The organism is bacterium (assembly GCA_020444065.1).
GTDB lineage: Bacteria > Sumerlaeota > Sumerlaeia > SLMS01 > JAHLLQ01 > JAHLLQ01.
On record JAHLLQ010000005.1, the window covers coordinates 1 to 115,343 of the forward strand.

Here is a 115,343-nt window from a genome sequence, read left to right on the forward strand (position 1 = left end):
GGTGTATCCGAGGGAGTGGGTGACGGTGTGTCGCTCGGAGTCGGACTTGGAGTATCAGACGGCGTAGCCGTCGGTGTGTCGCTTGGCGTCGGACTTGGAGTGTCTGACGGAGTCGCCGTCGGCGTATCCGAAGGCGTTGGTGATGGCGTATCAGACGGAGTGGGCGAAGGCGTATCACTCGGGGTCGCCGTGGGCGTGTCCGAAGGCGTGGGCGAGGGAGTGTCGCTTGGCGTCGGAGAAGGCGTATCAGACGGCGTAGCCGTCGGTGTGTCCGAAGGTGTCGGGCTTGGAGTATCCGACGGTGTCGGAGACGGAGTGTCACTCGGGGTCGCCGTGGGTGTATCCGAGGGAGTGGGTGACGGTGTGTCGCTCGGAGTCGGACTTGGAGTATCAGACGGAGTAGCCGTCGGTGTGTCTGAAGGCGTGGGGCTCGGAGTATCCGAGGGTGTCGGGGACGGCGTATCCGAAGGCGTTGGGCTGGGCGTGTCCGACGGAGTGGGCGAAGGCGTATCACTCGGAGTGGCCGTCGGGGTGTCCGAAGGTGTTGGACTCGGAGTATCGGACGGGGTAGCCGTCGGTGTGTCTGAAGGCGTGGGGCTCGGAGTATCGCTCGGCGTCGGAGACGGAGTATCACTCGGGGTCGCCGTCGGCGTATCCGAAGGCGTTGGTGATGGCGTATCAGACGGAGTGGGTGACGGCGTGTCCGAAGGTGTTGCTGTCGGTGTGTCCGAAGGTGTCGGGCTTGGGGTATCCGACGGTGTCGGACTTGGAGTGTCCGAAGGCGTGGGCGAGGGAGTATCGCTCGGCGTCGGAGACGGTGTGTCACTCGGCGTGGCCGTTGGGGTATCCGAGGGTGTTGGGCTCGGAGTATCGGACGGTGTCGGAGACGGCGTGTCACTCGGCGTGGCCGTTGGGGTATCCGATGGCGTGGGCGATGGCGTATCGCTTGGCGTCGGACTGGGTGTATCAGACGGCGTGGGAGACGGAGTATCCGAAGGGGTCGCCGTTGGCGTGTCACTCGGCGTGGGACTGGGCGTATTCGAGGGCGTCGGGGTCGGCGTCGCCGGGACAAGCGGATCCGTCGATGAGTTGTCGTAGCCGCCTGCGACGACGATCGGTGTGAAATCGGTGCCGATCAGCGAGATGTTCGGCGGATCTGCCGCCACACGCACGCTGTAACCCGGAAGGGGAGCGGGCTGATTTGTGAAGGTAAGCGTACACAGCGTCGGGTTCTGTTCCGTGGCGGCGATATTCCCAAGCGTCGCAAACGTCTTGTAAGTCCCCCCCGCATCTACCTGGGGGACACCGCTGTTTGTGAATGCCGGTGAGGCGCCGCCAACGTTTCCATCGGCGATGCTCGTGGGCGTTGTCGACAACGGATCGTAGTAGATCCGCAGCGCGTAGCTGGCAACAGGTGCGCCCGTGTTTCCAGTGACGGCAATATCGACGCTCCAGAGTCCCGATGGTGCGTAGGGATCGCCCTGGATGTTCGTCGTGGAGACGGTAACCTGGGCCATCGCAACCAGCGGGCAGGCCGCGAGCAGCAGCAGTAAGAACAGACTTCTGAATTGGCGCATTTCCTCGCCTTTCCGTGTACGGAGTTGACGAGACCATCTTCATGCACGCCCCGGCCGGCTTGACCCGGTCGTGAAAAATCGAGCACATGACTGGATAATCTCAGATGCCAGCGTGTTGAGGGGCCAAAGCGGGAGTCAACCGCTTTCCCGGAGCAGGGCAAAGGGTGTGTGTAATATGGAGCGGTCCGCCCGGCAGAAGAGCTGGGCGGACCGATTTTCCATGCAAACTCCGGGATGAGACAGACTCAGGTGGCCGTGTCCCCGATCAGCTCCTTGACCTTCTTCGGGATGTCGGAGGGCAGTTCGCAGCAGGGCACGCCACATTCGCGGAAAACCTGGAGTTTCTCCTGCGCGGTGCCTTCGCCGCCGCTGATGATGGCGCCGGCGTGTCCCATGCGCTTCCCTGGGGGGGCGGTCAGGCCGGCTACAAAGCCGACGACCGGCTTTGTCATGTTGGCCTTCACGTAGCGCGCGGCATCCTGCTCGTCATTACCGCCGATCTCGCCAATCACGACAACGGCCTCTGTCTCGGGGTCGTTCTCGAACAGCCCCAGGGCGTCGACGAAATTGGTGCCGATGATCGGATCGCCGCCGATGCCGATGCAGGTGGTCTCGCCCAGCCCGGACTCGGTCAAGGCCCAGACGACCTCGTAGGTCAGTGTGCCGGAGCGGGAAATCAGGCCGACGCGGCCTTTCTTGTGGATGTGGCCGGGCATGATGCCGACTTTGGCGCGGCCCGGGCTGATGACGCCGGGGCAGTTGGGACCGACCACGTGGGCGCCACGGCGCTTCGACTCGTGGTAAACGGGCATCATCTGCAGGGTCGGGATGCCCTCGGTGATGATGACGACAACCTTCAGGCCGGCTTCGAGGGCCTCGAGCGCGGCGTCGGCGGCGAATGCCGGCGGCACGTAGATAATGCTGGCGTTTGCGCCGGTGTCTTTGACAGCCGATTCCACCGTGTTGAAGACGGGAACGTTGCCGAGAGTCTTCTCGCCGCCCTTGCCGGGCGTGACGCCGGCAACGACTTTTGTGCCGTAGTCGATCATCTGCTGGCCGTGGAACTGGCCTTCGCGTCCAGTGATTCCCTGGATTAGGAGTCTGGTGTTGTCATCAACAAGGATTGCCATCGTGTCGCTGCCTTCCGCGCGGTGGTGTGCGGTGATTCGAATAACCGCATTATGTCATACCAACTACCGACCATGATAGCGCCGGGGGCGGTGGGTCAAGTCAAGGATTGGGAGACCCGCGCCATTCCCGTTTCGGGATAGACCGGCGTCATTCCACCATAAATCCTGTGGACAGCAGCGGCTGCCACAGGCGCTGCGTCCGTGGGGCTCGGGACGTGTCCTTCGGCGTTTCCGTCACGTCGTAGTAGGCAATGATCTCGATTCCCGCGCTTGCCATCGAACTGTCGATTGAGATGTCGAATGTCCCGTCCTCGTTCGATGCGTAGGTCAGTTCGTAGTCCGCGCCGTCTTCGTCGAGCCAGGACAGGATCGCCTCGCAGTACAGGGGACCACTGGCCGAGAGTGTGGAATCGTTCAACTGGAGCGACGAGATCGACATGATCGTGGGCACAGATAGGTGTACGTTGCGCGGATAAGGCCCCCACATCGTGCTGGCCTGGATGAGCATGCCGCCTCCGCCGCCGCCATCATACGTGAATCGCATCAGTTCCGTCAGCATCCCGCCATCGACGCTGGCACTGTCGATACTGAATGTTGGGAAATCAACATACGATGAGTACGCGCCGGAAAACTGACCGATCACATCCCACGATCCGAGATCGACGGTGCCCTCCTTGGCGATGCCCATTGCGATTCGGAAAGGCTTCTCCTCCGCGTCATCGCTGTCGTCGGCGCTCGTGATCAGCGGAAGATAGACTTCGCCTGCAGCAAGAGTCGTCGCGGCAGAGGAGACTTCGAAGTATACCGGGTCTTCTTGCACCACGCGCGTGTCGACCGTGACCGGCTTTGTGGTCGAGGTGTACTTCATTAGTGCGAAGTCGGTGGATTTCTCCGCTCGCAGGCTGATGACCAGTGCGTCCTGGGGATCGAACCCCGCGTAGCCTGTGACGGCGTAGGCGCGGTACATTGAGCACCCCAGTGGAGCGACTTTGGATTCGACAGCCCAGTAGTTCTTGTCCGGCGAATCGATGCGGTAGGCTTTCTTGCTCGGCGCCAATGCGGCAACCAGCGCGTCGGTTTCGAAATTGTACACGTCGCCGCGGATGATCGCCTGGTAGCATGCGTCCAACCAGATGAAGCTGGGCATTGTGCTGGCTCCACCGAGTGCATCGATCGGCTTCTTGCCGGCGTAGATTTTCTCGTACATCTTCCGCACGGTATCCATGCCGCCGTAGCTTGAGCTGTTCTGCAGATAGCGAATCACAGACGCCGTCCCATAGCCGTGCGCGGCGATTTCTTTCGAATCGAGCCCTTCCTTCGGCGGGAGGCTCGGGAAAGGGGCCTTCATGTCATTCGCGGTGACGTCGGGCACGTACACCCCGGGTGTCCCCGCGAAGAGTTCCTCGGACCACGGCGAGGCGGCTTCATCCAACCACAGGTGCGGCGGAGCATACCACGCGGCACTGAACCGATTCCGCGGATCGTAGAAGGATTGCACGAGATGGAAGAACTCGTGCCCGGCAGTCGCACGCGCGAGTTCATCGTTGCTCAGCACATTGACGTTGAACGACAACATGCCATAGTTCATCCCACGAATATCGTTTGTCTGATACCCATTCGTCGTGCCCATGCCGGTCTTCACGCAAACGCTGACCGGCCACTTCGATCGGCGCGAGTAGCTGAAGCCGAGGTCCGGTTGCTTGAATCGTTCGTACGCATTTTCCAGATAGCGGCCAAAGTTCTCGATGAGTTCGGGCTGCGTCGATGATGGGAAGGCGATGTTAAAGTGGTCCGTGATGTACGCATAGTAGCCGCCGAGAACGCCCGCGTTGAAATCGAACGTCCAGTCGTCCTCCGATCGCGGCAGACCGATCTTCGTGTCGTTTGGCGGTTCAATTGTCAGGTGAAACCAGGTGTCATCCTCGCCGTCGGGCGAGAGAATGCTGTAAGATGGCTCGACCGAATCCATTGTGCGCGAGTAGCCCTCGGTTCCGAACACGATCAGCGGTGGCGTGATGTAGTACGTGCGCGTATCTTCCAGCCAAAGATCGAGCGGCTGGCTGTAAGTCGCTGGAATGCCGGTCACACTGTAAACGACTGGCAGTTCGAGCGTGCCGAAATCCCACAGCGTTCCGGGTGTCACTCGAATTAAGGCCTCCTTGCTGAATGCACCGGCGGGGATCGCGAGTTCAAACCCATCGACGGAGATTGTTCCGCCCTCGGGGCCGATGATCTCTGCATTATCCGGCAGTGGCCCGCCGCCCTGGATGATTGTGCCTGCCAGGGCAAACATGTCGTCCTCGGTCACAGAACCATCCATATCGAGGTCGGCCGTGGCGGGTTCGGGGCCGATCGCGCCATTCTTCATGTCGGCGCATCGGCGGACATCCGCGATATCCATTTTGCCGTCGTAGTTTGTGTCGCCGAGGAGGCCCGTTGTGGAATTCTCAACAATGACGAGACGTTCAGGGCTCCAGGCGGAACAGGCGCCGCCGTCGTCGATGGCCTGGACGCTCCAGAAGTAGTAGCTCGATGGCTGACCGGTAATCGTATAGCCATGTCCGCCGCCCGGCAGAAGGCACGTGCCGAGATCGCGTTCATCGCCGGCGGAGACGACTTCATTACCGCCCTGCTGCATACCGACGCGCAGGCGATAGCGAAGACTGCCCGCCGGCGTTTCCGCGTCTGTGGCAGCATTCCAGCGCAATGTCATCGAGCCGATACCCGTCAAGTCGTCGAGAGTTTCCGGCGTCGTCGGTGGTGTATTCGTGACGTTGTATCCATTGGCGTCTGTGCAGAGGTTCGTCGCGGTCGCGCTCTCGTAGTTGAACTGCGGGTGATCCGAGTCGACAATCGTTGAGCCTCCATAGAAGACGTCCAGATCGCTGTCATTGTTCATGTCGAAGATGCAGAGCGGACCCTGGCCGAGGCCGACGAAGTCCTGGCCGCTGTCCTGGAATGTGCCGTCTGGGCGTTGCTCCAGGAATTGCACGCGCGGAATCCAATGCGTGTACACGCCGGAGGGCACGGTTTGAGTACCAACGGCGAACAAATCGAGACGGCCATCCGCGTTGAAATCTGCAAACTGCATTCGGGGCGCCTGTCTTCCACACGTGAAGCCTTTGTCCACCAGCGTGAACCGATCGCCGTCGTTGCGATACAAGCGCATATCGGGGAGTAGCTTCACTCCGCCGTACTCATCCTCGTAAACATAGTCGCCGATGATTGCGAGGTCCGGATATCCATCGCCAGTGAAGTCGCGCATCGTGTAGGAATCGACCGTCGCGATCGGGTCCGCACCTTCATCGAACGACCATTCTACAAACGAGTCATCCGCCTGGCGTTCAAACCACGCCCAGTCGAGGACTCCGTCCCCATTAATGTCCATCGGAGCGCACCCGTATTCCGGGCGCTCGGGCAGAGGGGTCTCCCACTGTTTCCAGTAGCCTCTTCCGTTGCCAAGGAACACAAACGTCGACGTAGCGAGATCCAGTTGTCCGTCGCCGTTCCAGTCGCACCAGTCGACTTGGCTGGTGCTCTCGTAGTTCGGGATGACGATGTGATCGAGGAGTTCGCGGAAATCACCGCCGCCTTCGTTCGCGAAGACGATGATCTCCATCCGATCCGCAGGCTCATTGTAGTAAGCGCCGGCCAGGTCGGGCCGACCATCTTTGTTGTAGTCGCCGAAGGCACACCCCTCGCCCCCATCGATCGCTGTCCAACGCGCCATGGGGCGCCCGTAGGGAGAGAAATCACCGGCGCCATCGTTCAGATACACCTGCCAGTTGATGACGAGATCTTCGTCTCCGTCTCCATCGATGTCTGCGGAGGCAGCCGCGGATCTGGCTGTCACGTTGAAGTTGCTGGATTCGCTCTTGAGAATCGACGCGCTGATGAAGTCCCCGTACAGGTTCTCCGTCATGTCGCGCGTGACGAGTGGAAGGCCTTCACTGAGTAGCTTGTGTCCAGCGGCGTCTTCTAGATAGAAGTCATTCACCTGCCCAACCAGGAGGCCATCGAAGTACGGAATGACGTAGTCCGTGATTCGAAGGCCAAGGGCGCACGGCAATGTTGGGAACTTATCGGTCAAGTCAATGGCCGCACGGCATTTGATTTCGCGGGATCCCCCCATCATGACGGCCTCGCGCGACCAGTCCGGATCTTCCCATTCGCCTTGGACGAGGACCATGCCGAGTTCGACTCGGCGGAGGTGTTCGAAGTCCAAGAGCGCAAATGTGGAGGGCTGATATCCCGTGCGATCGACCATGGTGTAGAACTCGAGGGGATTGTAGTCCAGGACTGGCGGACGAGTCGCCATCAGATCATAGCCCATCCAGAAGAAACCGGTCGACCCACGTTCGAGGCATTCCGCGCCCCACCACGTTCCCCACGAGTTCACAGCCAGGAAAGCACCGTGTTTTATCTCGGTGCCGTCGAAGTACTCACGATTATCGTCATATCCGATAAAGCAAACGGCATGGCCGGCCAGGAGGTCTCCGGTTTGCGCAAAGATGACGCTGTTATCGACGCCGGAACTCGAGATGGCCGCGCTACCGTAATAGTCCGCAATGTTCTCGGTCACATCCAGCACGCCAACGACCGGTTCACCAGAGGCGAGCATCGTCTTCAGCGTTGCGAATCCATCGTCGGGCGTTGTGGTGAACGTGCTCCAGGAATCGGCGCGGAAGTACGCCGCGCTGCGCCATGCACTTTCTTGAGGCGAACCTTCCCAGATATCGGACTCTGTGTATTCGTCGTACTTGCACGTGCCGTGATTAACCAGGAAATCGAGCGCGCGATAGAAATGAATGCCCGATCCCATATCGGCGGCGAGCATCTCGTAAGGCATGGCGGGGCTGGGGAGTTGGGACGCTTCGTTGGGATGCGTCCATCCGTGCTCGCGGGCCTCCTGCCACCCTTTCATGTAGTAGCAAGTCGCCCAGGATACGCACGAGCCATACTGCTGCTGGTTAACGACGGGAAGATACTCGTGATTGACCCAGCGCGACGGCAAATCACCCGACCGGCGAGCCATGACGGCTTCGCGGGGCATCGCGTGCGCCTTCGCCGCGGCGATCGCTTCCTTGTCAGCCGGGGGAAGCCCCATTGGGGTTGGACCCGGAGGATCTTGAGCCTTTGCGATGGAAAAACATAGACCTGCCAGAAATACCGCGACACCCAGACGAAACGCCGTCATGGCGCACCCTCCTCCTCATTGCATCTCCCACCCCAACCTTCACCACCCAGACTCAACAGGGTATTGGAACGATGGCGGGCGACAAACACAATCCGAATTGTCGGAAGAGAGCCAGGCTCAGCAGAGCCTGGGTATGCACGACTCTCTGCGCTGCGCAGGAATTATCGCACGCGCGTGTCGATCTTCAGCCCATAGCGCGCGATGCGCTTGCGCAGTGTGCTGCGTGTGATTCCGAGAAGCTTGGCCGCTTGGACCTGATTTCCTTTCACGCGATTCAACGCATGCACGATCAGGGCGCGCTCAATCACGTCGAAGGTGCTGAACTTGTGGCCACGATCGCGTGCTTCGACCAGCGACGAGAAAATCGGCGACACGGCACGTTCGACATCATCGAAAACTCCGGAATCGACGACGTAGTCTTCCTCTTCCGATTCTTCTTCCATCGGCGGGGGAGGAGCGGCGACAGGTTGGCTGATCGACATAGAAGGCGGCGGAGCAGTCGGCGCACTCGCCGTGCGATCGCCGTCTTCACGCAGACGCAGATCGCTCGGCAGAACTGTGTCGGCTTTGGCCGTCAGCACCACGTTGCGTATGACGTTTTCGAGCTCACGGACGTTGCCTGGCCAGCGATAGTTCAGGAGCCGATCCATTGCGGCGGCGGAGATCGCGGGGACTTCGCGTCCAACGTCCCGGCCAACGCGGCGCAGGAAGTACTCGATCAAAGATGGAATGTCTTCGCGCCGTTCGCGAAGCGGCGGCATCGCAACATGCACAACGTTCAAGCGGTAATACAGATCGGAGCGGAACGTCCCTTCTTCGATCATGACATCCAGGTCGCGGTTTGTGGCTGCGATGATTCGCACGTCCGCGTGCAACGTATCCGTGCCGCCGACGCGCTGAAACGTGCCATCCTGTAAGACACGGAGAATCTTCGTCTGCGTCGACAGCGACATGTCGCCGACTTCGTCCAGGAACAACGTGCCGTCGCGAGCGACTTCGAACTTGCCGGGCTTGCGGGCGACTGCGCCACTGAACGAGCCCTTTTCGTGGCCAAACAGTTCGCTCTCCAGCAGGTTCTCAGGAATTGCCGCGCAGTTGACGGCGATGAAGGGCTTCGAGGCCCGATCGCTGTGGTGATAGATTGCGCGTGCCACCAGCTCCTTGCCGGTGCCGCTTTCCCCCGTGATCAACACGGTCGCGTTACTCGCCGCCACTTGGCCGATGGACTTGTAGACCTGCTGCATGGCGTCGGAATTGCCGACGATCATTTCGTCTGCGGGCGCCTGGGCCTGATAGGCCTGGTAGCTGACCACCGAGCGCATGTCATTGGCGACCTTCAACGCTTCCTGCGTCAACATGCGCAGCTTCTCTGCGCTGAAAGGCTTGCCGATGAAATCGTATGCGCCGGACTTCATCGCTTCGATCACGGTCCCCGTTGTCGTGTGGGCCGTCATCAAAATGATGATTAAGCGAGGATCCATTTCGCGCATGCGCTTCAACGTCGCCAGTCCGTCCATGCCGGGCATGCGCAAGTCCATAAAGATCACGTCCGGTCGGCGTTCCTGCAGAACGCGCAGTGCTTCCTCGCCGCTGTGTGCGGCGAGAATTTCGGCGCTTTCGTGTGCCAGAACCCGGCGGAATCCAGTGATGAAGTCGGGCTCGTCGTCGACGACCAGGATTGTCTGAATCAAGGCTCCACGACCTCCTTCGGGGATTGTGGCAACAGGATGGTGAACGTGCTGCCGCGACCGACGCGGCTCTTCACGCGGATCTCACCCTTGTGGGCTTTCACCATCTTGTTCGAAATAAACAGACCCAGGCCGGTGCCTTCGGCGCGGGTTGTAAAGAACGGATCGAACAGAGCAGGAATTTCTTCGGCAGCAATTCCGCCGCCGGTATCGCGAATCGAAATCTGGACGCACGGCCCGACCTTGCGATCGTTGACCGTGGCATGCGTGCGAACCGTCAGCTTCCCTTTGCCGCCCATGGCCTGCATCGCGTTCATCAGCAGATTCAAAAGCACCTGCTGGATTTGGCCACGATCGATCGGCGTGGGCGGCAGGTCTTCCTCGAAGGACGTCTTCACATCGATGCCGGCCTTCGCGAACTTGTAGTCCAGGAACATCAGAACTTCATTCACGACATGGTTCGGGTCGAGCATCTCGAACTGCGGTTCGCGATCTTTCGACATGCTCAACGTCTGGTCGACGATACGATTGATGCGGTCGATCTTCTCACGGACGATGGAAAGATCGTTGGCGACTTCCTTGTTGTCCTCTGTCGCTTCGGCAATGCCATGCAGCAGGAGGTTAATAATCGTGACGGGGTTGCGGATCTCGTGCGCGATTTCTGCCGCCAACGTGCCCAGCAACGAGAGCCGTTCTGCCTGGTGCATGCGATCTTCCATCGCGGCGAGGCGTTCCTGGCGGCTGGCGTTTTCCATGGCGATCGCGCATTGCGTTGCCAGCAGATTCAGCAGCGTCACTTGGCTCTTGGGGAAGTTGCGCTTGTTCCGATCGGTTGCGAGCAAAACCGCGCGGACCTGGTCGCCGAATGTTACCGGCACGGCCATAAAGGAGCGAATCCGCCCCGCGCCAAGCAGGCCGCGCGTGCCGTCCTGGTTCAACTCATTGACGTCTTCGACGACGATCGAACGTCCGCGCTTGATGACCGGTGCCAGTGGACTGCTTCCCGCTTCAAGCACCCATTCGCGATCGTCTTCCAGTTCGATGCCGTCGTGCGAACCGGCGACCAGGTGATTGCCATCATCGCTCAGTGTGAACAGCAGGCAGGCGTCCGCTTCGAGCAGTTTGCGACCTTCGCGGACGACGCGACTGGTCATGGCATCGATCGGGGCGGGCGAGGAGAGGTGCTTGCCCAAGCCGAAGAGCGACTCCATCTGCTGCGTATGTCCTTGGAGTTCCTCGTACAGGCGCGCCGTCTCGATCACGCGGGCGGACTGGTTCGCCACGGAGACCAGCATGCGCTCGTCATCCTCGGTGAAGGCGGCCTTGCGCGTCGAGTCGACGTTGATCACCCCGATGAGATCGTCCTCGAGGATCAGCGGGACGGCCAACTCCGATCGGACGTCGGGACGGATAGCCACGTAGTGCGAATCCCGCCGGACGTCGTCGATCCGCAGTGGTTTGCCAGTGTATGCCACCCAGCCCGTGACACCGACCCCCAACTGCAGCTTGAGTCTCTTCCACGTTTGACGTGGAATGTTGATCGCCGTTTCGATGTTGAGGATGCCCTGGCGGACATCGAGCATCGCGATACTGCCGGAGGTGGCACCGGTGATACGGACTACTTCCTTGAGGACCGCCTTGAGCACCTTGCGCCGGTCCAGGGTCGTATTGATGATATTCGAGATCTTGTAGAGGACCTCGAGATGATCAGTATGTCGGCTGGTGGGATTGGCGGTCATTCGATCGGCTTTGGTGATTATGTGGCTCTTTTTATCCAACAGAGCCTGTCGGCTTGGCAATGCGATAACTGGGCCCAAGCACTTGAGAATCAGTCCTGAACCCCTGAATGTGAGGCATGTATGACGCAACCTGGCTCCGATTCGACAGAACGTCGCAGATTGCTGCACTTAGTGGAAGGCTCCCTTTCGCCTCGAAGCGCAAAGACGAGCCGCGGTGTGCTTCTTTATTCCGAACATCGCTCGATTGGCATGATCGATTCGGCCAATGTGGGCAAAAAGTGCCAGGACTTGCTCGGTGCCGGCGGCAGTCTGCCAATCCGATCCGAGGTGTCCGAATTCCTCGGCGGTCCGGGGGAGAGCAGGCCCGATACGCTGATTATCGGTGTTACGCCGGTGGGAGGGCAGTTGCCCCCGGAGATGCGGCGCCATGTTTTGGCCGCAATCGAGGCCGGGATGGATGTCTGGAGTGGCTTGCACCATTTCCTCGCCGACGACCCGGAGATTTCCGCCGCGGCGAAAAAGGCTGGGGTGCGGCTTTGGGATGTCCGCAAGCCGGCGCGCGACCTGCCGGTCGGGTCCGGGCTGTGTTGCAACACGCAGTCGTACACGCTGCTGGCCGTCGGAACTGACGCCGCCGTCGGGAAAATGACGGCGGTGCTGGAGATGCGGAAGGAGAGCCTTCTTCGCGGCAGCCGTGCAGAGTTTGTTGCCACTGGCCAGACCGGAATCATGATTGCGGGTTGGGGCCATCCCGTCGATGCGATCGCGGGCGACTTCATGGCGGGTTGCGTCGAAGCCGATATCCTTAAGGTGGATGGGAAGTGCGATATCGTATATGTCGAAGGCCAGGGCTCGTTGTTCCACCCGGGATTCTCGTCCGTAACGTTGGGGCTGATGCATGGCGCCTGTCCGGACAGCATGATTCTCTGCCACCAGGCGGGACGGACGCACATCTCGAAGCGCGAGCACATCCCGATTCCGCCGCTGGCCGATGCAGTCAGCTACTATGAGAACGTGCAGTTTCCGTTGAAGCCCTCGCGTGTGATTGGGGTCGCCGTGAATACATGGGGACTGGGCGATACGGATGCACACGCGGCCGTGCGGGCCGCGGCGGATGAAACACAATTGCCGGCGACGGATCCCTGTCGATTCGGTGCCGGGCCGCTGGTGGACGCGTTGGAGATTCACCGGCGCCTGATGGGGAAAGAACCCACGTTGCACGGGTGAGTCGAGACCTCGGCTCATCCGCGCCACGCGCGGCTCAAAAAGCGCCATCTTGCAAAAAGCGACCATTCTCGTGTTTGCATACTGCCATCTGTCGTCCATTTTCCGCTGATATTGGACTGACAGAGACGCTCTTTTCTTAATGTGTCCCTAACAAATCCAATTTTGGACCGGCGACCTGCGGTCCAACGAAACGATTGGCATCGGGCTTGTATATCCACTCGGCGCTGGGCGGAGAGGCAACGTCCTCTCCAGAGACCTCCACGAAAGGAGGATTTAGGAATGAATCACGAGTGGAACCTCAGCAATGAACGCGGGAATACCGAATCCGCAGAATACGAGACGCCCCGCTGGCTGTCGACTGCATATACGCTGCCGATCGCGTCTCAAGGCGCTTCGCCACTAATCGCTCTGTCCTATCTGATGGAGCTACTTCATAAATCGCGTCGCATGGCGCAACGGGAGCGCATGCCCCGACTCACTTTGGTGCAACGCATCCGCATGTTCCTGCAGCGGCACCGCCGGTATCGCATGATCCAGAAGCGCCTCGGCGTGCAGGACATGGTACCGTACAGCAAGGTCGACTGCCTGTTCGCAGAGGTGGAGCGGCATCGCTGGCTCGAGGCCGAGAAGGCCGGACGCGACATCTGGACAGAGCGTAATCCGGCCGATCCGGAAGGAACAGCTCTGCAGGACTGGTTCGGACGTTACTTCCGGGCCTGGTACTCAGCCAACGTCGAGCAAGTTGCGCTCGCATAACTGAACCCACCAAACGAAGCGCCTTGACCGCCCCGGTTAGCGCCGGGGCGGTTCGTTTTCTCCTTTACCGACGGTCGCGGGATTGTCAGTCTCCAACGATCGTTTGTTGAGGGAGTGCGCGAACACATGACAGTCCGAGTTGGAGTTGGTCTTCTCTTCACACTATGCCTTGCAGGCATCGTGGCGGCGGCTGATCCAATCGTCGATCGTCATAGTTGGCAGTTCGAGGGCGATACGTTCGCCGCTGAGTTCGAATCCGAGTCGACACTCGACGCCTGGACGGCGCGCGACGAGCCGTCGTTTCAGCCTGTTCGTCAGTACTTCGAGACCGACCGTGGTATTCATCTGGAGAACCGCGGGGGCGGTGTCTTCCAAGTCACCGGACTGTCGATCAATGGGCGAGGTCCCGCGTTCAGCCTTGAGGATGTCTACAAGCAGGCAGGCCTGACCGATGACATGTCGGAGCAGGAGAAGGTGGTTCGGCTCCATCGCTTCATGCTCAGCAGGCGGTTCCACGGTATGCCGCGCTCGAGTCTGACAGAGCACGTCCTTGGGTATCTGAACATCACGGGGGAGGGGCACTGCAACGAGGATGTGATGGCCTTTCAGGGCCTGGCGGGTTCGATGGGAGTACAGTCCATGTTCACTGATCTGAGCGGTCATGTGGTTGCCGAGTACCTGCTCGATGGCCGCCCGGTTGTGATCGACGGAGATCTGGAACTGATCTATCCCATTCGAGGCGGCGGAGCATTAGCCGGACTGAATAATATCTACGACGATCGCGACATTGCATTTCGAGTCCACCCATACGGCCCCTGGACGTTCGATCAGCGGCGGGATATCCCTGCTTTTCGCCGGATCGTCTCTGCCGGTCTTTATGGCAATGAGAAACCACCCGGATACGAGGTCACCAAGGGTACCCTGAATGAATTCCGTCTCGTTCTGGGACCCGGCCAGAGTCTTCACTGGGGATTTCAGGAGAGCCGTATCGGATTCATGACATCGCGGGAGAACCAACTGAAGTTCATGGGGCACGCCCGTCCGGGGATCGACCTGGAGAAGGCACAGTACTTTACCGTCGGCGAGTTCGAGTGGAATGCGGACTTTGCAACGATTGCGTTGGCAGATCTGCAACTGACGAGCGGCCTTTTGGCACTTGAGCAGGAACTGAGAAAGGGCCTTGTTGTCCAGGATGGCGAACTGTCCGGCAGGCTCCTCGCTCAATATCTCGCGCGTTATCCTGCGTTTGCCGGTCGAATAGACGCCGATGTCTCGTTGCCCGAAAGCAGCCGTCTCGTTGTTGAGGTTCATTTGGGCAAGGACAACAGTGTGGAGTTTCTGCGCGAGGGGCCGTTTGACGGGGTCGTCTCCTTCGACCTGGCCCCGGAACTGAAGATCTTCAAGCGTCCCTGGCAGAATCCTGTCGTCGAAATTCGGCTTGAGCGCAGTTCCCCCGATATCCAACCGATCTTGCGAGCTGCCAACGCTACCTTTGACGTGCAGTTTAATCCGCTGATGCTTCCTGTGGTCGAGCGTGGCGCGAATCGTCTGGAGGTTCGCGGCAAGACGAGGGGGACCCCGGATATGCGGGTGGAGGTTGAGTGGCTGACGTACACCGAACCGCTCGCGCCGGAGCCGCCCGTTCTCGTATTTCCGCCCGATGGGGCGCAGTTGCCGGATCCGGCTTTCGCATTTCGATGGGAACCCTCAGCCGGCCGCGATGATCGCAAGGTCCAGAACTACTTCATCGAGATCAACGATCGGCCGGACTTCACGGGCTGGCCGATTGGCGAGTTCCGACGCTACACGCCGACCGAAGCCGATGGGGACCCAACGCAGTTTCAACCGTTTGCACCGGAGCTCTTCCGCCCGGGGCAGACGTACTACTGGCGTGTGCGTGCGGCGGATTCGAAGGCGCTGCACAGTGACTGGAGCGAGGTGCGTTCCTTCACGACATTTGCGCCGCCGATGGTGCGCGATATTCGCATCGATGCCGGACGCGGTGAATTGACCCTCGCATGGGAACCGGTGGAGGGTGCAGTGAGTTACGAGGTTCATGGCAGCAATGTGCATGGTTTCCACGCCAGTGCCGAGTCACTGCGGCTGCCGGAACACGGCGTGTTGGACCCAACGCTGCTGGCAACAACGCAGGAGACGGAGTTTCTACTGGTCGAGGACTACGTTGCGGACCAGCCGGTCTTTGCCCACTACCGAATCGTTCCCGTGAACGCCGAAGGTGGTCGGGGAGAGCCGTCTGCTCAGGTTCACATGACGATTGGTGCCCCTTTCCTGCTGCGCGAATCGAGCGATCGCGTCCGTGTGGCTGCCGTCTCGTCCCGCGGCCCGTTCGAGTATCGGCCCACTCCCAATAGAGCTTATACCCCCGGGTTCTTTGAGGCTGAGGAATCCACCATCAAGGTCCTGCAATCTCCGGATGGCGCGAGTCCGATCGACGGTGAGAAGTACACCTACCGGCTGACCGATTCGGCGTCCGGCAAGTTCATCGTTCGGATTGGGACAGACGATGGGACGCAGGATTACGAACTGCCTCTTCCGCGGTGATCAGTAAATCAAACGATCGCCCCCCAATCATGGCGATTCGTTCATCATATTGAAATCTCTTGGCTTATGGCACGAACTGCTGGGCATGTCCGGCGATGATCGTGCCCTCTCGTCTTGACAGCGCAACGCCCTCCCGGGCTTCTTGGCAATCCCTCTGGAACGAGGAAAACTCCCAACTTCTCAAGGAGATTGCCGTGTCGAATGCACTCGTCGTCGGATCCGTCGCCCTGGACACCGTCGATACTCCATACGGTAGTGAAACGGATATTCTTGGCGGATCGGCGGCTTACGGTTCCGTGGCGGCGTCGTACTTCGCGCCGGCCGAACTGGTCGCAGTGGTTGGACAGGACTTCCCCCGTAAGTACGTGACGCAGTTGAAGAAGCGCGGCGTCTCCCTCGATGGGTTGGTCTACGAAGAAGGCGAAACCTTCCGCTGGTCCGGCTTCTACGAACGCACCATGGAGAATGCCCACACCAACACGACTTGCCTGAATGTGTTCGAGCACTTCCGGCCGGATCTGAACGAGCGCCAGGCGCGGACTCCATTCGTGTTCCTCGCAAACATTCACCCTGAACTGCAGTTGTATGTTGTGAACCAGTTGCAGGATCCGAAGTTCGTGGCGCTCGACACGATGAATTTCTGGATCGAGGGAACGAAGTCGGAGCTGACCAAGGTCATCAAGAAGTGCACGCTGCTGCTGATGAATGAAGAGGAAGCGCGGCAGTACTGCGAAACGGCGAATCTGATCAAGGCCGGAAAGCGTCTGCTCGCTCTCGGGCCGAACACGGTTGTGATCAAGAAGGGTGAACACGGCAGCCTGCTCTTCCAGAAGGATCGGATCCTGAGCGTTCCGGCATTTCCGCTGGAAACGTTAAAGGACCCGACCGGTGCCGGCGACACGTTCGCGGGGACGCTGACCGGATACCTGGCCCGCCTGGGGCGCGTGACGGAAGATAACATCCATCGCGCGGTCGCCGTCGGCAGCACCATGGCCAGCTTCGTCGTCGAGGACTTCAGCCTGAAGCGCATGACGCGCATCAAGCCGGGCGAAATCCAGTCGCGCGTCGATCTTCTCCTGAGCATGACACGGATTCCGAATCTGAACTCGAAAACACTGACCGGCCTGGGACTCTGAACCAAGCCGGGTGAAGCCCGAAACTCTCACGCCTCGAACAGGATACAACCATGAGCAAGCCACTGAAAATCGCGCTCGTAGGATTTGGTAATATCGGCACCGGCCTGGTGCGTCACCTCGCTGAATACGGCGATTTGATGAACAGCCGCCTTCCGCGGCCGATGCAGTTGACCACCATCTGCGATACGGATCTGGAGACAGACCGCGGCGTTCCGACGGACGGGATCAAGATGACCTCCGATTACAAGGAGATCGTTGCCGATCCAGAGATCGAAGTTGTCGTCGAACTGGTAGGCGGTACAGGCGTGGCGCGCGATATCGTTGAAGAATCCCTGCGGGCCGGCAAGCATGTGGTGACGGCCAACAAGGCGCTGATCGCGACGTACGGAGGCGAGCTCTTCCACGCTGCAGACGACGGCGGCGTGCACCTGCTCTTCGAAGCCAGTGTCGGTGCGGGCATTCCGGTTATCCGCACGATGCACACGGGATTGCTGCCCGATCGCATCAACCACGTGTACGGCATCCTGAACGGAACGTGTAACTACATCCTGTCCTCGATGGAAGACGTGATTGGCGTCGATTTCCAGACGGCGTTGAAAGAGGCCATGCAACTTGGCTACGCGGAGCCGGATCCAACGCTCGACATCGAGGGCGACGATACGGCGCACAAGATCGCGATCCTGGCATCGCTGGCATTCGGCCAGGACTTGCGCAAGGAGCACGTCGAGAAGGTCGGCATCACGCGGATTGCGCCGGAGGATATCGAGTTTGCCTCGATGAGCGGCCAGACGATCAAGCTGCTGGCGAGCGCCGAGCAACTCAAGGATGGGACCGTGGAACTCTCGGTTCGTCCGACGTTCATCCCGCTCGATCATATCCTGGGTCGCGTTCGCGACGTGTTGAACGCGTGTTGGGTCGAGGCGGAACCGATCGGGCCAACGATGTATTACGGCCAGGGGGCGGGCCAGGGATCGACCGGTAGCGGCGTCTTGGCGGACATCATGCTGATCGCGAAGGCCACCGACTCGGCGGCGATCAAGCGGCTCATGCCGCTGCGGATTCCACACGGGAACAGCCACCCGGCGATGGAGCGTGAGTCCTTGCCTAAGCGGTACTTGCGAGTTCGGACGGCAGATCTGGATGGGTTGGTTGAGGCCCTCGGATCGGAGCCGACGGAGCGCGGGAAAGGGTACGCAATCTACGTGCTGCCCGAGGAGAACCGGGCCGACCACGAGGAAAGGCTTGGCAAGATCAAGGCTTTGGGGGTATCTGAAGATCAGGTTTGCGAAATCTACTATGCGTTGCAGCCCTGAGTTCTGCAGCGCTTGCCCGGGAGTCGTATGATGCCCAAGACGACAGTGCTCCTGAACAAGATGGCCTGTCAGTTGTACTCGGATATTCGGTTCATTGCCCAACTGAACCCCACACAGATCGTGGATGACGATACGGCCAAGATGTTCAACAGCCTGCTGGCGGAAGTGCGGCAGAACTTTCACTCCGTTCCACAGGTCTTCTTCTTTGGCGAGATGACCGGGCGGACGATCAAGTACAAGGACGCCCTGATCGTCGTCGGGCAGTTGAAGAGCATCATGGAGGCGGTGCTGACAGACGAAGGCGGTGTTATGCCTCCCGCTGCAACGCCGACCGACAAGAAGCCAAAGGAGAGCTCGAATCCGAACGATTCGGTCCACGACGCGGAACTGTACGGGCACAGTCCGCCGGTCCGCGTCAACGAAGACGGCACGATTCCGTTTTCACTCGAGGAAGAAGCTCGAATGAACGAAGAGTGAGCCTCTAAAACTTGTCAGACTGAAGCACGCCGGAATCCCAGGGACTTCGGCGTGTTTTTGTCATTGGGGTAGCGGTATTCACTGTGTCGCCGCGCCCGGATCGTCTCTCGGGTAGGGATCAGCCTACGCGGAACGCTCTGGCCTGGCACGTGCCCGCCTTATCTGTATATCGACTGTTGAGGTGACTTGAGCATCTTGCTCAAGCCCCAGGGACGGGAATCCTTCTGCGAGGGTTCAGGACATTGATCTCTGCGGTTGCACTCCGATGTTCCTGCAATTGCCGCCACGCCGGGATCGTCTCTCGGGCAGGGATGCCCGAGCCACCTCCATCAATAATACCGCGCGCGCATCAGGTTGACCATGCGGCGGTTCATCTGGCGCAGGCGTTCGGAGAGGATGCGCGAGACGTTTCGCATCATGCGCATCGCCAGATTCGGCTGCTCGTCAAACATGCGGCAGAGCTCCTCGCCGTTGACGACCAGGATCTCGCAGGGGTCGATGGCGACGGCGGTGGCCGATCGGACCTGGCCGCCGACAAGGGCCATCTCGCCAATGACTTCGCCGGGGCCAAGCCGGGTGATCCCGACTTCGACGTATGGGGCGATGGACTCGATGTGGATCCCGACGCGACCGGAGACAATGATCAGGACATCGCGCCCCTCTTCGCCTTCTTCGAGGAGCGTCTGGCCACGATAGGTTGTGAAGAGGCTGGACAGGTCGGCGATGGTTTCCAGGTCGATCTCGTCGATCTCCTCGAAGAGGGGAGATCCACGGAGAAGGCCGAGGATGCGCTGGCGCTCGTTGGCGGGCGTCGCGTCCGCAGTGTCCGATGGCTTGGTAGACTTCTTGGACATTATCGATGCCATGGCCGAATATTGGCTCCCGCCGGGCGGGCCTGAGGGGCCACACCCGAACGACTTTGAACCGTTAACGCTGGAGTGTGGACAGGGAGGAGGCAGACGGCAATGGGAGATTTGCATTCCTCCGTGCGAATATTAGGTTCTCAACCCGCCTCCCTCTCCTTCCAGATTGACCCGGACGCCTCGTTCACATTCTCTTACACTTATCAGGATTGGAACAACGATGATGCGACCTGCCTTGGAGAGGGATAGGATGCGGTGCGGCGTCCCCGACGCCCGCCATTCTCCGTGCCCGATTCGGCAACAAGCCTCACGAAACAGCGACTGAATTACACAGCATGGAGATTCCCCCATGAAGCATTCTGCTCGATTTCGAAACGTATTGATCTTCGGTGCCCTGGTTTCCGCGGCGCCACTGGCGCTCTCGACCGCACAGGCGGCGGAGAAAACCAATGTCTGGATTGGCGGAACGGACGATTGGTCCAACACTGCTGCCTGGAGTCTCGGCGAAGTCCCGACGAACAGCGTCGATTCCTACTGGGCGATCATCGACGGCGACACCGGAACCGATTCAATCGCCTCGGTCAATTTCAACGCCAAGATCACGACTGGCACGGTGACGACCGGCGATCGGGTGGAAGTGTTGAACGGCAACAACTTCCAGATCGATGGTGGCGAGATGGAGGTCGACGGCGTGCTCCGCGTTGCTTCGACAGGAAGCGTGACGCAACTGAGTTTGCTGAATGACTCAGAGGTCAGCGGATCCGGCGTTCTTCAACTGAGCGATAACTCAAACAACTGGGTGATGCCGACTCTCGACGGGACGTTTGAGTTCGGCCCCAGTTTGACAGTCGAAGGTTCCGGTCACCTTGCGGGAAACCAAGGTGGTTTCGTCAACTATGGAATCATCGATGCCAATAATGATACAAACTATCTTGAGATCGATACGCGCCAGCCCCAGACGCTTGAGAACTACGGCGCACTTCGCGCAACTGGCACGGCGGGACTGCGGCTGAACACGGCGACGGTGCAGAACTACTCGAACCCCATCTTCATGGATTCGGGAAGTCAGATCTACGTCAGAAATTCGACCCTCTATGGACATGGAAACGCCATCCAGGTCAATGGCTCCGGGTATTTGAACATAGAGAACTCGACGATCTACGACCTGGCGCTGACGGCCGGCAGCGGCATGACGGATTTCCTGGGGAGCAACACGCTCAATGGCGCGAGCTATTCTGGTCAGGCGACGCAGAAGAACGGTTCGACCGTTCAGGCGATCAACGACCTTCCTATCAATGGCGATTGGACGATGGATGCAAGTTTGCAGGATACATCACTCATCATTGCCAATGGCGGTAGCCTGATCGGACCGGCGAACATCTTTCTGTCGAACTCAGCACACAATCGCATTTATCCCTCGTTGAATCAGAGCATGGTAATCGAGAGCGGCATCTCGATCACCGGTGCTGGACAGTTTGGCCTCAATGAGGGAGGAATCGGAAATCACGGTCAGATCACCCAGCAGGGCTCGGCGACCATGACGATCGATACGCGCCAGCCGATGAGTTTCGATAACTTCGGGACGCTGGCAGCGGAAGGAACGGGTGGCATTCACCTCAACACATCCGACGTGAACAATTACAATTCTCCGATCGCGGTGTCTGATGGCTCGAAATTGAACCTGACAAGTTCTAAGCTCTACAACAACGGACAGGATATCGACCTTCAAGGCACCGCAGCGATGTCCGTGTCTGACTCGACGATCGGCGATGCGTTCATTTACATGATGGCAGGCGTCGTCGATTTCTTTGGCACCTGCACGTTGGACGCAGTGGGATCATACGGTGTCTTTGATCAGAACAACGGTTCGACCGTTTACATCGATAACGACCTGGCCTTCGATGGCGTTTGGAACATGCTGGGAAGCGGCAACTGGACGAACCTGGTTGTCAGGGGTGATGGCATTCTCGACGTAGCATCCGAAGGAACTCTCGAACTGGCTCTGACCGACAATATGAACAACCGAGTTTATCCGGAACTGAATAAAACTCTGACGCTCGGCAATGCAACGTGGCTCCACGGCGCGGGTCACTTGGGCGTCAACGAAGGCGGCTTCTTCATATACGGCAGCCTGGTTGCCGATGGAGCCAATCCCCTGACAATCGATACGCGCCAGCCAATGTCCCTGGAGAATTACGGTCACATGGAAGCGACTGGGACTGGCGGGTTTAACCTGAACACGGCCAATGTCAACAACTACAACTACCCGATTCTTGTGGCCGACGGTTCGCGATTCGACATGAATAGCTCGACACTCGACAACAATGGGCTGCGTATTTCATTGGCCAACAGCGCGCAAATGAATGTCGCGAACTCGACGATTCGAAATGCGGAAATCGGATCAATGCTCATTGTTTTGCCGACCGAGCGCGCCGCCGGCGAGGTTACCTACTCCGGCAACGTCAATCTTGACAATGTCGTGTCGACGACCACCGTTGTGCAGGAGAACGGATCGACCGTAAATGTTGCAGACTTCATTTTGCACACCGGTCCCTGGTACATGAATGCGGGCGGCAATTGGACGAATCTTGTTGTGAATGGAGGCGGCGGGTTCTTTGGAACCTCGGACTTGATTCTCTCCGACTCCGGAAACAACCGCATCTATCCCGAGCTCAATCAGATGATGACTTTTGGGCCTGACATCTGGATCTCGGGTGCGGGCCAGTTGGGTGTCAACGAAGGCGGCTTCTATAGCGAGGCGACCATTACGGCGGACGGCACTGCGGCGATTCGAATCGATACGCGCCAGCCGATGGCTTTTGAGAATATGGGGAAGCTCTCTGCGACAGGGCCTGGCGGTCTCATTTTTAGCACTGCCAACGTTGTGAACTACAATGATCCAATTATCGTTGATACCGGTTCGAAATTGGAAGTGTCCGATTCCACGCTGTACAACAATGGACTGGCTGTTCTGCTCGCAGCCGGATCGCAGATGCTGGTTACAAACAGTTCCATTCACAGCGCCGACATTGTCTCAGGTGTCCTGTTCGGGCGCGGCATAGCCGATATCGTTTATTCCGGTAATGTAAATCTCACCGACGTCAATTCGACGGGTACCGTCGTGCAGAGCAATGCCTCGACGGTCAATATCTACGGCGGCCTGCACCATGATGGCATCTGGGAGATGCAGGGGGGCGGCAACTGGACAAACCTGATTGTATATGATGGAGATGGCTTGTGGGGACCGATGGACCTGATTCTTTCGGACTCCTCAAATAATCGGGTCTATCCGGAACTGAACGAGAACATGTTCATTGCTTCCGATGTGCAAGTCTCCGGCGCCGGTCAGTTCGGCGTGAACAACGGCGGTTTCTACAACGAGGGATCGATCGTCGCATCGGGCAGCAACTTACTTCGAATCGATACGCGCCAGCCGATGTCCTTCGAGAACTACGGGACCGTACGGGCAGCCGGCATGGGTGGCCTGCTGTTGGATACGACTGACTTCAACAATTACACCAACCCGATTGTTGTGGAGCCAACCTCGCAGATGTCGATCAATAGTTCGACACTGGACGGCAATTGGACAGAGTTGATTCTGCAGGCTCCGGCACCTCTGGCTGTGACGAACTCGACCGTGTTGGGCGTGCAATTGCTGGCGGAGAATACGACGGCAACGCTGAGCGGAAACGTCAATCTGAGCGATGTCCCCGCAACCGGCACCATCGTTCAGACCAACCTGTCGACTGTGAATATCTACGGCGATCAGTTCCTGAATGGAACATGGAACATGATGGGGACTACGAATTGGACGAATCTCATCATCAACAACTACGGAACGCTCTATGGGCCGATGAATCTGGTTCTTTCGGACAGTGTGAACAATCGCATCTATCCGGAATTGGACGGGGAGATGACCTTTGGGCCGAACGTCTCAGTCTCTGGAGCGGGTCAATTGGGCGTCAATAACGGCGGATTCTACAATGAAGGCAAACTCATCGCCGAAGGCACAAGCGCCCTGACGATCGATACGCGCCAGCCACAGGCCTTTGTGAATACCGGCATCGTGGAAGCGGTCGGCCCGGGCGGGCTCATCCTGAATACATCGAACTTCGACAACAGCGGAGCGCCGCTGATCATACATGATGGCTCGAAGCTCTTCATCGAGAACTCCAGCTACTTCGGGAACACCACCTCGGTGAGTGCGCTGGGAGGCGGCAACATCGGCGTGACCAACTCCTCAATATCCGACACGGATGTGTCGCTCGAGGGAGGGACGCTGACCTTTAGTGGCAATAACTCGCTGAGCACGGTGGCAATGTCCGGCCATGTCGTCCAGAACAACAATTCGACTGTGACGATCGCGGATGGGTACTTCGCGCAGAATGGCCCTTGGGATATGCAGGGGGGCGCGAACGAGACGAATATCATCGTCAACGGTGGGAATACACTCGGCGGCACCGGCATCATGAGTCTGACCGGCTCCATCCAGAATCGCATTTTCCCGGCACTCGACACGGTGATGCGGCACGGTTTGAATCACAGCATCGAGGGCGCCGGCCAGATGATTCTCAATCAGGGCGGCCTGATCAACGAAGGTCGGATGACTGCGAACTTGGAACCCGGCATGTCTTTCGACATTCGCAGCGGCTACAATTTCCTGAACATGGGGCTTCTAGAGGCCATTTCTCCCGGGACGATCAGCATAACCGATTCGAACCTGTTCACAAATCTCGGCTACATTCTGATCGATCAATCGACGCTGACGGCGGATCAGGATCTCGCGCAGAACAGCGGGACAACAGAACTGCGGACCGGCCAGGTCAGCGTGAACAACACGTTCACGTTGAACGATGGCACGCTCGCCGGCAGTGGCTTCATCAGTGGCAATCTGACGAATGTCTCCGGCTTGATCGCGCCGGACACATCGATCGGCGTGTCGGGAACGCTGCACCAAGGATCGCTCGGCACGATGGCATTTGACGTCTTCCCGCTCGATAAGCATCGCGAGCATCATCGCGGCATCGTTCCGAGCGCTTCTGGGAATGACGAGATGTCGATTGGCATCATGGAGTTTGGCGGTCGTCTGGAAGTCGTCTTCAATGGCTACACGCCGAGCGAAAACGAGGAGTTCACGTTGTTGTTCTTCGAGGTCGGATCCGGCACGTTCAACGAAGTCGTCGGCATCAACCTGCCGGAAGGCTTCTCGCTGCAACCAATCTACGAATCCAGCAGCATGCGCGTGCGCGTGACGACGCAGGCTCAGCCCGAGACACACATTGTGAACAGCGCGCTGATTCCGATCTCCCCGGGCCGGGCGATGGTGTCCTTCCGCGACGATCGGCCGACGAGTGTCTCGTCCTACCTGATCAGCGTTGCGCGCGTGACCGCGACGGGCACGTGGGTACACGAAGAGATCGTCAACTATCCGACGCCGGTCATCAGATCTGCCCGCTTTGGCGAAACGCCGGTGTTCGATCTGCCGCTGGTCGACCCGGCGGAGCCGACTTCGTGGGAAGGCGACTACAGCTACACCATCATGGCGTACTCCGGTTTCGATGCGACGGGCGAGAGCGTGTTCGGCACCGAGGGAAGTCAGCCAATCGCTTCGACGGACATGCAGGTGCTGAACGTGCAGAGGAGCGAGGACGGAACGGTGACGTTGCGCCTGGCGGATGCTCGCCCGACCGGCTCCGATACGATGTACGACTATATCTTCTATGAGCAGACATTCACGACGTCGCGCAGCGTCATCACGCCGCTGTACACGACGAACAACGGCCGTACGGGCGTGATGAGCGCCTCCGATGTCGGCACTTCGACCACCATGGAGTACTCCTACCATCCGAACCCAGGCGCGATCGGCTGGTATGTGAAATCGCTCGCCACCGTTTACGGCGCGGATGGAGGCCGCATTGGCCAGTTCGACATCGGCTTCCAGTCGCCTTACGTGCACGACACGATTCCGTTCACGCGCAGTACGCGCGATACGGATGGCGACGGGTTTGGCGACGAACTGGAAGTCTTCCTGGGTGCCTCTCCGAAGGACCCGAATCATCGTCCTTCCTTCGGCGACGTGGATGGGGACGGAGCGACGACCGTGCTTGATGCCGTCCTTCTCTCGCGCTTGACCGGCGAGAAGGCGATGCACTGGAAGTCCTACCAGCCGGTCTGGGATGTGGACTGCGATGGCGATGTGGACCGCGCAGACAGCGAAGCGCTTTATCTGTGGGCTATCGGCGGAGGCGAATTCGACTATCTGCCTGCAAAATAAGCCCAAAACGACCTTCTGACCGCTTCAACCACGGGCCGCCTGCCAATCGCCGGCGGCCCGTTCTGCATCTCCCCCTCTTGCGTCCGGCCCGGTATTCGCCTACGATTCGGGCGAACTCGATCAGGAGGTTTTCCCGTGGCCGAAGTCGGTGCCTGGTACAATTCCGATCAGCTTGCGCACTTCCGTGTGTGGGCGCCCGAAAGCAACGACGTGCGACTGCATCTCGTTGCGCCGGAGGATCGTATCGTCCCGATGACACGCTGCGATCGGGGCTACTGGGAAACGACGCTCGAAGGCCTGGAGCCTGGGGCGCGCTATTTCTTCCAACCCGACGGGCACCAGGATCGTCCCGATCCCGCTTCACGTTCACAGCCAGAAGGTGTGCACGGCCCGTCGGAACTCGTGGGTCGGAGTACTTTTCGCTGGAGCGATCGGGCGTGGAAGGGTGTGCCTCTGGAAGAGATGATCCAGTACGAGCTCCACATCGGTGCCTTCACCGACGCGGGAACATTCGATGCCGCCATCGAACGCCTGGACGACCTGCGTGACCTTGGTGTCAATGCGATCGAGTTGTTGCCCGTGGCTCAGAATCCCGGCGAGCGCAATTGGGGTTACGACGGCGTGTATCCGTATGCCGTCCAAAAATCCTACGGCGGGGGAGAGGGACTGAAGCGCCTGGTCGATGCCTGTCACTCGCGGGGCATTGCGGTGATTCTGGACGTCGTTTACAACCACATGGGACCAGAGGGAAATTACCTCGGCTGCTATGGGCCGTACTTCACGGATCGCTATCGCACGCCATGGGGTCAGGCGATGAACTTCGACGGCGCCGGAAGTAACGAGGTGCGCAATTTCTTCATCGAAAACGCGCTGTACTGGCTGCGCGTGTTTCATATCGATGCTTTGCGATTGGATGCGACGCACGCGATTTTCGACATCAATGCGCGACCATTTCTGCAGGAGCTTGCGGAGCGCGTGCGCGAATTCGGCGAGCACGACGGGCGACCGCGGCTGCTGATTGCGGAGAGCGATCTGAACGATGCCCGGATTCTGCGACCACTCGATGAGCACGGTCTCGGCATGGACGCGCAGTGGAGCGACGATTTTCATCATATCGTTCACGCGCTGACAACCGGCGAGCGCGATGGATATTACATGGACTTCCACAGCCCGGCCCAGTTTGCAAAGGCCCTATCAACGGGGTACGTTTACACGGGGGACCATTCGGAGTTTCGCAATCACAATCACGGCCGTCCGCCGATCGGGCGCCCAGGCCGGCAATTCGTTGTTTGTGTGCAGAATCACGACCAAGTCGGGAATCGCGCGACGGGCGAGCGCTTTTCGCACTTGCTGACGCACGAAGGGCGAAAGCTGGCGGCGGGCTGCATGTTGATCTCGCCGTTTGTCCCTATGCTGTTTATGGGCGAGGAGTACGCCGAGGACGCCCCGTTCCTGTATTTCGTGAACCACTCCGATGCGAACTTGATCGAGGCCGTGCGCAACGGGCGGCGCGAGGAGTTCGAGTCCTTCGACTGGCAGGGCGAAGTTCCCGACCCGCAAGCCGAAGAGACTTTCGAGCTGTCAAAGCTGAATTGGAAATTGCGCGGCAAGGGCGAGCACAAACTGCTGCTGGACTTCTATCGCGAGTTGATCGCCTTGCGGCGCGGCCTGCCTGCGCTGAGCAACCTGGAGAAGGAAAGCGTCGAGACTACACTGCACGGCGATGTTGTGGAGATGACGCGCTTGCAAGGCACTTCCTGTGTGAAGGTCCTGTTCAACTTCTCGCAGAAGAGTGAGGCTATTTCCATCGAGAGGGCGCCCGGGCGGTGGATGCGGCGGCTGGATTCTGCGGCCGACTCCTGGGGTGGAACTGGTGCCACGGCGCTCGTGCAGTGGCAGGACCGCGCGACAATCGAAATGCCGCCGCAATCCCTGGCGCTGTACGTTCGCACAAAGGACTGAATAGAACTCCCCCGAAGACGCAGTGAACTCCGGGAGGGAAAACGATAACTATGCATCTGCCTGTTTCCACATACCGCATTCAGTTTCATCCCGACTTCGCATTCGAGGATGCACAGAAGATCGTGCCGTACCTGGCGGAGTTGGGCGTGTCGGATCTTTACGCGTCGCCCATCTTCAAGGCGCGGTCGGGCAGCAGCCACGGCTACGACGTTGTCGACATGGCGAAAATCAATCCCGAACTCGGCGGCGAAGAAGGCTTCGAGGAACTGAGCCGCGAGTTGCGCGCCCACGAGATGGCGTGGTTGCAGGACGTCGTGCCGAATCACATGGCGTTCGCGAAAGAAAACCTGATTCTGATGGATGTGCTGGAGAATGGGCCGAACTCGCGCTTCTATCAGTTCTTCGACATCGAATGGAATCATCCATACGAGAGCATTCGAGGGCGCGTGCTTGCGCCATTCCTGGGTGGTTTCTACGGCGATTGCCTGGAGAAGGGTGAGATTCAACTCAAGTACGATCGATGGGGATTCTCGGTCAATTACTACGACCTGAGATTCCCGCTTCGCCTGACGTCCTACCTCGACATCCTGACGTACAACCAGGCGCGGCTGAAGCGTACGCTTGGCAGTCGTGATGCGGATTATTTGAAGTTCCTGGGCGTAACGTTTTTCATCAAGAACCTGCCTGCAGCAGGCGATGAGGAGCATGACGAGGAGCGCGGCGATCAGATCGCGTTTGTCAAACATCTGCTGTGGGAACTGTACAACGACAACAACGAGATCCGTCGTTTTATTGACGAGAATGTTGCCACTTTCAATGGCCGCCCCGGCGATCCAGAGAGCTTTCACTTTCTGGACGAAACGCTCAACAAGCAGCACTACCGCCTGGCATTCTGGAAGGTCGGAACGGAAGAACTGAATTTCCGGCGATTCTTTTCGATCAACGATCTGATCTCGCTTCGAATGGAAGACACTGAGGTCTTCGAGCGTACGCATCGACTGATCTTCGATCTTGTGCGGCGCCAACGCATTCATGGCCTGCGCATCGATCACATCGATGGATTGTACGATCCGACGACGTACCTGGAACGACTGCGTGACAAGACCGGCGCAACGTACCTGGTGGTGGAGAAGATCCTCGAACTGAAAGAGGAGTTGCCGCCGCAGTGGCCAATCCAGGGAACGACCGGCTACGAATTTCTGAACATGGTGAACGGGCTCTTCTGCGATTCGCAGAATGTGACCAAGCTGGATCGTATTTACAAACGCTTCGCCGATGTGAAGATCCCATACCAGGACCTGATTCAGGAGAAGAAACGACTGATTATCGGAAAGCACATGGCCGGCGATGTCGATAATCTGGCTCACTTGCTGAAGCGCATCTCCAGCCGCTATCGCGACGGGAACGACCTGACGTTGTATGCGTTGCGGCGTGCGCTCGTCGAATTCCTGACGCAGTTCCCGCACTATCGGACGTACATCAGCCCCGACAACTTTACGCAGCAGGATGCAACCGTGTTAGAAGGCGTCTTCAACGTTTGCCGCGCCGAAGCACCCGTGCTCGTGCATGAATTCGAGTTTCTCGAAAAGTTCGTCCTCGCCGGCTACCACGGCACGATCAATCCGGAAGAGCGCGCGGATTGGATTCACTTCATCATGCGCGTTCAGCAGTTCACCGGGCCGCTGATGGCAAAGGGCATCGAGGACACGGTCTTCTATATCTTCAATCGTCTCGTGTCGTTGAATGAAGTCGGAGCGAATCTGACGAAGTTTGGTTTCTCGCCGGAGGAGTTCCACGCGTTCAACATCAACCGGATGCAGCGTTGGACGAATTCGATGAGCACAACCTCGACGCACGATACGAAACGCGGCGAGGATGTGCGCGCGCGTATCAATGTGCTGTCGGAGATTCCGGAAGAGTGGGATGCGCAACTTAAGAGGTGGCGACGTTCGAACCAGAAACACAAGCCGAAGAAGAAGAGTCGACTTATCCCGAGCCCGAACGACGAGTACTTCCTATACCAGACGCTGCTTGGCGTCCTGCCACCGGGCGCGGAGCCGGATGAAGATTTCGTCGAGCGCGTTCGCGACTACGCCATCAAGTCCGTTCGCGAGGCCAAGGAACACACCGCATGGCTGCGGCCGGACGATGACTACGAGCAGGCCTACTCCTCATTCATCCAGAAGATTCTCGAGCCACGGAAGAACAACTCGTTCCTGAAGAGTTTCATGCCGTTTGCCCGCAAGGTCCAGTTCTACGGCGCGCTGAATTCGCTGTCGCAGACCTTGCTGAAGATCGCGAGTCCCGGTGTTCCGGACTTCTATCAGGGCTCGGAACTGTGGGACCTGAATCTGGTCGATCCGGACAATCGCCGGCCGGTGGACTTTGAAGTTCGCCAGGCGATGCTAAAGGATATCGTGCGCAAGTCCGCCACGAAGTGCGGCAAGTTCGCGCGCGAGTTGATGGACTCGTACGCTGATGGGCGCGTGAAGATGTTCGTCACACACCGTGCCTTGAAGGCGCGTTCGGAGAATGCGGAACTCTTCCAACGCGGGCGGTACATGCCGTGTCGCCTGAGCGGCGAGCAACGCAACCGCCTCGTTGTCTTCACGCGCGAGTTGGAAGGCGTAACGATGCTGGTCATCGCGCCGCGCTTCTTCACGCAGATCGTGGATGAAGGTCAGGCACCGGTTGGCGAAGCCGTTTGGCAGAATACAATGATTGCGTTACCAGATGGCGCTCCGAAGCGATGGCGCGACGCGATGACCAGCGCGGACATCAAGGTCGAGGGCAAGCTGCCGGTCGGGCAGGCGCTGGAGAACTTCCCCGTCGCGCTGCTGATCGGCGAATCGATCTAGCGCCGCCGCTTGCCACCGGTCTTGCGAATCTCGCGGCGCATTTCGGTGATCTGTGCCTGGCGTTTGGCAACATTCTCCAACTCGTCGCGCAACTGTCGATAGCTGTGCAGTCGCGCCGGATCCAGGCGGCCTTCTTCAATTGCCAATCGCACGGCGCAGCCCGGTTCGGACTCGTGATCGCAGTTGCGGAACTGGCATTGCTCCGCCAGCTCAACGATCTCGGGGAATACTTCATCGAGCCCCATGTCTTCCGTGACCCAGAGCTGGACCTCGCGCAGGCCCGGGGAATCGATCAAGACGCCGCCTTCTGGAAACAGTATCATCTCACGCTGCGTGGTCGTGTGACGGCCTCGGCCGTCGGCCTCGCGCACTTCCGCCACGCGCTGATGTTCCGAGCCGATCAGTCGGTTGATGATCGTGGACTTTCCCGCGCCGCTGGAGCCGACGAAGATCGCCGTCTCGCCCTGGCCGAGGTACTGGCGCAGATCGAGGATGCCGCGTCCTTCCGTGGCGGAGGTCACGTGGATCGGCGCATCCGGGGCGGCCGATTTCGCTTCCATCCCTTCGGCTTCGAGACGCTCTTCGTTAACAAGATCCGCCTTGTTGAGCACCACGACCGGGCGCGCGCCGCACTCCTCAACCAACACGAGGTAGCGTTCCAGGCGCCGGAGATTATAGTCCTCCGTCAGTCCCATCACGATGAAGACCGTGGTGACGTTTGCGGCCAGCATCTGCTCGCGTGTGCGAACGCCTGCAACCTTACGTGACAGGCGCGTGCGGCGGGGGAGGACTTCCTGGATGCGAAAAATGGGGTCGTGTTCGCGGCGGGAGAGCGCTACCCAGTCGCCAACGACCGGGAGTTCCGCGAGCGATTCCGCCGTGTGGCGCAGGTAACCCTTGATGCGCCCGACGACGTGTCCTTCTTCGGTCAGCACATCGTACTGACCTTTGTGACGTACTGCAATGCGGCCGGGCAGGTGCCCCTTCGCCTGATGCGGTGCAAAGGCTTCCGCCCAGCCGTCATCCCAACCGAGTTCAATCAGATTCACTGCCGTCTCCTGTGACGCGGGCCGCGCCGGGACCGGCAGAATTTCGCCAGAACCTTGCGGCCATCAATGAGCGTAGGGCGGTTCCTGCGGCGAACCGGCCGGCCTTTCCACCAGTTCCGTCAGCACCCCGCCCATATCTTTCGGGTGCATGAAGCAAACGAGACTTCCTGCGTGGCCGTGGCGCGGCGCCTCGGAGAGCGCGCGACGCCCCTGGGACTTCAGCGCGTCCATCGCTGCCGCCACATCGTCCACGCGATAGGCGACATGATGCATTCCGTAGCCGCGCTTCTCGATGAACTTGCCGACGGGCGAATCGGGGCCCGTTGCCTGCAGCAGTTCCAGGCATGTCTCGCCGCACTGGATCATCACGACCTTGACGCCTTGCTCCTTCACTTCCTCGATCGGCCCGACATTGGTCAGTCCGCATCCCTTGTAGGATTCGATCGCGGCGTCCAGGTCCTCGACGGCAATTCCAATATGGTCCACAAACTTCAGCATAACATCCTCCGGGAATATGCTCACTCCGGCGGAACTCTGCCGCCGTCGGCGCGGGCGTGGCAATGGCAAACGCGACTGAATATCCTTGGCGATGGGCCATAACGAGTATAGGGTCCCTGCAGTGGCCGACCAAAAGGAAACCGCAATGGAACACACAATCCGCCCCGAAGACGTCACCCCCGAGGATGAGCAGCGCGTTCACGATCGGCTGGACGAGAAAATGGCGAGCGCCGGCGAGGCCATCGGCGGCAGCGTCGGGCGGCTGCTGTCCAACGTGAAGTTGCTCTACGCGATGCTGCGGGATAAGGGCTTCACGATCGACTGGACGTACAAGGCGAAGATCATCGCGGCGCTGCTGTACTTCATCGCGCCGATCGACATCATTCCCGATTTCATCCCGGGATTGGGCTACATCGATGACGCCGTCGTGATCGGTTACACGATCAAGGCGCTCAAGGACTTGATCGAGGCCTACAAAGTCTATCGCGGCGAGCCGAAGATTAGTCAGAAGAACTGATCCATACTCAGCGACTATTTAAACCGTCCCACCGGCACTTCGACGTGATCGAGGATTTCGTTGACGATCTGTTCCGGCTGCGTCCCGCCCAGGCGGCTTTGCGGCTTCAGCAGCAGTCGGTGGCAGAGGACGATCGGCGCCATCTGCTTCACCAGATCCGGCGTGACAAATGCCGCGCCATCGATCCACGCGCGGGCCTGGCACAGGCGGTAGAGCGCGATCGATGCACGTGCGCTGGCGCCGAGGATTAGATCGCGGTGCTCGCGCGTTTCCGCAACGAGTCGCACGATGTAATCGCTCACGTTTGGCTCGACGGCGATGTCCTCGCGCAGCTTCTGCTGCTCGGCGACGATCTCGTCGATTGTTGCGACGGACTCGATCGACTCGAGAGGATGGGCGAGGCGCTGGTGCTCGACGATGCGGCGCTCCTCCGCGACAGATGCGTAGCCCAGCGACAGGCGCACAAGAAAGCGATCCAACTGCGCCTCCGGCAGATCGTATACGCCGTGGTGTTCGACGGGGTTCTGCGTCGCGATGACGAAGAACGGTTCCGGCAGTTTGTATGTCGCTCCATCGACGCTGACGGTGCGCTCCTCCATGGCCTCCAGCAGCGCGGATTGCGTGCGCGGCGTCGCGCGATTGAGTTCATCCGCCAGGAGAACGCTGCTGAACAGAGGGCCCTCGCGGAACTCAAACTCGCCGGCTTTCTGATTGTAGATGGAAACGCCCGTCAGGTCCGACGGAAGCAGATCTGGTGTGAACTGCACGCGTCGGAATCCGGCGTCCAGCGAACGCGCCAACGCGCGTGCCAGCATCGTTTTCCCCGTGCCGGGAACGTCCTCGACGAGAACATGCCCGTTCGCGAGCAATGCGGAAATCGTCTGCACGATCGTCTCGCGTTTGCCGACGATCACCTTCTCGATGTTGTCGACCAGGCGTTGGGCAGCAGTTGCTTTTTCTTCGGCCATGGGGCGTTCCTTCGTTCGTCAAATCTCCGACTTAAATGCGCTGGGGCAGAGCGTCTGCAGCGCGCAACTCGCGCAATCGGGCTTGCGTGCTTTGCATGTCTTGCGTCCGTGCAAGATGACGGAGTGACAGAAATGCGACCATTCATCCGGCGGAAGAAGATTCGCGATCTCCGCTTCGATCTTCTCCGGGTCCGATTGCTTTGTCAGGCCAAGGCGATTCGTGATTCGTTTGAAGTGCGTGTCGACCGTGAGACCGGGATAGTCAAACGCGTTGCAGCGCACAACGTTCGCTGTCTTTCGAGCGACGCCGCGCAGCGACAGCAATTCATCCATGTCTTCCGGAACTTGGTCGGCAAAGCGTTCATGAATGTCCGCGCAAGCCGCGCGAATGGCCTTCGCTTTGTTGTTGAAGAACCCCGTGGAGTGAATGTCCTTCTCCAACTCGCCTGGAGGGGCGCTCGCGAAGTCCAGTGCCGTGGGATACTTCTTGAAGAGCGCCGGCGTAACCATGTTGACGCGTTCATCGGTGCACTGTGCGGAAAGGATCGTCGCCACGAGCAATTGCAGCGGCGTCTTGTAGTGCAGCGCGCACCCGGCCTCTGGGAATTCGCCACGCAGAACTTCCGCCATCTTGAGCGCTTCGGCCGACTTCTTCGCATTCTTTCGCAGTTTGCCGATGCGGTCCTTCAGGCCTTCGTCCACTTTGTCCCACAACGAGCTTTGCGTGTGGTAGTCGGCGTAGTTGGGTTTCTTCGGTTTTGCAGCCATCGTCTCGATTATCCGTTCAGGTTCTTCTGCAGTTCAGTCTCGTCCCAGATCGTGATACCGAGTTGTTGCGCCTTCTTGAACTTGCTGCCGGGGCTATCGCCGACGACAACGACGTCGGTCTTCTTTGAGACGCTACCGGTGACTTTTCCGCCGCGCTTTTCGATCTCGTCTTTCGCCTCGGCGCGCGTCATGGCTTCCAACTCGCCGGTCAGGACGAACGTTTTGCCGTCAAAGACTTCGCTCTTGTTTGCCTCGCGTTCCGCGGCGGATTCATCCGTCGGCGGATTCACGCCCGCATCGCGGAGGCGCTGGATCAAGGCTTTGTTGTCGTCACTTCCAAAGAACTCGCAGATGGCTTGGGCGACAACTTCGCCGATGCCTTCGACAGCCTTCAGACTTTCATAATCCGCCGCCATCACATTGTCCAACGTTCCGAATTCGCGTGCCAGATCGCGCGCGGACGACGTGCCGACGAACCGCATGCCCAGCGCAAACAGGAAACTCGCCAGCGGGCGCGTCTTGCTCTCGTCGATGGCGTCGACCAAGTTTTGTGCGGACTTCTCGGCAAATCGCTCCAGATCGATCAATTGCTCCTTCTGCAATCCATACAAGTCGGCCACGTCCGTTACCAAGGCGTGATCGACGAGGGAATCCACCACCTTCTCGCCCAGGCCTTCGATGTCCATCGCATTGCGGCTTGCATAGTGAATGATCCGTTCTCGCACCTGCGCGGGACACGCGGCATTCACGCAACGCAGCGCGACCTCTTCCTCGAGTTGCACCAGCTTGGATCCACAGGACGGACAGTTCTCCGGAATGGCGATTTTCAGCTCGTCGCCGGTGCGGAGAGACTCCAGCACACGCACGACTTTCGGGATAATGTCTCCGCCCTTCTCGACAACGACAGAATCGCCCACTTTGATTCCGAGGCGATCCAGTTCATCGACGTTATGCAGCGTTGCGCGCTTCACCGTCGTGCCGGCCAGCCGCACGGCGCTGAGATTCGCGACGGGCGTAACCGCACCCGTGCGTCCGACGCTCCATTCAACGCTTTCGAGTTTCGACTGCCCTTGCTCGGCGCTGAATTTGTACGCGACGAGCCACCGGGGGGACTTCGACGTGGCGCCGAGGCGACGCTGCCAGTCGCGGTTGTTCACCTTCACTACTAGCCCATCAGTGTCGTAGTTCAGATCGCCGCGCTTCTTCTCCCAAACGTCGACCAGCGCGATCACTTCGTCGATCGACTTACAAAGGCTTCGCTCCGGATTCACGCAGAACCCGAGTTCTTCGATGAACTGCAGGAACTCGAAGTGCGTCGGAGGCAAGTCGTAGTCCGACTCGCCGGCGGCGTAGGCAAACATCGTCAGCGGACGGTTTGCGACCTCGGCGGAATCGAGCATCTTCAGTGAACCGGCCGCGGCGTTGCGGGGATTGGCAAAGACCTGCTTGCCATCCTTCGCGCGGGCCTCATTCATCGCATCAAACGCATCGCGCTTGTAGTAGACTTCGCCGCGCACTTCAAAAACGCGCGCACCGTCCGGCACGGGAATGCGATCGGGGATGACATCGATCGTGCGCAGATTCTGCGTCACATCGTCGCCCTGGCTGCCGTCGCCGCGCGTCGCGCCTTGGACGAATCGACCCTCTTCGTAGCGCAACGAGATCGCCACGCCGTCAATCTTCAACTCTACGACGTACTCGATCTCTCCATCGACCAGCGACCCCAGGCTGCGCTTGTTGCGCTCATCCCATTCGCGCAACTCGTCCTCGTTGTAGGTGTTTGAGATGGAGAGCATCGGCACGGCGTGGCGGACCGTGGCAAAGCCCTCCTGCAGGTCGCTGCCGACGCGTTCCGTGGGCGAGGCCTCGGCCTTGAGCTCCGGGAACTGGCGCTCGAGCCCTTCCAATTCCTCGACCAGCAGATCGTACTCGCGATCGCTGATTTTGGGCTCGGCCTGCTTGTAGTACAGGAGATTGTGGTGCTCGATCTCCCGCCGGAGCACATCCACGCGATCGCGCACGCCGGAGGGCATTTCGCCCTCGGCCGTCGGCTGCAACTTGTCGTCAAACAACTCGCTCATCAATGCCCCCTGGGGTTCTTGCCATTCCGAAGGCGAGAATGCGGCGAACGGAGCCCGGGAGGCAAGCGGGGAAAGGGGGATCGCGCAGAGGCCCAAAGACGCAGAGACTCCCTCTCTCCGCGTCTTCGCGTCTCTGCGCGAGATTCCTTACCACCCGCGAACCCGCCACCCCCGACGCCCATCGCCCTTGACCGGCACCGGGCACGGGGGGACAAAGGGGGATGAACCTTGTGGAAGGCCGCTCGCCCATGACTGCTCCCGCTCCCAGCTCTGATTTTGCTCCGCCGCCAGCGCGATGGACGTTGCGTTCCGTGGACGAGGCGCTGGGTGAGCGAATCGCGGCGTCGTTGCAGATCCACCCGGCCGTCGGGCGCCTGATGGCCGCGCGCGGATGGAGCGACCTGAATGCGGCGGCCGATTTCCTGAGCCCCCGCCTGCGCAGCCTGCGCGATCCGTTTGAACTCAACGACATGCAACCGGCCGTCGAGCGGGCCCTCGCGGCGATCGAATCGGGACAGAAGATTGCCGTCTTCGGCGACTACGACGTCGACGGCATCTCGTCGACGGCGCTGATGATTCTGGCGCTGCAGCATTTGGGCGCGTCGCCGTCGTACTTCATCCCGCATCGCATACACGACGGCTACGGCATGAGCGCCCGGCGCGTGGAAGAATTGGCGGCGGAGGGCGCGAAGCTGCTGATCACGGTGGATTGCGGCGTCAGTTGCGCGGCGGAAATCGCCATTGCGCGTCGCCTCGGCATGGACGTGATCGTGACGGACCACCACCTTGCGGAGGGTGAACTGCCGGACGCCCACGCGATCGTGAATCCGAACCTCCCGGAGTCGTACTACGCGGGCGCGCGCTTGTCCGGAGTCGGCGTGGCGTTCAAGTTCGCCCACGCGCTTCTGAAGGCCGCCGGCCGTCCGCCGGAGGAGTCGCGGGATTTCCTTCGCAGCCTGATGGACCTCGTGGCGCTGGGGACGATCGCCGATGTGGTGCCCCTGGCGGGGGAGAACCGCGTGCTGGCGTACTTCGGGCTCCAGGTACTGCAGGACAGCGAGCGTCCGGGAATCCAGGCGCTGCTGGGTGTGGCGGGCCTGCGGGGCAAGGAACTGCGGGCCGAGCACGTCGGGTTCATGCTGGGGCCGCGCATCAATGCCGCCGGCCGCACAGACCACGCCGTGACAGCGCTGGAACTCCTGCTGACCACGAATTCCTCGCGCGCCACAGAGATTGCCAACCACCTGGACATGCTGAATCGCCGTCGCCGCGAAGAGGAGAACTCGATCCTCGATCATTGTCTCGCGGCTGCCGACCAGCAAATGGCGACCGGCGACGATTCGCTGCTGGTCGTCGGTGGCGAAGACTACCACCTCGGGATCGTCGGAATTGTGGCGGCGCGCCTGACCGAGCGCTTCCACCGACCTGCAATCGTGCTGCGCATGGAGGAAGAGCTGGCCCGCGGCAGCGCGCGGTCCATCAACGGCTTCGACATTCACGAAGCGCTCTGTTCCTGCCACGACCTGCTGACCCAGTACGGCGGCCACGCGGCGGCGGCAGGTGTGCAATTGCAATCCGCGCGCGTTCCCAAGTTCCGCGGCGCAATCAATGAGTTCGCCCGTGGCGTCTTTGCCGAACGCGATCTGACGCCCGAACTGGCGATCGACCTGGAACTGGAGCCCGGCGAGCTGACCTGGGATCTCCATCGCGATCTGCAGAAGCTCCAGCCCTTCGGCGAGGACAATCCATCGCCCCTGTTCCTGATGCGCGGCGTGCAGAACCAGTACCCGCCGCGGATCGTCGGGTCGAATCACCTGAAGCTGAACGTTCGCCTCGGCGATCGTTCGATGGCGGCGATTGGGTTTGGCTTGGCGCGGTACATGGAGATGTGCAACTCCGGCCAGCCGTATGACGTTGTCTTCCGGCCGACGGAGAATCACTTCCGCGGCCAAACGAATCTGGAAATGCACCTCGTCGATCTGCGAGCCAGCGCATGACCGATCAGATCACCATGTTTCGCCTGGCCCTGATCCAGGCGCGGAATCACCCATGCGCGGAGCACCTGGCCGAGGTCGGGCGATGTGCCGAGCCGTTGAGCGCGCGGACCGATCGGATGCGCGATGTCCGCCGCGTGGGGCGTGCGCCGATCGTCACCTTTCACGAATTCATGCAGGGCGTTCGCCGCGTGTTCGGAACGCATTGGCCGCTGGCCGACCCGTCCCAGGGCGAACCGTGGTCGGCAGACGAGGTGCAGGATATGTGGACGCAGATCGTGCTGGCCGCCATGCTGAGCGGCCCGGCAACCGTCGCGTTCCTGGCCGATGGATGGCTGGACGCCATCGTGCCGATCTTCGATGCCGGGCCGGAGCAGTTCGCCGGGCGCCGGCGCTACGGGATGGTTGTGCCGTCGCAGCGCCTCTGTCACCTGCTGGCAACGCCGCTGATCCTGCCGGAGAATGCGGCGGAACTGCTCGGAGACGACGGATTGGCGGGAATGAGCGAATCGATCGCCTGGGAGCCAGGCACCGTCGCACTGCCCAAGACGTTGGCCGGCATGATCGCGGTCATGATGGCGACCTTGCCGGAAGATTCGAGCACAGATCGAGTCGACGCCTTGCTGGCGGACTTGCTGGACGCCAATGGGATTTCCGACCATCCCCGCATGGCGGCGTTCTTCGTCGACATGACCGGCGCGGGGCCCGATCGCGCGCTCCGCTTTGCCGAGTGGCTCCATCTGCGGCTTCCGGCTATCGATGCTGCCCCGGCTGAGTCCATCGACCACCACGAAGCGGCCGTCGACCGCGAGCAAGCGCTCTGTCGGCTGTTGTCAGCGGCGGAGCAAGCTTCCCTCAGTGCCTAAGACTTAGTCTTCGACGCCGCGTGGCTGGCTACGAGGAGGCCGCCGGTGATGACGTCCGACAGGCGCGGGCCCGGGTGCGTGTCGGCACCCGCCAGGTAGAGGCCCCCGATTTCCGGAACCGATGTGCCCGGCCTCGCCATCCAGCCCCGGCGTGTCGAAAACGAGGGACCGAACAGGACTCCATCGGTCAGCCCATAAGTCCGCGCGAAATCCGGCGGCGTCATCACGACCTCTTCCTGGATCGACTCAGTGATGCCTGCAGCGCCCGCCTTCTCGACGCGGCGCAGCATCCGGTCGCGTTCGGCGTCGGCGTTCGCCTCGTTCCACACGAATCGATTCGAGGCCGGCGGTTGGTGCGCAAAAAGGCGCAGGACGTGGTGGCTCTCAGGCGCGAGGCTCGGATCCAGAAGCGATGGTGCCGAGACGAAGATTGTCGGATCCGATGGGGCGACTCGCCATTTCTCGATCTGGCGAGCCTCCTCGAAGGGATTGCCCCCCACGAAGACCGTCTCCGGCTGGCCGAGCGCCTCGAATTGCTCGGAGCAACCGAGCATCACGAGCAGCCCAGAATGACGGGCTTTGCGAGGACGATATCGCGTCGCCAGCTTCTTGTGCGGTTCGCCGTCGCTCAGGAGGCGCCCAGTCGTCAGGGCCGGGTCGGCGGTGCTGACCACGAGATCCGCCCGCAGGGGCCGAAAGCCCTGGCCGCTGACACGGCGGACGCGGTCGCCTTCGACCTCGATGTTCTCTACGCGTGCGTTCCAGACGAATCGCACGCCGAGCATCGTGGCGACCCGCACGAGCGACTCCAGGACGGCCTGCATGCCGCCCTCCGGGTACCAGAGGCCGCGGCGGATTTCGGTCCCAGCCAGGAAGGCCAGGGCCGCCGGCCCCCGCGGCGAGCCGCCCGGCCGCATGGCCAGGACGCGAAAGATGTCGCGAACACGATCGTGCGTGAAGCGTCGGCGCAGGAGGTGTTCCAGCGAGAACGGCGAGAAGAGTTTGCGCCAGTGCCGCACCGACCGCGGGTGTGCCGCCAGAAACGCCGGCCCGCGCCAGCCGCGCCCATTTGTGCCCCAGAAATGATCCTCGACCACAGAAGCGAATGACTCCATCTCGGCCAGGAACTTCGGGATCCGGCGGGCATCCTCCTTGGAGAAGCGAGCCACTTCTTTCGCTAACAGGTGTGGATCTCTCCAGAGGTCGAGGGTCTGGCCGTCCGGGAAGACGAGTCGGGTCGTTGGCCGGACCGGGATGAAGTTCAGAAAATCGGTCAAGCGCAGGTCCGCCAGTGCGAACAGTTGTCCAAGGACGTGCGGGTAGTTGATGAAGGGCTCGGCGGGATCGAAGCGATAGCCGCGAGCCTCGATCGGAGTCAGGCGACCGCCCGGATGGGGATTGCGCTCCAGGACGCGAACGCGCGCCCCGCGGGCAGCCAGGGCGATCGCCGCCGCCAGCCCTCCGGCCCCCGCGCCGATCACCACGGCCCGGGTCTCGCCCAGTCGCTTTTCCATCAAGACCTGCACGGCGCCAGTCCTTCCGTGTGAGTGCTCTCTCTCCCATCTACGGGAAGGGGCACAAGGCCAAGGGGGATTTCGGCCTTTGCGTTCGAAGTTCGGGTCGAAATCGGTCCCGCGGAGTCTCGATTGCTACCGGACGGGCAGACAGGCGCAAGCCTGAGAATCCTGGCTTTTCCCGATCCGAAAGGGCCGTAAAAAACCGGCGGGTTCCTTCCCGAAATCAAGGAATGGGGTTGCCAGCACTTTCGCCCCTCAACCAAAGTTCAGGAGAACCTTGCCCTCTTTTGCGCCCCTGCCCGCCGAGGAGCGGATTTTGGTATTGCCCGAGGGAAGGAATCCTGACGAACCGGGATCGACGCACGCATGAGCTGCACCCCCCGAACTCTCCTAACGAAGAACCGCCCGCCCTGGACGATTCTGCTGCTGGCTGTTGCACTGGCGGCCCCTCTGGTCGCCCAGCAGCCCCTCACCGAGCTCTATCGCCAAGACACGAAGCTCGAGCAGCCGAACACCATCGCTGCGGGCAATCTGTTCGACACCGCTCGGCCAGAGATCGTCGCCACAGACGTTCGCGGTCACATCAAGGTGTTCGATTCCCTGACGGGAGAGGAATTCAAAGCGCTGTCTCGCACCGTGGATGGCAATGTGGCACTGACCGGACCGGTTCTGGGAGATTTCCTGGGCAGGAATACGCTGGATATTGCCGTCGGAACAACCGATGGCCGAGTCATCTACTTCGATGGAAGTACCCTCGATGTCATTGCAGAGGCGAAGATCTCCGACAGGTCATTCGCGCTGCTTCCGACCGTGACCTTGATGCCACCGCAGGACGATCCCGCGCGCCAGCGCGAGGGGCTTGTCATGATCGACGAGGGCGGATTGATCCACGGTGTTGTGGTGACCGACGATCGCAACGTTGAAGACTACTGGGAGCCGATCAACTCGGGCAGCCGTGGCGCGGCGCCGGCATCCGTCGGCACCGTGCGTCAGCCGGTCGCGAACGATATCGTCTTCCCAACCAGCGACAACAATGTGATCATCATCGATCCGCGTATGGGCACGCACGAGAAGATCTACGTCCGCGAAACGCAGAGCATCATGACGACCCCGCTGCTGATCGATATCAATCAGGACGGGCACGACGACATGGTCCTGACGTTCGACAATGGGGACATCTGGGCGCTGCGCTACACCGATCGGAACAAGTTGGAGAAACTGTGGGAGTATTTCTCCAACAACCCGCCCGTGGGTGAACCCACACTCGTCGGGACAATCGGCGTTCCGCTCTCTCAGCAACTGATTTTCTATCCTGGCCGCACGCTCGAGGCGATCAACCCGGTCACCGGCTTGCGCAAGACCGAGGGAGACACAAAGAGCTTTGGCGGAATCAACACGCCGCTGGCATTGATTCCGAGCGAGATGGGCTATCCCTCGGTGGCTATGGGGATCGGCCAGGTCGTTCGCGTTGTCGATACGGAGACCTGGTTCACGCAAGCGGCCCCTGCGTTGCGCTATCCGGAAGTCAGCGTCGGTGATCGGCTGAACGGCACACCGCTGGTCGTCACAGTCGAGGACGATCAGGGCGAGTTCACGAAGATGCTGGTCATTGGCATGACCGAGAGTGGTCGGCTCGTTGGAATTCCGACGCCGGAAACGCCGCTTGAACTGACCACCACGCCGTGGATGACGCGGGGCGGCTCATCGCGTCACAATCCCCGCTTTGACCAGGAATACTTCCAGCGCCACTTCTCCCGCGAGATCGCACTCGAGGAGCTTCACCAGAAGACGCTCGACGACCTGGACGCGGCGATGCAGGCCGGCAATTACGACGACGCACTCGTCTCGGCCGAATGGCTAGCCGAGTTCAACCCCGCCAATTCGGAATACCAGAGCAAGCACCGCGAGATCTGGATCCGCCGGAATATGATCATGCTGGCGCTGGCCGGATTGCTCGCCCTGGCGGTTGTGGGTCTCGTTGCCTACTTTGTGATTGGGTTCCTTCTCGTTCGCCGGTTGGAACGTCGCGCACGCGCGGCCGTGACAAAGGCGAAGTGGGACGAAGCGATGGTCATGTACGAGCGACTGCGCACCAAGAAACCAAAGAACCCGAAGATCATCGCCACGCTTGCACTGGTCTATACCTCGCGCAGTAACTACGAGCCGAAGACGATCGAGGTTTATCAGAAGGCACTCGCGCAGGATCCCGACAACAAGAACCTGCTGCACGCGTATGCACGTGCGCTGCTAAAGGATCATCGCTACACCAAGGAAGCCCACGACGTTTACGAGAAGGCCTTGAAGTCCTTCTCCGAACCGCCATTGTTGGAGTACGCTCTCGGCCTTTGCCTGAAGAACGAGGGCAAACTCGAGCAGGCCGGCAAGCGCCTCCGCGCCGCGTTGCGTGGCGGTCTTGCGAAGGATGAAGTCTACGCCGCGCTCTGCGATGTGTACCTGGAAATGGGCGTGCATTCCGCCAAGGCTCTGCCGGTCTACAAGCAGCAGTTCAATAACCGTCAGGAAGATGCCCGGTTCCTGCAGGCGTACCTGCAGTCCTGCATGGATGCGAAGCAGACAGACTCGCAGGTCGAGACGCTCTGTCACATGGTGCTCGACCTCGATCCAAAGTTTGTCCCGGCGTACTGCCATCTCGCGGCAATCTACTTGCAGAAGAACGAGATCGGTCGCGCGATCGAAGAAGTCAATCGCGCGAACGAAGTCGATCCGACCAGCGAGCAGGCGATCGCTCTGTTGGCGCATTGCTACATGTTGCAGGCGCGCTCGGACGAGCAGGCACTCGCCGCCTTCCGCAAGGCATTGAAGATGAACCCCAACGATTCCGAGATGTTGCGGATGGTCGCGGAGATCTACCAGAACGAGGGTCGTTACGACGCGGAGGCCGTGGACATCTATCATCGGTCCCACGAAGAGAATCCCGATGATGCTCCAACGCTGAAGGCATTGGCCGAGACCGCACGACTGACGAACAATCACGACCTTGCTATTCGCTCCATCGAAGCCCTGATTCATCAGGGCCAGGGCAATCCGGAACTCAACGCGCAGTTGGCGTACGCCTACATCGCGGAGGGCATTTACGAAACACGCGCCGAACGCATCTATCGCGAGGCACTGAAGGCCAAGCCCGACGACACGAAGTTGCTCGGCGCACTGGCCCGCGTTCTGATGAGTGAGAATCGCGATGATCCCGAGGCGATTCCGATCTACGAGCGCCACTTGCATGCGCAGCGCGACGACAAGGAAATCGGGACGCAGCTCGTTCGCGCGTACAATCGCAACAACCGCTACGACGACGCATTGAAGCTCGCGCAGTACTTGCTGAAGAAGGCACCGAACGACGAGGAACTGAATCGCCTTGTCGCCCTTTCCAGTCTGCACGGCAACAAGATTGAGGAAGCGGTCGCCGAGTATCAGAACATCCTAAAGCGCAACCCGAACGACAAGGAAGCGCAGGTGCACCTGGCGCTCGCGTACGCGCAGAAGGGCAAGTACGACGAGGAGGCCGGCGGTGTGATTCGCCAGGCGCTCGCCGTGCAACCGGAGAATGCCGAACTGCACCTTGCCATGGCGCGCATCTGCGTCGAAGGCAAGGACGCGCCGAAGGCCGTGGAGCATTATCAGCACGCCCTGAAGGCGCGGCCGGGCTCAGAGGATCAGTTAATCCGACACATCAACGCGGTGCTGGCGGCGCATCCCGAAGCGGCCCGCGTGCGCTGGTTCCTGTGCGAAGTGCTCGTCGCGTACGGTCACTTCCGCGATGCGCTGGACCAGCTCGCGACCATCTACGAATCCAATCCGAATCACGTGAAGAACATCCTGAAGGCGTTGGACAAGATCCTCGCCAAGGATCCGAAGAACGTCGCCGCGCTGGTCCAGAAGGGCCGCATGTTGATCGCGACGAACGACACGAAGAGCGCACGTGCAACGCTCGAGCAGGCCTACCAGTTGCAGCCCGGCAGCCCAGACGTGACGCGCGTCTTGTGCGAGGTCTACGAGGCCGCGCTGAAGGCCAACGAAGACATGGAAGTGCGCTTCAAACTGGGACGGATTTACTTCTCGAGCCAGGAGTACGACAAGGCGATCGGCTGTTTCCAGAAGACCGCACAGGACTATCGCTGGGAAGCCGAATCGACTAAGATGCTCGGCAAGTGCTTCACGGCGAAGGGTATGCTCGACCTGGCGCTGCAGGAGTACAAGAAACTCGTCGTCGACGACGAGACGAAGGAACTCCTCTACGATCTGGCGCAGCGCTACGAAGCGAAGAAGGACCTCGTTGGCGCCAAGACCGTCTATCGCCAGTTGTTCGCGGCGGACATCGACTACAAAGACGTCAAGACACGCTTCGAGATGCTGTCCGGTTCGACCAGCGATCCGATGGCGTTTGAGAAAACCAGCATTGTCCAGCAGATGAGCGAGGATGCGAAGCGCCGCTACGAATTGCTCGACGAACTCGGCCGCGGGGCCATGGGCATCGTCTATCGCGCACGCGACAAGGAACTTGAGGAAGTTGTCGCGCTGAAGATCCTGCCCGATTCGATGTCGAACAATCCGGAAGCCGTGCATCGCTTCAAAGTCGAAGCGCGTAATGCGCGCAAGCTCTCGCACCCGAACATCGTGCGTATCCACGACATCGGCGAGGAAATGGGCCGCAAGTACATCTCGATGGAGTACGTCGATGGCTCCGATCTGAAAAAGCGAATCAAGAGCGGCAAGAAGATGGAGCCGAAGGAGATTTATCACTACGCGATCCAGATCGCCGACGCGTTGGCCTATGCGCATCGCCTTGGCATCGTCCACCGCGATATCAAACCCGCGAACATCATGCTGACCACCGCGGACGAAATCAAAGTCACCGACTTCGGCATCGCGAAGATGCTCGATTCAACCGGCGAAGGAACGATGGTCGGCGCCGTGATCGGAACGCCGCTCTACATGTCTCCGGAGCAGGTGCAGGGCATCCCCGTCGACAATCGCGCGGACATCTACTCCTACGGCGTGATGCTGTACGAGTTCGTGAACAGCAAGCCGCCCTTTATCGAAGGCGACCTGGCCTATCAGCATATGCACCGCGATCCCGATCGCCCGGAGAACTGCTCGGACGAACTGTGGGCGATCATCGCGAAGTGTCTGGCGAAGGATAAGGACGACCGCTGGGCGAACGCCGACGAAATCGTCGAAGCGCTCCGCGACGCGCGCAAGGCATCAAGCGCCGTGTAATCGTGCAGGGAACGGACATCGAGGGAGGGCTGCAGGACCCCGTGAACACTCCACACTCGCTCCTCGCCCTTCTGCTCGCCGCCACAATCAGTCTCTTCCTCACCGGCTGCTTCGGCGCAACGCCGTCGCAGCCGTTGTTATTGAATGATCCTCCGTGGCAAAGCGAGGCGGCGGGAGACTACGTTCAACTTTGCTATCAGGCCTATTCCAGAAGTGAGCCGCAGATCGTTCTTGAGCGGATCAACACGAACGAAATCGTTTGGGTGAACTACCTTCAGTACGCAGGTCGGAGGACTTTCGTCCGTAGGATGCCATGGTACACTCCACTGAAGTCGCATTCCTCGGAGTTCGCACCGAATCCAGCTTCAGGCAAGGCTCTCGTCGAACTGCAGCCTCCTTTTGGCGCGTATGTTCCTTTTGGTTCCAACAAGGGGAAGACCATCTTCGATCTCTCGACCCTGATTGGTTCGAATAGGCAGTCCTACCGATTTCTGATTTCTTGGGCTCGGTTGTCCCCCGTTCCTCGCTCCAACGTTTCGGAGAGGGACTTCTGGTGGAAGGCGACGTATGTCACCTGGGGACTTCCGCGAGATATTCTCGATGCACCCATTACGCTCATGCGACGGGATGGCTTCGATGCTTTTGGCGGCCCCCAGAGACTTTGTGGCGACGACACAATGGTGACTTTCGTCGCCTTCGACATCGCGCTTACGATCGCTGTTCCTATCGTCATTGCGGCCACTGTCACACCCCTCTATGTCGGGATTCCTCTGGCGGCTCTTGGGTTTGCCACAGCGACGTGGGCAGCCATCTTCGTAACTTCCTATGTCAAGCAACTCTCCTCAATCTTGTTCCAACGTATCATCAATCCTCTCCAAACCGCCGCATTGCGTGGCGGAGTGGATTCGGAAGATTACTTCCCGAACTGGAAGTTCGGAGTGCATGACCGCAGCGGCCTGGCGATCATCGAAGAGGTCGGTCAGGCCGAGGAGTATTGGGTCATTACCAACATCCAGCGCATCCCATGAATCGATTGGCAGAATGCAATCTGTGAAGAGCCCCTCACGCTACACCGCCGCCCTGTTGATTCTCCTCGCGAGTCTCTTCCTCACCGGCTGCTTCGGCCCAACGCCGTCGCGGCCGTTGTTATTGCACAACCCGCCCTGGCAGCAAATCGACGCCGGGACGGAGACCATTCTGCACTACCAGACTTACTCTGCCGATCGTCCGGAAATCATGCTCGAGCCCATCGGGCCCAGGAAGGAGGCGGGGCGCTTCTCTGCCACTCAATTCCTCGGCGCGGGGAGATCGACTTCACACGAAGACACCGTCCGATATGCAAGACTCGGCAATCGGATGGCTCTGCCTTTCTCGGACGATTACGGCCCGCCTTCCGCCGCATTTCACACGCTGCTGCCGCCTGAACGATCGAACATTCGCCGTGGAGATTTGTGGCAGGGAAACACGATTCTGATTCTCACGGACAACTGGGTACGATCGGAGACATCGCAGATCAGATTCCTCGTCTCCTGGGTCGGCATCCCGACGGATCGCGCAGCGGCGCAGGAAGGCTTGCCGGCAATCACGTATCCACTGTGGGGCTTGCCGCGAGACTTGCTTGATGCGCCCATCACGTTCTTGCGTCGCTGCGGATTCGATCGCCTTCTCGACCCCATCCCGGTTGAAAATCCACGCGTCGCCTACTGGGTCAGCCTCGGCGCCGTCATTGGAATCGCCGCGGCCGGGCCCGCGGCGTTCCTGTTCGCCGTCACGCCTTGGTATATGTTTATGGGAACAACCTTGATGGTGATCTTCCCGAGCAGCGTCGCCGTCGGAGCGGTCGCAGCCTTCATCACGAGGACCGCGCTCGAGTTCGGCTTCCAGAGTTTCATCAATCCGCTCCAGGTCGGCGCATTGCGCGGCGGCGTGGACTCGGAGGACTACTTCCCCAACTGGAAGTTTGGCGTTCGGCGCGAACGCACCCTCCCTTCCGGCGCGGGCGAAATCCGCTGGGTCGTCACGGATATTCGCCGACTGCCATAGCGTCTCCTGCCTGTTTGCCATTCCTCACTTGTGTTTTCTTACGCTTCTGCAGTAATGACTGAGTAGGTGTTTCTCGTGGGAAAATTCTCACCACGAAGGCACGAAGAGCACGAAGAGGATGAGGATTATGGAGGACGTTCCATTGGCAAATGATGAGGCCCGCGGGACAGGGTGGTGGATTCTGGCCGCTATTGCCGGTGTGGCATTCGTCGCTCTGATTCTCGCGCCGGGCTTTCTCAAAGCTCGCGAGTCATCGGCACGCAATTCTTGCCAGGGAAACATGGAAAGAATCGACTCGGCAGTGCAGCAGTACATGTTGGAACTCGGGATAGAAAGCAGGGCGATGCTTGTTGCAATGATCGGCACGGAGCAGAAGGACTGGGAGAAGCACTTGGTGGGGCAGAAGAAGATCATTCGCTACTCGCCCAAGTGCCCGACGGGCAGTGAGTATGTTCTCAACCCTTCCCCAGATGATCCGCCGGTGTCTTGCCGATTCTGGCTGGAGCATCCGCGGGAGACGCGGCATCTGTACGTGTGGCCGCGCACGGGGTCTTAGGAATTCGCAGCCCGCCTTCGCGAAACGCTTCGGCACGCCGGACGAAGGCACGAAGAGCACGAAGGGGATGAGGATTATGGAGGACGACGAGAAACCCGAGAAGCAGAAGGCCGTTTCAGTACGACGGAAGCGGATGATGAGAGGAGTTTGGATCGCTTGCGCCGTGCTGGTCTTGGCTCTGGGCATCGCCCTGATCTTACGAGAGCTTCTCCCTGCGCGCGAGACGCCGCACAGGTCTTCTTGCCAATACAATCAAGCCGTGGTCGATTCGGCCGTTCAGCAGTACATCCTCGAATTCGGCCTGAAGGACCAGGCGGAGTTCGTGGCTCTCTTTGGAACCGAGCAGAAGGATTGGTCGCACGTTCTTGTGGGGCCGGACAAGTACATTCGTTACCCACCCAAATGCCCCACGCACAAATCTTCGTGGATGTTCTGGAAACCTCTGAACGATTACTCGATTGCTCCGACAAACGCTGGCTTCGAGGGGGGAGGACCAGCAAAATGCAATGTCTGCGATCTTCCTTATCCGCAGGCGGACCCGTAAAGGACGAATGGGAAGAGGAAATCGGAGGGCCGGAGGAGAGCATGAGCAATCAACAGACAGATGCGCCAGGCCGCCGGTTATTGCCGGAGTGGTTGCGACATCCCTGGGGATGTTGGGTTCTGCTGATTCTGTACGTCGTTGGAACCATTGCGTGGATGATTCCTGGGGCCTTGAAAGCTAGAGATACCCCCGCTCGGTACTCCTGTCAGGACGTCATGACAAGAATCGACTCGGCGGTGCAGCAGTATATCGAGGAATTCGAACTCGAGGGGCGGGCGCAGTTTGTGGCGATGTTCGGTACGGAGCAGAAGGATTGGTCCCCGGTGCTGGTGGGACCTGATTACGGCCTCCGTCAACCTCCCAGGTGCACGAGTCACGCGGCGCCGCCATTCTGGGAGTTCTGGCAATCAAGAGAAGTGCTGAACGACTACTCGATTGCAGACAAGGCCGATGCGGAATTCCCGGTGATGTGTAATATCTACCCGGAGGACCATCTTTATCCGGTGCCGCGCGACCCGTAGGAATGCCAAAAGGGGGTTGAGGACATGATGCACGACGAGAAACCGGAAAAGCCGGCCGCAGTCTCGGAAGAATATTCGACGCGTCTGAAGCAGGCATTGAAGGTGTTCGCAATTCCTATTGTATTGGCCATGTTAATCCTGTCTGGAAATCCGTTCAGGAAAGCGCCTGAAACTTCAGCACGAAACTCCTGTCCCGAGAAACAGATGAGGATCGCTTCAGCCGTGCAGCAGTATATCGCGGACTACAAGCTGACGGGCCAGGCGCAATTTGTCGCGTTGTTTGGAACGGAACAGAAGGACTGGTCCCCCGTTCTTGTGGGGCCCGACAAATACATTCGCTATCCAGTCAAGTGCCCGAGCCACAAGGACCCGCCATCCTGGCAATTCTGGCGATCAGGAGAAGTGCTGAACGATTACTCGATCTCTCCGACGGACGCTGGCTTCAAGGGAGGAGCACTGGTGAGATGCAGTGTCGAGCCGGAGCGGCATTTGGATCCGAGTGCGCCGAGACCTTAGCAATGCACCATCCGCCTTTGCGAAACGCTTCGGCACGCAGGATGAAGGCACGAAGGGGATGAGGACATGATGCACGACGAGAAACCGGAAAAGCCGGCCGCAGTCTCGGAAGAATATTCGACGCGTCTGAAGCAGGCATTGAAGGTGTTCGCAATTCCTATTGTATTGGCCATGTTAATCCTGTCTGGAAATCCGTTCAGGAAAGCGCCTGAAACTTCAGCACGAAACTCCTGTCCCGAGAAACAGATGAGGATCGCTTCAGCCGTGCAGCAGTATATCGCGGACTACAAGCTGACGGGCCAGGCGCAATTTGTCGCGTTGTTTGGAACGGAACAGAAGGACTGGTCCCCGGTTCTTGTGGGGCCTACGAAGCTTCTTCGCTATCCCCCCAAGTGCCCCGCCCACAAGTCTTCATTGATGTTCTGGCGACCTCTGAACGACTACTCGATCGCTCCAACCGATGCCGGTTTCAAGGGGGGAGTTCCGGTGAGATGTAATGTCGGCAAAGACCGGCATCCGTACCCTGAGGCACCCCCGCCTTATCCAACACCCATTCCGGCTGCGATGTCCGGTGATGTTGGGGAGTAGGAATGCCCCACTCGCCGTCGCGAAATGCTTCGGCACACAGGAATCAAGAAGCGTGAGAGAGGAGACAGTTGTGAGCACTGCAAAGCCCAAGAAGCCGCCCGCTGTCTCTCGGCGGTGGTTGATCAGCGTTGGCCGAATCACAGCCCTCATCGTGCTGGTGGCGTTGCCTCTTGGCGGGTACATGGTCTATCGATACGAAACGCGACCTTTCCACGATACGAATCACGTCAGTCGATGCCAACGTGCCATGGAACGCATCGAATACGGAGTGGAGGACTTTCAGTACAGAAATGGTCTGCCCGACCGTGCGTCGGCGCTGGCAGTCCTGGGGCGCGAGCAGCCTCTGTGGGAACCGATCCTCGCAAATTCCGATCTCCTTTACTATACGCCTCGTTGCCCCAGCATGGGGCGCCGATGGTCGGGCGATCCGGCACGGAATTACACACTGAATGTCACCGGACCACGGGTGGTCTGCAACGCGCGCTTCTGTGGCTGTACACTGTACTGGAACGTCCCGCCGGGCGGCGAAGACTAACGCCGCCGCTCCGCGCACGCCAAGACGTGAGGGACAGGAAGAGGACGAGGAGATGAAGCACGACGAAAAACCGGAAAAGCCCGAAGCCGTCTCGGAGGAGTGGAAGCGAAAGCTGAAGCGAGCTTGGATCTTATGCGGTCTGCTGGTCTTGGTGCTGGCTGTGGGGCTGGGCATCTACTTCGGTTGGCCGCTGCTCTTCAAGGCGCGCGAGACATCGGCCAGGAATCCTTGTCAGGAAAACCAGATGAAGATCGATTCGGCCGTTCAGCAGTACATCCTCGAGTATGGGCTGAATGATCAGGCAGAGTTTGTTGCTTTGTTCGGAACCGAGCAGAAGGACTGGTCGCCTGTCTTGATCGGCGAGAATCGGTTCATCCGTTACGAGCCAAAGTGCCCGGCTCATGAGTCTCCGGCATTTTGGAAGTTCTGGCGATGGGGAGAACCAATCAATGATTACTCGATTGCCAATAATTCTATGGCTGCTTGGCCGGTAAGGTGCAATGTTGGCATGGAGCGGCACCCATATCCCGGAGGAGGCGATGATGATGTCGATCCGACACCGACACCTACTCCCGCGGCAGATGGATCATAGCAATGCACCTCGCGCCTTCGCGAAACACTTCGGCGCGCCGGACGAAGGCATGAAGGAGACGAAGGGGACGAGGAAATGAAGCACGACGAGAAACCGGAAAAGCCGGAAGTTCTTTCGGAGCGCTGGCTTGTGATGCTGAGGCGCGTTCTCATCCTCGGCGTTGGTGTCGCGGTGTTGCTTGGCATCCTAACCTCGATTGGATTCCGATGTTTACGAATTCGACGTCTTCGAGTCGCTTTTCATGAACAAAGGGCTTAATCACTGTGCAACCAATACAGAGAGAGGAATCCCCCAGATCGCCTGGCACCGCGAGCTGCCGAATCCTCCCGCACTCGGAGATGACTAAGATGAAGAATATACTGCGCAGAATATCAATCTGCCTCTTCTGGTTGCTCTGCAGCATTCCCACACGCGCTAATCCAGATGACGTACTGAGAGACTGTCTCCTAACAGCCGATGAAGCAGCAATCACGACGCTCTCATTGACTGCATCTCAAGTGCTTGCAATGGCGAGCATTGCTAGAGTGTCAGCGAATCCGACTACTGACGTAGGCATTCCGGAAGAGGAGCTTGCAGAGAACTTGGCTGAGTTCGAGTCAGCTCTTGATTCTCTGGCGCTTGGAAGTAACGAGGATCAACTCACCACGGCTACAATGCTTGAGGGCGAGAGCTGGATGGCGAAAATTCTACTGGTTGCCTGGGATCGAAGCGAACGCCCTGAACACTATGAGGAAGTTGTTAACTACCTACAGGCCGATCCGATAGCATTGGGAGGAAGAGTTCTCCCCACATGTCGTTTAGCCGCAATACCGCGAACCGACGAATGGCGCCTCCCTGTCGAGTACGCTCTTCTTCGTCCTTGGCAACCGGGAGAAGGAGTGGCTCGCGCGAGCAGATTCTATGATCGACACAGATTCGATCTCCCAGAGGCTTCTCTGGTCAGTTACTCCCCCAGCTCAGCCTGGGATTCGCGGGCAGTTCCCTGCCTTATTCTCTACGCGAAAAACGCAATGTTGGAGTACTCCGATGGCAGCTTGGAGGGCAGTTCTACTGATGAGAATCTATTCGCGGTACTTGTGCTCCTCGGTGCCATGCCCAGTGAGCTGAATCTGCGGATGCAGGCGATGCTTGTCACCTGCAGCGAAAGAGCAATCTCGTCCTCATTTGCTGACGAGTTTGCAGGATTACTTGTGGGCACAACAAATGAGACTAGTGATTGGGACGAGTTGTATGGCGCAGGCGAGTCTGTCGTGGATTCAGCGAATCTGGAAGGATTTGGCATCCTGAAGTCTCTTCGTCAGGGCACGGACTAGGGAGGGCTTCGAAGACGATGGGCCCGTGAGGTGCAATATCGCGCCTGAACAACATCCGTATCCGCAGGCGGGCATCTGAAGGAGACAAAGAGGACGAGGATATGAAGCACGACGAGAAACCGGAAAAACCCGAAGCCGTCTCGGAGGAGTGGAAGCGGAAGCTGAGAAGGTCATGGACCTTGAGCAGTTGGCTAGCCTTAGTGCTGGCTGTTGGGCTGGGCGTCTACTTCGGATTGCCGCATTTCTTCAGAGCGCGTGAGACATCGGCCAAGAATTGGTGCCAGGAGAATCAAACCAAAATCGATTCAGCAGTGCAGCAGTACATATTGGAGTACAACCTCGCCGATCAGGAGGAATTCGTGGAGCTGTTTGGAACCGAGCTGGAAGATTGGGCGCCAGTCTTGGTCGGACCGGATCTTTATATTCGCTTCACACCGAGGTGCCCAAACTGGAAACCCGATCCATGGTGGAAGCTCTGGTGGAAGAAGAAGCGGCCCCCCAACGACTACTCGATTGCCCCTACAAATGAGGGCTTCGTCGAGAACGGGGCGCCTGTCAGGTGCAACCTGTGCGACCATCCGTATCCGCAGGCGATTCATTAGGGATGCCCCACTCACCATCGCGAAACGTTTAGCCGCGCCAGGCGAAGGCGTGAAGGTCACAAGGCGGATCAATAAGCAACTGAGGACCGGCGTGGGCCGGTCCTCTTTGCGATGTCCTACATTTTTCGCTGCAGTACTCAGCGATCGAAGTCTTTGCCGAAGATGCGTCGCGACAGGTCGGTCTGCAGGATGTTTTCGGGATCGCATTCGTTCTTCAGCGCGATAAATTTCTCGAGGTTGCCCTTTGGCAGGAAACGCGCCGGGGTGCCGGGGCGCATGGTGGCGTCTTTCGCGAAGTAGAATCGCCCGCCGTTGTCGAGCACGACGCGATCCATTTCGTGCGTCAGCTTCCACAGGCGCTGGCGATTGCTGCGTGTGACGCGGAAGTCCATCGCAAGCGAGTAGCCGTCCACGGCGTGGCGAATCAGGAACGGGTCCGTGTCCGGGATGTGTTTCTTGAACACGCCGAGGTACGACGGCATGCCGGCGGCCTTTGACATGCGGATCAACGTTTCGTGCGTGCGCACGGCGTTTTCTTTCGGCACGAAGCTCTGGTACTGGATCAGCCCGCCGGGCTTGTAGGACCACTGCCAGTTCGGCACGTAGTCGAGCAGGAATGCAAACGCCGCATGGGACTGGTAGTAGCGATGTCCGCGCGGCTGCAGAATGCCGGAGTAGAATTTCGCGAAGTTGATCGCGCGCATTCCCAGGTCGTTCACGAACGGCGTGAGGAACAGGTACATCAATGACTTCGGGAAGACGCCCATGATATGCTCGGGCAATTCCTGCGCAGCGACCTGCAGCGACTCGCGCAGGCGCCGAGGATCTTCTTCCACCGTGTAGCCGGCCTGGTGAACGATGCCGCGGCCGAGGCTTCTTCCGCCGGGAAAGCAGTCGACCCAGCCGACGAGGTAGTCCGACTCGTCGACGCGGTCTTCAATCTCGTCGACCATCTCCTGCAGGCTGTACGTGTTGAATGCTTCGACCCACACGTTGCCGGAGCGAACCTTCTTCATCTGCATCACGAAACGCGTGAAGCACCCCAGCATGCCGAAGCCGCCGATGGCCGCGAAGAAGAGCTCGCTGTTCTGCTCTCGGCTGCATGTTTTGTGTTCGCCGTTCGGCAGCAGGATGTCGAACTCGATGATGTGACGGCCCCAGGTGCCGGCCTTGAAATTGTTTTTTCCGTGGATGTTCATTCCGGCGGCGCCGGCGATGGTCGGGTACATCGTGCCGGAAACGATCGGCGGCCACCATCCGTCGGGGATGATGTGCTTCCACAGGTCGCCGATGGCCAGTCCCGGCTCCATTTCCATGCGGCCGGTCTCCGGATTCCAATCGATGATCCGGTTCATTTTGCTGATATCGAGAACGATGCTGTCTTCGCCGATCGAAGCGTCGCCGTAGCTGCGCCCCGCTCCGCGCAAGGCGATCGGTTTGCCCGTGCGGCGAGCCAGCGCGTACACGGCCTCGATCTCCTCCACGGCGCGCGGGAAATGCACCCACGAGAGGGACTCTACGGCCATGCCCCAGCCTTCGACTTTCGCCAAATGCCGCGGGCTTAAACCTTGAGGCTTAACTGCCACGTCCTGCCGTCCTTTCGCCGAATCCTTCCCGGCCTCCAATTGCGCTGCTGCCGTCATCGGTTCAGATTCCGAGCCGTCGGAAGATGAACGATGGCATGTGGATGATCACCCAGGAAACCAGCTTCCAGCGATGCGGCACGTACACGGTGCCGCGGCTGCGATGGGCAGCGTTCACGATCTGTCGCCCCGCTTCGTCCGCGGAAATCATCCACAGCAGATTCCCCATCCCTGCCGTCATCGCGGTATCCACGAAGCCCGGCTTGATCGTCACGACGCGCACGTTGCGGCTGGACAGCCGATTGCGCAGCGCCTCCAGGTAGATCGCCTGGGCGCCCTTTGTCGTGTTGTAGACGGGCTGGCCGCTGCGGCCGCGATCGCCCGCGATCGAACCGACCCCGACGATCGTCCCGGCCTGCAGGCGCGAGAACATGTCCGCCGCCTGGTTCAGCCACGCGATCATGCCGAGGAGGTTGACCTCGACCATCGTGCGGTCCTTCTCGAAGTTGTACTCGTCGATCTCGACCTTGGGCATGGCGCCGGTGGTGTAGACGACCAGCGACAAGCCTCCAAGCTTGTCGACGATCTCGTCAAACAGCCCCGGAACTTCGTCGAAATTGGTCACATCGTGGGGAAAGGCGAAAGCCACCTCGGCGCCGGCGTTCTTGTTGATCTGCCTGGCGATCTTGCCGAGTTCCTCTTCGCGGCGGGCCACCATGGCCACGCGATAGCCGCGGCGAGCCAGGCGCCGGGCCGTGGCCGCTCCCATCCCCGAGGACGCCCCGATCACCAGCGCACACTTCTCACGGAGTTTCACGAAATCCAATTCCTCGCGTTCGATCCAGAATGGTCCCTCCTCCCCAGCAGCGCCAGGGAACCGTCCACAGGAACCAAAGCCCCGCGGATGGGTCAACGCAAGGTTTTCAGTTGGCGGGAGCCCAAACGTACCAGACTTGCGCGCGGCTGGCGAGCTTGATGCGCTCGCCACGGCGGTCGAGCAGAATCCGCTGCTGGTCCGGCACGTCGGAGAACCAGTAGATCGGCTCGATGAAGAGAACGTAGTTTGCCTGGGTCGGATCCACAGTCGCCCAGGACGATGCCGTGACGTTCGGGATTGGGCGGTCGACATAGCCCAGAGCGGGTACGCCGGCGGCGACGTTGACTGGCCAGTGTGTCGCCAGGACGGGCTCGACGCCGCGCTCCTCGGCATCTTCCCAGACCTTGTCCAGCGCCCAGTTCATCTGCTCGACGTATTCCTCGTAACGCAGGTCGTAGGTCGATTCCGAGCAGGACAGGATTGCGGGGCGTTCGATCAGCAGGCGGATCGATTCGGGAAGCCATCGGGTGTGCTCCGGCGTCCAGCGCAGCACGAACAGCGCGCCGGTTGCTACGGCCAGTACCGCCAGCACCCAGCGGACACGCACAAGTGCATAGAGCACCGCGGCCAGGCCGACGATGACTCCCGCCAAGACCGGGAGATTGTACCGGGCAACGGGGCCGCCCAATTGGAAGAACATCCCATTGAAGGCCAGCGCAAGGAAGAGGACGGCCAGCGCCAGGCGGCGATCCTCCGGGCTCGCCAGCAGACGATCCCGGCCGGTGCGTTTGCGGACGATCGCCCAAATCGTGGCCGTCACAGCAAAGATGCCGAGGAACCACTCCAGGTTGATCAGGTATACCAAAGTGCGCCAGGCGGCGGGGAAGGTGGCCAGCCAGTCCTCCAGTTTCCAAATCGGATGGAGCGTATTGCCCGTCGTGTGGTTTACCTGCGCATGCAGATTGCCGCGGACGCCGATGCGGACGGCCAGAAACCCGAGGAAGAACAGCACCGGCGACAGCGCCCATGCCATATCGACCAGGAAGGTCTTGCGGCTGTCCTTCTGCCAGAAGCGGCCGGACGTGAAGAGCAGGGCCGTGGCCGGCCCCAGGACCAGTGCGAAGCCGTAGAGTTTGAACAGCGTCGCGACTCCCCCGACCAGCATGTAAGGCACGCGCCTGCCGCGCGACCACAGCAGGTAACTCCAAAGGATCAGCGCGGACATCGGCAGATCCAGCAGAACGCGGCGCGACTGCGCCCAAACCAGCGGATGCAGGAAGAAGAGGATGGCAACCGCGGCGCTCCAGACCGGAGGAAGGCCAAACCGCCGACCCATCGCAAAGACGGCCAGCAGGAAGATCGCATCGAAGGCGCATATCAGAACGTGCCCCGGCAGGGGGGACGGTCCGCCGAATAGCTTCATCATCAGCGCCATAAGGAAGAAGAACCCGGTCGGATGGCCGACGTCGTAGGTCTTCAGGATCGGGTTGAAGTGGTTGTTCAGAATGTCGATGGCGTGCGGAACAACGTAACCAATCGCGTCCCAGAAGTACGGCGCATTCAGGTTGTCGTATTGAGCAAGGAGGAACGCACCGAATACCAGGAGCCAGGCCAGAAACCACTTCGCTGGCTCGGGGAGATTCCGAATGCGGTCCCAGAATGGGTTCGGCGTGCTTGTTTGGGACGGCAGTGTCTGGTCCATGCGATCCTCGCTCGTCAGGCGAGGATCGTAGCTGGAGGGCACCTCACGGGGTCAAGGCCCGCGGGCGTCAAAGCTCGCGGCTTTCAGCCAGAAGGATTCGCGTGGGGCCGTTCGTGGCTTTGACGGATAGGTCGCGCTCGCAGATCGCCGGGACATACCCGGTCTGACCCCGGGCCAGATCGATCTCCCCATCGGCTGTTCCGAGCTGCACTTTCCCCGCAACACAGACGACGATCAGGCCGCTATCCAGCGTATCCGGCGGGACGGGCAGCGACTGGCCGGCCGGAACGTCCACCATCCGCACGCGGAAGAACTGGTTGTCCGTCAGTGTGATTGGATCGGAGAAGCTGCCCGGGATATCGAGATTGCGGGACTCTTGCGCCGGGCCGTTGAAACCGATGACTTGCAGCGCGTCTTCGACGTGGAGCTCGCGCTTGGGCTCGCGTCCCCAGTCCCACAGCCGGTACGTCGCGTCGCTCGATTGCTGAATTTCGCAGATCAGCGTCCCGGCCAGAATGGCGTGTACCGTTCCGGGCGGAACGAACAGGAAGTCGTTTTCCTCCAACGATCCGCGAGCCACCATCTGCTCGATTCGCCCGTCTTTCGCGCCCGCCCTCAGTTCCTCGGGCGTGATTCCGGGTCGCAGCCCGTGGATCACTTCCGCCCCCGCGGCGCAGGCCATCACGTACCAGCACTCCGTCTTCCCGCGCTCGTTCCGGGACTCCGCAAAGCCGTCGTCCGGGTGTACCTGGATGGACAGATCGCTATCCGCATCGATGAACTTGACCAGCAGGGGATAGCGCTCCGGGGCCACCGTGCGGCCGATCATCTCGCGGGGAAAGCGCCGCAGAACGTCACCGAACAGCTCGCCGGCGAACTCTCCCGTGGCGATCCGGGATCGCCCGTGTGGGTGATCTGAGAGCTCCCAGGACTCACCAATTGGCTCGCTCGTATTCAGAGCCTTGCCCAGTTCAACGGCCAGCCGCTGTCCGCCCCACGGACGGGGAGAAAAGACGGGATCGAGGACGAACGGTGTCGGTGGGAAGAGCGGCATTACGTTTTCCTTTTGCGGCAGGCTGATCAGTCCCGATCGAACGGATTCTCCGGCTTCTCGATGGGTTCGCCGGATTCCTTGATCTCTTTGCTGCGCTCTTTGAACAGCGCATCCAGCTTCGAGAGCTTCTCTTTTTGGGCCTGTTGGGCGGCTTTGAACTTCTCTTCGGCGCGCTGTTGCGTTTCCCGTACCAGTCGGCGGGCATCCTCGAAACGGTCGCCGCTGGTGTCCTCCACCAGCGGTTCCCGGGTCTCAAGGACCTTGCCGGTCTTACGATCGACGACCAGGATGCTCTTGCAGCAGGGGCAGGTCACTTGAAGGGGTTCAGTCATGATTCGGGTTCCTCCGCCAGTGAAGTAAAACGGAGGCTACGCAACTGCCGATCCGGTGTGGAGCAGAAAGTTGCTCCGGATCGATGATGAAATTCCGCCTGCCTCTTCTTGTGCAACCCGCCTTGACGTTGCCCGGCGCCCGTCGGAACCTGTCGCCCGTTGCCGGCCGCCGAAAGGGCCGGTCCGGGAAAGGCCCGTATGTACCTCGAGCATTACGGCTTCGATTTCGAGCCGTTCAACATCACGCCCGACTCGCGTTTCCTCTTTCTGTCGCGCCGGCACAAGGAAGCTATGGCGGCGCTGCTCTACGGCATCGAGCAGCGCAAGGGCTTCATCGCGCTGACCGGCGAGATCGGCTCCGGCAAGACGACGATCTGCCGTGCGCTGCTCCGCGAGCTGGATCGTGAGACGATTAAGCTGGCCCTGATTCTGAACCCGCAGCTCGACGGGCTCGAACTTCTCCAGGCCATCAACGCCGAATTTGGCATCGCGCACGACAGTACATCCAAGCGTAAATTGCTCGATACTCTGAACAAGTTTCTGCTGGAGCAATACGAGGCCGGCCACAACTGCGTGCTGGTCATCGACGAGAGCCAGCAACTGCCGCCCGAATCGCTGGAGCAGGTCCGCCTGATCTCGAACCTCGAGTTGGAAGCGACGAAGCTGATCCAGATCGCTCTCGTCGGCCAGCCCGAACTGGACGAGATTCTGCACCTGCCAGAGCTCGAGCAGCTCAACCAGCGCATCACCGTGCGCTACCACATCGAGCCGCTCGACTTCGACGAGATGTCGGACTACATCGACCATCGCATTAAGGTCGCGAACCCGACAGAGCCGGTGCCGTTTCATAAGAAAGCGCGGCGTGCGATCTTCAACTTCAGCGGCGGCATTCCGCGCAAAGTGAACGTCGTCTGCGACCGCGCCTTGCTCGTCACCTTCGTGGCGCACGACAAAGAAGTGAGCGAAGAGCACGCACTGACGGCGATCCAGGAAGTGCGTGGTAAGCGACTCTCAAAGCGCAAGACGCCCGGCAGCACCACAAATGCTCCGAAGCACCGGGAAGAACTCGACACCGACGAGCCGGATGTTCCCGTCGCAGTCGGTGAGGGAGGCTCGTCCGCACGGTGGATTGCCGTGGCCGTGTTCCTGGGACTGGCTTTGATCGCGAGCGCCATGATCATCAGTGGCAAGAATCGCAACGCCGTCTCGCCGCCCCCAAGCAACGCGGCCGTTGCCGTACCACAGCCCTCGCCCACGCCAGTTCCGACCCTGGTTCCAACACCGATGCCGACGCCCGAGCCCAGCCCGACTCCGAAGCCCACGCCGGCCCCGACGCCTGAGCCTACGGCCTCGCCGACGCCGGAGCCCTCGGCGAGCCCGACGCCGCAGCCTTCTGAGACGCCGACTCCGAAACCTTCGGATACTCCGACGCCGAAGCCTTCTCCCACGCCGTCGGAGACGCCGGAAGCCACACCGGCTCCCACAAAGGCAGCGACGCCTCAACCAACACCAGAACCCACTCCAGCTCCGACTCCGCAACCCACCGAGCTACCGACCCCGCAGCCATCGCCCACGGTAGAGCCTACACCGGTCGTGGAATGGTCTTACGATGGCGCCGGGATCGTTCGCGTGCGCCGCCCGGAGTTCACCTATCCGGCGGCTGTGCTGACGTGGCTGGCCGAGCAGGGACAGACACTTCCTGAGGCGGAACTGGCTCGGTTGCGCGAAACCGATCCTGCGGAGGTTGCGAGTCTGCAACTGACAGAAGGCCGGGCGCCGCTTTACCTGCGCGAAGCCCGATTGCCGGCGCGCCTGGACTTCCTGCCCAATGCGATGCTGCCGGTACTGGTACAGGTGGATCGCCAGGCGCTCGAGTACGGCCCGTGGGCGGTGATGACGGAGCGCGCCAACGGCATGGTCACGCTGAAGGACCCGTTGCGCGGTCAGCTTCAGGTCAGCGAGGCGGAGCTTATCAAGCACCTGGCGGCGATCATGGTTCCGTACGCGGATCCGGAAGGAATCACCGGCTTGCAGCCGATGGACTCCGGCCCGGCGGTTGAGGCGCTGCAGAGGCGACTGACCGCGGTTAGTCAGTACAGCGGCGGCATTACCGGCGTGTTCGATCGCAAGACCGAGGAAGCGCTCGCGACCTATCGCCAGATCAAGGGTTTGCGCGGCGGCCCGGATGTCGACCCCGCCATCGCCCTGGCACTGCTGAAGGACAGCGAATGAGCACGATTCTCGACGCGCTGGAGAAGGCCAACAAGGCCAAGGGCGACAAGAAGCCAGCGAACGGCGGGAGCACGCCTCCCACGCCGCCGCCGGAAGAGCCGCGTCCGCCGCGCCGACCGGACGATGAAGGCCCACAGCGCCGGCACGCCAGCGTCTGGCTGCTGATCCTCCTGCTCGTGATCATTGTGATTCTGTTGCTAGGCGGCCTCTCGATCGCTGTTGCAATGCTCTTTTCGAGGCAGAGCGAAGTGGCAAGAGCAGAGCAGGAACGGCAGCAAGCAGTCCAGATGGTGCAGCCGGCCCCAACGCCCATTGCGACCCCGGTGCCAACGCCAGTTCCGACGCCGCAGCCCACCCCGGAGCCGACGGCCACGCCCCTTCGGACGCCGTCGCCCAGCCCGGAACCGACGGCTACGCCGGAACCCACCGAAACTCCACGCCCGACGGACACGCCCCTGCCGACGCCGCGATTCCAGGACGATCAGGTCGTCACCGACGTGGACCTGGGAGTGCGCATCTCAGGCGTTATGGTCGCGGGGAGCGACTCGGTGGTGCTGATCGACGGCGAAGAAGTCGCGATCGGGCGGAAGCACAAGGGCATTCGTCCCCTGGAAGTTCGGCGCGGTTTGATCGAAGCGGAAGTCGACGATGCCGGCCGGACCGTTCATCTTTATATTCGATACTGATTGTCCACACGTCGCCGATGCACAACTGTAGATACAGTCCCTTAGTACAGTTTATTTCGCTGATCTGACAAATCTTGGACAAAAGGCGGATTGACCCCTCTCCAGCAAGGTGGTCGTCTTCTTGCATGAGGATTGTGGTAGAGTATTCGTCAGGGCTCGCCTTGGCGGAAGCGGTTAGGTACAGGGTAACACATCGACCCAGGAGGGTCCCATGCACGCAAGAATAAGACTCTCGATCCTGTTGGCCCTCGGGGTGAGTATTCTCTCTGGGAACGTGTGGGCCGACGAGATCGTTTTCAAGAGCGGAGAGATCCGCCAGGGCCGCGTGGAAAACGTTCGCGGCGAGCCGAACCGCGTGGCTTACATCAGCGCCTCCGGCCGGCTGGAGATTCCCCGCCAATTGATTGAGGAAATCAAGGACGAGCCGGACGAGGTGGATTACACCATCGTCGGCGATCAGTTCGTCAAGAATCGCAGCTACGAGACGGCCATCAAGATGTACCAGAAGGCTCTCGAAGCGGACCCTGATTATACGATCGCAAAAGACGGCATCGAGAAAGCGCGGAAGCTGATCGGCGAACAGCAGGCGGAAATCCAGCGCCGTGTTGCCGAGGAGAATTCAGGCCTTCTCGGGAAGGCCCGCGATGAGATTAGTCAGGAAAAATTCGCCGAAGCCGAGAGGACCATCGACCAGATCGCTCAGCAGGCAACGCCGCAACAGGCCGCGGCCGTTCAGTTGATCCGTCGCGATTTGTACGTTGCGTGGGGATTGAGCCGCATCGATCGCCTGGATCCGATCGGAGCGGAAGAGTATTTCCAGGAAGCACTGAAGATCGATCCGGACAATGCAACGGCTCGCGAAGGCCTTCTGCGGGTTTGGGAAAACGATCCGTCGAAGCGCGAAGAGGTTCTCGCCGCCTACAAGCTGAAGTTGAAGGACAACCCGGACGATCTGATTCTGCAGCAGAAGGTCGCTGATATTCTGCTCGCGCAGCAGCGCTTTGAAGACGCTATCCCGCACCTGATGAAGCTCGAAGAATCGGGTAAATTCTCGACGTCGCGCTACGATGATCGATTGAAGAACGCGTTCGAGCAGATCGTGATGCGCCAGGTCACCGCCGGCGATCTCGCAGCGGCTGTGAAAACTTACAAGCAGCGCATGGAGGTTTTCCCGGACACGGATCCGATGCCACTGGCATTCCTGGAATACCAGAAGAAGCTGAATGATCTGGCCCCGAACGATTGGGACGGACGCGCGGGTCTGTTGGACGATTTGGAACGCCAGGGACTCAATACGCTGGCTGTCCAGGAAGCGCAGACGATCCTGCGTGGCGATCCCGAGAACGAGACGGCTTTGGCCTTCCTGCGCAAGGATGCCGTCTCGCAGTTGCAAGACATCCGCCAGATGTTCGAGAATGGCGAGTTCTTCACCGCACGCGAGCGCGCGCGCACGTTCATCGAAAATAACCCACGGTTCCCGGAATTGATTCAGCAGGCCAACGACATCTACACGAAGGCCGATATCGAGGCCGAACGTCAGGCTCGCCGGATCAGCGAGCAGGCTCGCGAAATCGCCGAGCGTGGCGATCAGTACCTGTCACAGGCACGTCGCTACGCCGAGCTGATGAAGAATCGCGAGACGACGGAGCGCACGACCGTTTTGAGCTACAAGCAGGAAGCGATCAAGTTCGCTAACCGCGCGATTGAGACCTATCAGACGGCCCTGAAGATCGATCCGTCTCTCGGCCCCATCACCGGCATGGATGTGAACACGAAGCTGGCCGATGCCAGGAGCCTGCTGGGGAATCTGACGCGCGCGCCCTATCAGCGCCCGACGCGCCAGATGCGTCCGTTGGTCTCCGAGCCAGAGGGCTGAGTCGCCGTTGGATATCGAATCAGATGGATGAGCGGGGGCGATTGGTCGCCCCCGCTTTCTTATTCCACGCTCCCTTCCGATTGCCCCACAGTCTGCACAAGACTATCCGGCTTGTGAGGTCGCAATGTCATGAAGCAGCCGTCGGAAATCACAACGCACGTAAGCGCGGTCATCGTATCTTACGATCAACCGGAAGCTCTGCGTCGTTGTGTGGAGTCGTTGCAAGCCCAGGTCATCCCGAGTTGGATGCGCTACTCGATTCAGCCGGAGGTTTACGTCGGGAGTCGATTCGGCTGGTACGACGAGTCGGTGATGATGTTATCGAAGATGCGCGTCGACGATCACCGAATTGAAGGATGGTGGCTGGTAGGGAATGCCGGGCCTGCTGTCGCTCGCAATGTGGCGCTGCGACAGACGACGGCGGACTATCTGCTCTTCATCGATCCCGCCGGATCGATTGAATCTGCCCATGCAGTCGAAGAGATGGCGAAATTCCTGAATGAGAATTCAAGTGTAGCGGCCGTCGCGGGATGGGTTGGCCATGGCGATTCCGGCAGGGCAAGCGCCGGGGCGCTGACGCCCAAGCTCCAACTCCGGGAGTTGGAAGTGGGGGAGGCTCCAGGCTATGTGGCGGGCTGTTTCAGCATGTGGCGTCGTGAAGCCTTACTGTCGATCGGCGGATTCGATCCTCACGTTCGGGACGAGGCCGACACCATCGAGGCCTCTCTTCGCCTGGCCGAAGATTGGGAATTCGCCCTGCTGCCCGACGTCCGAGCCGCACTTGAACGCCCCCTGCGCTATTCCGAGCGCAGCCGAGCATACATTACGCTGAAAACGCGCGGGACGTTCGGGGCCCTTCCCATCCTGTTTCGCGGCGGCGGTCTTCTGGAAGCGGCTGCCTGGCCGTTTCGGGTGGTTGCCCGAACGCTCAATCCGCACCCGACCATGTTGCCGGCGGAGTGTATTCCCCCTTTGGAACATCCCGAAGACCGCTGAATCGGAGCCTGATTCTCAATTGCCAGAATCGACTCTTCGATTGCCCCGAGGGGCAGTGTGCCGGAACGTCCTGGTTTCGGCGCCACCGGCGATCCCGGGACAGCGCCTGTCGATTTTCTTCTCGGAGCGATCCTCAAATGAGCTATGCGCAAACCGCCGCCGCCTTGATGGCTATTCCGACGGCCCCCTACAAAGAGCATTGGATGCTGGAAGAGCTGGACCGTCAGTTGGACCAGATTCCCGGCCTGGAAGTGAAGAAGGACCGATGGGGGAACGTGTTTGCGCGGCTCCGCCGGGGAGAGAATTCCCCCGGCTGCGTGGCCTACGTTGCGCACCTGGATCACCCCGGCTTCGTCGTCCATCGCACGGAGGGCAACACCGTGCACGGCACATTCGAAGGCAACGTCGATACGGACTTCTTCAAGACGCGTCCCGTTCGTCTATTCCGCGACGTTGACGATGCGGGCATTCGCGCGCACGTGACCGAAGTTTCCGAGCGGCGCAAGGAAACGCACAACCGCGCGGTGGTGCTTGAGGCTGAAGAGGATCCGGCCGGCGCAGTGTTGGGCATGTGGGATCTGGAACCATTCACGCTCGACGGCGATCACATTCGCAGCCGCGCAGTGGATGACCTCGGTGGCACGACGCTGATCCTGGAGACGCTTCGCGGCGCCTCGCAGACCGAAGGCGATGTCGACGTGATGGGTGTTTTTACGCGGGCCGAGGAGTGCGGCTTCCGCGGTGCGCTGTTGGTTTGTCAGGACGACTCAGAGAAGGGCGAGTACATTCCACTCGATGCGTGGGTGATTTCCGTCGAGACGAGTTCCGCCCGTCCGACCACGCCGATCGGCGGCGGCGGCATCCTGCGCGTTGGCGATCGCACATCGATCTTCAATCCCGAGATCACTCAGGCGATGAAGGAAATCTCTGAGGAGATGGCGGAGAAGCACGGCCAAAGGCCGCTGGTGCGCGCGCTGATGGACGGCGGCACTTGCGAAGCATCGGCTTTCAATCTGTGGGGCTACACGAGTGGTGGCCTGTGCTTGCCGCTCGGAAACTACCACAATATGAATCGCGAAGCTGGCAAGATCGATCAGGAGTACATCTCGGTCGCGGATGCGGAAGGGTTGACGAACTCGATGGTGCAACTGGCGTTTTCGCGCGGCGGCGAGTCGGCTATGGCGCGCCTGAAGCGTGAGTACGAGGCGCTGGCCGAGGACGCCAAGCCGAAGATGCACAACTGGCCCTGAGCCAACCGTAGGACGACGAACGATCTCTTGAAAACGAATCAGGCCCGATTGCAGGCCTTGGCGAGGGACTGGACGTAAGCGGCGACTTCCTGCTTCACGTCGAGGCCCTCGTCTTGGCACTTGCCGATCAGCTTGATGAGAGCACTGCCCACGACGACGCCGTCGGCATGGGGAGCCAGCGAGCGCACGTCGTCCGGCGTTGCGATGCCGAATCCGACGGCGAGCGGCAGGTTCGCATTGGCTTGCACGCGATCCAGGTAATCCAGAACGCTTTGATCGACGTCGGAGTGCGCGCCCGTGATACCACGGCGCGCGATGCAGTACAGGAATCCGCCGGCATGTTCGGCGATGGCCGCGATGCGTTCGTTCGATGTCGTCGGCGCGATCAGCGGCACAAGGTGAAGCCCCTGGGGCTGGCAGGCTGCGCGAAACTCGGCGGCTTCCTCCGCCGGGAGATCGGCGGCCAGGAACCCATCGGCACCGGCGTCCTTGGCCAGGCGGGAGGACTCCTCGAGTCCGTGAGCGAGGAAGGGGTTGAGTGCTCCGAAGAGCACCACCGGGGTCTGGTGGCTCTTCCGGAACTCACTCAGGAGTTCGAGCGTTCCGGTGAACGACATGCCGCGTTCGAGCGCAATGCTGGAGGCCTTCTGAATCGTCGGGCCGTCTGCAATTGGATCGGAGAACGGGACTCCCAATTCGATCAGGTCCGCGCCAGATTCGGCGAGTACGGGCAGGAGCGCCTTTGTCGTCTCGGCGTCGGGGAATCCGCTGGTCAGGTAAAGGATCAGCGCCGCACGGTTTTCCTCGCGGCATCGGGCAAACAGCTCGTCGATTCGGTTCATCGTTCTCGATTGTCTTTCGGGATGTGGGCAGCGATCAGAGCGCGGCTTCGCCCTGCTCGCCGGTACGGATGCGGATCGCCGACTCGACCGGCAGAACGAAGATTTTGCCGTCGCCGATGGAGCCGGTCTTGGCGGCTTCCATGATCACCTGCAGGATCTCCGTTGCATCCTCGTCCTCGGCAACGACTTCGACGCGCAGCTTTGGTACAAAGTCGACTTGGTACTCTGTGCCGCGGTAGAGTTCGGTGTGGCCCTTCTGGCGGCCATAGCCCTTGACCTCGCTGACCGTCAGGGCGGGGAAGCCCGCTTCCTGCAGCGCCTCTTTGACCTCGGGCAACTTGAACGGCTTGATGATGGCGATGATCAGCTTCATAACTCATCCGGCGGCAAGAATACTCCCGCCCGAGACGAGCGGGAGGAGTTCTTCTCTGGATTTCAGGCCGACCTCGGAGGCCGTTACACGTAGGGGTCGTAATCTCCGGCGTTGCCGTAGGGGCTGCTTTGCGGTTGTTGCTGTTGCCGTGGTTGGGCACGTCTTGGGGCCGCGGGGGCTGCAGCCGGGGCATTATTGGTCGCGAACGGGTCGAATCCCCCGCCGTCACCGCCGAATCCGCCGCCCGCGAATGGATCGTCCGCAATCGGAGCTCCGCCCGCACCAGGATCGGCAAACGGATCGGCGACGCCCGCGCCGGCGGCATTCGCTGCCGCGCCGGCAACTGCTGCCCCTGCTGACGAGCCTGGACCCATCTCGCCTGTGATACGGGCCCACGGATAGACCTCGGTCTGTTCCTTTTCCGTCTGCTTGCGATCCAATGATTGTTCCAGCAGCTTCTTCGCGCCCGCATCGGAGGCGCTCGACGATTCGAGGCGCATGTCATGGATGTCCATGACGAGAGAGAGGCCGTCTTTCAGGCGCTGCTCATCGCGGGCACGCAGGCTGTTCTTGCTCTCGCTGACTTTCTGGGACTCGCGCAGCGCACGCGCGCGCTCCTCGGGGCCGAGGCTGGAGTTTGCCAGCAGACGGCGCAGAGCCGTTTCCGCGTAATCGTAATTCTTCAGGGAATCCTCGCCGTAGGTGATCTCCGCCATGTAGCGAGACCACTTCTCGAGGAGGAACTGCAGTTCAATGTGATTGGGAGCCAGCTCGGCGGCGTGAGCCATGTCGTCCACGGCACCTTGATAGTCGATGCGGTCGGCGCGCTCCATGGCGCGGTTGTAGTACGTCACCGAATCCTCGGGTAGCGCCTGGTATTGCTCCGGCGTGAGGACGGCGCCAAGATCCTGGCCCAGCGACGGAGCCGCGAGGCAAAGCAGGGTGACAATAAAGCAGCCGCTCAGGCAGCGAAGTGTTCTCATCGAACGATCCTCCTTGGACAATCCCAACTAGGATGGAGCCACCGGCGAGGGCAACTCAACCGGATTTCATCATTCCCGCGATGGAAAATTCCACCGCGCAAACCCGACACACCGTTAGACAATCGGCCCGAGACAGAAGTTCCGCGATTACTCGGCTCCCACATGGCCATGGGTCATTGTGACACGTCTTTGGGGGGCGACTACCGCCGAGAAGACCAAAAACACCGCGAATCCCGCCGATTGCACGCAAAATCGTCGAAGCAGCCCGCACTTGGCGGCTCGGTATATTTTTTGAATTCCGGGCCGTCTCGGATAATCCTCTCGTTGGCCACAGGACGTCTATTGCGGGGGAATTCCGACTACCGTCCAGAAACAGATTGCCACCCCTGGGCTCGCGGCCGGTGCTTGCGGGATGCCAGGGCGGGCCGCCGGCCGGCGAGAAGACAGATAAGTACCAGAGTTCATGTAAGGAGTAACATCCATGGCAGCGATGGTGGAGTTAAAGGAACTCCGCAAGCGTTTCGGTCCCATCACGGCTGTCGATGGCGTCTCGTTCCAGGTGGACAAGGGCGAAGTCCTTGGTTTCCTGGGCCCCAACGGCGCCGGCAAATCGACAACGATGAAGATGCTGACCTGTTTCCTGGCACCGACGTCGGGAACCGCTTCCGTTTGTGGATTCGACATTCTCGAGAAGCCGACCCAGGTGCGTTCCCGGATCGGTTATCTCCCCGAGGGCGCTCCGGCTTACCCGGATATGACCCCGACCAGCTTCCTGAACTTCATCGCGGAGATCCGCGGCCTGAAGGGGAGCTCAAAGAAGAAGGCCATCGACAGGGTTTGGGAGCTCGTGGACCTGAAGGGCGTCATGCACCAGCCGATCGAGACGCTTTCGAAGGGCTACAAGCGCCGCGTCGGATTGGCACAGGCCATCCTGGCGGATCCGGATGTTCTGATTCTCGACGAGCCCACCGACGGTCTCGATCCGAATCAGAAGCACGAAGTCCGCACCCTCATTAAGGAAATGTCGAAGGACAAGGTCATTATCCTGTCCACGCATATCCTGGAGGAAGTCGAGGCCGTCTGCAGCCGGGCAATCATCATTGCCAAGGGCCGATCGATTTTCGACGGCACGCCTGCAGAGCTGGAGCGGCGCTCCCGCTACCACAATGCCGTGTCGTTGACGATCGAGAAGGGAACGGCTCCCGAAGCAAAGGGGAAGCTCTCGGCGCTCGACAATGTCGACAAGGTCGAGGAGCGGGGCTCCGGCGAAAACGGCACCGTCAGCTTCATGGTTTTCCCGAAGAAGGGAAAGGCGATCCTCGCCGAAATCTCCGCGTTCGCGCTCAAGAATGGCTGGCAACTCGATGAGTTGCATTCGGAAGTTGGCCGACTGGACGAGGTGTTCCGTCAGTTGACTCTCGGGGGCTCGAAGAAGGAGGACCGGAAATGAGTAACATTTGGACGATCTTCAAACGCGAGCTGCGGGGATACTTCGTTACCCCGCTCGCCTACGTCTTCATCGTCATCTTCCTTTTCCTGACGGGTATCTTCACCTTCTACATGGGCAGCTTTTTCCAGCGGGGTCAGGCGGACCTGCAGTCGTTCTTCTCTTTCCATCCCTGGCTCTACCTTTTCCTGATCCCGGCGATCTCCATGCGCCTGTGGGCGGAGGAAAGGAAGCAGGGGACGATCGAGCTGTTGCTGACGCTCCCGGTTTCCATGACTCAGGCCGTGATTGGGAAGTTCCTTTCCGCCTGGATATTCACGGGGATTGCGCTCGTGCTGACCTTCCCAATGTGGATCACGGTGAATTATCTGGGTAACCCAGACAACGGTGTGATCGTAGCAAGTTACATCGGCAGCTTCATCATGGCCGGTGCTTACCTGGCGATCGGCACATGCATCTCCGCGATGACCAAGAATCAGGTGATCGCATTCGTGATCACCGTCGTGACATGCTTGCTGTTCGTGCTGGCCGGCTTCCCGGTCGTGCTGAACTTCTTCCAGGGCTGGGCCCCGGAATACCTGGTCGATGCGATCAGCTCGTTCAGCTTCCTGACGCACTTCAGCTCGATTACGAAGGGTGTGATCGATGTGCGCGACATTATCTACTTCGTGTCGTTGATCGGCTGCTGGCTGTTCGCCAGTGCCATCATCGTCGACATGAAAAAAGGCCAATAAGGGGGAGTATCGAACATGCAAAAAGGACGACTCCTTTCCTGGATCGGTCTCGTTGGTGCGGTGGTTCTTCTGCTGGCGATCAACATTCTCAGCACGGTGACCTTCCGCCAGTACCGTCTCGACTTGACCGAAGATAAACTCTACACTCTTTCCGACGGAACGCGCAATATCATCAATTCCGTAGAAGAGCCCATCCATCTGACCTTGTACTATTCGAAGGGTCTTGCGAGCGGTGCGCCGTCGCTGCGTTCACACGCCCAGCGCGTGCAGGAAATGCTCGAGGAATTCAGCGATCGGGCCGGCGACAAGATCACGCTCGAGGTGGTCGATCCCGCGCCCTTCTCGGAGGAAGAAGATGAGGCCGTTCTCAACGGCTTGCAGGGCGTTCCGATGACGCAGGCGGGCGACAACTTCTTCTTGGGTCTGGTAGGTCGAAATGCGATCGACCAGGTACAGACGATTCCGTTCTTCGATCCGCAGAAGGATCAATTCCTGGAGTATGATGTTGCCGAGTTGGTCTATAACCTGTCGCACCCGGAGCGAAAGGTCTTGGGCGTGATGAGTTCGCTGCCTTTCCTGGGCAACGTAGATGCCTTCGATGTTCTGAAGTCCGAGGCCGAGCGGGAACCGCCCTGGATTATGGCGACTCAACTGCAGCAACTGTTCGACGTCCGAAAGGTGGAAACCACGGCGACCGAAATCGACGACGATATCGATGTGCTGATGGTCATCCATCCAAAGGACCTGAGCGATCAGACGTTGTATGCGATCGATCAGTTTGTGCTGAACGGTGGGCGAGCGATGGTGTTCATCGACGAGCTTTCCGAAATGGATCGCCCGCCATTCGACGAGAACAATCCGTACAACTCGCTTTGGGCGAACAGGACCTCGGACCTGGAACCCTTGCTTTCTACGTGGGGGCTTAGCATGGAGGAAGAGGTTGTTGCTTCCGACATGAAGGGTGCCATGCGCATCCCAACCCGCGACGAATCGGGACGCCAACAAGTGGTGCAGTACCTGCCGTGGTTTGTCTCCACGAAAGACACCATGAATGACAAGGACGTCATCACGGCGGGTCTCGAGAGTGTGATGGTCGCCTCGGCAGGTATCCTTCACAAGATCGACAACACCGATTTGGATATCACGCCGCTGATGACGACGAGTGAGGAGTCCTGGCGGGTTCCGATGAACCTGGTGCAATTCGGTCCGCAGCCTCAGAATATCCTCGATGAGTTCAAAGCGTCCGGGGAGAAGTTCATGATCGCCGCTCGCGTCAGTGGAATCGCGAAATCCGCATACCCGGACGGACCGCCGACAGAGGAGGGCGCAGAACCGACCGAAGAGCAGATGCAGAAGCATGTGCAGAAATCGGACAAGCCTATCAACGTGCTCGTCGTTTCGGATTCCGACATCCTCGCGGACGATTTCTGGGTCCAGAAGCAGAACATGTTTGGTCGCCAGGTGATCATTCCGATGGCCGAGAATTTCTCGTTTGTCGCGAATGCGGCCGAGAACTTCTCGGGTAATAGCGACCTGATCAGCGTGCGTTCGCGTGGCGGCTTCATGCGGCCCTTTGAGCGCGTACAGGAACTGGCGAAGAATGCGGAGTCCAAGTACCGCGAGCAGGTTACGGAACTCGAGAGCAAGCTGAAGGAGACCGAAGACCGCATCAGCGAGATGCAAACCCAGAAGGAAGATGCACAATCGCTGGTCTTGAGTCCCGAGCAGCAGGCGGAAATCGAGAAGTTCCGCGAAGAGCGTGTTCGCATCCGCAAGGAGCTGCGCAAGGTTCAGGCGGAATTGCGCGAAGACATCGAAGCGCTGAACACTCGACTGAAGTTCATCAACATTGGCCTGATCCCCCTGGTGGTTGCCCTCATCGCCGTCGTACTCGGCCTGATCCGAATCAACAGGAGGAGAGTGTGACATGAACAAGAAAGCTATCGGAGTCATCATCGCCATCGCTGCCGTGCTGGCCGTTGCAGCCGTCCTTGCCTTCAACCAGCACCGTGCGTCTCTGGAAGATACCACAGAGTTGCCCGTGTTGTTCGAAGGGATCGTCGATCAGTTGGACGACGTGCAGACGATCGAGATCCAGGACAATGCCGAGACAGTTACGCTCGAGCAGAAGGATGGTAAGTGGGGCGTCGTCAACAAGGGCAACTACACGGCAAGCGATTCGGCACTTCGTCTCCTCTTCGTCGGTCTTGGCGACATGGAAGTCCTGGAGAAGAAGACCAGTAATCCGGATTGGTACGATCGTCTCGGCGTGCAGGATCCAACTGAGGACGATGCCGAATCCGTGAAGGTGACGATGAAGTCTGGCGATGGGTCGACGATTGCCAGTCTGATCGTCGGGAAGCCTCAGCCCGGGGGCGCGCGCGATCGCCTTTACGTTCGCAAACCCGACGACAAGCAATCCTGGCTCGTCCGCAGCCCACTGAAGGCTCCGGGCGGAGTCGACAGTTGGTTGGAGAAGACGATCCTCGACGTGAACAAGGACGATGTCGAATCGGTGACATTGACCGATGAATTCGGCGAGACTGTCGAGCTTGTGCGCAAAGATGGGCATGGCAGCGATTGGGAAATCGCGAACCTGCCGGAGGGCTACGATGCAAATCCGGTGAATGTACTACAGGGACCTGCCGCGTCGCTGGGTGCACTGAAGTTCACCGATGTCGTGCCCGCTTCAGAGATTCCGGATGATGCAACCTCGGAGACAACCATGGTCGCCGAGACGTTCGATGGCGAACGTCTTGTGGCGCACACGTACTATGTCGAAGGGACGCCCCCTCTGTATTACATGACGATCGAGGCCTCCTACGATCCGTCGCTGCGTCCAAAGGATAAGGCTGACGAGGAGAACGCCGACGAGACGAAGGACGAGAATGCATTCAAGCCTCGTCCCGCCGGTGAAGTTCAAAACGAGGTCGAAGAACTGCAGCAGCGTTTCGAGGGCTGGGCCTACCAGGTCCCATCCTGGAAGGCGCAGAATATGCGCAAGAAGCTGAGCGATCTGGCCACGCGTTCTGAGAAAGTGACAGCGAGCCACATTCTCATTTCTTACGAAGGCGCCTCGCGTAGCAGTCAAACACGTACGCGAGACGAAGCACGTGCGAAGGCCGAAGAAATCCTGGCGCGCGTGCAGGAGAATCCCGACGACTTCGCCGAAATCGCGATGGAAGAATCCGACGGGCCAAGCGCTCCGAAGGGTGGTGATCTGGGCGAGTTCGGCCGTGGCCGGATGGCCCCGCCGTTCGAGGCCGCCGCGTTTGCATTGAAGCCGGGCGAAATCTCCGGAATCGTCGAGACGGAATTTGGCTTCCACATCATCAAGAGAACGAAATAAGCGAAGATCATCAAAACCTCCTCTCCTTGCCGGCCCGCGCTCATGCGGGCCGGTTTCTTTGTGAGAGGCCATTCCTCCCTTGCGCCACGCGAGAGCCGCGGCGATTCGTTGCTGCAGAGCTAAAGGAGCCCGAATGACGCGTACGATCGCCATCACTGGAGCCACCGGATTGCTGGGTTCGCACCTGGCAGCAGCTTTCGCTGAGCGTGGCTGGAACGTGCGTGCAGGCGTTCGCCGGCCTCAGACTTATGCGCCCCCAGGAGACGGCGTTTCACCATTTCAGTGCGAGCTTCCGGGCGGGATCGATCCCACCGGCCTGGAAGGCGTCGACGTGCTCCTGCACGCGGCGTACGACACCAAGTTCCGCTCGAAGAAGCAGGCCGTACGTGTGAACTACAACGGCACGCGCGAACTTCTGCGCCTCGCCGACGAAGCGGAGATACCCCGACGCGTCTTCATATCGTCATGCTCCGCGCATCCGCTCGCGCTGAGCTTTTATGGTCGCAGCAAGCTTGCTTTGGAGAAGGAGTTTCGTCGGGACGGCGACTTGATCCTCCGCCCGGGGTTGATTGTCGCCAGTGGGGGACTGTTCGGGCGTATGGCGGACACCGTGCGCAAGAGCCGCATCGTTCCGCTCTTCGATGGTGGAAAGCAAGTCGTGCAGACTATTCACATCGACGATGTCTGCGAAGCAATCGTCCGCGCCGTCGAACGCGACGAGACCGGTCGATTTGTTCTGGCAGAGACCGACGGAATCTCAATGCGCGAGCTGATGCGATTGATGGCAGAGGCGCAGGATCACCGGCCGCTTTTTGTCTCCGTCCCCAGTTTACCCGTTCTAGCTTGTCTGAAGATTGCAGAGATGTTCCGCATTCCATTGCCCGTCTCGTCGGAGAATCTTCTCGGCCTGCGCTCGATGGTTCACCAGGACGCACGACCAAGCCTCGATCGTCTCGGCGTATCCATTCGTCCTGCTCGGGAATCGATTCGCGATATCTTGAGTCGTTAAGCCTGCAGAAACTCCGCCGCCGCTTTCCGCGGAGTTGCCGCGCCGTAGAGACTTCCAATCGCCGCAATACCCACGCAGCCGGCTTGCAAGCATTCGACTGTGTCGCAAGCCCGCAAACCGCCCAGCGCAACAACAGGGAGGGACGTCCCTTTCGCGAGTCGTGCCAATCCCTCGAATCCCAGGGGAGGCAGGCGCGATTCTTTCGATCGCGGCGGATGGATCGGCGAAACGAATGCGTAGTCCGCGTCGCCGCTCTCGGCGGCTGCCAGGTCGTCTTTGTTGTGCGCAGAGACGCCGATTAGGAACGGCGGGGGAGCGATGGATTTCGCTCGTTCAAGCGGCACCGACTGCCAACCCAAATGAACACCATCGGCGCCGGCGGCGAGTGCAACTTCGAGTGATTGGCTCACGAGGAACAACGCGCCCGCCGGGCGACAGACATCGCGCACGCGGCACGCCAATTCGTACAACTCACGCGGTGGCAGATCCTTCTCGCGAAGCAGGATCGCCGTCGCTCCGCCGGCAACCAACTCCGCCGCGATCGTCGCCGGATCGTCCTGCCGCAGCAGGCGATTCGTAATCGCCACCAATCGCAGGCGATCCGCGATCACCGCATCTCTCCCGTATCGAGAAGAATCGACATCGCGGCTGTCACACGCCGATCGATGAAGCGCATCGGATCGCCACGCAGGTCGAGAACGTACTGGTCCGTGATTGTCAGTTTGCGATCGTACTTCCCGAAGACGGTTCCGTCGGGAAACTCGAAGTTGAAGTTCGTTCGCAGCGCTCCCCAAAGCGGCCCGAGTCGACGCCGGAGCAAGGCCAGCCAGAGCGAATCCTCGCGCACGCGCATGATTCTCTGGCCATCCGGCGTTTCGATAAGCCACTCGCGCCGGAGGATGCTCTTGAACGTATTGCGCCGGAAAGTGGCAACCTCGTTACCCATGCAATCGTACAGCGAGTACCGCCGCCAGAAGCCGAGCTTATTGTCCTGCGTGATTGTCAGGATGCGCCAGGATTGCGATTCGCCGGTGAAGACCTCGATGTCGCGATAGGGCGCCATCAGCACCTGCGCCACCGCCAGAATGAAGTTCGTGACGATCAGAATTCCGATCGCAATGGCCGGATTCGTCCCGTGCATGATCATGCGGAAGACATAGAAGAGAATCGCGAGCCGAACGATTCCGACCGCGAGGTTGAGAGCTATATTGATGGCCAGTCGCGGCGGCCGCACGACAAAGAAGCGCGGCTGATTCCACTCGTCCGTCACGTAGTACTTCTGAGCGATCGCCAGGACTTTCTGGCGGATGTGCAGGACATCGTAGCTGAAGATCTGTTGCAGCGCCTGAAGCCAGTAGAGGTCTTCCGGCCGCCATTGCGGGAATTGTGGCTCGTTTTGCTGGTCGGTCATTTTCGGTCTTCCAGGGCGCGGCGATAGAGCGCGTCCGTATCATCGATCAGGGCGTCGAGGCTGAAGCGCAGACCGCGTTTGCGGCAAGCACCCGCGCGCCGCACGAGCGCCTCGCGTCCGGACATCGCTTCGGCCAATTGCGCAACCAACTGCTCGTGGCTGCCGGCCTCATGAATCCAACCGACGGCGGGCGAATCGATCGCTTCCGCGTTGCCGCCAACATCTGCTGCAACAACCGGCTTGCCGCACGCCAGCGCCTCGACGACGGCGTTCGAGAAGCCTTCCTTCGAACTGGAAAGCAGCACGACATCCGCGGCGTTGTAGAGCTCCGGCATATCGTCTCGCGCCCCGAGAAGTCGGAAGCAATCTCCGAGCCCTTCTGCAGGGATGGCCTCGCGCAGGCGATCTTGCATTGGCCCTTTCCCGGCCCAGAACAGCAGCGGATCGGTTCCAACCTTCGCGCGCGCTTCCTTGAAGGCCTGCACCACACCGATCGGGTTCTTGTTGCCGTGAATTCGTGCGGGAACAAGAACCACCAGGCGATCTTTATCAACCCCCAGGGCTTCGCGACCATGGCGACGAAGTTCGGCATCGGGGCGGAATCGTTCCGTATCCGATCCATTGTAGAGAATCGGTGCGCGTTCCGGCGCGATATTGAGTGTCTGCACCACATCGCGTTGCACCGCGCCGGAGACGCAGATTACTCCCGTGCGCCAACGCGTCAGGAAGCGATCCATGCTGCGCTGGCGAGCGCTCTCCCACGTATCGACGTTATGGACCTGCGCGAAGTTCACAGGCACCTTAGCCAGTCGCGCCGCAATGGTTCCGGGCACATTCGAGCGATACATGTGCGTGTGGACGATAGAAGCATTGTGCTGGCGCATGTACGCCGCGAGTTTCCGCAATCCCGCGGGATCGAGTCGCGTGCGCAGCTTAACCAGGTCGACCGGGATACCCGCATCCTGAAGTTCCGGAGCAAGGGCGCCCAGTTCGCGCACGCAGACAAGGCGCACATTATAGCCCCGATCGCGTAGCCGCGGAAGAACGGAAACGAGTCGGCGCTCGATGCCGCCGATCGGCAACCAAGTAATGATGCGAACGAGCGTCGGATTCGTCACTCTTGATCATCCCAGACGAGTAGATTTGATTCGGTGTCGGCGGCGGTCGCGAAGGCCGACAAGCCCTCGAACACGCCAACTACGCTGTTCGCGTCCGGATCGAGCTCCGCGTACGGCGCGCCGATGATCGTGCAGACTTCATCCAGCGTGTAACTTCCCATAATCGGAATCGAGAGCCGCGCGTTGTCGTAATCGTCCATCCTGATCCAGGACAGACGCACAGGCCATTCTTCGAGTTCAGCGGTCGCCGGCCAGTCCTTCAGCGAAGGTGCCATCTCAGAGCGCAGACGCTCCGGCAGCAGATTCCATGGTCCGTCGTATACCAGGTACGCTTCGCCCGGGGCGAGGATTCGCGCCTGCGGATCCGATCCGCCGGTGCGATCCGGCTTCAGCGTTCCCAGGACTTCCTTCACCGTCGTCATCTGCTCCGTGTCGTCCGAGATCAGAACACGGCGTGTGTCGAATTCCACGTGCAGATTCTCGCGTTCCAGGTTCTGGACCAGTCGCTCGAGGTAATTCTGAAAAACGCGTTGGGGCTTTCGAACTGGTGCGACAAGCACCCAGTGTGAGCCTTTGGGAGATTCGAACACCAGGATCGTACCGACCGGGTGCAGGAGAGCCGACAGTCTTTGCAGATCTTCTTCGGGAGCTGGTTCATTGAGCTCTTCTGTGAAGAAGTCCCGCAAGGCCTCCGGCAGCGGACGGTGGCGGAAATACCAGACCCCGTCGGCGCTGGACTTTTCCGCCAACTCCGGCAGGTTATCCGGTGGAAACTCTCGGAGCATCTGATTGGCGATGAAGACCATCACCAGCAGAGAGACGACGAGGAAGAGCCCAAACAACGAGAGGAAGACGCGACGCCGCATCTTGGCGCGCTGCTCCATCAAGTCTGTTCGGTCCTTGGTTAGTCTCATCGAGTGCGTTTCCCTGGGTCGCGATTCTTCCTGACACGACTTCCAGGGGGCGGCCACGGAAAAGTTGGGGCGATGGCTTCCCTTCGCGGCCTTCGTTCCGCATAGAAAAACCCCCACGGTGCGAGACCGTGGGGGCGTTTTCTTGGTGCCGGGGGGCAGACTCGAACTGCCGACCTAGGGGTTATGAGTCCCTCGCTCTAACCACCTGAGCTACCCCGGCAGAGCGCAAAAGCGAGCCCTCGAATTGGTGAGGGCTCGCGACTCGAAAACTTGGTAGCGGGGGCCGGATTCGAACCGACGACCTTTGGGTTATGAGCCCAACGAGCTACCAGCTGCTCCACCCCGCGTCAAATATGTGCTGCCCGGGGCGCGAGCCTCTCGCCCTGAGCGGAGGGAAGCCTATGCAGCACCCCTCCCCGTGTCAAGCCCCCTATGGACCTTTTTTTCCAGGCTCTACGGGGCCTCAGGAGACCTCCACCAGGACCTTGCCCATCGGGCCTTTGTTCAGGTGATCGAAGGCGGCCGGAAGGTCCTCGAAGGGGAAGACCCGATCGATCAGAGGCTTCTTCCCGATGCGCGCCAGGGCCTCTTGAATCTCGCCCCAGGCCTTGTGAGCCTCCTCCGTCGTGTAGTCCGAAACCGCCACCCCGCCGATGCGGACGCGCTTGAATAGAAGCTTGGCGGTATTGAACTTGGGGACTGGGCCACCAAGCATCCCGATCACCGAAATGCACCCGCCATAGCCCATCGTATCGACCACCTGGTTGAACAGCTCGCCGCCGACATTGTCCACGACACGGGCGATCCGAGCCGAGCCGGTCGCCTCGCGGACGTACTTCACGACATCGACCTCGCCCAATAGCAGCACGTCGTCCACGCCGTTGGCTCTCAACTCATCGACCTTGGCGGGATTCCGTGTCGTGCCCAGCACCCGACAGCCCCAGGCCTTTGCCAGATGCGTCGCGGCTCCGCCGACGCCTCCGGAGGCGCCGGTGATCAGGACGTTCGAGCCCTCCGGCAGCGGCCCCCATTGCAGCAGCGCCATGTGCGCCGTCTGGTAAACGAGCGCGGCGGCCGCCGCTTCGCGCGCCACCCAGCCGTCCGGCACCAGTGCCAGACGGTCCGCCGGGACGGTCACGTATTCTGCGAAGGTGCCCCATTCTGTCACACCGGCATCGCCCCGCAGGAGCATCACGTCCTGACCAGGCTGGAAATTCTCGACGTTCGGGCCGACGGCCTCAACCGTCCCAGAACCGTCGCGCCCCAGGATGTGCGGGAACTCCGGCCGAACGGGATAGAGCTTCTTGCTCAGGAAATGATCCGCCGGGTTCAGGGCTGCATAGCGCAGGCGAACCAGCACTTCGCCCTCTGCCGGAACGGGTTGATCGACATCAGAGCGCAGCTCCAGCCCATGGATTCCTTTATAGTCATGCATCAGCCATGCTTTCATCAGCGACTCCTCTCGATTGGCGGTTGTGGACGGCGCGAACGGCGCGGGACGCACTTCGGCCGAGCGTCCAACTAACGGTTGTCACGGCGGCAGCCGATTTGCTTCATTCGGGGGCCGCGGGGGCAGCCCCCCGCGAGCTCTCGCCGCGATGGAGCACCATGGCACGCCGCAAGACTCGATCCTCCCGTTCCACTTCCTCGCGCCCCGACCAGGGCGGCGTCAAGCCGACGGGCTCCGCCACAAAGGCAGTCCCCGTGCGCCGTCAGGCGCGTGGATTCCACCTGTCGAGCAAGACCTGGATCATTATCTACGTCCTGGTCTTCCTCGTCGTCGAGTCCGTGATCGTCTTTGCCTTCGTCGGCTCCGGCGGAGACAGCCGCGTCCGGCGCCAGATCCTGCTGGAGGCCGCCGAACTGCGGGACAACGGCGAGTACAAGGAAGCTGTTGAATTGCTGGAGGACTTCGGCAAGCGCTGGCCGGGCGCTTGGAAGACGCACAATTTCAACCAGCGCATGGGCGAATACTACTACGATGCCGGCGATTATGCTCTGTCCGCCGCCTCGCTGAAGCGCGCCGTCGACCTGGACGGAACGATCTGGGATACGCGGGCCCTGGCCGGGCGGTCGCTCTGGAAACTGGACCAGCGCGAGGAGGCCGTGAAGTACTTTCAGGACGAGCTGCAAAAGGCCAATAAGAACAGCGATATTGCCCACTATTACCTGGGGCAGTGGGCGCTTGCAAACGACCAACCTGTCGCGGCATTCGAGCACTTCCAGGCCATTCAGGACCCGACCCCGTGGGAGAAGGAATTGAAGGATGTGACCGCGAAGTACCACGAGGAGGTGCTGGAGCCCGCCCGTAAGGAGGCCGAGGCTCGCGCCGCCGAATTGCTTCCATGACAGACACACCGACTCTCAATAACACGACTCGGCCTGCGGGGACTGTGGCCCGCCTGGGTTTGCAGGTGCTGGACTGGACTCTTCTCGCGTTGATGCTGGTTGCAGTAGCAGCGATCGCGGATGTCTTGGTGAAGTCCTTTCCGCTGGTCACGGGTTTTTTCCACGGATCGGCCGCAGGCACCCAGTCTGAACCGAGCAGCCTGAAGAGCGACTTGATTACCCTTGGCCGGGCAGCAGTCCGAGCGAGTATCCCCATCGCTATCTGCGCTGTCGGACTGCTGATTCGGCGCCGCTCGGGACTGCCTGCACGTGCAGGCGGACTACTCCTCGACTTGATTCTCTTGCTCCTGATCCTGGCTGCCGGCGTGGCGCTGCTTGACGTGCTTCTCAAGGTCGTCGTCCTTGTGGTCGGCTACTTCCAGCACCCGCCGCAGGAATTGATCGATCGCGGTATCGTGGAGTGGGATCCGAATCGACATCGGAGCGACTGGATTGGCCTGGGACTAACTATCATCGCGGCGATCCTGTTCCTGGGTGTGTACCTGGTTGGGCTCAAGGTTCGGCGCAGGGCGCTGGCGAAGATGCTCGATTCCTCCTTTGAGAGCTTCGTCAGTCGACGGTACCTGATTTCACGTCAGGGCGGCGCGTTAGTCAATCTGGTCACAATCGTCTCGGTGCTTGGCGTGGCCGTCGGTGTGATGGCGTTGATCGTCGTCATCTCCGTCATGAATGGATTCGACCAGACGCTCGTGAAGCGCATGATGGGTGTCTTTGCGCATGTGGAGGTGTGGCCCTATCCGTATGCGCAGGAAGACGATCGCTACTTCAACATGGCGCAATACAATGAGATCGAGAAGGCCGCACTCAGCATCGAAGGCGTCGATGGCGTGGCGCCGATGATGAGCCTGCAGACCTTCTTTCAGGCGAACACTGGCATCAGTGAGAACAAGGTCGGCGCGATGTTGCGCGGCCTGGATGTTGAGAAGGAACAGCACGTCACGCGCCTGACGGATGAGGATACGATCATCTCCGGGACAAACGATCCCGGCTTGCGCGAGATCGTGATCGGCAGCGAGCTGGCGCGAAAGCTCCAGGTCAGTGTCGGCGACAAGGTCTACGCGCTCGGCAAGGTCATTACAACCGCGCGCGGACCTACACCGAAGATCTCGGGACTGAAAGTCGTCGGGGTCTTCAAGAGTGGTTTGTACGACGTCGACTCGAACTTCGCTTACACGTCGCTGGAGACGGCGCAGGCGCTGTCGTTGCACGACGGGAAGATTTCTTCGATCCACATCGCCGTTGACGATCCGGACCACAGCCGCCAGATCGCCCGCGAGATTGCGCAGCGGCTGCCACCGCAGTATTACGTGCGCACATGGCAGGACATCAATCCGGAGTTCTTTGCAGCGCTTTGGATTGAGAAGGTGGCGATGTTCATCATTCTGCTGCTGATCGTGCTCGTCGCGTCCTTTAACATCATCGGAACGCTGATTATGGTCGTGACGCAAAAGACCCGAGAGATCGGCATTCTAAAAAGCATGGGTGCTACCAATACGATGATCCTGCGCATCTTCCTGATGCACGGGACGCTGATTGGTCTTGTTGGAACTTCGCTTGGAACCGCCTGTGGTTTGTGGCTGTGCCGGTTCGTGGAGTACGACATCCAGTTGATCTTCAACATGCCGGCCGCGGTTTATGGAATGGATCGTCTGCCGGTAGTAATCCAGCCAGGCATTATCTTGTTCCTGGCGCTGTGTTCGCTGGCGATTTGTATGGTGGCCGGCATTATCCCGGCGTTCCGCGCTTCGCGGATGAATCCGGTGGAAGCCTTGCGCTACGATTGACGCCAAACGCGTCTGAAACTCCCTGGAGGTCGTGAGTCATGCGGTTATGTACCGTTTCCGTCGATGGGTTGGATCCATTCTTTGGCATCGAACTGAAGGGCCGTGTTCTGCGAATTGCTGCTGCTGCGGAGGCGTTCAAGCTTCGCCCTTCACAACGTGCGGCGTTGGCCGACATGACGAGTTACTTGCACGCGGTACCGGGTTCGGAGCGAACGTTGCGCAGTTTGCTGAAGAAGATCGCGGATGAGCCGAAGAACATCGCCGGCAAGGCCGAAGACGGATTCGCGTTTCTCTTCGATCGGTCCGGTCTGACCTATCATCCTCCCGTTCCATCGCCGCAGAAGGTGCTTTGTGTCGGTCTGAATTACAAAGATCACTGCGAAGAACAGAACAAGCCGATCCCAAAGATTCCGATCATTTTCAATAAGTTCCCGACTTCGCTGATCGGACATGAGGCGGAGATTCCGCTGCCCCTGAAGATCGACGAGAAGATTGATTACGAAGCGGAATTGGCCTTCGTGATCGGCAAGCGCGCGAAAAACGTGAAGAAGCGCAGCGCCCTCTCTCACGTCGCCGGCTACATGATTTTGAACGACGTGTCCGCGCGTTCATTGCAATGGGCAGAGAAGCAATGGTCCCGGGCCAAAGGCTTCGACGGTTCCGGTCCGTGCGGGCCCGTGCTCGTGACACCGGACGAGGTTAAGGACCCGCACGCGCTCAGCATTTGCTGTCGCTTGAATGGTAAGGTCATGCAGAAGTCGAATACAAAGCACCTTGTCTTCAAGGTCCAGGACCTGATTCAGCACATCACGCAAGTAATTACGCTCGAACCCGGCGATATCGTTTCCACCGGCACGCCCGGCGGTGTCGGCGTTTATCGCGAGCCGCAGATTTTTATGAAGCCCGGCGATACCGTTGAAGTAGAAATCGAAGGGCTTGGGAAACTCATCAACAAGTGCGGGACGGCCTGAAAGATGTGCGGAATCGTCGGCTACTGGCGGCTGGATGGCGCGCCGGCGGATTCCGAACTCATCCGGCGGATGACCGACCAGATTGCGCATCGAGGTCCCGACGGGGATGGTCACTTCGTCGACGGGCCACTTGCTCTTGGGCACCGTCGGCTGGCGATTATCGACATCGCAGGTAGTCCTCAGCCCATGACGACCGTCGACGAACGGTACGTCATCACGTTCAACGGCGAGATCTATAATTACCACGAACTGCGCGAGGAGTTGATCGCGCGCGGCCGGAAATTCGCAACGCGCGGTGACACGGAAATAATCCTGGCGGCCTACGCGGAGTGGGGCAGCGATTTTGTCCGCCGGCTGCGTGGGATGTTCGCATTCGCTATTTGGGATAAAGCTGAACGCCGGCTTTTTATGGCGCGCGATCGCGTGGGCAAGAAGCCGCTCTTCTACATTTTCTCGCCAACGCTTGTTGCCTTTGCCAGCGAAATGAAAGCGCTGCTTCCCCTGCCCGACTTCGACAAGGCAATCGACGAGCAGGCACTCTACGATTACCTGACTTTGCAGTACGTTCCTGATCCGGCGACGATCTTCCGTAGCGTTCGCAAGCTGGAACCCGGCCATTGGCTGCAGGTCGATGCGAATGGCACGGCCAGCTCGCAGCGCTATTGGAAATTGGACTACGCGGACGCGCCGGAATCGCTTTCCGAAAAGGAATGGGAGGAACGCACAGAAGCAGCGATTGATGAGGCCGTTCGTGTGCGGCTCGAAAGCGAAGTGCCGCTCGGAATTCACCTGTCTGGCGGAATCGATTCGAGCGCCGTGGTGGCCTTTGCGCGCCGACACGTCACCGGGAAGCTGCGAACCTTCAGCATTGGATTCCGCGAGCAGGGGTTTGATGAAACCCCCTACGCTCGTACTGTCGCAGAGCGTTTTGAAACAGATCACGAGGAGTTTGTAGTCGAGTCCGAAGCACTTGATATCCTGCCGGATCTCGTTTGGCACTTCGATGAGCCATTCGCGGACATGGCCGCCCTGCCGACCTGGTTCTTGTCGAAGATGACAAGGCAGCACGTGACCGTGGCACTCAACGGCGATGGCGGGGACGAGAGCTTTGCCGGTTACGAACGCCATCGCGGCCGTGGCGATGTAAACTCCATGCGCAATCTGCCGGCACCGATCCGACACAAGATACTGCCTCCTCTGACCAACATGATCGGCAAGACATTCCGCGGTTCGGCACGGGCAGAGGAAGTTGCTTACCTGGGCGAACTGTTGGCCGCGCCGGATGGACGATACTACACGCAGTATCTGACGATCATGCGCCGCTATCAGAAGCGTCAGCTTCTGCAGCCGGATGTGATGGCGCGCATCGCCGAGAAGAACTCTGGCCGATTCATGGAACACTATTATAACGAGCCCGGCATCCCATCGGATGTCGAGCGGCGGATGAATTGCGATGCGCACACTTACTTGCCAGGCGCGCTGCTTCCAAAGGTCGATCACACAACGATGGCTTTTGGATTGGAGGCGAGATCGCCGTTTCTCGATCATCACCTGATGGACCATGCTGCATCGATTCCGGCATCGATCAAGTTCGGAAATGTGGAACTGAAGCGACACCTGAAACGTGTCCTGCGCGGGATCATTCCGGACGAAGTGATGGACCGCCCAAAGAAGGGTTTCTCAGTGCCGCTTGGCGTTTGGCTAAAGGGCGAAACAGAAAAGATCGTGCACGAGATGCTGCTCGCCGATGATGCGCGCAGCCGCGCATACTTTCAGCCGGAAGCGATCGAGCGCTTGCTGCGTTTTCACCTGCAGGGCAAGCAACGCAACGCACACAGGCTCTGGATACTCATTGTGTTTGAGATGTGGATGCGTCGTTTTCTGGTTAGTTGAAACGATACAGCTCCGCGCCGCCCGCTTCGTCGACTTTCTTCAGATAGCCTTTTGTAATTAGCTCATCCAATCCGACCTTCTGGTTGATTGGGTGATTCTTCTCATTTGGGATTCGAAGGTAATACTGGATCCCTCGGTTCTTGAAGAAATCCAATTTCTCCTTCGCCGTATTCATGCTGTAGGTTTTCTGAACATCCCAGTCGTCCAGGTGGACCAACTCGATCGACGGATCGAAGAGTAGATGGCGATTCTCATGTGTGAGAAGGGGCTGGCCTTTGGCGAGTCGATTAACATCCTGCCAGATGTCAACTTCGTCGCCAAAGCGCAGCTTATAGACGATCTCCGCCGGCATTCCTGGATTGCGGAAAACATCGAGGTTGCTTGCCACAAACGTCTGTCCGGAAACCATGCCCCCGCCCGGAATCTTGAATCCCATCAGGGACATTGCGAGGCCTGGAACAACTGCCGCCACGATGATTAGCACCATGCCGCTCGCCTGGATCACGCGTTCAATTCGCCGCGGAGCACTGAACCAAATTGCAAACGGACATGCTCCGATAATTGCCAAGGCGGGCAGCCAGGAAATCACCTGATACAAGTAAAAATCTCCGAGCAAGTAGTGAAAGCCCAAATAGCAGATCGCTGTCGCGATCGTTGTCGTTAGTGTGACTTCGAGAATCGGCTGAGAGAGTCCATTCATTTGTCCTTCGAGCATGCTGCGCCGGAAGAACATTTGTAAGAATCCAAGCAGCAGACCGGAAAGGCAGAAGCCCATCACCAGCGGCGACATTTTGTAGGCGTGCGGATTGATCAATAGCCGAACCTGCTGATCGAACAGGTTTCTCATTGTATTGTCTTCTGCGGTCAGTCCTTTTCGTGTGACCAAAGAGAGGTAGTACAATCTATCCAGCCAAAGGCCGACTTGCGGCGCGCCTGTGTCGATGTAGCGGAAAGTTTCATAGCCCTGCCAGAAGAACCAGCTCGCCTGCAGCTTGTTCTTCAATGTCGATTCGCGTTGGAAATCCTCATCGTAAATACTGCGAGGGGTGCGGTCATTGTTGACATCTGCAAAGATCTCCGCGGCCTGGCCTATCCCGTCGCCGTTGCGGAACCACTCGAGTTCCGCGCTCTTCAGAACCTCCGGGTTGATATGAACGCTGGATTTGAAGATTTGCGGAAAGAACGCATACACAGGATTGCCGGTGAGCGTCCAATTGCGCACGTACCACGTGCTGCCTGCCATCATGCAGACCAGAAGAATAATCCAAAATGCCTTCGAAAGAAAGATCGGCCGGAAGCCTCGGTCATCCCCGGCGGATTGTTCGAAGTCGGCCAGTTCGAGGGATTGCTCGCCGGATTGGAGTCCGTCTTCTTCCAAGTGCGGGCTGCGAACTTCGTACATGTCGCTCGCGTCGATGCGGACTTCTTCCACGAGCGACCATGCTTCTTCGCGCTTGCGTGATCGGATAGAGAGCAGCAGGGCAATCGCCCAGGGGAACCATAGAATCCCCATCAGGTAATTCAAGTGCATCGCCGCCGCCGGCAGAAATGACAAAACGGCAAATGCTCCCGGCAATCGTGTCTTGGCAAAATACGCCGTTGCATACAGGAAAGCAGCAACGAACAGAATCGTCAGAATATAGTCCGACGCGTACATGGAGTAAGCGATGCCGAGTGGCGTGAGTCGAAACAGCAGCGCCCCCGCCATCGCAACGGACCGCCGCCCCCAGATCAACAACAGCACGTCGTAGACGAACATCATCGAAACGGTTGCCGCAACCGGCGCCAGCAATCGTTGGTACAGATCCGACCAACCCCCGAACATGGTACTCGCTACGGCACCGTACGTGGAATACAAGTGCGGATAATTCGCGCCGAGGCCGATCCCAACCTGCGCCGTTGCCTTGAATGGGAACGCGTGCTGCAGGAATGTCATCCTGCCATAGCCAAGATACAGAATCAGCGAATCCCAATATGTCTCGGGATAGAACAGTGCGTACCAGAAGATCGGGAGGGAAATCGCGACAAGCAGCACGAGCCCTGTCCACCAGAAGACGTGATCGAGCGAGTTCGACCTGTGAAGCTCCTGGTTCATTGGCGCGATGCGATTCCAACGCGAACGGTCGGCGCGTGTGGGATCGTCCAACGCCTGGACCCAGTTGTCGCTCTTCGGTTCGGGTTTCTTCCACCAGCGCCACACCGCGCGGCGTCGGCGGTCGAGCAGAAGCGCCGCGCCGATCATGACAACCCACGCCGTCCAAACGACCGGAAGGTACAGCGCATGCGCTATGGTGATCAGTTCAAAGACCACTCCGGAGACACCGAGCCCGATCGTCAGGCCCATTGCGAGTTCCATCCGCGGTCGCAGCCATACATCCAGAGCGCGCAGGATCAGAACGCCAAGGAGTGTCGTCAGAGCGATCACGAACACGGCAGCCAGAAACGTCAGCGGCGGCGTGTAGCGGAGGGAGAAACTCCAGTCGGTATGCAGCAAGCCGGAGAACACACCCATCGGGCGATTCTCATCGCCTTGAAAGAGTCCGGTATTCGTGCGCAGGAAGTAAGCGACTTCCAGGAACGCCCAACCAAGTGCTAGAAGGCCGAGCAAACGCAGTGCGCCCGCCCAGAATTGCGGACCGGTCAGCGACTGGCGCTCCGACCGGGGGGCGGGCGTCTCGTTCTGCGTTTCTGTTTCTTTGCTCGAACTCATGGGCTACAGATTCAGGCTCTGCATAAATCTATCCATCATCTGGGGATCGTTGATGGCCACGATAATATTCAAGGCACCCCACACGAGCGACATAATAATCAATGCAAAGCCGAGGTAGAACATCACATCGGCGAAGGTGTCGGATTCGCCACGGGCACGTGCCTGTTTCCGCGGCTCGCTGGCCAGCACGGTCGACATGATTCCGGAAACAAGCGTGATTGGCCAGCAGCAGCACATCACAATGAAACCGATGATGGCTCCCACCAGGGCGATGGTCAGCTTGGTCTGGTCCTCGGGTCGACGGCCGGAGGGCTGCTGGGGAGCAGGTCCATACCCGTATCCCTGCTGTCCATACCCTTGCTGGCCATATCCCTGCTGCTGTCCGTAGGCGCCCTGGCCGCAGTTCTGATCGGGCTGCGTGTATGGGGGCCCCGCCAGCGGTCCCTGTTGGTATCCCGGGTATTGCTGCTGCCCCTGGTCCTGTGGCGGAGGGGGGCCATAGTCGGGAGGCGGGCCGTAGCCCTGACCCTGGCCGAAGTCCTGCGGCGCCGGAGGCGGCTGGGCCGGGCCGATCGGCGGCGGACCCATCAACGGACCTGGCTCAGGTTGGGGTGACGGCGGCGCCTGATCCGGCAGGGGAGGAGGCATGGCCGATTGAGGTTCTTCGCCCGGCTGCTGATCGACGCCGTACACCGGCTGCCCGTTCCCGGGGCGCTCCCAGGTCAGGCCTTCATCTTCGTGGCTGTTCTCCTGGCCATTGTTCTCAGGATCTTGATCGGGAGGGAACTTGTCGTCGGTCATGGGCCTGTCCTGGCGGTGAATTTGCAGCCATTAACCCGGCCAAGGCGCCGGAGTGAAAGGGAAATCGGTCCCCGCCGCTCGCGGTCGCCTAATCTCCGCCCCGGCGCAAAGCCTGCTTGCCCCATCGCGGGGCTCCGCCTAAACAAGAGGAGCACATTTTATTCGCTCGCCGGGGGCAGACCTCCCGAGGAGGAAAGGACCGATCATGTCTGAGAAAGTATCCATTTGGGCCGAGAACGCCCCGAAGGCCTTTGGCCACTACTGCCAGGCGATCAAGATGGGTAACCAGATCCATATGTCCGGGCAACTGCCTCTCGATCCCGCCACGGGAAAGCCGACCGGCGGCGATATCAAAGCGCAGACCAAGCAGGTCTTCGACAATATGACGGCGATCCTCCAAGCCTGCGGTGCCCAGCTCTCCCACATCCTCAGCACGCGTGTCTATCTGGTGGATCTGCGAGACTTTCCGGCATTCGACGAGGTCTCGAAGGAGTACTTCTACTTCCTGCCGCCGGCCCGCACGACCTTGGCCGTCCCGGCTCTTCCGGGCGGCTGCCGAGTATGCGTCGAGGCCGTCGCAGAGATGCCTCCGGTCGAGAAGCAAGGGCCCAGCATGATTTAGCGGGTAGGCCCGTTCTCCAAAAAAACTGTCGCCCCGCGGCATTGCAGACCGTATAACTCAAGGGTGTGGAATCACTTTCGAGGCATGGGGGATCCGAGGTATGATGGCAAAGCGGAGTTTCTTCACCATCCTGCTCGGGGTGGTTCTAGGCAGTTTTCTGACGGCTTGCGCGGGTTCTGTCGCCCATCGAGTAGTGATTCCGGATCCGGATGCGCGCTGGAAATCCGTGGAGATTGTGAGCACCGAAGTCTCTTCCCAAGGCGGCGCAAACCAGCTGCTGCGCACATCAGCCGGCGACTGGCAGGGGCGGCTTGTTCCCCAGCCCGGGGCCATGCGCGTGGACTATCGACTGCGTGCCGTTTCCGAAGATGGAACCAGCCTGTTCTTCCCCGATCCCAGCAACAGATTCTACACGATTACGCCCGATGGCGTCGTGCTCAGCGTCTGGCTGAACGATATTAACGATCTCGATGACTTCGAGTACTTCGCATACTTCCAGCCGACCGCGCATGATGTTTTTCTCAGCGGCAATTTCCTCAACTGGCACGACGACGCGTTGCGACTGCTCCCCATGGCCGATGGGCCCGCGGGTCTGTTCACCGCGTTCGTCGAACTGAAGCGCCCATTCTCCTACAAGATCATCGTCGACGATATCTGGGTTCTTGAGAACGCCAATCCGGATGCGCAGAAGATCATCCCGGATAATCTCGGAGGCGGGAACAACGCACGCGAAGTCGGCGATCCGCCAATGATGACCTTCCTGCGACGACAGTTACGTTTCCAGGACACGTTGCCGGAGTTCAGTGCAGCGACCGCGTACGCACACATCGATGTTCCGTACCCGCGGGCACCGCGCGATGGGGCCGATAAGGAACTGGAGCACTTCCTCGCGACCGGCAAGACGGACATGCCGAACCTGATTCGCGAGTACATGGATCTCTATAACGCGCCGATTCAACTCGTGCGCGAAGGCAAGCGGATGACGGTGACGGATCGCTTTCCATACACCTCGATGAGCGACCCCGCGCCCGACACGTTGGGATATTCGCAGACGGCGCGCGTCATGGCTGCGGGCGCGTTGATGCGGGCCACCGGCGGATACACCGTCAGCGCCGTTGAAGACATCACGGCGATCATGCGGATGGGCTATGTCCTGCAGCAGGAGAACTCGTCCATCCTGATGCATCTGATTGGAATCGAAGTCCGAGAGACGGCCGCGGAAGCCATGCGTGTGTTGCTTGAGAACAATGATGTCTCACCGGACGCACTTCAGGCCTATGTTGACGAGGTCTCTCTCTTGTCCCCGAAGAACGACGCACTCAGCGCCGCCCTCTTCAATGCGCTGGATGTGGCAGAGGGATCGCTGATCGAGACGGCGGAGAAGCCGGATTTCCATCCGGAGGCCATGGAGGAAGAGATGCGCGCCGCGGGTTTCACCGAAGCCGCCATCCGCGATTCCCTGGAGCCGGAGAATATCCGCTCGGACTTCGAGGGGTTGCGTGCGTTCTTCTCGCGCATCGATGCAATGGATGCACCGGAGCGCTATCAGGAAGGGACGGAACTGGCGGCTCAACTTGGGATGATGATCTCCGAACTGAATCCGATGATCCAGATTGCGATTCCTGATTTCCTCGGTGCCCAGGCTGCACAGGATACGGCGCGCACGCTCGAGCACATGAATGCAACGGCTGCATTGTTGAAGCTCGACGATCCGAAAGCTCTCAATCGCTTCAGCGATATCTTTACCGGAAAGCCGTTCGAATATTACCCGACGGCAGCGAAACCGTTCCGGCTGCGTTCTCCCGGGCCGGACTCGCGGATCGAGGAATCCGTTCAGGCGTATGATCGCAAGAAGGGTGTGTTCTCTTCAGGTGACTTGTACTTTGGTCGTCCGAGGTAGAGCGACGCCTTACCGCACGACGTCTTCGATTGTTGCGCGGATCTTTTCCAGCACCGACTTCTTCTTGTAGGGCGACAAGTCCTCATTGGACTCTTTCGCCAGTTGCTGAAAGAGTTCCTTCTGCTTGTCTGTCAGATGAGTGGGCGTCATGACGGCGACACGGCAGTACTGATCGCCGAAACCGCCGCTTCCGTCGGGCATGCCTTTCTTGCGCAGTCGGAAGACCTTGTGACTCTGGGTGCCGGGCGGGATCTGCAGTGTCTGTTCGCCGTGCAGCGACGGCGCTTTGACTTCAGAGCCGAGGGCCGCCTGGCTGAATGTGATCGGCAAGTCCAGGAAGATGTCGCGTCCTTCGCGGACGAAAACCTCGTGGTCCTTCACTTCGAAATTCACATAGAGATCGCCGCGCACCGCACCGGACTCGCCGGCCGAAGGCGGTTCGCCTTCGCCGCGCAGGCGCATCGACATTCCGCTGTCCACGCCCGGCGGGATCTCGAAATCCACATCGACCTTCTTGGGAGCAAGGCCCACGCCGCCGCAGTCGCCGCACGGCGACTCGATCATCTCGCCGGTGCCGCGACAGGCATCGCATGTCGTCTGTACACTGAAGAATCCGCGGGTCAGGCGTACCTGGCCGGCCCCGCCGCATCGGGCGCATCGCGACTTGCCGGTGCCCGGCTTGCATCCCGAGCCCTCGCAGGACTCGCACGGTTCGCGGCGTTCGAAGGTGATCTTAGCCGTCTTGCCGGAGAATGCCTCCTCCAGCGTCATCGGATAGCGAATCCGGATATCGCGACCGCGAGCCGGCCCGCGCCGCCCGCCGCCTCCGAATCCACCGCCAAAGAAGGCGCTGAAGAGGTCGCCGAAGATGTCCTGCATTTCGCCGGCGTGGTGGAAGTCGCTCCACTGGAATCCGCCGGGGCTGAACTGGGTTTTCACGCCCTCGTGCCCGAATCGATCGTAGCGCGACCGCTTCTCGGCGTCGCTGAGCACCTCGTAGGCTTCGGCGGCCTCTTTGAACTTCTCCTCGGCAGCTTCCGTGTCCGTTGGATTGCGGTCCGGGTGGTACTTCAAGGCCACCTTGCGATAGGCCTTCTTGACCTCCTCTGCCGTGGCAGTCTTGGCGATCCCGAGGACCTCGTAATAGTCACGCTTTGACATAGGGCGTCCCGCATTCCTTTCCGGTTCGGCACAGGTGTGTCGTCACGACTCATAAAGAGCCGTGCACCCATGCATCCGGCAAGGCGATGCAAGGCAGGTGCCCAAGGGGCCGGGGGAGTGGCGGCGGCGGCCTATTCTCCGCTGCTGTCGCCCTCTTCTTCCGACTTCTTTGGCGCATATTCGTGGATCTGGCCGTCGATCTGGTTCTTGACGTCGATGAAGGACACGGAATCCAGGGGCATGTCGGCGATCCGGTAGGTTTCCTGGGTCGCGGGATGGAAGAACTGAAGTTCCCCCGTTTCCGCCGGGCCGACGTAGGTCAGGACGCGATACTTCATCAGCAGGTGGGCAAGCAGGAAGAGCTGAGCTGTCAGTTCCTCGCTCTGGCGCGAGTAGAGCGCATTGAACAGGGCCCAGAGGGCCTCGTTGCGCTCGGCCTTGGCCAGCTTGCGCTGCTCGGCGGTCTGGCCCTCCTGGATTCGGCGCGTGACCCAGAAGGAGAAGTACTCCCGGTGCTCCATCTGCTGCCAACACTCGACGCAGAAGTCCTGGCGGATCGCCTCTTCCTTCTCGGAGAGCTTCAGGATCGAAGGATGCCGGCGGATGTCCGTCAGGAGGCGGCCGCACAGCAGGCATTCGCGTTCGGGGCGCTTGAATTGCAGGTAAGATTCAGTCAGGGGCATAGGTCGTTGTCGCATCCGATTCAACTGCGTCGCTACTTGATGTCCGCGGGCCGGATTCTGTCAAGCCCGCCGCTCGGGAATTGTTTTTCCTTGTCCGGGCCCAGTCTGGTCCGCACACTGTTCCGCTTGATCGGCCAAAGGCACTCGGCCGGTCCTATCAGTAAGGAGAATCGCCGTGCAAAGATCGATTTCGCGCTTCCTGGCTGCCTGGCTGATTGCTTTCGCCGGACTTGTCGCCTCTTGCGCCTCTCCCCAGCAGGAGATGAAGAGCACGCACAACCTGGCTGTCGACCCGGCAGCGCAGCCTGAGGACGAAGACCTTGCCCTCATGCTCGAGCCATACGCCGAGGAAGTCGCTGTCCTGAAGGCACCCATCGGTCGAAGCGCCGTCGCGATGCCGCAGCCGGAAGCGGAGGCGCCCCTCGCCAGTTGGATGGCAGACGTCTCGCGCGAGCAGGCCTCCGAGGCCTTTGGTCGCCCGATCGACGCAGTGTTTCTGAACTGCGGCGGTATCCGCGCAGGCATTCCCAAGGGCGACGTCTCTCTCTTCACCTTCATGCAGGCAATGCCCTTTGAGAACGAAATCGTCGTGTTCGAGCTGTCCGCGGATCAGACCGAGCGCCTCGCGAAGAAGCTGGCCTCGGCGTGGGGGTATTTCCCGATTTCGGGCATGACGATCGAGGCCGATGCGGAAGGCAAACTGTTGCAGGTTCTCGTTGGTGGCGAGCCGCTCGATCCGGAGCGTACCTACACCGTCGGAACAAGCAACTACATCGCGGGTGGTGGCGACGGCATGAAGATGCTGCAGGACTTCGGTGAGATAGTGGCGACCGGCGTTCTGGTCCGAGAGGCGCTGATCGAGCACGCCCGCCGAAAGGCCGCGGCAGGGGAGCCCATTTCCCCACCCGAGGACCCGTACCGCTATCGCTATGGCGGAAAGACCATGGAGGAGATGCACAAATGAGACGCCGAGATTTCCTCAAGGCAGCAGGCGGTGCGGTTGGGCTCCTGGCACTTGGATCTCCGGGGATGCTGATGGCCAAGCCGGCGTCGGCGCTGCGGCTGACGCTTGTCCACACCAACGACGTGCACTCCCACCTGGAGCCGAAATCCGAGGGCGAATACGCCGGGCTGGGCGGAGCTCCGGCGCGGTCTGCGATGATCGATCGATTTCGGGCGGAAAACGACCACGTGCTGTTGCTGGATGCCGGCGACACGATCCAGGGAACCCCGTACTTCAACCTCTTCCAGGGTGAGCCGGAAATGCGCGCCATGAGTGCCCAGGGCTATGTCGCCTCAACCATTGGCAATCATGAGTTCGACCCCGGCATGGAGCGCCTGGCCGAGATCATCGACAAGTATGCCGACTTTCCGTTCCTGAACGCGAACTACGACTTCACAAATACTCCCATGCAGGGCAAGACTCGCGAGTCCATCCTCCTGGAGCGCGACGGACTGGTGATTGGCCTGTTCGGGCTTGGCATCAAGCTGGAGGGCCTCGTCTCAACCAACCTTTACGGAGAGACCCGCTACCTCGATCCGATCGAGGAAGCCCGTCGTGTAGCCAGGCGACTGCGCCTGGAGGAGGGCGCGGACTTCGTCATTTGCCTGTCGCATATCAACATCGGTCGGCGGAAACCTCACGCGGACGAGGAACCGGGCGATCGACAACTGATCCAGGCTGTGCCGGAGATCGATGTCGTTCTCGGCGGGCACAATCACGTGTTGCTGAGAGAGCCCGAGCGCTACGAGCGCGCCTCGGGGCCCGGGTTCGTGAACCAGGTCGGCTGGGCGGGCACGCATCTGGGCGTACTGCAGTTCGACATCTTCGATCGTCAGAAGATCGAATTGGCAAGTGCCGGTCCGGCCGCTGTGTGAGTTAGCTGCCAGTATCGCCATGTGTATATTTCTGCGACATCCGTTTTTCCGGGCTTGCAACTGTCCGGGCACTTCGGGTTGGCTTTTTGTGAGCCTTGATGGTTCGGGACGTCGTGGGGAGATTGACTGAGTCCCGTTCCCCCGAGTGGAGTTCAGAATGAGACGTATCGATTGGCGGAGCGCTGCGCCCCTGCTACTGCTTGCGGTGTTGCTCCCGTTCGTCGTGTCGGCTGACCGAATTGTCCTCAAGAACGGCAACGTTCTGGAGGGCAAGATCATCTCGATGGACGGCGCCGAAGTCGTCATCGAGACTGGTGGACTGCGGCAGACGATCTTCACCGATCAAATTTCGGAAGTGACCCGCGAGGCCGATGAGGACATCGGCCCGGGCGAGCACTATGCCACCGAGGCGCGCCAGATCCTTGAGGCGGGCGATCCATATGGCGCCTGGCAGAAGCTCGTCGAGATGGTCAAGGCCGAGCCTGCAGCTTGGAGCCGCAACGCAATTCTTGTCCGACGCGTCGAGAAAGGGCTCTTCGACGCGACAGCTACCGCTCTGGACCGCAATCGCTATCAGCAGGCGTTGATGTTCCTGGATGCGCTTGGGGGAGACGCGACCGGGAAACTGTGGGAATCCACAACGACGGCGCCCGTGGAAACCCGTCGGGAGCAGCTCCGTAAGTACTACGGACTGGCGTACTATCGGCTCGGTAAAGAGAACCGCACGAACAACAATCGCGTGGATGCCCAGAGGTTCCTGCGCCAGGCACTGCAGTTTCTTCAGCCAGGCGATCCCGCCTACGCGGACGCGCAATACCAGTACGGCTCGACGCTGAAAGACGAGGCTGCCGAGGTCTATCGCGCCGGCCAGGTCGAGCGATCCCGTGAAATCGTCGAAGAGGCTATGCGAGCCTTCGGCGAGGCGCGCTCGAATGCCGTTGGAGACATGGCGCTTGTGCAGTCCGCCAGCGAGGAACTGGAGCGCCTGCGCGACAACGTCCTGCCGCAACTCCAACGCGCGTTGATGACGCCGACCCCGACGCCGGTGCCGACCGCCACCCCGGTGACGCCTACGCCAACCCCGACACCAGAGCCAAAGTTCGTCGAGTCAATCCTCGGCACACAGGCGCGGGAGAAGATGCGCCTGGCGCTGAACAAGGTCCTTCCTCAGTCCATGGATTCGGGCAAAGCGCTCGACTGGATTGTGATCGCGGTTCTGTTCATCATCGGTTTCTGGATTGTACCCGGCGTGATCCTGCGATTCCCGGCCAAGAAGGGCGGATTCTACGCGGAGAAGTGGAAGAAGCGCGTTCTCTTCATGGGGCCGTTTGCTCTGATTGCTTGCCTCCTCGACAAGATGCTCCATCGGCCGCGTGCCCGAAAGGGCGCCGACAAGCCCTGTCCCGGCTGCGGATTCGACTTGGCCGACATCTACGCGTACGAGGATCTCGATTTCACGCGCTGTCCGAACTGCCGGACCGAGGTCGAGCCCATTCACTCGCTGGTTGAGTACATCACACGGATTTCCAACTCGCTGCTCATCGATGCCAAGCAGGTCGAGCGCGGCGCGCAGATGATGACGTCGCTTGTCGAGAAAGAGACAATGCAGCGCCTGATCCGCGCCGTTCTGACGCTCGGCGTTCGGCGGCGCTCCAGCGACCTGCACATCGAGCCCAGCTCCAAGGGCGTTCCGATTCGCCAGCGCGTCGACGGTATCATGACCGAGATGGTCATCCTGCCGGGCGAACTGGCCCCCGCGATCGTCTCTGCCCTGAAGATCATGGGCGAGATGGACATCACCGAGAAGCGTCGTCCGCAGGATGGCGGATTCAACATCTGGATCGATGGCAACGAGATCGATATCCGCCTGACGAGCATCCCGGCCAGCGGCTACGAGCGCATGTCGCTCCGAATGCTGGATCGTCGCACCATCGAGATGGGCCCGAAGAAGCTCGGCATGGTTGCCGGCGTACGCCGCATGTTCGAGCAGGCGATCCACGAGCCGCACGGCCTGATTCTCGTCACCGGTCCGACCGGTTCCGGCAAGAGCACGACCTTGTACGTCGCTCTCCAGGAGCTACTGACCGGCGACAAGAACATCGTCTCGATCGAGGATCCGATCGAATTCCGCCTCGACGGCGTGAACCAGATCCAGGTCAACACGGCCGTGGGCCTGACTTTCGCCAGCGGCTTGCGCTCCATCCTGCGGCAGGATCCGGACGTGGTGATGATTGGCGAGATCCGCGATCGCGAGACCGCCGAGATCGCCGTCAGTGCCGCCAACACCGGCCACCTCGTGCTGTCGACGCTGCACACGATCGATACGGCGACCTGCGTCTCGCGCCTGGTCGAGTTGGGCGTGAATCCGCGCCAGTTCGCCGAGGCCTTGAACGTCATCATGGCGCAGCGCCTGATCCGGATGATCTGTCCCGATTGTCGTCTGCCTGCAACGCCTGAGGATGCCGTTGTGACCGAACTCAACATCCCGCACGCCGAACTGGAGGAATATGGCTTCCAGGAAGGCAAGGGTTGTGCGACCTGCAGCAAAACCGGATTCTTTGGCCGCACGGGCATCTTCGAGATGATGGTGATGAACGAAGCGCTGAAGACGGCCTTCGAGACTCGTTCGCTGACGACCGGCGAGGTTCGCGAGATCGCCATTGTCAACGGCATGAAGACGCTCCGCCACGAGGCACTGAGCCTGCTGAAACAGGGCTTGACCACCGCCGACGAAGTCCTCCGCGTGACGAAGTAGTCCGCTCGCATCTCACAGACTCTCACCCTTTACGGCTTGTTCTGGACCGGCTCTTGCATTTACGGTGCCTCGCAGGCTGGCGAGCGCGCTCGTTAGCCCGCCAATACGCAGGATTGGAGTGGTCGATTCTCATGTCCGACTCACCGTACGGAGGCCAGGAGCCTCGTCCGCAGGGGCAACCCCCGCAGCAAAATCCCAACGCGCAAGGGAGTCCCGCTCCCGGGCCGCCTCCCGGTGCGCAGCCGCCTCCGTATTATCAGCAAGCGCGGCCTCAGGGCCCACCGCAGGGGCAACCCATGGGTCCTCGGCCACCATGGCAGGGCGGCCCGCCTCCTGGATGGCAGGGTGGCGGTCCGGGCGGTCAACCGCCGTGGAACGCACCTCGCCGGCCCATGAAGCGCAGCCCGATTCCGCTGATCATCGGCCTGGTCGTGCTGCTGTTTGTCGTCTTCGGCGGCGTGCTGGCGGTGGCGGTCGGCCTGACCAGCAGCACCAGCGGCGGTTCCTCGGGCTTTGGCTTCGGGGATAAGATTGGCATCCTGGACGTCGAAGGTGTGCTGGGCGCGGGGCCGCAGTATGGGGCCGACACAGAGAAACTGAAAGAGATCGTCTTGCGTTGGGCCGAGGATGATTCGGTGCGCGGCATGGTCCTTCGCATCAACAGCCCCGGCGGCGGGGTTGCGGCGACGCAGGAGCTCTTCGACGCGATCGACGTGTTCCGCCTGGACTATGGAAAGCCGGTCTACGCCAGCATGGGCGACGTCGCTGCGAGCGGCGGGTTCTACGTTGCGATGGGCGCGGATCGCGTCTACGCCAACCCCGGCACGTTGACGGGCAGCATCGGCGTCATCATGAGCTTCTACAAATACCAGGACCTTGCCAACAAGGTTGGCCTCGAGCAGCGAGTTGTGAAGAGCGGCCAGTTCAAGGACATGGGCTCCGGAATGCGCGACATGACCGACGCCGAGCGGGACCTGCTCAACGACATGATCCAGAACGTGTACGAGCAATTCTACGGTGAAGTCTTCCACGCGCGGTCGCCTGTTGTGCGCGAGATGCTCGCAACCCAGCGCGGCGTGAAGCCCGTTGAAATCAGCGACGACGAGGTGGACGAGTTCCTGCGCGGCAAGTGCGACGGACGGATCTTCACGGGCGACCAGGCACTCGAGTACGGCATGATCGACGCCACGGGAACGCTGGATGTCGTTCTGTCGGACATCAAGAGCGATCTGAGCATGAAGGACGATGCCCGTGAAGTTCGCGAGCCGGTCAAGCCGGTCGGCCTTTTCGGCACGATCAAGTCGCAGGTTCATTCGCTGGAGCAAATGGCTCCTGGAACGCCGAAGCTGGAGTTCCGCTTCACAATGTAAGGCCTGAAAAGGGGTGACGCCGAACAGTGGGCGCACCTAGGATTTACTTGAAAGCCGCGGGGCACGCCCGCGGCTTTCCCATCAATGCAACGCGGGGGTGGACTATGGTCTCTCATCGAATGGAACGCATCGAAGAAGCGATCGGACAGAGCATTTCGGAAATCGTCCTGCAGGAACTGCGCGATCCCCGCATCCCCATGATCTTCACCGTGACCAGCGTCAAGGTGACCAAGGATCTGGCCGAGGCGCGGATCTACTTTAGCCAACTGCCGGACAGTGACGATGCCATCGACGCGACGCTGGACGCGCTCGAGCACGCTTCCGGACACATCCGCGCGATGCTCGGGCACCGGATTCGCCTGAAGACCACCCCCAAGGTGATGTTCTTCTTCGATCCGGGCCGCCAGCACGCCCAGCGCATCGACACGATCCTGAATGAACTGAAAGCCGCCGAACACGAGAAGGCGTCCGGGGAGTAGAGGAGAGCATCGCTCTCCTCAATCCCTGCGGGACGATTGCGCCCCGCGATGGTTCAACTTGTCTGATTGGATGGCTCAGTCGTCCGCCGGTTCGTTGACGTCGACGGCGTTAATGGGGGCGGCGTCCTGCAGCACTTCGAATCCGCGAATGATCACGCGGTCGCCGCTCTTGATGCCAAAGGTCACTTCGATGTCGTCCTTGCCTTCCAGTCCCAGCTCGACCGGGACCATCTTGGCGACCTCGTAATCGGTATCCGGCATCTGGTCGACGACGAAAACGACATCGGTATTGTTGCGGCGCGTGACGACAGACTTCGGCAGCACGATCGTGTCGCGGCGGCGTTCGGTTACAACGTCGGCCTTGCCGAACATTCCGGGCTTCAGCAGCCAGTCCGGGTTGTCCAGTCGCACGTCCACTTGGAATGCCCGCGACTCGGGATCGACGCTGTTTGAAATCTGCGCAACCTCACCGGTGCGCTCCATATCGTCGCGGGCGTAGATCGTAACGTCCGCTTCCTGCCCAGGGCCGATCCGTCCGACATCTTTGCTGGTGACGTCGCAGCGCATGTAGACTTCTGAGATGTCAACCACGCCGCAGACTTCGAAGTTCGCCGCAACCTGACGGCCGTCGTAGTCGGTAACGTTCTCCTCGCCGAAGCCCCGCGTGAACTTACCCTGACCCTGGATCGTTGCCCGTGAGACGATCAGGCCTTCGTAGGGTGCGCGGATCTCAAGGCGATCCATGCGGCGCTCGGTCTGCGTGACGCGACTCTTGGCCTTCAGCAGGTTGATCTGATTCTGGCGCTGGCTGTTGACGGCGCGTTCCAATTCCAGGCGAACGGCGTCGACGTCCTTCTGTGCCGCGATGCCGCGCGCATACAGATCCTGCAGGGTGCGGTATTCACGCAGGCGCGCATCGAGAGCCTTTTGGCCGATATCCAGCGTCTCCTGCTGAATGGCGACGTCGGCCTTATTGACCGACAATTCGGTTTGAAGAGTCTCGCTCTCGAGCGTTGCGATGACGTCGTCCTGATTGACGTGGTCGCCCTCAATCCACTCCTTCGAGAAATGCAGAATGCCGGCTTCCTCGGTCCGCAGCACCTGGCTGCGGGTCGGCAGGATCACGCCGGTGGTCGAAACCGTGGATCGAATCTCCCCGCGCTCGGCGATATCGACCAGCACGGGCGCCAGGAAGACCTTTTCCTTCTTAACGTTCTGGGCTTGCTCCCCACCCGGCTTGCCGGCGCCCCCGTTGCCGCCCCCATCGCGATTGGGAGGCCGACAGGCCGTCAGGGCCATCAGCACCGAGAGTGCGAGAACTGTCGAAATCGCAACGTGACGCTTCATTGAGTTTTTCCGCATTGGAACTGGGGAGCATTGCCGCTCCGGCATATCCTACGGGCCGCCAGGGAAAACCTTCACGGGATTCCCGGACCATCTCCGCTCAAATCCCCTTGCCCACGCACCGCAAAAACCGATAAAGAAGACACATATTATCGGAATAGGGGAATTTATGAATTCCAAACCCACCCTACTCATCATGTTTTTGCTTCTCGCAACCCTCTCTTTCGGTGTGGAGGAGAGCAAGATCTTCCTGCCCGGCAGCCAGCCCGGCGAGAACGACATCGAATTCGCCAAGGTTGCCCAGTGCCAGATGTGCCATTCGGGAACCCCGAACGGCGAAGCGGACCCCTATTTCTCGTGGTCCGGCGGCATGATGGCCCAGGCGGCGCGGGATCCGATCTTCCGTGCCACGGTCGCCATCGCGAACCAGGACATCCCCGATGTCGGTGAGTTCTGCTTCCGCTGCCACACGCCGCGGGCATGGCTGGAGGGGCGCTCCCTGCCAGCAGACGGCTCGGCTCTCCTCGAAGAGGACATGCACGGCGTGAGTTGCGATGTCTGCCATCGATTCGTCGATCCCATGAGTGAAGAGGCCAAGGGGTTGGCAAGCAGCATCCCGCCGGGCTATGGCAACGCGATGATGGTGGCCGATCCCGCGAATGTCGTGCGGGGGCCTTACGGCGATGCCCAGGGCGCTATGCCTCACAAGGCGCTAAAAAGCGATTTCCACGCATCCTCGGATCTTTGCGGTCTTTGCCACAATGTCTCGAATCCCGTGTTTGCCGAGGATGTCAGGACACAGCCACCGTATGCCTTTGGTCACGTTGAGCGGACCTTCAGCGAGTGGAGCCTGAGTGCCTTTCCCGAGAAGGGGCAAGACGGCACTTGCCAATCGTGCCACTATCCCGAGGTCGAGGGCGGCGGGCAGGCATCGCGCTACGGCAGCCCGCATCGGGATCACTTCGTGATGCACGGCCCTGTGGGCAGTTCCGCCTGGATCCAGGAAGTGACTTACGAACTGTGGGGCGGCAAGAACATGGAGAAGAAGGCGCTGGACGCTGCCGTCGAGCGCGCCCGCAAGCTCCTTCGCACGGCGGCCGACCTGGAAGTGAAAGCCCCCGTGGACAATCAGGTCGTCATCCGGATCACCAACAAGACGGGCCACAAGTTGCCGACCGGCTATCCGGAGGGCCGCCGAATGTGGCTGAACGTGCGTTTCCTCGGCACGGGCGGGAATGTGATCGAGGAGTTCGGCCGGTTCGGCGAGACGACGGCGATGCTCAATGGGGAAGAAGTCACCGTCGAGACATTACTCGATGCGGATGTGATCAAGGTCTACGAATGCCTGCCGGGCATCAGCGAAGAGACCGCCGCGAAGTTCGGCATCGAGCCGGGCAAGTCGTTCCACTTCGTCCTGAACGATATGATTGCAAAGGACAACCGGATCCCGCCGGAGGGGTTCAATAATGTCGAGTTTGCCAAGCACCTGGCCGCGCCGGTGGGAGCATCGTACGCCGATGGCCAGAATTGGGACGAGCAGACCTTCGATGTTCCCGTCGGCACCGCGAAAATCGAAGCCACGCTGCACAGCCAGTCGATGTCGTGGGAGTACTTGAAGTTCCTGGTCGAGGAGAACAAGACGGACGATTGGAGCAAGCGGCTCTATAAGACCTGGCAACTGACTGACCGCTGCCCGCCGGAAACCATTGCGACGGCGACCCTGGATGTGGCGAATGGAGGATAGTATCGCAGTTCGCTCGTGCTCATCGCAGCGGTGCTCGTAGTCGGTATCGAGTTCGCACAGCAGCACGACGCGTGAAAGAAGCACCCGGTGCAGCCACTCACCATACTTCATGTGACCAGTCACGCCGGCGTGTTCCGGGGCGGTGCGGTGCAAGCGTGTCGCATAGCGAACGCGCAGGCCGAACGCGGCCATCGAGTGACAGTCGTTCCGAACACCTCCGCAGAACCATCGCGCGAGAAACTGGCGAAGGCGCTGGCAACCTGGAGCGAGGCGCTTGATTCGCGCGTGCAAGTGATTCCGCTGCCGCTGCGCGCATTGCGCGGCCGCATCGGCCTGCCGTGGATCATTCGGCGCATGAAGCCGGACGTCGTTCACGCTCATCGAGATCCGGCGTTGATCGCTGTCAGCAAATCCGCCCGTCGAAATCCCCGATTCGTCTTTGTCGGCCAGCGCGGTACCACCAAGGTGCCGCCGGCGCGGGCCCAGGCGATCTTCGCGTCCGAGCGCCTCGACGGCGTGTCCGCCGTCGCCGATGCTGTGCGGGACGTGCTGCTTCACAAGACCGGTATTCGTCCTCCGGAGAAGATCCGCACCATCTACGGCAGCGTTGATCTGGAACACTTCACGGCCGGTTCGCGCGATGAAGAACGTCGCCACAAGCTCGGCTATGGCCCGGAGCACTTCGTCATCGGCAGTCTGTCTTCCTGGCGGAAGCAGAAGGGCTTCGACACGCTCATTGCAGCCGCGACACAGGCCATCGCCAAGAACGATCGCCTGAGACTGCTGTTCCTCGGCACCGGCGTCGAAGAGCACGTTGCTTCCAGCGCACACGAGGCCGGCATCGGGAACTACTGCCGCTTCCTGGGCCACCAAACGAATGTCGTGGAGTGGCTTCGCGTGATGGACGTTTCGATTGTGTGCGCACGTTCAAAGGAGGGCCTGTCGGGCGTGCTGCGCGAATCGCTGGCGTGCCAGGTGCCCGTGATCTCGACCGATTCCGACGGCAATCCGGAGATTGTTCGTGACAAGGAGACGGGACTGCTCGTGCCCACGGACGACGTGGATGCATTGGCGGAGGCTTTGTTGTGGGCCGCGGCCCATCCCGCCGAAATGCACCAGTTCGCCGAGGCCGGCCGCCAGTGGGTGCATGATCACTGCTCGTCGACGGTCCAGGCCGAAAGACTGGAAGCATTCTATCGCGAGCTGATCGAGAAGCGGCGTCGGTAGGGGAGAAGGCGGCAAGATTCACGAGATCGCCAGGATGAAGTTCTCCTGTTAGTAGATCGCTTGCTTTCCCACAAAACACTCTTCGCTTGTTCTTTTCTCTCGCATCATCCGCGTGCGTCGTGGTGTGGTCTGCGCCGTGAATCTGACCGGTGAAGGAAAGCCATGCCTCTGAAACCCGAACAACTGCTCGATCCGATCCCGGAGACGCGAGACTTCTTCCGCAAACGCCTGCGCCGCGCGCCGATTGACTTCGAGTCCTTCGCGACGCCGCTACGTCTTTGCACTCTCGAAGGCTGTCGCGGGATGTGCTGCTACGATGGCGTCTGTCTGGACGACGACGAGGAGCATTACCTGACCGCAATCGTCAACGCGCACCCGCTGCACTTCGAACCGCTCGGTATCACGATCGAGAACGCGTTCGAAGATGCCGTGTTCATCGATACGGACACGCGCAAGACCGCATCCGCGCCTTGCGAGTACCCCGAGCACGTCGGCTTTCCGAAGCACTTCGAGAACACGAGGTGCATCTTCCGTCACCCGGACGGGCGCTGCAGCCTGCAGGGGCTGGCCATGGAACACGGCGAGCATCCGTGGGCCTACAAGCCGCTGAGTTGCTGGCTGCATCCGATCTCGTTGGAGCGCAACGATCGCACGATCCTGTGGCTGCCGACGATGGGCAAGGATCCGCTGAGAGACGAGGATTTCCCTGGCTATGCGCCGTTCACGCAATGCGGCGAGTACTGCGAGGGAGGGCGTCCGGCGTATGAAGTTCTGCGCCAGGAGATTGAGACGCTCGGCGCCGTTGTTGGCCGCGATTTCTACGGTGAGATCAAAGAGGCGCTAAAGGATTTCCCGACGCCTCCTCCGCCCGTCGTTGAGGAGTTCAAGCCAAAGAAGGAAGAGAAGGCGGAGAAGAAGATCGAGAAGAAGAAGGACAAAAAGAAAGACAAGAAGAAGAAAAAGAAGAAGAAGTAAGGAATGTCCGCAACTCCCGCTCCGTTGATCGTTACCATCGGCAACACCGTTTGGGATGCGATCGAGGTCGTTGATCGTTTCCCCGCTCCGAATACGCAGGCGCGCGTCCATGAACGCTTCGAAGGCGCCGGTGGCCAGGCCGCGAACGCTATCGTGGCCCTGGCGCGGTGGGGGATGCGCACGCGCCTTGTCGGACGAGTGGGCGACGATTATCCAGGGCGACTTCTGCGCGAGGACCTCGCCAACGAAGGTGTTGACATTACTCATCTCGCGACGGCCGCGGGCGTTCCCAGCCGGCATGCGACAATCGTGGCATGCCGCGAGACACACACTCGCACGATTTTCTGCACAAAGCCCGAAGGTCTTGAGCTCTCCGCACAGCAAGCGCCCCTCGAAGCACTCGATGGAGCGGCGCTGCTGCACATTGACGGCTATCACGAAGATGCCTGCCTGGAGTTCGCCCGTGAAGCCAATCGCCGCGGTATTCCGGTCATGTACGACGCACACAATGTGCGCCCGGTCACAGGAACGCTGATGGAGCTGACCGATTACCTGATCACATCAGAGGAGTTCGCGACGAACTGGTGCGGCAGCGCCACGGCGAAGGATGTGCCGTCGCTTCACAACGGCCGTGCCTTGACAGCCATCACGTTCGGACCGAACGGCGTGCATGCGGTGGACAATGACCGCACCTATTTCCAGCCGGCCTTTTCCATCGACGTGATCGATTCCACCGGCGCCGGCGACACATTTCACGCGGCGATGGACTATGCCATCGTGCATGGCTGGGAGATGGAACGCGCGCTGCGCTTTGCCGCCGCTGCGGGGGCCTTGGCCTGCACCGGGCTTGGTGCTCGGGGCGGGATCGCGCCCGTCGAAAGCATCCTGGAACTGGCCGCTCGCTGAATCTGCGTCCCCCAAATCGTCTTGCCTCTGTTCCCCGATCTGATAGGGTGTAAAGCAAGTCCGAAATGCATTCATTCCGGGAGGAGAGGTCCCCATGTTTGTCACCCCATCGCGGGCCGAGCGACGCGTGCGCTCAGTCCTGCTCTTGTGTTTGCTGATCTCGCTTGTCTCATTTGTCGCCGCAGCGCCCTTCACATACCAGGGATACTTGAAGGACGGAACATCGCCGGCCAATGGCGACTACGATCTCTCGTTCACACCGTTTGATGCAGAAACAGAAGGCACGGCGACGGCCTCCTCGGTCTTCGTGAGCGCGGTCCCCGTTACGAACGGTGTCTTCACGGTCTCCATCGATTTCCCCCGTTCGACCTGGGAAGGTGCCGCGCCATGGCTGGAGGTTTCCGTGCGTGCGACTTCGGTCGGTGGAGCCTTTACTACGCTGTCTCCACGTCAGCAATTGCTGGCCGCCCCGATCGCCGATTTGTCGAGGGACTCGTTGGCCCTCGATGGCATGGCGTCGTCGGAATTCGCTTCGACCATCCATTTACACACCGTGGGTGACATCTCCAACATGCCGTACATCTCGGAGTCGCCATTCGCGTATGCCATTCCTCAAGGCGGAGATGATGCGAAACTGGATCCCGGTTGGATCCCGAATGCAAATCAAGTGGTTGCCGACTTCACATCGGGAGACGTCGTCTTCAATAATGCGCCCGTTGGCTTGCTATCGGACAAGGTCGTGCACCAGGTTCTCGAGTACCATATCCTCCACACTGCGGCATCCCCCCCTGCTATCGATACCGCGATCGCGGCGCTCGACAGTCGACACGCGTTGCTGGCATATCGCGACGACAACGACAACTTCATCGGGAAAGTCGCATACGTCACGATTGATAACGAGGGGATAACGATCGGGGAGCCTGTTGCATTCACTACAGAGACTGCGACGAATCTGCGTATGGCTGTTCTTGATAATTCACGGTTCGTCATCAGCTACACCGATGCCGGTTCGTCGTCATCAGGGTCTGTGGTTGGCGGTAGCGCCTTCGGGGGAGTGATTGAATTTGGACTCAACGTCGAATTTGATCCCGAGGTCGTTACGGACCATGGTATCTTCTCGGTCGGGGGTAATGAGTTCTGTATTCCATTTCGAAACGCATTAAATGGTTTCGGCGAACTCATCATAGGGACGCTGGATGAATCGAGTCTTGCGATCACGTTGGGGACAAAAAACACATACAATTCACCCTCCATCACGGCGTGGGCATCGGCGACAATGCTGACCCCGACGCGTCTTGTGATCGTCTATTCAGAGAACAGCAATATCGGGGTCCATATGATGAATCTCGATCGCGACAATCTGGCGGCATACCCTCAGATATACATGAATCTGGGCGACATCCCGGTAAGCGCCACGTGGGTTAAACCTCGGAGCTCCGATGAGTTCGTCCTTGTGGCAAGAACTACCGATGCGACACCGAAGACGCGCATTTACCTCATCCAGACTAACAATTCTGCATTCACCACCTTGAATTTCAGCGACAAGAGTTGGAACACATTCGGATTCGATTTGGATCCCAGTGGTGAAATGTTCTTCGCACTCTACTCCGGTGAGCAGCAAATCTTCGATGTTGCCAAGTACGTCGGATCTGAATTCGCCGTCGGCTATGGGACCGTGGGAACGCCGACAAGCAGCTTCCTGGGGAGGGCAGTGGCGATGGGTCGATATGGAATGATCGCAGTAGACTACAACGATAGCGCCTCGACGATCAAGTGGGGGTTACGTCCCACTCCACTGGGTGTCGCCAGTAACTCTGCGAATGCGGCAGGCATGCCAGTCTCCGTCGTTGTGCAGGGCATTGCCAGCGGTCTCAGCGGCTTGGTCCCGGGCGAGACATACTACGTCACCGCTAGCGGTGCGCGCACCCCCGAGCGCTCCGTCAGCCGGCTTGGGACGGCGCTATCCAGCACCCAGCTCCTGATGGAGGTCGAGCGATGAAACGTCGCGTCGCAATCATGATAGCCGTTCTCCTGCTCGGCGCGTGGGCGGCCGCCTCGCATTCCCGCGCGGGCGAGAGCGAAACGCATTTCGCGATTGCCAATGGCGGAGTGTCCACCAGCGCCGGGGGAGACTTCTCCCTTGGCGGGACTGCGGGGCAGCTGATTGCCGGCCCCGCAATGACCGGCGGCGACTTCTCGCAGTCCGGTGGCTTCTGGCACCCGGTGGCAGGAGGTCTCCCGCACGGCTCTCGGACCGGGTGGATGATGCGCTAGGCAATTTGCTTCCAGAGTGATTGCGCTTCCGAAACGCCCAAAGGCAAATGCGCTTGCCTTTTCTGCGAATGATGGTAAATTCTCCTCGAATCCTGACAGCTTATCCTCGGGAGGAGAGGACCCATGTATTCAGTCGCTCGGGGGCCGGCGCACGGCCTGTGCGCTGGTCTCTTCGCATGCTTATTGATTCTGCTTGTTTCGGTAATCGAAGCCGCTCCTTTCACTTATCAGGGGTTCCTGAAGGATGGGAGCGCTCCGGCCAATGGTAGTTTTGATTTCACATTCACCCCATTCGATGGGGAGACACTGGGAACTGCGCTTGCCACCGAAGTTGCTGTCGGTGACGTCAACGTTGTCGATGGTGTCTTCACGGTGGAAATCGATTTTCCCAATTCTATCTGGGAAGGCGATCCCCCTTGGTTGGAAGTCCATGTTCGCGCAACGGGCAGCGGCGGAGACTACGACACGCTTTCGCCGCGTCAGCAGTTGATGGCGGCGCCGCTGGCTTCCATGGCGCGTGATGCTCTTGCGCTCGATGGCCATGCGGCAGCCGATTTCGCAGACGCGACCCACCCCCATGTGAAAACGGACATCAGCGATCTGGAACCCATAACTGCGGTTCCGGCGGCCGATTCCATTCCAAAGGCCGGTACGGACGGGATGCTCGCAGACGGGTGGATCCCTCCCGGCAACCAAATCGTTCACGCCTTCACAGCGGGTGACACCATTTCGGAAGGCTCTCCCGTGGGGCTCTTGAACGGGAAACTTCGATCACAGACTGGTCAAATCCAATTGATCAGCAGCAGTTCGATCCCGGCGGCAGCCGATGCGGATTTGGATGCCTGGGACAGCGAGCATGCCATCTACGCATACATCGATCCCGTTGCGGAGGCCAATGCGATGGTCGTCGTGCTGACAGTCGAGGACGGCGCGGTTGTTTGCGGAACCCCGAAGGTCATCAGTACCGGCCACGCGCAGGGCATTCGCGTTGCTGCTCTTTCGTATCGGCGATTCGTTGTCGTGTTCACGGACACCGACAATCTCTATCGGGGAACGCTCATCGCCGGCGGTGCGTCCGATCCATCGAGTATCGAAGTGGGGACCCCTGTGACTTACAGTGCAGAACAAGGATGGACGCACGAGGTCTTCTGGCTCGGCGGGTATATGAAGTACGACTTCTGTGTGTTCTTACGCGATGCCGGCAACTCGTATCATGGAACAGTGTCCGTCGGGACGATGAATCCGTCAACTTTCGGGATCACGCTTGGAAGTCCGGTGGAAGTATCGTCTGTTCCGGCGGCTGCCTTGAGCGGAATGTGGCTGACGAATTCACGCTTTCTTGTGAGCTACGGGGCTGACTCTGCTCGCCAGGACGTCGCATTGCTCTCTCTGGATCGCACGAATTTGACTGCGACGGTGCAGGCTACCCGGACGGTTTCATCGGATCCTCCGGCGGCCACCTGGGTCCAGCGGCTTTCCGGCGACGAGGCCCTCGTGGCGCAACGTTACAATGCCGCCACAGCGCGCTCCCATCTGATTCAAGTTCGTGCGAATGAAGCGGGAATCTCGATTCAGGACGTCGAGACCGTGAACCTGAAGTGCTGGGGGCTTGCCGTGCAGCCAGGGGGTGAGTTTGGGATGCTCTGGCTCTCCGGAATGGTGCCCAATCTCTACTTCGGGAAGGTATTGGATTCAGGAATTCGGTTGGGGTACTCCACCCAGATCATCATCACAGGATGTTCCTACTTCTCACTTGTTGGACTGGGAGCCCAGGATTTCCTGATGAGCACGGCAGGCACCCCAGACTCCTATGCCTCTTTGGTGGGCTTCCCCACACCCATTGGGATCGCGGCTGAGAGTGGAGAAGTGGACCAGCCGGTGTCCGCCATCATTCAAGGCGTATCCGACGTGCATAGCGGCCTCGTTCCCGGCACAGTGTACTACACGACCCATTATGGTTCTCTGACGAGCGATCCCTCCATCTGGAAAGTCGGAACGGCAATCTCTGAGACCGAGTTGTTGCTGGAGATCGAACGATGAAACGACGAATCGGCATCCTGATCGGGTTTCTCATTCTCGCGGCACTTGCGGCGGCATCGTGGCACCGGGCGAGTTACGAGGTGACGCACTTCGCCATCGCAAATGGTGGGACTACGATCAGCACTGGCGCTGAGTTCACTCTCGGCGCGACCACCGGCCAGGTGGAAGCCTCCGGCCCCATGACGAGTGGGGGCTACGAGTTGTGCGGCGGATTCTGGCACCAGAGCGGGGGAGGGCCTCCGGCCGGTCCCTATGCGGGCTGGACCGTGCGCTAGAAGAATCGGCCACCCAGTCAGGCCCCTCGCTGGCCGCCGCCACCAAAGCCTTTGACATCCCCGCGGCCGCTTCGGCACGCTCCCGATGCTAATTTCGCTGAAGGAGCGCTTGCCTTGTACATCGAACAGTTGGTCGGGAAACGGCTCGCAGACGCGCCGAAGGACGCCATGACGCCGGGGCACACGATGCTCTTGCGTGGCGGTTACATTCGCCAGATCGGCCAGGGCATCTTTGCCCTCCTGCCGCTCGGATTCCGGATCGCCCAGAAGGTGGAGGCGATCATCCGAGAGGAGATGAACTTCATCGGAGGGCAGGAAATCCAGATGCCTGTCGTCTCGCCGGCGGACCTGTGGCTCGAGTCCGGCCGCTACGAGACCGTCGGACCCGAGTTGCTCCGTTTCGAGGATCGCACCGGCCATCCGTGCGTGCTGAACATGACGCACGAGGAAGTCGTTGTCGAAGTCGCGCGCTCGCAGGTCGACAGCTATCGCCACTTCCCGTTCATGCTGTACCAAATTCAGACGAAATATCGCGACGAGGCGCGCAGCCGCGGCGGCCTGATCCGCGTGCGCGAATTCGTGATGAAGGACGCGTATTCCTTCCATCGCACGCAGGAGGATCTGGCGGAGTACTACCAGGAAGCCCACGCGGCTTACACGCGCATCTTCCGCCGGTGTGGTCTGCGGAACTTCGTCGATATCGAATCCGACAGTGGAATGATGGGCGGTAACGTCGCGCACGAGTTTATGCTCGTTACGCCCGTCGGTGAGGACACGTTGATCCTCTGCCCGAAGTGTGGCTATCGCGCGAATCGTGAAGTGGCCGTGAGCAATCGCAAGTTCGAGTTCAACGAAGAGCTGGAAGAGCTCAATAAGGTTCACACGCCGGCGCAGAAGACGATCGAAGAAGTGACCGGGTTCCTCGGCAAAGATGAACTGCACGCCTGCAAGTGCGTCGCGTTCGTCGGCAACGAGGAGAAAGCCGTGTTCGCATTCGTGCGCGGTGACATGGAAGTGAATCTGCCCAAGCTGCGCAAAGCGAGCGGCTTCGGTGATCTTCGCCCGATGCATGACGAAGAGTTCGAGCAGTACGGCACGGTGGCCGGGTTTGTCGGTCCGCTTGGTCTGAAGGTCGATAACGCGGTTGTTGTCTTCGATGAGTCGGTGGCGCATTCGCCCAACCTGATCATCGGTGCGAACGAAACGGACTACCACACCACGGGATTCAATTTCCGGCGCGACTTGCCCGAAGGCACACCGACGTCGGATATTACCGACGTGCGCGAAGGCGAAGCCTGCCGCGTTTGCGGAGAGCCCTTGAATGTGACGCGTGGTATCGAGGTTGGAAACATCTTCCAGCTCGGCACGAAGTACAGCCATGCGATGACCTTTCAGTACCACGAAGAAGACGGCTCGCTGAAGTACCCGATCATGGGCTGCTACGGAATCGGCGTCGGCCGGACGTTTGCCAGCGTGGCGGAAGAAAGCCGCGACGACAACGGGCCGATCTGGCCGATCTCGATCGCGCCGTTCCGCGTGCAGGTTTGCTGTTTGCAGGCGAAGGACGAAGAAATCGCGGCACGCGGCGTCGAGATTTACGACGAACTGCGCGCGTTGGGGCTCGATCCGTTGCTCGACAAGCGCCAGGTCGGCGCCGGCTTCATGTTTGCCGATGCGGACCTGATTGGTGCGCCCATTCGGATCATTCTCTCGCGACGCAACCTCGCAAAGGGTGTTGCCGAGATGAAGTATCGGCTCGTTGAGGAGCGGGACTTCCCGAAGGAAATAGCCCTCGATGAGCTGCCTGCAAAGGTACAGGAAATCGTGCAGGAACTGGAGCTCGAATACAGCTCCGCCGCCATGCGGATGTAATCAAGAAAAGAGGGACGCAGTCAGATGCTCGTCGTGATGGACAAGAGCGCGACGCCGGAACAGATCCAGGCAGTCGTCGAAAAGATAGAAAGACTCGGCATGAAAGCCGAGCCGATTCCCGGCGGGCAGCGCACTAGCGTTTGCGTTCTCCAGAACACCGGGGCCGTCGATCCAACGATCTTTGCTGGTATGCCCGGCGTCATGGAGTCGATTCGCGTCTCGAAGCCGTTCAAGCTCGTCAGCCGCGAGACGCACCGGGACGACTCGGAATTCGATGTCAGCGGCGTTCCCGTTGGCGGCAAGAACCTGACGGTGATCGCCGGGCCTTGTTCTGTCGAGAGTTATGAGCAGACACTGGAAACGGCCAAAGCCGTGAAGGCCGCCGGCGCACACATGCTGCGTGGCGGCGCGTTCAAGCCGCGCACATCGCCGTACTCGTTCCAAGGGCTCGGCGAAGAGGGACTGAAGATCCTCGCGCGCGTTCGCGAAGAAACGGGCATGCCGATCGTCACCGAGGCGATCGATCACGAAGTCTGCGACGTTGTCGAGGAATACGCCGACATGATCCAAATCGGCACGCGCAACATGCAGAACTACACGCTGCTGCGCAGGGCCGGTCGCGCGAAGATTCCCGTGCTATTGAAGCGCGGAATGTCGGCAACCTACGAAGAGTGGCTGATGGCCGCGGAGTACATCATGTCGGAGGGCAACCGCCGCGTGATCCTGTGCGAGCGCGGCGTGCGCACCTTCGCCGATCACCTGCGGAACACGCTCGATCTCAGCGTTGTGCCGTTTGTGCAGCGCATCACGCACCTGCCGGTTTTCGTTGATCCCAGCCACGGCGCGGGCAATCGCGATATGGTCGATGCACTCAGCTTCGGCGCCGTCGCCGTCGGCGCGCGGGGACTGATCATCGAGGTTCACAACAATCCGCCAAGCGCCATGTCCGATGGCGCGCAGTCGCTCTGGCCAGAGCAGTTCGCTAAACTGATGAAGAAGCTGCCGCGCCTGGCCGAAGTGCTGGCGGAGTAGCAGAGTTTCACTGGGCACTCGGAACTTACCGCCTAATCGTCCAGAGTCCGCTCCGCCAGAACGCGCATCATCGCATCGTGCACGCGGCCGTTGCTGGCGAGCATCCGTTTGCAGTGAATATCGAACGGGCCGCCTTCGAAATCGCTCATGCGGCCGCCGGCTTCTTCGACCATGAGAGCACCGGCCGCCATGTCCCAAGGGTGCAGACCCTTCTCGTAGAAACCTTCCAGTTGGCCTGACGCAACCGCTGCCAGGTCAAGCGCCGCGGCACCGAGACGCAGCATTCCCTGCGACTGCTGCAGGAAACTGCCCATCGTCCCCATCAGCCAATCGAGATGCTTGCGACGATCGTACGGAAAGCCCGTGACGAGGAGCGCATCGTCGAGTTGATCGACTTTCGAGACGTGAATCGGTTTGCCATTGCGCGTTGCGCCATGACCTCGCGCGGCCAGGTACAGATCGCCCAGCGCCGGCGCGAACACGCCGCCCGCAATCGTTCCGCCTTCGAACTGCAGCGCGATGCTGACTGCGAAGATCGGCATCCCATGCGCGTAGTTTGTTGTTCCATCGAGCGGATCCACAACCCACAGGTAGTCCGAGTTTGCGGCTCCTGACGTGCCGCCCTCTTCTGCCAGCAGAGCGTGATTGGGAAAGCGTTGTTGGATTTCCTCTGCGATTGCTGCCTCCGATTCCTTGTCGGCAATCGTCAGCAAATCGATCGCGCCCTTCTTCTCGTAACCGTCCAACTGCCTGAAGTGTTTCATCTGAATCGCTCCGGCACGGCGGCACATTGCCTCGATCGCTTCGAGCAACTCGCGGGCTTCGGATTCCGTTGGCTTCATGGCTCCTCCTCGAATTCGCGTCGCATCGCGGTCGGAACCTACCCCGATTGCACACCCGTTCTGCAATGGGAGAGATGGCGCTTGTGCTTTTCTTCACAAAGCAAACCGACATTGCCCCGAGGATTAGGTTGCCATTCCGGATTCGCCGGCCGCATACTTCGAACCTACGATCAATAGGTGGGGTTTGGTTTTCCGGTGCCTTGGGAGGCATTCGCGATGACCGCCGTGCATTGTGGCGCGCGAATCCGGCTCAGGTCGAACGGCCTGAAATGACACACTCCCAAGGAGCAATTCATGTTCGTCCTACCACGAGTACTGCGGGCCGCCGTCGGTCCTGCGCTTCTTTCCATGGTTATCGCGGTTCCTTGCGCTGCAGGCGATTTATATCCGCCGGCTGGCGCGCCCGCGCCCACGATGAAACGTCTCGACGAGGTCAGTCCTTCACGCTGCATCTCTTCGTTACCCTACAGCATCACGGAATCTGGCCGCTACGAAGTCTGCGGCAATCTGACTGGAACGTCCGGTCAAAACGGAATTACAATCAGCGCATCGAACGTTGTGCTGGATCTCGGCGGTTTCACCCTGACTGGCGGCGCGGGAAGCCTTGATGCCGTGAACATCTCCTC

86 protein-coding genes and 2 tRNA genes (1 of these 88 running past the window's edge) are annotated in these 115,343 nt (G+C 60.1%); 56 read left to right on the forward strand and 32 right to left on the reverse strand.

What is annotated here, in order from left to right:
* The 5 genes from KQI84_12955 to KQI84_12975 form a co-directional block, all read right to left on the reverse strand.
* On the reverse strand, positions 1-1,577 hold a 1,577-nt coding region (locus tag KQI84_12955), incomplete at its 3' end, for a hypothetical protein (GenBank protein ID MCB2155785.1).
* Between the two features lie 245 nt (positions 1,578-1,822).
* Positions 1,823-2,707 carry a succinate--CoA ligase subunit alpha gene (gene sucD, locus KQI84_12960; protein MCB2155786.1) on the reverse strand — a complete coding sequence of 295 codons (885 nt, stop codon included), beginning with the start codon at positions 2,705-2,707 and terminating at the stop codon, positions 1,823-1,825.
* A 148-nt stretch (positions 2,708-2,855) separates the two neighbouring features.
* Entirely contained in the window at positions 2,856-7,904 is a 5,049-nt protein-coding gene (locus KQI84_12965; protein MCB2155787.1) for a VCBS repeat-containing protein, read from the reverse strand.
* Positions 7,905-8,065: 161 nt separating this feature from the next.
* Entirely contained in the window at positions 8,066-9,592 is a 1,527-nt protein-coding gene (locus tag KQI84_12970; protein ID MCB2155788.1) for a sigma-54 dependent transcriptional regulator, read from the reverse strand.
* Entirely contained in the window at positions 9,592-11,331 is a 1,740-nt protein-coding gene (locus tag KQI84_12975; GenBank protein MCB2155789.1) for a GAF domain-containing protein, read from the reverse strand. Before KQI84_12975 ends, KQI84_12970 begins: the two co-directional genes overlap by 1 nt.
* 216 nt (positions 11,332-11,547) lie before the next feature.
* On the opposite strand from KQI84_12975, the gene KQI84_12980 reads away from it, so the two are divergent.
* From KQI84_12980 to KQI84_13005, 6 genes are all read left to right on the forward strand, one after another.
* A complete protein-coding gene (locus tag KQI84_12980; GenBank protein ID MCB2155790.1) occupies positions 11,548-12,558 on the forward strand; it encodes a DUF1611 domain-containing protein in 1,011 nt (336 codons plus the stop codon).
* Between the two features lie 279 nt (positions 12,559-12,837).
* Entirely contained in the window at positions 12,838-13,314 is a 477-nt protein-coding gene (locus KQI84_12985) for a hypothetical protein (protein MCB2155791.1), read from the forward strand.
* A gap of 126 nt (positions 13,315-13,440) precedes the next feature.
* Positions 13,441-15,876 (forward strand): fibronectin type III domain-containing protein, encoded by a 2,436-nt coding sequence (locus tag KQI84_12990; GenBank protein MCB2155792.1) that lies wholly within the window; start codon positions 13,441-13,443, stop codon positions 15,874-15,876.
* A gap of 95 nt (positions 15,877-15,971) precedes the next feature.
* Entirely contained in the window at positions 15,972-17,012 is a 1,041-nt protein-coding gene (locus tag KQI84_12995; protein ID MCB2155793.1) for a bifunctional hydroxymethylpyrimidine kinase/phosphomethylpyrimidine kinase, read from the forward strand.
* 50 nt (positions 17,013-17,062) lie between these two features.
* On the forward strand, positions 17,063-18,325 hold the full coding sequence (locus KQI84_13000) for a homoserine dehydrogenase (GenBank protein ID MCB2155794.1): 1,263 nt from the start codon (positions 17,063-17,065) through the stop codon (positions 18,323-18,325).
* A 30-nt stretch (positions 18,326-18,355) separates the two neighbouring features.
* On the forward strand, positions 18,356-18,802 hold the full coding sequence (locus KQI84_13005; protein MCB2155795.1) for a hypothetical protein: 447 nt from the start codon (positions 18,356-18,358) through the stop codon (positions 18,800-18,802).
* Between the two features lie 329 nt (positions 18,803-19,131).
* Here KQI84_13005 and KQI84_13010 read toward each other — a convergent pair whose 3' ends face one another.
* On the reverse strand, positions 19,132-19,668 hold the full coding sequence (locus tag KQI84_13010) for a cyclic nucleotide-binding domain-containing protein (protein MCB2155796.1): 537 nt from the start codon (positions 19,666-19,668) through the stop codon (positions 19,132-19,134).
* 346 nt (positions 19,669-20,014) lie between these two features.
* Between KQI84_13010 and KQI84_13015 the strand changes: the two genes are divergently transcribed.
* The 3 genes from KQI84_13015 (at position 20,015) to treY (ending at position 30,759) form a co-directional block, all read left to right on the forward strand.
* Positions 20,015-25,939 carry a hypothetical protein gene (locus KQI84_13015; GenBank protein MCB2155797.1) on the forward strand — a complete coding sequence of 1,975 codons (5,925 nt, stop codon included), beginning with the start codon at positions 20,015-20,017 and terminating at the stop codon, positions 25,937-25,939.
* A 135-nt stretch (positions 25,940-26,074) separates the two neighbouring features.
* Complete coding sequence (gene treZ, locus KQI84_13020; protein ID MCB2155798.1) at positions 26,075-27,901, forward strand: malto-oligosyltrehalose trehalohydrolase; 1,827 nt, start codon at positions 26,075-26,077, stop codon at positions 27,899-27,901.
* Positions 27,902-27,951: 50 nt separating this feature from the next.
* A complete protein-coding gene (gene treY, locus KQI84_13025) occupies positions 27,952-30,759 on the forward strand; it encodes a malto-oligosyltrehalose synthase (protein ID MCB2155799.1) in 2,808 nt (935 codons plus the stop codon).
* On the opposite strand, the gene rsgA is transcribed toward treY, so the two are convergent.
* Together rsgA and mce are read right to left on the reverse strand one after the other, a co-directional pair.
* Positions 30,756-31,808: a ribosome small subunit-dependent GTPase A gene (gene rsgA, locus KQI84_13030; protein MCB2155800.1), complete on the reverse strand. Its 1,053-nt coding sequence runs from the start codon at positions 31,806-31,808 to the stop codon at positions 30,756-30,758. The two genes, treY and rsgA, sit on opposite strands and share 4 nt — an antisense overlap.
* A 63-nt stretch (positions 31,809-31,871) precedes the next feature.
* Positions 31,872-32,306 carry a methylmalonyl-CoA epimerase gene (mce, locus tag KQI84_13035; protein ID MCB2155801.1) on the reverse strand — a complete coding sequence of 145 codons (435 nt, stop codon included), beginning with the start codon at positions 32,304-32,306 and terminating at the stop codon, positions 31,872-31,874.
* 145 nt (positions 32,307-32,451) lie between these two features.
* Here mce and KQI84_13040 point away from each other — a divergent pair, with 145 nt between their 5' ends.
* A complete protein-coding gene (locus KQI84_13040) occupies positions 32,452-32,823 on the forward strand; it encodes a DUF1232 domain-containing protein (GenBank protein MCB2155802.1) in 372 nt (123 codons plus the stop codon).
* Between the two features lie 14 nt (positions 32,824-32,837).
* Here the strand turns inward: KQI84_13040 and KQI84_13045 are convergent, their stop codons facing one another.
* Genes KQI84_13045 through ligA form a run of 3 tightly spaced genes read right to left on the reverse strand, consistent with a single transcriptional unit; the run spans position 32,838 to position 36,592 of the window.
* Positions 32,838-33,791, reverse strand: a complete 954-nt coding sequence (locus KQI84_13045; protein MCB2155803.1) for a MoxR family ATPase — start codon at positions 33,789-33,791, stop codon at positions 32,838-32,840.
* An 18-nt stretch (positions 33,792-33,809) separates the two neighbouring features.
* Entirely contained in the window at positions 33,810-34,559 is a 750-nt protein-coding gene (nth, locus tag KQI84_13050) for an endonuclease III (protein MCB2155804.1), read from the reverse strand.
* A gap of 8 nt (positions 34,560-34,567) precedes the next feature.
* Positions 34,568-36,592: an NAD-dependent DNA ligase LigA gene (ligA, locus tag KQI84_13055; protein MCB2155805.1), complete on the reverse strand. Its 2,025-nt coding sequence runs from the start codon at positions 36,590-36,592 to the stop codon at positions 34,568-34,570.
* A gap of 296 nt (positions 36,593-36,888) precedes the next feature.
* Here ligA and recJ point away from each other — a divergent pair, with 296 nt between their 5' ends.
* Together recJ and KQI84_13065 are read left to right on the forward strand one after the other, a co-directional pair.
* On the forward strand, positions 36,889-38,637 hold the full coding sequence (gene recJ, locus KQI84_13060; GenBank protein MCB2155806.1) for a single-stranded-DNA-specific exonuclease RecJ: 1,749 nt from the start codon (positions 36,889-36,891) through the stop codon (positions 38,635-38,637).
* Positions 38,634-39,500, forward strand: a complete 867-nt coding sequence (locus KQI84_13065; GenBank protein ID MCB2155807.1) for a hypothetical protein — start codon at positions 38,634-38,636, stop codon at positions 39,498-39,500. Before recJ ends, KQI84_13065 begins: the two co-directional genes overlap by 4 nt.
* Here KQI84_13065 and KQI84_13070 read toward each other — a convergent pair.
* Positions 39,497-41,014 (reverse strand): NAD(P)/FAD-dependent oxidoreductase, encoded by a 1,518-nt coding sequence (locus KQI84_13070; GenBank protein MCB2155808.1) that lies wholly within the window; start codon positions 41,012-41,014, stop codon positions 39,497-39,499. The two genes, KQI84_13065 and KQI84_13070, sit on opposite strands and share 4 nt — an antisense overlap.
* Before the next feature lie 369 nt (positions 41,015-41,383).
* Between KQI84_13070 and KQI84_13075 the strand changes: the two genes are divergently transcribed.
* From KQI84_13075 to KQI84_13130, 12 genes are all read left to right on the forward strand, one after another.
* A complete protein-coding gene (locus KQI84_13075) occupies positions 41,384-46,252 on the forward strand; it encodes a protein kinase (protein ID MCB2155809.1) in 4,869 nt (1,622 codons plus the stop codon).
* A gap of 41 nt (positions 46,253-46,293) precedes the next feature.
* Complete coding sequence (locus tag KQI84_13080) at positions 46,294-47,280, forward strand: hypothetical protein (protein MCB2155810.1); 987 nt, start codon at positions 46,294-46,296, stop codon at positions 47,278-47,280.
* A gap of 22 nt (positions 47,281-47,302) precedes the next feature.
* A complete protein-coding gene (locus KQI84_13085) occupies positions 47,303-48,295 on the forward strand; it encodes a hypothetical protein (GenBank protein MCB2155811.1) in 993 nt (330 codons plus the stop codon).
* 118 nt (positions 48,296-48,413) lie between these two features.
* A complete protein-coding gene (locus tag KQI84_13090) occupies positions 48,414-48,851 on the forward strand; it encodes a hypothetical protein (protein MCB2155812.1) in 438 nt (145 codons plus the stop codon).
* 67 nt (positions 48,852-48,918) lie between these two features.
* Positions 48,919-49,395, forward strand: coding sequence for a hypothetical protein (locus KQI84_13095; GenBank protein MCB2155813.1), 477 nt, complete (start codon positions 48,919-48,921; stop codon positions 49,393-49,395).
* Positions 49,396-49,436: 41 nt separating this feature from the next.
* Positions 49,437-49,916: a hypothetical protein gene (locus tag KQI84_13100; GenBank protein MCB2155814.1), complete on the forward strand. Its 480-nt coding sequence runs from the start codon at positions 49,437-49,439 to the stop codon at positions 49,914-49,916.
* Positions 49,917-50,120: 204 nt separating this feature from the next.
* Positions 50,121-50,432, forward strand: coding sequence for a hypothetical protein (locus KQI84_13105; protein MCB2155815.1), 312 nt, complete (start codon positions 50,121-50,123; stop codon positions 50,430-50,432).
* A gap of 66 nt (positions 50,433-50,498) precedes the next feature.
* On the forward strand, positions 50,499-51,020 hold the full coding sequence (locus KQI84_13110; GenBank protein ID MCB2155816.1) for a hypothetical protein: 522 nt from the start codon (positions 50,499-50,501) through the stop codon (positions 51,018-51,020).
* A gap of 70 nt (positions 51,021-51,090) precedes the next feature.
* Positions 51,091-51,555 carry a hypothetical protein gene (locus KQI84_13115; protein ID MCB2155817.1) on the forward strand — a complete coding sequence of 155 codons (465 nt, stop codon included), beginning with the start codon at positions 51,091-51,093 and terminating at the stop codon, positions 51,553-51,555.
* Between the two features lie 52 nt (positions 51,556-51,607).
* Entirely contained in the window at positions 51,608-52,147 is a 540-nt protein-coding gene (locus KQI84_13120) for a hypothetical protein (protein MCB2155818.1), read from the forward strand.
* 347 nt (positions 52,148-52,494) lie between these two features.
* A complete protein-coding gene (locus KQI84_13125; protein MCB2155819.1) occupies positions 52,495-53,460 on the forward strand; it encodes a hypothetical protein in 966 nt (321 codons plus the stop codon).
* Between the two features lie 101 nt (positions 53,461-53,561).
* Complete coding sequence (locus KQI84_13130; protein ID MCB2155820.1) at positions 53,562-54,062, forward strand: hypothetical protein; 501 nt, start codon at positions 53,562-53,564, stop codon at positions 54,060-54,062.
* Positions 54,063-54,199: 137 nt separating this feature from the next.
* Here the strand turns inward: KQI84_13130 and KQI84_13135 are convergent, their stop codons facing one another.
* The 4 genes from KQI84_13135 to KQI84_13150 all read right to left on the reverse strand — a co-directional run bounded on the left by KQI84_13135 (position 54,200) and on the right by KQI84_13150 (position 59,550).
* Positions 54,200-55,588, reverse strand: a complete 1,389-nt coding sequence (locus KQI84_13135) for an FAD-binding oxidoreductase (protein ID MCB2155821.1) — start codon at positions 55,586-55,588, stop codon at positions 54,200-54,202.
* A 121-nt stretch (positions 55,589-55,709) separates the two neighbouring features.
* Positions 55,710-56,774: an SDR family NAD(P)-dependent oxidoreductase gene (locus KQI84_13140; GenBank protein ID MCB2155822.1), complete on the reverse strand. Its 1,065-nt coding sequence runs from the start codon at positions 56,772-56,774 to the stop codon at positions 55,710-55,712.
* Between the two features lie 1,457 nt (positions 56,775-58,231).
* A complete protein-coding gene (locus KQI84_13145; protein MCB2155823.1) occupies positions 58,232-59,218 on the reverse strand; it encodes a class I mannose-6-phosphate isomerase in 987 nt (328 codons plus the stop codon).
* Between the two features lie 26 nt (positions 59,219-59,244).
* A complete protein-coding gene (locus KQI84_13150) occupies positions 59,245-59,550 on the reverse strand; it encodes a hypothetical protein (GenBank protein MCB2155824.1) in 306 nt (101 codons plus the stop codon).
* A 198-nt stretch (positions 59,551-59,748) separates the two neighbouring features.
* On the opposite strand from KQI84_13150, the gene KQI84_13155 reads away from it, so the two are divergent.
* The 5 genes from KQI84_13155 to KQI84_13175 all read left to right on the forward strand — a co-directional run bounded on the left by KQI84_13155 (position 59,749) and on the right by KQI84_13175 (position 66,590).
* Positions 59,749-61,782, forward strand: a complete 2,034-nt coding sequence (locus tag KQI84_13155; GenBank protein ID MCB2155825.1) for an AAA family ATPase — start codon at positions 59,749-59,751, stop codon at positions 61,780-61,782.
* A complete protein-coding gene (locus KQI84_13160) occupies positions 61,779-62,468 on the forward strand; it encodes a hypothetical protein (protein ID MCB2155826.1) in 690 nt (229 codons plus the stop codon). Before KQI84_13155 ends, KQI84_13160 begins: the two co-directional genes overlap by 4 nt.
* 211 nt (positions 62,469-62,679) lie before the next feature.
* Entirely contained in the window at positions 62,680-64,344 is a 1,665-nt protein-coding gene (locus tag KQI84_13165; protein MCB2155827.1) for a tetratricopeptide repeat protein, read from the forward strand.
* A 129-nt stretch (positions 64,345-64,473) separates the two neighbouring features.
* Positions 64,474-65,340: a glycosyltransferase family 2 protein gene (locus KQI84_13170; protein MCB2155828.1), complete on the forward strand. Its 867-nt coding sequence runs from the start codon at positions 64,474-64,476 to the stop codon at positions 65,338-65,340.
* A gap of 137 nt (positions 65,341-65,477) precedes the next feature.
* On the forward strand, positions 65,478-66,590 hold the full coding sequence (locus KQI84_13175; protein MCB2155829.1) for a hypothetical protein: 1,113 nt from the start codon (positions 65,478-65,480) through the stop codon (positions 66,588-66,590).
* A gap of 38 nt (positions 66,591-66,628) precedes the next feature.
* On the opposite strand, the gene trpA is transcribed toward KQI84_13175, so the two are convergent.
* The 3 genes from trpA to KQI84_13190 form a co-directional block, all read right to left on the reverse strand.
* Entirely contained in the window at positions 66,629-67,432 is an 804-nt protein-coding gene (trpA, locus tag KQI84_13180; protein MCB2155830.1) for a tryptophan synthase subunit alpha, read from the reverse strand.
* A gap of 34 nt (positions 67,433-67,466) precedes the next feature.
* Complete coding sequence (locus KQI84_13185; GenBank protein MCB2155831.1) at positions 67,467-67,805, reverse strand: P-II family nitrogen regulator; 339 nt, start codon at positions 67,803-67,805, stop codon at positions 67,467-67,469.
* Between the two features lie 83 nt (positions 67,806-67,888).
* Positions 67,889-68,788 (reverse strand): hypothetical protein, encoded by a 900-nt coding sequence (locus KQI84_13190; GenBank protein MCB2155832.1) that lies wholly within the window; start codon positions 68,786-68,788, stop codon positions 67,889-67,891.
* 481 nt (positions 68,789-69,269) lie between these two features.
* Between KQI84_13190 and KQI84_13195 the strand changes: the two genes are divergently transcribed.
* From KQI84_13195 to KQI84_13215, 5 genes are all read left to right on the forward strand, one after another.
* A complete protein-coding gene (locus tag KQI84_13195; protein ID MCB2155833.1) occupies positions 69,270-70,238 on the forward strand; it encodes an ABC transporter ATP-binding protein in 969 nt (322 codons plus the stop codon).
* On the forward strand, positions 70,235-70,969 hold the full coding sequence (locus KQI84_13200; GenBank protein ID MCB2155834.1) for an ABC transporter permease subunit: 735 nt from the start codon (positions 70,235-70,237) through the stop codon (positions 70,967-70,969). Before KQI84_13195 ends, KQI84_13200 begins: the two co-directional genes overlap by 4 nt.
* 15 nt (positions 70,970-70,984) lie before the next feature.
* Positions 70,985-72,895: a Gldg family protein gene (locus KQI84_13205; protein MCB2155835.1), complete on the forward strand. Its 1,911-nt coding sequence runs from the start codon at positions 70,985-70,987 to the stop codon at positions 72,893-72,895.
* A 1-nt stretch (position 72,896) separates the two neighbouring features.
* Positions 72,897-74,318, forward strand: coding sequence for a peptidylprolyl isomerase (locus KQI84_13210; protein MCB2155836.1), 1,422 nt, complete (start codon positions 72,897-72,899; stop codon positions 74,316-74,318).
* A 133-nt stretch (positions 74,319-74,451) separates the two neighbouring features.
* The gene (locus KQI84_13215) at positions 74,452-75,327 is read left to right on the forward strand and encodes an NAD(P)-dependent oxidoreductase (protein ID MCB2155837.1); all 876 of its coding nucleotides are present in this window, start codon (positions 74,452-74,454) and stop codon (positions 75,325-75,327) included.
* Here KQI84_13215 and KQI84_13220 read toward each other — a convergent pair.
* From KQI84_13220 to KQI84_13250, 7 genes are all read right to left on the reverse strand, one after another.
* Positions 75,324-75,938 (reverse strand): thiamine phosphate synthase, encoded by a 615-nt coding sequence (locus KQI84_13220; protein MCB2155838.1) that lies wholly within the window; start codon positions 75,936-75,938, stop codon positions 75,324-75,326. The two genes, KQI84_13215 and KQI84_13220, sit on opposite strands and share 4 nt — an antisense overlap.
* Positions 75,935-76,738, reverse strand: coding sequence for a hypothetical protein (locus tag KQI84_13225; protein MCB2155839.1), 804 nt, complete (start codon positions 76,736-76,738; stop codon positions 75,935-75,937). Before KQI84_13225 ends, KQI84_13220 begins: the two co-directional genes overlap by 4 nt.
* Positions 76,735-77,856, reverse strand: a complete 1,122-nt coding sequence (locus KQI84_13230; GenBank protein ID MCB2155840.1) for a glycosyltransferase — start codon at positions 77,854-77,856, stop codon at positions 76,735-76,737. The genes KQI84_13225 and KQI84_13230 overlap by 4 nt, the downstream gene beginning before the upstream one ends.
* The gene (locus KQI84_13235) at positions 77,853-78,770 is read right to left on the reverse strand and encodes a hypothetical protein (protein MCB2155841.1); all 918 of its coding nucleotides are present in this window, start codon (positions 78,768-78,770) and stop codon (positions 77,853-77,855) included. The genes KQI84_13230 and KQI84_13235 overlap by 4 nt, the downstream gene beginning before the upstream one ends.
* Positions 78,771-78,913: 143 nt before the next feature.
* Positions 78,914-78,990, reverse strand: a tRNA-Met gene (locus KQI84_13240).
* A gap of 51 nt (positions 78,991-79,041) precedes the next feature.
* Positions 79,042-79,117, reverse strand: a tRNA-Met gene (locus tag KQI84_13245).
* Positions 79,118-79,233: 116 nt separating this feature from the next.
* The gene (locus KQI84_13250) at positions 79,234-80,220 is read right to left on the reverse strand and encodes a zinc-binding alcohol dehydrogenase family protein (GenBank protein MCB2155842.1); all 987 of its coding nucleotides are present in this window, start codon (positions 80,218-80,220) and stop codon (positions 79,234-79,236) included.
* A 158-nt stretch (positions 80,221-80,378) separates the two neighbouring features.
* Between KQI84_13250 and KQI84_13255 the strand changes: the two genes are divergently transcribed.
* Genes KQI84_13255 through asnB form a run of 4 tightly spaced genes read left to right on the forward strand, consistent with a single transcriptional unit; the run spans position 80,379 to position 85,827 of the window.
* The gene (locus KQI84_13255) at positions 80,379-81,119 is read left to right on the forward strand and encodes a tetratricopeptide repeat protein (protein ID MCB2155843.1); all 741 of its coding nucleotides are present in this window, start codon (positions 80,379-80,381) and stop codon (positions 81,117-81,119) included.
* Positions 81,116-82,963 (forward strand): ABC transporter permease, encoded by a 1,848-nt coding sequence (locus KQI84_13260; protein MCB2155844.1) that lies wholly within the window; start codon positions 81,116-81,118, stop codon positions 82,961-82,963. The genes KQI84_13255 and KQI84_13260 overlap by 4 nt, the downstream gene beginning before the upstream one ends.
* A gap of 38 nt (positions 82,964-83,001) precedes the next feature.
* Positions 83,002-83,934 (forward strand): fumarylacetoacetate hydrolase family protein, encoded by a 933-nt coding sequence (locus KQI84_13265; GenBank protein MCB2155845.1) that lies wholly within the window; start codon positions 83,002-83,004, stop codon positions 83,932-83,934.
* Between the two features lie 3 nt (positions 83,935-83,937).
* Positions 83,938-85,827, forward strand: coding sequence for an asparagine synthase (glutamine-hydrolyzing) (asnB, locus tag KQI84_13270; protein MCB2155846.1), 1,890 nt, complete (start codon positions 83,938-83,940; stop codon positions 85,825-85,827).
* Here the strand turns inward: asnB and KQI84_13275 are convergent.
* Entirely contained in the window at positions 85,820-88,537 is a 2,718-nt protein-coding gene (locus KQI84_13275) for a glycosyltransferase family 39 protein (protein MCB2155847.1), read from the reverse strand. The genes asnB and KQI84_13275 overlap by 8 nt on opposite strands.
* 3 nt (positions 88,538-88,540) lie before the next feature.
* Entirely contained in the window at positions 88,541-89,338 is a 798-nt protein-coding gene (locus KQI84_13280) for a hypothetical protein (GenBank protein ID MCB2155848.1), read from the reverse strand.
* A gap of 205 nt (positions 89,339-89,543) precedes the next feature.
* Between KQI84_13280 and KQI84_13285 the strand changes: the two genes are divergently transcribed.
* The gene (locus KQI84_13285) at positions 89,544-89,960 is read left to right on the forward strand and encodes a Rid family detoxifying hydrolase (GenBank protein ID MCB2155849.1); all 417 of its coding nucleotides are present in this window, start codon (positions 89,544-89,546) and stop codon (positions 89,958-89,960) included.
* 100 nt (positions 89,961-90,060) lie between these two features.
* The gene (locus KQI84_13290; protein ID MCB2155850.1) at positions 90,061-91,860 is read left to right on the forward strand and encodes a glycogen-binding domain-containing protein; all 1,800 of its coding nucleotides are present in this window, start codon (positions 90,061-90,063) and stop codon (positions 91,858-91,860) included.
* 9 nt (positions 91,861-91,869) lie between these two features.
* Here the strand turns inward: KQI84_13290 and dnaJ are convergent, their stop codons facing one another.
* Entirely contained in the window at positions 91,870-93,021 is a 1,152-nt protein-coding gene (gene dnaJ / locus KQI84_13295; GenBank protein ID MCB2155851.1) for a molecular chaperone DnaJ, read from the reverse strand.
* A 131-nt stretch (positions 93,022-93,152) separates the two neighbouring features.
* On the reverse strand, positions 93,153-93,704 hold the full coding sequence (locus KQI84_13300) for a hypothetical protein (GenBank protein ID MCB2155852.1): 552 nt from the start codon (positions 93,702-93,704) through the stop codon (positions 93,153-93,155).
* A 175-nt stretch (positions 93,705-93,879) separates the two neighbouring features.
* Here KQI84_13300 and KQI84_13305 point away from each other — a divergent pair, with 175 nt between their 5' ends.
* From KQI84_13305 to rbfA, 5 genes are all read left to right on the forward strand, one after another.
* A complete protein-coding gene (locus KQI84_13305) occupies positions 93,880-94,668 on the forward strand; it encodes a 5'-nucleotidase C-terminal domain-containing protein (GenBank protein MCB2155853.1) in 789 nt (262 codons plus the stop codon).
* Positions 94,665-95,582 (forward strand): metallophosphoesterase, encoded by a 918-nt coding sequence (locus tag KQI84_13310; protein MCB2155854.1) that lies wholly within the window; start codon positions 94,665-94,667, stop codon positions 95,580-95,582. Before KQI84_13305 ends, KQI84_13310 begins: the two co-directional genes overlap by 4 nt.
* A gap of 157 nt (positions 95,583-95,739) precedes the next feature.
* A complete protein-coding gene (locus tag KQI84_13315) occupies positions 95,740-98,337 on the forward strand; it encodes a GspE/PulE family protein (GenBank protein ID MCB2155855.1) in 2,598 nt (865 codons plus the stop codon).
* Positions 98,338-98,729: 392 nt separating this feature from the next.
* Complete coding sequence (gene sppA, locus KQI84_13320; protein MCB2155856.1) at positions 98,730-99,707, forward strand: signal peptide peptidase SppA; 978 nt, start codon at positions 98,730-98,732, stop codon at positions 99,705-99,707.
* A gap of 104 nt (positions 99,708-99,811) precedes the next feature.
* On the forward strand, positions 99,812-100,186 hold the full coding sequence (rbfA, locus tag KQI84_13325) for a 30S ribosome-binding factor RbfA (protein ID MCB2155857.1): 375 nt from the start codon (positions 99,812-99,814) through the stop codon (positions 100,184-100,186).
* Between the two features lie 75 nt (positions 100,187-100,261).
* Here the strand turns inward: rbfA and KQI84_13330 are convergent, their stop codons facing one another.
* Positions 100,262-101,533 (reverse strand): efflux RND transporter periplasmic adaptor subunit, encoded by a 1,272-nt coding sequence (locus KQI84_13330; protein MCB2155858.1) that lies wholly within the window; start codon positions 101,531-101,533, stop codon positions 100,262-100,264.
* A 166-nt stretch (positions 101,534-101,699) separates the two neighbouring features.
* On the opposite strand from KQI84_13330, the gene KQI84_13335 reads away from it, so the two are divergent.
* The 10 genes from KQI84_13335 to aroF all read left to right on the forward strand — a co-directional run bounded on the left by KQI84_13335 (position 101,700) and on the right by aroF (position 113,875).
* Positions 101,700-103,274, forward strand: a complete 1,575-nt coding sequence (locus KQI84_13335) for a cytochrome c family protein (protein MCB2155859.1) — start codon at positions 101,700-101,702, stop codon at positions 103,272-103,274.
* A gap of 87 nt (positions 103,275-103,361) precedes the next feature.
* Positions 103,362-104,501: a glycosyltransferase family 4 protein gene (locus tag KQI84_13340; protein MCB2155860.1), complete on the forward strand. Its 1,140-nt coding sequence runs from the start codon at positions 103,362-103,364 to the stop codon at positions 104,499-104,501.
* 162 nt (positions 104,502-104,663) lie between these two features.
* On the forward strand, positions 104,664-105,476 hold the full coding sequence (locus KQI84_13345) for a hypothetical protein (protein MCB2155861.1): 813 nt from the start codon (positions 104,664-104,666) through the stop codon (positions 105,474-105,476).
* Positions 105,477-105,479: 3 nt separating this feature from the next.
* Entirely contained in the window at positions 105,480-106,382 is a 903-nt protein-coding gene (locus tag KQI84_13350; protein ID MCB2155862.1) for a hypothetical protein, read from the forward strand.
* 94 nt (positions 106,383-106,476) lie between these two features.
* Positions 106,477-108,381, forward strand: a complete 1,905-nt coding sequence (locus KQI84_13355; protein ID MCB2155863.1) for a hypothetical protein — start codon at positions 106,477-106,479, stop codon at positions 108,379-108,381.
* Positions 108,378-108,656, forward strand: a complete 279-nt coding sequence (locus KQI84_13360) for a hypothetical protein (protein ID MCB2155864.1) — start codon at positions 108,378-108,380, stop codon at positions 108,654-108,656. Before KQI84_13355 ends, KQI84_13360 begins: the two co-directional genes overlap by 4 nt.
* A 123-nt stretch (positions 108,657-108,779) precedes the next feature.
* The gene (locus tag KQI84_13365; GenBank protein ID MCB2155865.1) at positions 108,780-110,696 is read left to right on the forward strand and encodes a hypothetical protein; all 1,917 of its coding nucleotides are present in this window, start codon (positions 108,780-108,782) and stop codon (positions 110,694-110,696) included.
* Positions 110,693-110,971 carry a hypothetical protein gene (locus KQI84_13370; protein ID MCB2155866.1) on the forward strand — a complete coding sequence of 93 codons (279 nt, stop codon included), beginning with the start codon at positions 110,693-110,695 and terminating at the stop codon, positions 110,969-110,971. The genes KQI84_13365 and KQI84_13370 overlap by 4 nt, the downstream gene beginning before the upstream one ends.
* A gap of 114 nt (positions 110,972-111,085) precedes the next feature.
* Positions 111,086-112,843, forward strand: coding sequence for a proline--tRNA ligase (locus KQI84_13375; protein ID MCB2155867.1), 1,758 nt, complete (start codon positions 111,086-111,088; stop codon positions 112,841-112,843).
* A 24-nt stretch (positions 112,844-112,867) separates the two neighbouring features.
* Positions 112,868-113,875, forward strand: a complete 1,008-nt coding sequence (gene aroF / locus KQI84_13380; protein ID MCB2155868.1) for a 3-deoxy-7-phosphoheptulonate synthase — start codon at positions 112,868-112,870, stop codon at positions 113,873-113,875.
* Between the two features lie 32 nt (positions 113,876-113,907).
* Here the strand turns inward: aroF and KQI84_13385 are convergent, their stop codons facing one another.
* Entirely contained in the window at positions 113,908-114,717 is an 810-nt protein-coding gene (locus KQI84_13385) for an inositol monophosphatase (GenBank protein ID MCB2155869.1), read from the reverse strand.
* A 294-nt stretch (positions 114,718-115,011) separates the two neighbouring features.
* Here KQI84_13385 and KQI84_13390 point away from each other — a divergent pair, with 294 nt between their 5' ends.
* Positions 115,012-115,343 carry the 5' end (the start) of a right-handed parallel beta-helix repeat-containing protein gene (locus tag KQI84_13390; protein ID MCB2155870.1) on the forward strand. 1,924 nt of this gene lie beyond the right edge of the window, so the window shows 332 of its 2,256 coding nt (coding positions 1-332); its start codon is at positions 115,012-115,014; its stop codon lies beyond the right edge, outside the window.

Bases quoted from the DNA above. Each gene is read 5' to 3' on its own strand.
- KQI84_13360 (MCB2155864.1), top strand. From the start codon at position 108,378: ATGAAACGTCGCGTCGCAATCATGATAGCCGTTCTCCTGCTCGGCGCG.
- KQI84_13165 (MCB2155827.1), top strand. From the start codon at position 62,680: ATGCACGCAAGAATAAGACTCTCGATCCTGTTGGCCCTCGGGGTGAGT.
- KQI84_13195 (MCB2155833.1), top strand. From the start codon at position 69,270: ATGGCAGCGATGGTGGAGTTAAAGGAACTCCGCAAGCGTTTCGGTCCC.
- recJ (MCB2155806.1), top strand. From the start codon at position 36,889: ATGACTGCTCCCGCTCCCAGCTCTGATTTTGCTCCGCCGCCAGCGCGA.
- sppA (MCB2155856.1), top strand. From the start codon at position 98,730: ATGAAGCGCAGCCCGATTCCGCTGATCATCGGCCTGGTCGTGCTGCTG.
- KQI84_12965 (MCB2155787.1), bottom strand. From the start codon at position 7,904: ATGACGGCGTTTCGTCTGGGTGTCGCGGTATTTCTGGCAGGTCTATGT.
- KQI84_13005 (MCB2155795.1), top strand. From the start codon at position 18,356: ATGCCCAAGACGACAGTGCTCCTGAACAAGATGGCCTGTCAGTTGTAC.
- rbfA (MCB2155857.1), top strand. From the start codon at position 99,812: ATGGTCTCTCATCGAATGGAACGCATCGAAGAAGCGATCGGACAGAGC.
- KQI84_13370 (MCB2155866.1), top strand. From the start codon at position 110,693: ATGAAACGACGAATCGGCATCCTGATCGGGTTTCTCATTCTCGCGGCA.
- KQI84_12995 (MCB2155793.1), top strand. From the start codon at position 15,972: ATGATCGTGCCCTCTCGTCTTGACAGCGCAACGCCCTCCCGGGCTTCT.
- KQI84_13365 (MCB2155865.1), top strand. From the start codon at position 108,780: ATGTATTCAGTCGCTCGGGGGCCGGCGCACGGCCTGTGCGCTGGTCTC.
- KQI84_13285 (MCB2155849.1), top strand. From the start codon at position 89,544: ATGTCTGAGAAAGTATCCATTTGGGCCGAGAACGCCCCGAAGGCCTTT.
- KQI84_13090 (MCB2155812.1), top strand. From the start codon at position 48,414: ATGAGGATTATGGAGGACGTTCCATTGGCAAATGATGAGGCCCGCGGG.
- KQI84_13280 (MCB2155848.1), bottom strand. From the start codon at position 89,338: ATGACCGACGACAAGTTCCCTCCCGATCAAGATCCTGAGAACAATGGC.
- KQI84_13095 (MCB2155813.1), top strand. From the start codon at position 48,919: ATGAGGATTATGGAGGACGACGAGAAACCCGAGAAGCAGAAGGCCGTT.
- KQI84_13170 (MCB2155828.1), top strand. From the start codon at position 64,474: ATGAAGCAGCCGTCGGAAATCACAACGCACGTAAGCGCGGTCATCGTA.
- KQI84_13205 (MCB2155835.1), top strand. From the start codon at position 70,985: ATGCAAAAAGGACGACTCCTTTCCTGGATCGGTCTCGTTGGTGCGGTG.
- KQI84_13010 (MCB2155796.1), bottom strand. From the start codon at position 19,668: ATGGCATCGATAATGTCCAAGAAGTCTACCAAGCCATCGGACACTGCG.
- KQI84_13210 (MCB2155836.1), top strand. From the start codon at position 72,897: ATGAACAAGAAAGCTATCGGAGTCATCATCGCCATCGCTGCCGTGCTG.
- KQI84_13330 (MCB2155858.1), bottom strand. From the start codon at position 101,533: ATGAAGCGTCACGTTGCGATTTCGACAGTTCTCGCACTCTCGGTGCTG.
- KQI84_13140 (MCB2155822.1), bottom strand. From the start codon at position 56,774: ATGTCGACCGCCCAATCCCGAACGTCACGGCATCGTCCTGGGCGACTG.
- KQI84_13155 (MCB2155825.1), top strand. From the start codon at position 59,749: ATGTACCTCGAGCATTACGGCTTCGATTTCGAGCCGTTCAACATCACG.
- KQI84_13235 (MCB2155841.1), bottom strand. From the start codon at position 78,770: ATGAGACTAACCAAGGACCGAACAGACTTGATGGAGCAGCGCGCCAAG.
- KQI84_13250 (MCB2155842.1), bottom strand. From the start codon at position 80,220: ATGAAAGCATGGCTGATGCATGACTATAAAGGAATCCATGGGCTGGAG.
- trpA (MCB2155830.1), bottom strand. From the start codon at position 67,432: ATGAACCGAATCGACGAGCTGTTTGCCCGATGCCGCGAGGAAAACCGT.
- KQI84_13065 (MCB2155807.1), top strand. From the start codon at position 38,634: ATGACCGATCAGATCACCATGTTTCGCCTGGCCCTGATCCAGGCGCGG.
- KQI84_12990 (MCB2155792.1), top strand. From the start codon at position 13,441: ATGACAGTCCGAGTTGGAGTTGGTCTTCTCTTCACACTATGCCTTGCA.
- KQI84_13175 (MCB2155829.1), top strand. From the start codon at position 65,478: ATGAGCTATGCGCAAACCGCCGCCGCCTTGATGGCTATTCCGACGGCC.
- KQI84_13125 (MCB2155819.1), top strand. From the start codon at position 52,495: ATGAAGAATATACTGCGCAGAATATCAATCTGCCTCTTCTGGTTGCTC.
- KQI84_13315 (MCB2155855.1), top strand. From the start codon at position 95,740: ATGAGACGTATCGATTGGCGGAGCGCTGCGCCCCTGCTACTGCTTGCG.
- KQI84_13120 (MCB2155818.1), top strand. From the start codon at position 51,608: ATGAAGCACGACGAAAAACCGGAAAAGCCCGAAGCCGTCTCGGAGGAG.
- KQI84_13215 (MCB2155837.1), top strand. From the start codon at position 74,452: ATGACGCGTACGATCGCCATCACTGGAGCCACCGGATTGCTGGGTTCG.
- dnaJ (MCB2155851.1), bottom strand. From the start codon at position 93,021: ATGTCAAAGCGTGACTATTACGAGGTCCTCGGGATCGCCAAGACTGCC.
- KQI84_13200 (MCB2155834.1), top strand. From the start codon at position 70,235: ATGAGTAACATTTGGACGATCTTCAAACGCGAGCTGCGGGGATACTTC.
- KQI84_13110 (MCB2155816.1), top strand. From the start codon at position 50,499: ATGATGCACGACGAGAAACCGGAAAAGCCGGCCGCAGTCTCGGAAGAA.
- KQI84_12975 (MCB2155789.1), bottom strand. From the start codon at position 11,331: ATGACCGCCAATCCCACCAGCCGACATACTGATCATCTCGAGGTCCTC.
- KQI84_13160 (MCB2155826.1), top strand. From the start codon at position 61,779: ATGAGCACGATTCTCGACGCGCTGGAGAAGGCCAACAAGGCCAAGGGC.
- KQI84_13290 (MCB2155850.1), top strand. From the start codon at position 90,061: ATGATGGCAAAGCGGAGTTTCTTCACCATCCTGCTCGGGGTGGTTCTA.
- KQI84_13075 (MCB2155809.1), top strand. From the start codon at position 41,384: ATGAGCTGCACCCCCCGAACTCTCCTAACGAAGAACCGCCCGCCCTGG.
- KQI84_13300 (MCB2155852.1), bottom strand. From the start codon at position 93,704: ATGCCCCTGACTGAATCTTACCTGCAATTCAAGCGCCCCGAACGCGAA.
- KQI84_13045 (MCB2155803.1), bottom strand. From the start codon at position 33,791: ATGGCCGAAGAAAAAGCAACTGCTGCCCAACGCCTGGTCGACAACATC.
- KQI84_13265 (MCB2155845.1), top strand. From the start codon at position 83,002: ATGCGGTTATGTACCGTTTCCGTCGATGGGTTGGATCCATTCTTTGGC.
- KQI84_13355 (MCB2155863.1), top strand. From the start codon at position 106,477: ATGTTTGTCACCCCATCGCGGGCCGAGCGACGCGTGCGCTCAGTCCTG.
- aroF (MCB2155868.1), top strand. From the start codon at position 112,868: ATGCTCGTCGTGATGGACAAGAGCGCGACGCCGGAACAGATCCAGGCA.
- nth (MCB2155804.1), bottom strand. From the start codon at position 34,559: ATGGCTGCAAAACCGAAGAAACCCAACTACGCCGACTACCACACGCAA.
- KQI84_13335 (MCB2155859.1), top strand. From the start codon at position 101,700: ATGAATTCCAAACCCACCCTACTCATCATGTTTTTGCTTCTCGCAACC.
- asnB (MCB2155846.1), top strand. From the start codon at position 83,938: ATGTGCGGAATCGTCGGCTACTGGCGGCTGGATGGCGCGCCGGCGGAT.
- KQI84_13350 (MCB2155862.1), top strand. From the start codon at position 105,480: ATGTCCGCAACTCCCGCTCCGTTGATCGTTACCATCGGCAACACCGTT.
- KQI84_13255 (MCB2155843.1), top strand. From the start codon at position 80,379: ATGGCACGCCGCAAGACTCGATCCTCCCGTTCCACTTCCTCGCGCCCC.
- KQI84_13070 (MCB2155808.1), bottom strand. From the start codon at position 41,014: ATGGAAAAGCGACTGGGCGAGACCCGGGCCGTGGTGATCGGCGCGGGG.
- KQI84_13345 (MCB2155861.1), top strand. From the start codon at position 104,664: ATGCCTCTGAAACCCGAACAACTGCTCGATCCGATCCCGGAGACGCGA.
- KQI84_13100 (MCB2155814.1), top strand. From the start codon at position 49,437: ATGAGCAATCAACAGACAGATGCGCCAGGCCGCCGGTTATTGCCGGAG.
- KQI84_13015 (MCB2155797.1), top strand. From the start codon at position 20,015: ATGAAGCATTCTGCTCGATTTCGAAACGTATTGATCTTCGGTGCCCTG.
- KQI84_13275 (MCB2155847.1), bottom strand. From the start codon at position 88,537: ATGAGTTCGAGCAAAGAAACAGAAACGCAGAACGAGACGCCCGCCCCC.
- KQI84_12985 (MCB2155791.1), top strand. From the start codon at position 12,838: ATGAATCACGAGTGGAACCTCAGCAATGAACGCGGGAATACCGAATCC.
- KQI84_13130 (MCB2155820.1), top strand. From the start codon at position 53,562: ATGAAGCACGACGAGAAACCGGAAAAACCCGAAGCCGTCTCGGAGGAG.
- KQI84_13260 (MCB2155844.1), top strand. From the start codon at position 81,116: ATGACAGACACACCGACTCTCAATAACACGACTCGGCCTGCGGGGACT.
- ligA (MCB2155805.1), bottom strand. From the start codon at position 36,592: ATGCCCTCCGGCGTGCGCGATCGCGTGGATGTGCTCCGGCGGGAGATC.
- KQI84_13310 (MCB2155854.1), top strand. From the start codon at position 94,665: ATGAGACGCCGAGATTTCCTCAAGGCAGCAGGCGGTGCGGTTGGGCTC.
- sucD (MCB2155786.1), bottom strand. From the start codon at position 2,707: ATGGCAATCCTTGTTGATGACAACACCAGACTCCTAATCCAGGGAATC.
- mce (MCB2155801.1), bottom strand. From the start codon at position 32,306: ATGCTGAAGTTTGTGGACCATATTGGAATTGCCGTCGAGGACCTGGAC.
- KQI84_13225 (MCB2155839.1), bottom strand. From the start codon at position 76,738: ATGACCGACCAGCAAAACGAGCCACAATTCCCGCAATGGCGGCCGGAA.
- KQI84_13145 (MCB2155823.1), bottom strand. From the start codon at position 59,218: ATGCCGCTCTTCCCACCGACACCGTTCGTCCTCGATCCCGTCTTTTCT.
- KQI84_13000 (MCB2155794.1), top strand. From the start codon at position 17,063: ATGAGCAAGCCACTGAAAATCGCGCTCGTAGGATTTGGTAATATCGGC.
- KQI84_13105 (MCB2155815.1), top strand. From the start codon at position 50,121: ATGAGGATCGCTTCAGCCGTGCAGCAGTATATCGCGGACTACAAGCTG.
- KQI84_13135 (MCB2155821.1), bottom strand. From the start codon at position 55,588: ATGGCCGTAGAGTCCCTCTCGTGGGTGCATTTCCCGCGCGCCGTGGAG.
- KQI84_13185 (MCB2155831.1), bottom strand. From the start codon at position 67,805: ATGAAGCTGATCATCGCCATCATCAAGCCGTTCAAGTTGCCCGAGGTC.
- KQI84_13385 (MCB2155869.1), bottom strand. From the start codon at position 114,717: ATGAAGCCAACGGAATCCGAAGCCCGCGAGTTGCTCGAAGCGATCGAG.
- KQI84_13190 (MCB2155832.1), bottom strand. From the start codon at position 68,788: ATGAGAACACTTCGCTGCCTGAGCGGCTGCTTTATTGTCACCCTGCTT.
- treY (MCB2155799.1), top strand. From the start codon at position 27,952: ATGCATCTGCCTGTTTCCACATACCGCATTCAGTTTCATCCCGACTTC.
- KQI84_13040 (MCB2155802.1), top strand. From the start codon at position 32,452: ATGGAACACACAATCCGCCCCGAAGACGTCACCCCCGAGGATGAGCAG.
- KQI84_13150 (MCB2155824.1), bottom strand. From the start codon at position 59,550: ATGACTGAACCCCTTCAAGTGACCTGCCCCTGCTGCAAGAGCATCCTG.